This window comes from Verticiella sediminum (assembly GCF_007558815.1).
Lineage (GTDB): Bacteria > Pseudomonadota > Gammaproteobacteria > Burkholderiales > Burkholderiaceae_B > Verticiella > Verticiella sediminum.
The window spans coordinates 278,780-389,456 of sequence record NZ_VLTJ01000042.1 but is presented as its reverse complement, the minus strand read 5'-3'; the positions used below and the strand labels follow the sequence as shown (position 1 = coordinate 389,456).

Sequence of the window (110,677 nt, the reverse complement as noted above, 5' to 3'; positions counted from 1 at the left end):
GGGCCAGCGCGGCGTCACCCTGCCGCGCACCTGATCGGCGGGGGCGCGCACAGTGCCGGCCGGGCGGGGCGTTTGCTTCGCGCAACGCCGACCGGCGGCCATTGCCGGCCTGTCATGCGCTTGGGGGTACACTCGCCCCTTTCCTCGTACCCCGGTCGCGCCGCGGTAGTCCGGCCCCGCACGGCCCACCCGCCGCCGGCCCCCGCCTCCCAGGTGGATGCCCATGAAATTCCGCTTCCCCATCGTCATCATCGATGAAGACTTCCGCTCGGAGAACGCTTCCGGGCTGGGCATCCGTGCGCTTGCCGCGGCCATCGAGGCCGAGGGCGTCGAAGTGCTCGGCGTGACCAGCTACGGCGATCTGACCTCGTTCGCCCAGCAGCAGAGCCGGGCGAGCGCCTTCATCCTCTCGATCGACGACGAGGAGTTCGATGTCGACTCGCCCGAGGACGTGGCCAACGCGATCAAGCACCTGCGCGCCTTCATCGGCGAGCTGCGGTTTCGCAACGCCGACATCCCGATCTACCTGTACGGCGAGACGCGCACCTCGCAGCACATCCCGAACGACATCCTGCGCGAGCTGCACGGCTTCATCCACATGTTCGAGGACACGCCGGAGTTCGTCGCGCGCCACATCATCCGCGAGGCGCGCAGCTATCTCGACGGCCTCGCGCCGCCGTTCTTTCGCGAGCTGCTCAAGTACGCGCAGGACGGCTCGTACTCCTGGCACTGCCCCGGGCACTCCGGCGGCGTGGCGTTCCTGAAGAGCCCGGTGGGGCAGATGTTCCACCAGTTCTTCGGCGAGAACATGCTGCGCGCCGACGTCTGCAACGCCGTGGACGAACTGGGCCAACTGCTCGACCACACGGGGCCGGTCGCACAGTCGGAATTGAACGCCGCGCGCATCTTCAACGCCGACCACTGCTATTTCGTCACCAACGGCACGTCCACCTCGAACAAGATCGTCTGGCACGCCAACGTGGCGCCGGGCGACGTGGTGGTGGTCGATCGCAACTGCCACAAGTCGATCCTGCACGCGATCACCATGACGGGCGCGATCCCGGTGTTCCTGCAGCCCACGCGCAACAACCTGGGCATCATCGGGCCGATCCCGCTCTCGGAGTTCCATCCCGAGACGATCAGAAAGAAGATCGAGGCCAACCCGTTCGCGCGCGAGGCGGTGAACAAGAAGCCGCGCATCCTCACCATCACGCAGAGCACCTACGACGGCGTGATCTACAACGTCGAGATGATCAAGGACGTGCTGGGTTCGAGCATCGACACCCTGCACTTCGACGAGGCCTGGCTGCCGCACGCGTCCTTCCACGAGTTCTACACGGACATGCACGCGATCGGGCGCAACCGTCCGCGCAGCAAGGACGCCATGGTGTTCGCCACGCACTCCACGCACAAGCTGCTGGCCGGCCTGTCGCAGGCCTCGCAGATCCTCGTGCAGGAATCCGAGGAGCGCCAGCTCGACCGCTACATGTTCAACGAGGCCTACCTCATGCACATGTCGACTTCGCCGCAGTACGCGATCATTGCGTCCTGCGACGTGGCGGCGGCGATGATGGAGCCGCCCGGCGGCACCGCCCTGGTCGAGGAGAGCATTCACGAGGCGCTGGAGTTTCGCCGCGCCATGCGCAAGGTCGAGGCCGAGTTCGGCCACAACGACTGGTGGTTCAAGGTGTGGGGCCCGGACAAGCTCGCCGCCGAAGGCGTGGGCAAGCGCGACGACTGGGTGCTCAAGGCCAACGACCGCTGGCACGGCTTCGGCGACCTGGCGCCGGGCTTCAACATGCTGGACCCGATCAAGTCCACGGTCATCACGCCGGGGCTGGACGTCTCCGGCCAGTTCGCCGAGACCGGCATCCCGGCCGCGGTGGTCACCAAGTACCTGGCCGAGCACGGCGTGGTGGTCGAGAAGACGGGGCTGTATTCGTTCTTCATCATGTTCACCATCGGCATCACCAAGGGCCGCTGGAACACGCTGCTGGCCGCGCTGCAGCAGTTCAAGGACGACTACGACCGCAACCAGCCCATGTGGCGCATCCTGCCGGACTTCTGCAAGACCGCGCCCAAGTACGAACGATGGGGCCTGCGCGATCTGTGCCAGCGCCTGCACGACACCTATCGCAAGAACGACGTGGCGCGCCTGACCACCGAGATGTACCTGTCGGACATGCAGCCGGCCATGAAGCCGTCGGACGCCTTCGCCAAGATGGCCCACCGCGAGATCGAGCGCGTGGCCATCGACGCCCTCGAAGGCCGCATCACCAGCGCGCTGCTCACGCCGTATCCGCCGGGCATCCCGCTGCTCATCCCGGGCGAGCGTTTCAACCGCACCATCGTGCAGTACCTGCAGTTCGCGCGCGTCTTCAACGAGCAGTTCCCGGGCTTCGAGACCGACATCCACGGCCTGGTCGAGGAAGTGGCCGAGGACGGCAGCAAGCGCTACTACGTCGACTGCGTCAAGGATTGAGTCTTCCCGCGCCGGGCGGCCGAGGGCCTTGGCCGCGGCCGCCCGGCGTTCGGTCTCGGAAAGCCATGTCTTCATTCGACGTCGCCGTCATCGGCGCAGGTGCCGCCGGCATGATGTGCGCCGCCGTGGCCGGCCAGCGCGGGCTGCGCGTGGTCCTGATCGATCACGCCAGCCGCCTCGCGGAGAAGATCCGCATCTCGGGCGGCGGGCGCTGCAACTTCACCAACCGCGATGCCGGCCCCGCCGCCTTCCTGTCGGCCAACCCGGCCTTCTGCCGTTCCGCGCTGGCGCGCTACACGCCGCAGGATTTCCTGCGCCTGCTCGCCAAGCACCGCATCGGCTGGCACGAGAAGCATCGGGGGCAGTTGTTCTGCGACGACTCCAGCGAAGCCATCATCGAGATGCTGCGCCGCGAGTGCGAGGCGGGCGGCGTGGCCTGGCGCATGCCCTGCGCCGTGGCGCGCGTTCGCTGCGAGGGCGAAGCCGGCTTCGTGCTGGATACCGATCACGGCCCGGTGCGGGCCGCGCGCGTGGTGCTCGCCACGGGCGGCATGGCCGTGCCGCAGATCGGCGCGACCGACTTCGCGCTGCGCGTGGCGCGCGAGCTCGGCATGAAGATCATCGAGCCGCGCCCGGCGCTGGTGCCGCTCACCTTCGACGCCGAGAACTGGCGTGCCTACGCGGCGCTCGCCGGTGTGGCGCAGGAAGTGGACATTGCGACAGGCAAGGGCAAGATGGCGGGACGCTTTCGCGAGGACCTGCTGTTCACCCATCGCGGGCTGTCCGGCCCCGCAGTCCTGCAGATTTCCAGCTATTGGCAGCCGGGCGAACCGATCCGCGTCGATCTGGCGGCCGGCCAGGACCTGGCCGATGCATTGCTGCGGGCCAAGCCGGGCAGCCGGCAGCAGATCGACACCGTGCTCGCCGGCCTCATGCCGCGCCGGCTGGCCGAGCAGTGGCTGGCCGACGCCGGCCTCGCCGGCAAGCGCCTCGCCGACCTGCCCGACAAAGCCCTGCGCGGCCTGGGCCTCGCGCTCAACGAATGGCAGCTCGTACCCAGCGGCACGGCCGGCTACAAGAAGGCCGAAGTCATGCGCGGCGGCATCGACACGCGCGAGCTGAACCAGCAGGACATGCAGGCGCGGCGCGTGCCCGGCCTGTACGCCATCGGCGAGGCGGTGGACGTCACCGGCTGGCTGGGCGGCTACAACTTCCAGTGGGCCTGGGCGTCGGCTATGGCGTGCGCGTTGGGGTTGTAGGGGTTGTCGGTAGGAGAGGCGGCGCGCGTGTCCTGTCTGTTCAGCGTCGCTTCCACTTCCGGGTCGCGCAGCACGGTCATCACAGCACGCCGTTCGCAACAGCGGTTTGACGCCCGGCAGACAGGGTATTACGATAAACCAAATCGTAATAACAGCGTACTTGATGGCACCCATGGCTAACGTTACAACCACCCTGACATCGAAGGGCCAAGTGACCATCCCGCGCGCTATCCGGGAGCGGATGGGCATGAAAACGGGCGACAAAATAGCGTTCGTGCTGCTCAGCAACGGCACCCTTGTCGTCCGACCGAAGACCCGGAGTGCCCACGACCTCGCCGGCATGCTTCGCCGGGCAGGGCAGCCGACAATACCCCTCGAAGCAATGCAGGTCGACCTGGCCGAGAACGATCCCGCGAAATGAACCTCGCGATCGATACAGACGTTCTGGTGCGACTGTTAGTCGCGGACGACGAGGACCAAAGCTCGAGAGCTGCCATTCTTATCGAGACCGCACACGAATACGGGGTGCCAGTGCTTGTGCCGCTGGGTGTGATGCTCGAAACGGAGTGGGTGCTGCGCAGCCGCTACAAGCTGCCCCGGGAAGACATCATGAACGCTTTGACAGGCATCCTGGAGACGCGGGGAATGGAGGTCGAGGTACCGGAGATCCTGGAGGAAGCGCTTCGCATGTTCGAGGACGATGAAGCTGCCGATTTCGCAGACTGCATGCATGTCGCGACGGCCGTCCACAGGGGGTGTTCGCTGGTCACGTTCGACAAGAGGGCCGCCACGTTGCCTGGCGCCATGCTGTTTCCTCAGTTGTGGGATCCCGCTAGTGCATTGGTCGATCCGCCAAGAACCCGTCGCTGAGGGCGTTCGATCGATGCGCCTGGTTCCAGCGCATCACGATCGACGACATCGCGGCTGCGCTCGACTTCACCAAGCCGTAATTGATCCATGAAACTGGAGGAGAGATCTGTATGAACGCAGTCGTCGGTACCGCGCCAGGCGAGGGCCTGGCCCGTCTGCAGTCCCTGCTCGAACGGCGCCATAGCTGCCGCGCCTTCCGGCCGGACCCGCTGCCGCGCGAAGTCATCGAGAGCCTGCTGGAGACGGCGCGGCGCAGCGCCTCGTGGTGCAACGCCCAGCCTTGGCACGTGCTGATCGTGAGCGGAGAACCCCTGCAGGCGCTGCGCGAAGATCTGATGGCCCGGGCGCGCGCCGGCGCACAGCCGGCGCCCGAACTCGACTGGCCGCGGGAATACCGCAATCTGCACCAGGAGCGCCGGCGCGAATGCGGCTGGGCGCTGTATCGGGCAGTCGGTGTGGAGAAGGGGGATCGCGAGGGTTCGACGCGCCAGGCGCTGGAGAATTTCCGGCTGTTCGGCGCTCCGCACCTTGCGCTGGTGAGCAGTGAGACGGCGCTGGGCACGCACGGCGTGATGGATTGCGGCGCCTGGGTTGCCAACTTCCTGCTTGCCGCCGAAGCGGCAGGCGTGGGGTCGATCGCGCAGGCTGCCCTGGCGTCCTGGCCGGACGTGCTGCGCAAGCATTTGCCCATTCCCGAGGACAAGCAGGTCGTCTGCGGGATTTCCTTCGGCTACGAGGATACCGGGCATCCCGCCAACGGGTTTCGCACGACGCGAGCCCCGCTCAGCGAGACGGCCGCTTTCATCGGCTAGGCGTGGCGGCTTGACGGTGGTGCCCAACGGGCCGGTTGCGGCCCGTTGGTCCGTTCCGTGGGCGGCAAGCCCGCATGCCTGCAGAGGCAAAAACAGGACAAAAAAAAGCCCGAGGCCTTGCGGCTTCGGGCTAAATCCACCAAAGGAGGAGGGTGGAGGAGACAACGGTGGAGTATCGAAAGTGCTGCTTAGCGTTTGATCGCATCCGACTGCACTGCGTTTCGACATCCGATGACTGAATTATAGGAAGGAGCTTGCTGCGATGCAAGATCTTTGTGGCCCGCGTTCTACGCCTTGGGCCGATCGGGCACGGTGCGCAAATTCAAGTTTTTCCTTTTTATTTTCAGTAGGTTGCAGTGTTCGGGTTTACCCTCTGCTGTCGTTTTGGTTTCTTTTTGTTGCAAATTCATCGAGAAAACTCAGGGTTTGTTCTGCCGGGTTCACCCTGATACAGGCGTTTGCATGTTGCTTTGCAGCATGACGTTGGCAGCCGTTGCGCAGGTACCGATTTGACCGTCGTCCCCGGGCTCGGGATACTTGCGGCTGACTCTCTTAGCAACATCGAAGGAATTCATCGTGCAATGCACCGTCAATTGGGGTGGCCCCGAAGGCATGTTGTTCACGGCGCAGACTGGTAGCGGCCATGTCGCCGTCATGGACGGCGCGCCCGAGGGCGGAGGGCACAACCTTGCCCCTCGTCCGATGGAGCTGCTGCTGGCCGGTACCGGCGGCTGCACCGCCTACGACGTCGTGCTCATCCTCAAGCGCGGGCGCCACGCGGTCACGGGCTGCTCGGTCAAGGTGAACGCCGAGCGCGCCGAGTCCGACCCCAAGGTCTTCACCAGGATCGAGTTCGCCTTCACCGTCACGGGCAAGAACCTGCCGCGCGCGGCCGTCGAGCGCGCGGTGCAGTTGTCGCACGAGAAGTATTGCTCGGCGTCCGCCATGCTCGAGAAGACCGCCGAGATGACGTGGTCGGTGGACATCGTCGAGGCCTGACGCCCAGCGGGCGCCGCGCCCCGTCAATGCGCGTCAGCCTATGACCATTGAATTGCGCACGCTGCGCCAGTTCGTCGTTATCGCCGAATTGGGCAGTTTTCGCCGCGCTGCCGAAGCGCTGTTCATCGCCCAGCCCGCGCTGACCGTGTCGATGCGCAAGCTCGAGCGCGCGATCGGCGTGGTGCTGTTCGAGCGCGGCCCGCGCGGCGCGACCTTGACGCCCGCGGGCGCGGCCATGCTGCAGGAGGCCCGGCATACCCTGCGTCATGCCGAGGAGGCGCGCCAGGTGGCGCGCATGGTGGCCTCCGGCGAAGGCGGCCGACTGCGCGTGGGCTTCGTCGGCTCGGCCACCTATGCGCTGCTGCCGCGTGCGGTTCCGGCCTTTCGGCAGCGCCATCCCGAGGTGCGGCTGGAGCTGGTCGAGAGCACGACGGTGGAGATGCTGGAGCGGGTCCATCGCCATCGCCTGGACGCCGGCCTGGTGCGCGGTCCGCTGGCCGCCGCTCCCGGGCTGCAGACGTGGGTGGTGGAGCGCGACGATGCCATGATCGCCGTACCGGCCGGACACGCCCTGGTGCGGCGCGACGAGGCCAGGCTGGTCGATTGCGCCGGCGAAGCCTTCGTTTCGTACTCGCCCCGGGAGGTGCCCGGCCTGGCCGCCTGGGTAGGCGCGCTCTGCCTGGGCGCCGGTTTCTCGCCGCGCATCGAGCAGGAAGCCGCCCAGGTGCAGACCGTCGTGAGCCTGGTCGCCAGCGGTCTGGGCGTCGCCCTGGTACCGGCCTCCACGCGCTACTTCTCGCATCCCGCCGTGCGCTTCATCCGTCTGGCCGACCAGGCCGCGCGCCACGCGCTCTCGTTGTCGCTGATCCTGCCGCAGGATACGCCCAGCGCCACCGCACTGCGCTGGCGCGACCTGCTGGTGGCGCTGGATGCGTCGCATGCCGGCTCAGGCCAGGGCGGCCTCGCGTAGCGCCTGCAGTTCAGACCCGGTTCGGCGGGTAGGTCTTCTCGTCGGCGAGCACGTCGCCGGCGCCCAGCTCCGGCAGGTCGCGCAAGGCGGTATAGAGCGGCGTGAAGTCCGGCGCCGTCGCATCGAACAGCTCGCCGAAGCCCTCGATGACGAAGTAGGTCTCCTGGTAGGTGTCGATCTTGTAGCGCGTGCGCATCAGGCGCAGGGCGTCGAAGGCCACCCGGTTGGGTTCGGGCGAGGTCAGGCAGTAGTCGAGTTCGCCCACCGAGGACAGGATGCCCGCGCCGTACACGCGCAGGCCCCGCGACGTGTGCATCAGGCCGAACTCCACCGTGTACCAGTACAGCCGGGAAAGGAACTCCAGCGCGTGCAGGCTCTCCGCCTTCAGGCCGCCCGAGCCGAAGGCCTGCATGTAGTCGGCGAAGACCGGGTTGAACAGCAGCGGTACGTGGCCGAACAGGTCGTGAAACAGATCCGGCTCGACGATGTAGTCGAACTCGGCCTCGCTGCGCAGCCAGTAGGTCACCGGAAAGCGGCGGTTGGCGAGCAGGGTGAAGAACTCGCGTTCCGGAATGAGCCCGGGCACCGCGACCAGCTCCCAGCCGGTGGCCTGGCGCAGCACGATGTTGATGTCCGCAAAGCGCGGGATGCCCTGCGCGTCGCCCAGGTGGGAGAGGGCGACGACGAATTCGTCGCAGGCGCGATCCTGCACGTGGGCCATCTGGCGCGCGAAGAGGCGGGCGTAGCGGTCGTGCTCATCGGCGGTGTAGTCCTCCCAGGGCTGCTCGCAGGTGTAGTCGGCACGGGCGAGCGAATAGTCGCCGCGCGGCGGACGGTCGCTGGCGCCGTAGGTCACGGGTTTGGCAGTCGCTTGCTGCATGCTCGTCTCCTTGGAGCAGGTATAGGCATCCATTCTAGGAACAGTCGGGGGGCGAAAGATTGCGTATCGATGCGAGCTGTGACCGTATTGCGCAATAATCTGCCAGTAAACGGCTTGCTGGCGGAGAAAAATGGTGGAAATCACGCTGGATCGAACAGACTGGCGCATTCTGGCGGAGCTTCAGCGCGATTGCCGGCTCACCAACCAGGAGCTGGCGGGCCGGGTGGCGCTCTCGCCCAGCCCGTGCCTGCGCCGAGTCAAGCGGCTGGAGGCGGCCGGGGTCATCCGGCAGTACGTGGCCCTGGTCGATGCGCAGAAAGTGGGGTTCGGCCTCGCGGCCTACATCGAGGTACGCCTGCAGAAGCAGCTCACCGACAGCTATGCGCCGCTCGAGGAGTTCGCCCGCGCGGTGCAGCGCTGGCCCGAAGTCGCGGCCTGCTACGCCACCACCGGCGACATGGACTATCTATTGCGCGTGCAGGTCGAGGATCTGGCGCACTTTTCGCGTTTTGCGCTGGACACGCTCATGCAGCACCCCTCGGTGGTGGACATCCGCTCGAGCTTCGTGCTGAAGACCATCAAGGAAACCACGGCGGTCGGAGCGGTCTGACGCCCACTGCGCGCTGCCTGCGCCGGCGTTCGCGGGAGCGCGGCGGACGCGTTGTTACCGCAAGTAGCGTCCCGCCGGGTGGGCGCTTTCTGTCGAGTTGTTAGAATCGCGGGCTATGACTGCAATCCCACCCTCCGCCAAGGCGCCCGGCGACGTCGTGCTCGACTTCGCGCAAGTGTGCGCCGGCTATGGCGAGACGCCGGTGCTCGCCGGCATCGATCTGGCCGTGCGACGCGGGCAGGTCGTCACGCTGCTGGGCGGCTCCGGCAGCGGCAAGACCACGCTGCTGCGCACGGCCACCGGCCAGCTCCGGCCACTGGCGGGTACGGCGCGTGTCTTCGGGCAAGACCTCGCGACGGCCAGCCAGACGCAACTCACCGCCGTGCGCCAGCGCATGGGCGTGCTGTTCCAGCAGGGGGCGCTGTTCACCGATCTCGATGTCTTCGAGAACGTCGCCTTTCCGCTGCGTGAGCACACCCGCATGGGCGAAGCCGAGATCCGCGAGACCGTGCTCGACAAGCTGCACGCCGTCGGCCTGCGCGGCGCGGCTGCGCTGCGCACCTCGGAGATCTCGGGCGGGATGGCGCGCCGGGTCGCGCTGGCCCGCGCGGTCGCCCTGAACCCGGAGCTGGTGCTCTACGACGAGCCCTTCGCCGGGCTCGACCCGATCTCCATGGGCGTGACGGCGCAGCTCATCCGCCACCTGGCGGATCATCTGGGCTGCGCGTCGCTGCTCATCACGCACGACGTGCGCGAATCGTTCGCCATCACCGACTACGCCTATCTGGTGGGGCAGGGCGAGCTGAAGGCGCAGGGCACGCCCGCCGAGCTCGAGGCCAGCGCCGACCCGTACGTGCATCAGTTCCTGCACGGCGAGCCGGACGGCCCGGTCGCTTTCCACTATCCTGAAACACCGGCGTTCGAGGCATGGCTCGCCCGCGAGACGCGGCGCGCGCCCGCCCGCAAGGAGGGGCGATGAACGCTGTCGTCAGAGCCATTGCCGCGCTGGGCGCCTACGTGCGCGGCACGGTCGTCTCGCTGGGCTATTTCACGCGTTTCCTGGGCTTGATCCTCGCGCGCAGCGGGGCGGCGTTCAAGCGTCCGCGCCTGGTGGTGCAGCAGTTGCATTTCCTGGGCAACTATTCGCTGCTCATCATCCTGGTGTCGGGCCTGTTCGTCGGCTTCGTCCTCGGCCTGCAGGGCTATTACACCCTCAGCCGCTACGGCTCCGAGGAGGCGCTGGGCGTGCTGGTGGCGCTCTCGCTCACCCGCGAGCTCGGGCCGGTGGTCACCGCGCTGCTCTTTGCCGGGCGCGCGGGCACGTCGCTCACGGCCGAGATCGGTCTCATGAAGGCGGGCGAACAGCTCGCCGCCATGGAGGTGATGGCGGTCGATCCGATCCGGCGCGTGGTCGTGCCGCGCTTCTGGGCCGGCATCATCGCCATGCCCGTGCTCGCCGCGGTGTTCTCGATGGTGGGCGTGCTGGGCGGCTGGGTCGTCGGCGTGCTCATGATCGGCGTGGACGAAGGTGCGTTCTGGTCGCAGATGCAGGCCGGCGTGGATGTATTCGACGACGTCTTGAACGGCGTCATCAAGAGCGTCGTCTTCGGCGTGGCGGTCAGCGTGATCGCGCTCTACCAGGGCTGGCAGGCCACGCCCACCCCCTCGGGGGTGTCGCGCGCGACCACGCAGACGGTGGTCGTGGGCTCGCTCGTGGTGCTGGGGCTGGATTTCCTGCTCACTGCGCTGATGTTCGGTAATTGATCGGGGTAATCATGGGTCGAAGCAAAGTCGATTTCTGGGTTGGGCTGTTCGTGCTCTTCGGCATCGTGGCTCTCGTGTTCCTGGCGCTGCGCGCCGGCAATCTGGGCTCGATCTCCACCGGGCCGAGCTACAGCGTGAGCGCCAATTTCAACAACGTGGGCGGCCTCAAGCCGCGTGCCGCCGTGCGCAGCGCGGGCGTGGTGGTGGGCCGTGTGGAGTCGATCCAGTTCGATGACCAGGCCTACCAGGCCGTGGTCACGATGCGCATCAATCAGGGCGTGGAATTTCCCAGCGACAGCAGCGCGTCCATCCTCACGTCCGGCCTGCTCGGCGAGCAGTACATCGGCCTGGACCCCGGGGCGGAGGACAAGATGCTGGCCGCGGGCGATCGCATTACCTACACTCAGGGGGCCGTCGTGCTCGAGAACCTGATCAGCCGGTTCCTCTACGGCATGGCCAACAACCAAGGTACGTCACAACAACAGTCCGGCGCCGACGCTGCCGGCGCCTCCCCTCCGGCGCAACAATGACCACCGCTTCCTCCTACTTCCGCCTTGCTCCCGCTGCGCTGGCCGCGCTGACCCTGGCCGGCTGCGCCACGGTGCCCGGCGAGCCCGATCCGCGCGACCCTCTCGAGGGCATGAACCGCTCGATCTACCAGTTCAACGACACCCTGGACCGCGCCGTGCTCAAGCCCGTGGCCCAAGCCTACCAGACCGTCACGCCGACGCCGGTGCGCGACTGCATCGGCAACTTCTTCGGCAATCTGCGCGACGTGCTGTATACGGCCAACAGTTTTCTGCAGGGCCAGGTGCCCGACGGCATCAACATGGCCGGCCGGGTGTTGCTGAATACGACACTGGGGTTCGGCTGTTTCGACCCCGCCTCCAAGGTCGGCGTGCCCAGCATCCCGCGCGATTTCGGCTCCACCCTGGGCGTCTGGGGCATGGGGCCCGGCCCCTACCTGGTGCTGCCGTTCTTCGGCCCGAGCACCGTACGCGACGGCGCCGGCCGCCTGGTGGATACCTATGCTTCGCCACTGACACATGTCGAAAACGTGCGGGTACGCAATTCGCTCTATGGTGTGCGTGTCGTGAGCGATCGCGAGCGTCTGCTCGAGGCCGGCGATCTTGTCGACGATATCGCGCTCGACCCGTATCTGTTCGTGCGTGACGCTTATCTGCAGCGGCGTCAGGCCATCATCAACCAGTCGCTCGGCCAGGATGCCGCGCCCGACTACTCGCTGCCCGATTATGGCGACGATCCCGAGGCAGCGCCGGCTGCCGCCCCGATCGCTCCCTGACCGAGCCGACCACCATTTAGGATGACTCATGCGTGTTGTTGAAGTGAAGAATCGTTCCGTCGCCGCCTCGATGCAGCGCCTGGGACGCCAGTGGATCCTGTTGTGCGCCGCGGCGCTGCTGGCCGGGGCGGCCGGGCTCGCGCATGCTGCGCAGCCCGATCCGCAAGGCCAGCCGGATGCCTTCGTGCAGGCCGTCGCCGAAGACGTGCTCAACACGCTCAAGGCCGACCCGGCGCTCCAGTCGGGTAACGTCAATCGCATTAACCAGGTCGTCGATGCCCAGGTGCTGCCGCATGTGGACTTCGAGAAGACCACCCGGCTGGCCGTGGGGCGCTATTGGCGCGAAGCCACGCCGGAGCAGCGCCAGGCGCTGGTCGACGGCTTTCGCGGCACCTTGATCCGCACCTACAGCGGCGCCTTCAGCAAGGTGGACAACTCGGCCCGCATCAACATGCTGCCCTTCCGCGGCGATGCCTCGGCCGACGACGTCGTCGTGCGCAGCCAGGTCATGCAGTCGGGCACGCAGCCGGCCGCGGTGGATTACCGGCTCGAGCGCACGCCGCAGGGCTGGCGCATCTACGATGTCAGCGTCGAAGGCATCTGGCTGATCCAGAACTACCGCAACCAGTTCGCCTCGCAGATCCAGCAAGGCGGCATCGACGGGCTGATCGCCACGCTGCAGCAGCGCAACCTCGCCCAGAAGTGATAAGGCGGGGCCTGGCCCCGTCCTGCGTTCATCGAGACACCCCGGCCGCCGTGGCAACGGCGCCGGGGTGTCGTTCTTTTGGCGGCGCCGCACCTGCTTCTTCTGGCCACGTGCGTGCGGCCCCGCTGTCTTTGCGCCACGTCAAACTCGCCACGGCCTGTGGTGCATTTGCCGCAGATCGGCGGCCCGCGCTTGACGCTGCCGAGGCGGCGGGGGCACCTTGTCGCTAGCTTTGCCCGCCACCGACCCGCGGTGCCCGGTGCGCGGGGCCGCGCCGGCATGGCCCGGCGCCGGCGTGCGGCGCCGCGATACGAGAAGGAAGAACGACCGTGAACGCTGCGTCCAACCCGGCCAGTATGCCGGCCCCGGCTTCGCCACCGCCCGCCGTGCGCATGCCGATCGGCCTGATCGTCGCCGTGTTGGCCATGGTCGGCGTGCTGCTCCTGCCGCTGCCGGCCGATCTGCCGCCGGCGGGGCATCGCATGCTGGCTATCCTGGTGTTCGCAGTGATCGTCTGGATCACCGAGGCGGTGTCCTACGAGGCCAGCGCCATCATCATCACCTCGCTGATGGCTTTCCTGGTCGGCACGGCGCCCACGATCCAGAACCCGGACGCGATCTACGGCACCTCGGCGGCGATCTCGATGGCGCTGGCCGGGTTCTCGAATTCCGCCCTGGCGCTGGTCGCCGGCGCGCTGTTCCTCGCCGCGGCCATGACGCACACCGGGCTGGACCGGCGCATCGCCCTGGTCACCCTGCAGCGGGTGGGCACCAGCTCGCGCCAGATCTTCGTCGGCGCCATCCTGGTCACCATCCTGCTCAGCCTGGTGGTGCCGAGCGCCACGGCGCGCAGCGCCTGCGTGGTGCCGATCATGATGGGCGTCATCGCCGCCTTCGGGGTGGACAAGCGCTCGAACTTCGCCGCCGGCCTCATGATCGTCGTCGCGCAGGGCACCAGCATCTGGAACGTGGGCATCCAGACGGCGGCCGCGCAGAACCTGCTCACCGTCGGGTTCATGGAGAAGCTGCTGGGCGAGCGCGTGACCTGGATCGACTGGCTCGTCGCCGGCGCGCCCTGGGCCGTCGCCATGTCGGCGATCATGTATTTCGTGGTGCTGCGCATGCTGCCGCCGGAGTCCAACGACCTGGGCGGCGGCAAGGATGCGGTGCGCGAATCGCTGGCCGCGCTGGGCCCCATGACGGGGCCGCAGAAGCGGCTGCTCATCGTCATGCTCTGCCTGCTGCTGCTCTGGTCCACCGAGGGCAAGCTGCACCGCTTCGACACCACGTCCACGGCGTATGCCGGCCTGGTCGTGCTGTTGCTGCCCAGGGTCGGGGTGATGAACTGGAAGGACGTGCAGAGCCGCATTCCCTGGGGCACCATCATCGTGTTCGGCGTGGGCATCAGCCTGGGCTCGGCGCTGTTGTCCACCCAGGCGGGGCAATGGCTGGCCGGGCAGGTGATCGAGCGCACCGGCCTGGACCACCTGGGCACCTTCGGCGTGCTCGCCATCCTCAGCGCCTTTCTCATCCTGATCCACCTGGGTTTCGCCAGCGCGACGGCGCTGACGTCGGCGTTGATGCCCATTCTGATCTCCCTCTTGGCCGTGCTGCCGGGCGACTTCAACCGGCTGGGCATGACCATGATCCTAGGCTTCGTGGTGAGCTTCGGCTTCATCCTGCCCATCAACGCACCGCAGAACATGGTGGCCCTGGCCACCGAGACCTTCAACGCCCGCCAGTTCGCCAAGGTCGGCATCGTGCTCACGGCGGTGGGCTATGTGCTCATCCTGGGCTTCGGCATGACCTACTGGCGCTGGCTGGGCTGGCTTTGAGATTTGAGAGGAGCAGACGTGGCGACATCGGAAACGAGCGCTGGCGGCGGCCAGCCGGCCGCGCGTCCCGACCACCTTCGGGTGGACGTGGTGAGCATGGCCGAGACCTTGTATTCGGGCGACGCGGCGTTCGTCTCGGTGCCCGGGGTCGAGGGCTCGCTGGGCGTCTATCCCGGGCATACGCCGCTGCTCACCAAGGTGCGCGAGGGATTCGTGCAGGTGCGCCAGCTCGATGGCGGGCAGACGCGCGTGTACGTGGCGGGTGGGTTCATCGAGGTGATGCCCCACGCCGTGACCGTGCTGGCGGACGTGGCCGTGCGCACCGAGGAGCTGGACGCCACGCGCGCACGCGAGGCGGCGTCGGCCGCGAGCCCGCTGGCGCGCGAGCTGGCCCGGCCGGACTACGCCGCCGTGCACGCCGAACTGATCGACGACATCTCGTTGCGGCGGCTGCGCCGAGAGTAGGCCCGTTGCGGCGGTCGGCGGCGAGGCGGCGGCGCGGCCCGCCGTGTCGCCACCCCCTCCGCCGGGCGCGGGCCGACCGGTGCGGGCGTATCCCTTTTTGACCTGGGTAAAACGCCGCCTGCCGCCATTGCCTATAATGGCCGGCTTGGCTTCGCTCCCCGATCATGCCCGTCGTCAGTATCGAACACCTCTCCAAAGTGTATGCGCCGCAGTTCTCGTGGCGCCAACGCCTGCGCGGCGCCACGCCGGCACCGGGCCTGCGCGCGCTCGACGATGTCAGTCTGGCCATCGAGCCCGGCGAATTCTTCGGCCTGCTCGGGCCCAACGGCGCGGGCAAGACCACGCTGATCTCGGTGTTGGCCGGCCTGACCCGCGCCACCAGCGGCAGGGTGAGCGTCTGCGGCTACGACGTGCAGACGCAATACGCCCAGGCCAGGCGCGCGCTCGGCATCGTGCCCCAGGAGCTGGTGTTCGATCCCTTCTTCACCGTGCGCGAGACGCTGCGCTTTCAGTCCGGCTACTTCGGCCTGCGCCACAACGACGACTGGATCGACGAAATCCTCGCCAGCCTGGGCCTGGCCGACAAGGCGGACACCAACATGCGGGCGCTCTCGGGCGGCATGAAGCGGCGCGTGCTCGTCGCGCAGGCGCTGGTGCACCGCCCGCCGGTGATCGTGCTGGACGAGCCGACCGCGGGCGTGGACGTCGATCTGCGCCGCACTCTCTGGGAATTCATCGTCAAGCTGAACGAGCAGGGGCATACGGTGCTGCTCACCACGCACTACCTGGAAGAAGCCGAAGCCCTGTGCGAACGCGTCGCCATGCTCAAGGGCGGGCGCGTGGTGGCCCTGGATCGCACCGCGGCCCTGGTCGAGCGGGTCGGCGGCGCCGACCTGGAGGAAGCCTTCGTGCGCATCATGCGCGGCGAGAACGGCTGGGATGATCGTCGTGCGCCCGCGGGCGTCGAGGCGGAGGAGCTCGCATGACCCAGCCCGCCTCGACCCAGCGCACCGTTCAGGGCGTGCCGCAGCGCACCGCGGGCGGCCCGCACCGCCAGGCCGTGCGCAAGCCGCTGCTCGAACCCGACCTGCGCGCGAGTTCCGGCTTCCCGACGCTCTTCTACAAGGAGATGCTGCGGTTCTACAAGGTGAGCTTCCAGACGGTGGCCGCCCCGGTGGTCACGGCGCTGCTCTACCTGCTCGTGTTCGCGCACGTGCTGGAAGATCACGTGCGCGTCTACGACCACGTGCCCTACGTCAACTTCCTGGTGCCCGGGCTGGTGATGATGAGCATGCTGCAGAACGCATTCTCCAATGCGTCCTCCTCGCTCATCCAGAGCCGGGTCACGGGCAACCTGGTGTTCATCCTGCTGCCGCCGCTCTCGCACCTGGAGATCTACGGCGCCTATGTGCTGGCCTCGGTCGTGCGCGGGCTGGTCGTCGGGTTCGGCGTCTGGCTCATCACGCTCTTCTTCGCCGGCCCGATGATCGCCTATCCCCTGTGGATGCTGGCTTTCGCCGTGCTCGCCTGCGCGTCCATGGCCACGCTCGGGGTGATCGGCGGGATCTGGGCCGAGAAATTCGACCAGATCGCCGCCTTCCAGAATTTCCTCATCATGCCGGCCACCTTCCTGTCCGGCGTGTTCTATTCGATCCATTCGCTGCCGCCGTTCTGGCAGGCCGTGTCGCACTGGAATCCGGTGTTCTACGCGATCGACGGCTTTCGCTACGGCTTCTTCGGCCTGTCCGATGCGTCGCCCTGGCACAGCCTCGCCGTGGTCGGCGGCGTCTTCCTGGTGCTCGCTGTGTGCGCGCTGCGGCTGCTGGCGAGCGGCTACAAGCTGCGGAGCTAGAGATGAGACCCCCACGTTCACTGCGTTCGCTGCCCCCCGGGAGGGCTTCGGCCTCCTTCGGGCGGCCGTACGGAGGTTGACATGTCCCAACTGCCCACTCCTGAACAGATCCGTCAATACATTGTCGCTGGGCTCGCCTGTGAGCACGTCGAAGTCGAAGGCGACGGCCAGCATTTCCAGGCGGTCATCGTCTGTGCCGGCTTCGAGGGCAAGCGGCCCATCGCGCGCCATCAGATGGTCTACGCCGCGCTGGGCGATCGCATGCGCGAGGAGATCCATGCGCTCTCCATGCGCACCCTGACCCCGGCGGAGTACGCCAGCCGCGCGGCCTGAGCCGCGTCCATCCGTCCTTGCGGCGCCTCGAGCGCCAGACCTCATGGATAAACTGAACATCACCGGCGGCAATCGTCTGCAGGGCGAAGTGATCGTGTCGGGCGCGAAGAACGCGGCGCTGCCGATCATGTGCGCGAGCCTGCTCACGGCCGATCCGGTCCGCCTGGCCAACGTGCCGGACCTGAACGACATCGACACGCTGGTGCGGCTGCTTGCCCGCATGGGCGTGCGCACCGAGCGCGAGGCCGGCAACGCCCTGGTACTGCAGGCCGACCGCCTGGACTCCTGCGAAGCGCCCTACGAGCTGGTCAAGACCATGCGGGCCTCGATCCTCGTGCTCGGGCCCTTGCTGGCCCGTTTCGGCGAGGCGCGGGTCAGCCTGCCAGGCGGCTGCGCCATCGGCCAGCGGCCGGTCGATCAGCATATTAAGGGGCTGGCCGCGCTCGGCGCGGACGTGCGCGTGGAGCACGGCTTCGTGGTCGCGCGCGCCGAGCGCCTCAAGGGCGCGCTGGTGCGCACCGACATGATCACCGTCACCGGTACCGAGAACCTGCTGATGGCCGCGGTGCTGGCCGAGGGCGAGACTGTGCTCGCCAACGCGGCGCGCGAGCCCGAAGTGGTCGACCTGGCCAACCTGCTGATCGCCATGGGCGCGCGCATCGAAGGGCAGGGGACCGACCGCATCGTCGTGCAGGGCGTGGAGCGCCTGCACGGCGTCGACTACCGCGTCATGCCGGACCGCATCGAGGCCGGCACCTTCCTGTGCGCGGTCGGCGCTGCGGGCGGCGAGGTCGTGCTGCGCGCCACGGCGCCCGACACCATGGGCGCGGTGCTCGGCAAGCTGCGCGACGCCGGCGTCGAGCTCGCGTGCGAAGGCGACACCATCCGTGCCCGCATGGCGCGGCGCCCGCGCGCCGTGGGTTTCCGTACCCAGGAGTATCCGGGCTTCGCCACCGACATGCAGGCGCAGTTGATGGCCATGAACGCCGTCGCGGAGGGCACCTCGGTGATCACCGAGAACATCTTCGAGAACCGCTTCATGCACGTGCAGGAGCTGCGCCGCCTGGGCGCGGACATCGAGATCGACGGCCACACCGCCGTGGTCAAGGGCGTGCCGGCGCTGTCCGGCGCGACGGTCATGGCCACCGACCTGCGCGCCTCGGCGAGTCTGGTCATCGCCGGCCTGGTGGCCGAGGGCGTGACCACCGTCGAGCGCATCTATCATCTGGACCGAGGTTACGAATACATGGAGCGCAAGCTCGCACAACTGGGCGCCGCCATTGTGCGCGTCCCGGGCGGAGCAAGCGCATGATCGCTGCCGCCGAGGGCCGCCGGCCCATCACCCTGGCTCTCTCCAAGGGCCGGATCTTCGACGAGACCCTGCCTCTGCTGGCCGAGGCCGGCATCACCGTGAACGAGGATCTGGGCAGCACGCGCAAGCTCATCATTTCGACGAGCGATCCGGACCTGCGCATCATCATTGTGCGGGCGTCGGACGTCCCCACCTATGTGCAGTACGGCGCCGCCGACCTGGGCGTGGCGGGCAAGGACGTACTGTACGAGCACGAAGGCATCCATCCGGCCGGCCTGTACCAGCCGCTCGACCTGGAGATCGCACGCTGCCGCCTGAGCGTGGCGGTGCCGGCGGGCTTCGACTACGAGGCGGCGGTCTACCAGGGCGCACGGCTGCGCGTGGCCACCAAGTACGTCGAGGCCGCCCGCGAGCACTTCGCCGCCAAGGGCGTGCACGTGGACATCATCAAGCTGTACGGCTCGATGGAACTCGCCCCGCTGGTCGGCCTGGCCGACGCCATCGTGGACCTGGTGTCCACCGGCAGCACCCTGCGCGCCAACCACCTGGTTGCCGTGGAGGACATCATGTCGATCTCGTCCCGCCTGATCGTCAACCAGGCGGCCCTGAAGACCCGCCGCGAGCGCATCCAGCCCCTGATCGATGCGTTCCGCCGGGCCGTCGCCGACTGAAGGAGGCCCCATGCCCGACCAACCGCTCATCCGCCGGCTCGACACCCGTGCCGCCGACTTCGCGGCCGATCTGCGCCGGCTGCTGGCTTTCGAGGCAGCCGACGACGCTTCCATCGAACAGGCCGTGCAGGCCATCCTGGCCGACGTGCGCACCCGCGGCGACGCCGCCGTGCTCGAGTACACCGGGCGCTTCGACCGCAACCCGGCCGCCGACCTGGCGGCCCTGAAGATTCCGGCGAGCGAAGCCGCCGCCGCGCTGGCCGCGCTGCCGGCCGAGCAGCGCGACGCGCTGCAGGCCGCCGCCGCGCGCATCCGCGCCTACCACGAGCACCAGCGCGCCGAATCCTGGAGCTACACCGAGCCCGACGGCACCCTGCTCGGCCAGAAGATCACGCCGCTCGACCGCGTCGGCCTGTACGTGCCCGGCGGCAAGGCGGCCTACCCGTCCTCGCTGCTGATGAACGCCATCCCGGCCAAGGTGGCGGGCGTGGCCGAGGTGGTGATGGTGACGCCCACGCCCGATGGCGCACGCAATCCCATCGTGCTCGCCGCGGCCGCCGTGGCCGGGGTCGACCAGATCTGGGCCATCGGCGGTGCGCAGGCGGTGGCCGCGCTCGCCTATGGCACGCAGTCCATCGCCGCGGTCGACAAGATCGTCGGCCCGGGCAACGCCTACGTCGCCGCCGCCAAGCGCCGGGTGTTCGGCACCGTGGGCATCGACATGATCGCCGGGCCGAGCGAGATCCTGGTGCTCTGCGACGGCACCACGCCGCCCGACTGGGTGGCCATGGACCTGTTCTCGCAGGCCGAGCACGACGAGCTGGCGCAGTCGATCCTGCTCTGTCCGGATGCCGCCTACCTCGACGCCGTCGAGGCGTCCATCGAGAAGCTTCTGCCGACCATGGCCCGCGCCGACATCATCCGCGCCAGCCTGTCCGGCCGTGGCGCGCTGATCCTCGTGAGCGACATGCCGCAGGCCTGCGCGATCGCCAACGACATCGCGCCCGAGCACCTGGAGATCTCCGCCGAGGAGCCGGCGCGCTGGCTCGAGCTGATCCGCCATGCCGGCGCGATCTTCCTCGGCCGCTACACTTCGGAATCGCTGGGCGACTATTGCGCCGGGCCGAACCACGTGTTGCCGACTTCGCGCACCGCACGGTTCTCCTCGCCGCTGGGGGTGTACGATTTCCAGAAGCGCTCCAGCCTGATCCAGGTGTCCTCGGCCGGCGCGCAGGCGCTGGGCCCGCTCGCCGCCACGCTCGCCTATGGCGAAGGCCTGGACGCGCACGCGCGCAGCGCGGAGTTCCGCCTCGCCGACCCTGCCGCCTGACCCGCCGAGGCGCCGCCATGCGGTGGCGCCACGACGACGCTGTTCCCCGGAGCCCTGAGCTTCCCGAGTCGCGCCGCCCGCCCTCCCGCGGGCGGCCGACGCCCGTTATGCCCGAGTCCGCCATGCGTACCGCCGACATCACCCGCAACACCAACGAAACCCGCATCCGCGTGGCCGTCAACCTGGACGGCACCGGCAAGCAGAACATCAACACGGGGGTGCCGTTCCTCGACCACATGCTCGACCAGATCGCCCGCCACGGGCTGATCGACCTCGACATCCAGGCCGACGGAGACCTGCACATCGACGCGCACCACACGGTCGAGGACACCGGCATCACGCTGGGCCAGGCGATCGCCAAGGCGGTCGGCAACAAGGCCGGGCTGCGCCGCTACGGCCACGCCTACGTGCCGCTGGACGAGGCGCTCTCGCGCGTGGTGGTGGATTTCTCCGGCCGGCCGGGCCTGGAGTTCCACGTGCCGTTCACGCGCGCCATGATCGGCCAGTTCGACGTCGACCTCACCCGCGAGTTCTTCCAGGGCTTCGTCAACCACGCCCTGGTCACGCTGCACATCGACAATCTGCGCGGGCACAACGCGCACCACCAATGCGAGACGGTGTTCAAGGCCTTCGGCCGCGCGCTGCGCATGGCCATGGAGGTCGACGAGCGCCAGGGCGGCGTGATCCCCTCGACCAAGGGAGTGCTCTGAGATGAAACGACCCCCACGCTCTCTGCGTTCGCTGCCCCCCGGAGGGGGCTTCAGCCTCCTTCGGGCGGCCGGGCGGAGGCTGATATGGGCAGCATAGCCGTCGTCGACGCCGGTGCGGGCAACCTGCATTCCGTCGTGCGGGCCCTGCGCTATGCCGCGCCCGAGGCCGACATCCAGGTGTGCAGCGACGCGGCCCGGATCGCCGCGGCCGAGCGCGTGGTGCTGCCCGGGCAGGGCGCCATGGGCGACTGCATGCGCCAGCTCGAGAACGCCGGGCTGGTCGAGGCCGTGCGCCGGGCCGCGCGCGAGAAGCCCCTGCTCGGCGTGTGCGTGGGCATGCAGATGCTTTTCGCCACCAGCGAGGAAGCCCCGGACACCGGCGGCCTGGGCATCCTGCCGGGCGCCGTGCCGCGGCTGCGCGGTCCCGCCTTCGAGAACACCGGCGAGTTCCACGCGCCCGGGCTCAAGGTGCCGCACATGGGCTGGAACCGCGTCCATCACGGCACGCCGCACGCCCTCTGGGACGGCATCGCCGATGGCGCATACTTCTATTTCGTGCACAGCTACTATTGCGCACCCGAAGATCCGGCCCTGACCACCGGGCATACCCGCTATGGCATCGACTTTACGAGCGCGATTGCTGCGGATAACATCTTTGCTACTCAGTTCCACCCCGAAAAAAGCGCCGACGCGGGCCTCAGGCTGTACCGCAACTTCGCGTACTGGAAGCCCTGACCTTCTCCCCCTGAGCTTCTCCACGTTCGGCCGGCAGGCCATCCCCAAGACCTGAACTCGATCATTCCGTCATGCTCCTGATCCCCGCCATCGACCTCAAAGACGGGCGCTGCGTCCGCCTGCGCCAAGGCGACCTCGACGATGCCACCATCTTTTCCGAGGACCCGGCTGCCATGGCCACGCGCTGGCTCGACGCCGGCGCGCGCCGGCTGCACCTGGTCGATCTGAACGGCGCCGTCGCCGGCAAGCCCGTCAACGAGACCGCCATCAAGGCCATCATCGAGGCCGTGGGCGGCGACATCCCGGTGCAGATCGGCGGGGGCATCCGCGACCTGGACACCATCGAGCGCTACCTCGACGGCGGCATCTCCTACGTCATCATCGGCACTGCCGCGGTCAAGAACCCCGGCTTCCTGCACGACGCCTGCAGCGCCTTTCCGGGCGCCATCATCGTCGGCCTGGACGCGCGTGACGGCAAGGTCGCCACCGACGGCTGGAGCAAGCTCACCCGCCACGACGTCATCGACCTCGCCCGCAAGTTCGAGGACTACGGCTGCGAGGCGGTGATCTACACCGACATCGGCCGCGACGGCATGCTGTCGGGCGTCAACGTCGAGGCCACCGTGCGCCTGGCCCAGGCCGTGCGCATGCCGGTATACGCCTCGGGCGGCATCGCCAGCATGGACGATGTCGAGAAGCTCTGCGCGGTATACGACGAAGGCGTCGAAGGCGCCATCCTCGGGCGCAGCATCTACGAAGGCACGCTGGATTTCGCCGCCGCGCAGGCGCGCGCCGACGAGCTGATGGAAGGCTCGCCATGACCCACGTCGCCGAAGGCGCCGGCTCGGAACTGACCTGTCGGATCATTCCATGCCTGGACGTGCATGCCGGGCGCGTGGTGAAGGGCGTGAACTTCGTCAGCCTGGTCGACGCGGGCGATCCGGTCGAGATCGCGCGGCGCTACAACGAACACGGCGCCGACGAGCTCACCTTCCTCGACATCACCGCCTCCAGCGACGAGCGCGATCTCATCCTGCCGGTCATCGAGTCGGTGGCCGAGCAGGTCTTCATTCCGCTCACCGTCGGCGGCGGCGTGCGCAAGGTGGCCGACGTGCGCCGCCTGCTGAATGCGGGGGCCGACAAGGTCTCGATCAATACCAGCGCGGTCACCAACCCGGCCCTGGTCGAGGAGGCCGCCGGCTACTACGGCTCGCAGTGCATCGTCGTGGCCATCGACGCCAAGCGGGTGTCCGCCGAGGGCGAGCCGGGGCGCTGGGAAGTCTTCACCCACGGCGGGCGCAACGCCACCGGCCTGGAAGTCGTGGCCTGGGCGCAGCGCATGGCCCGCCTGGGCGCCGGCGAGATCCTGCTCACCAGCATGGACCGCGACGGCACCCGCGCCGGCTTCGACCTGGCGCTCACCCGCGCGGTGTCCGACGCGGTGCCGATCCCCGTCATCGCGTCCGGCGGCGTGGGCAACCTGCAGCACCTGGCCGACGGCATTCTCCAGGGGCATGCCAGCGCCGTGCTCGCCGCCAGCATCTTTCACTACGGGCAGCACACGGTGGGCGAGGCCAAGGCCTACATGGCCGGGCAGGGCATCGCCGTGCGCCACACCGAGGCGGCCTGAGCCGCCGCACGCTTCGGAGTCCCCATGAGCCACACAGAACGTCCGCCTACCGGCAACTGGCTGGACGACGTCGTGTACGACGACGCCGGCCTGGTGCCGGCCATCGCCCAGGATGCGCACACCGGCCGCATCCTGATGTTCGCCTACATGAACCGCGAGTCGCTCGCGCTCACGCGCGACACCGGCTTCGCCACCTACTGGTCGCGTTCGCGCAACCGGCTCTGGAAGAAGGGCGAGGAGTCGGGCCACCGCCAGCGCGTCCAGGCCATCCGCCTGGACTGCGACGGCGACGTGGTCCTGCTCGAAATCGAGCAGGACGGCGGCATCGCCTGCCATACCGGCCGCGAGAGCTGCTTCTTTCGCGAGCTGCACGGCGAAGGCGCCGAAGCCCGCTGGGACGTGGTCGATCCGGTTCTGAAGGACCCCAAGGCCATCTATCGCCATGACTGACCGCCCGGCCAACGACAGTATCGACATCCTCGAGCGCATCGCCGATACGCTGGCCACGCGCAACCCAGCGCGCGGCGGCGACCCGAGCACGTCCTACGTCGCCAAGCTGCTCGCCAAGGGCCCCGACGCCTTCCTGAAGAAGATCGGCGAGGAGGCGACCGAAGTCGTGCTGGCGGCCAAGGACGCCGACCCGGACAAGATCCTCTACGAGACGGCCGACCTCTGGTTTCATTGCCTTGTCATGCTGGAGCACTATGGTCTGCGGCCCAGGCAGGTGATCGACGAGCTCGCCCGCCGGGAAGGGCTGTCGGGCCTGGCCGAGAAGGCCGCGCGCCCGCCGTCCTGAACTTCGAGCGCTCCCGCGCGTCTGTCATGCTGAGGGCGCCATTGCCTGGCTCTGCTCAGCGGTCTCGCCGGTCGGCACCGTACGGTCGCGTGGCGAGTTTTCATCCTGGAAGTAATGCCGGCCAGCCGACGTGATATTCGTCACATCGGCTGCCTGACCTTGGTTAGAATGGGAAGTCTGGCTACGGCCGGCATCTGGACACAACGGAGCATTTCAATGGGTTCTTTCAGTATCTGGCACTGGCTGGTCGTGTTGGTCATCGTTGCCCTCATCTTCGGCACGAAGAAGCTGCGCAACATGGGCGAGGACCTGGGCGGCGCCGTCAAGGGTTTCAAGGCCGGCATGCGCGACGGCGAGGAAGAGGCGCAAGCCAAGAAGGTCGACGCCAAGCGCGTCTCCGACGATACGATCGACGTGCAGGCCCGCGAGAAGACCGGCGGCGGCAGTCAGTCGTGAGCCGCAGCGGCCCGTCCTCTTCATCCTGGTAACACCGCATGTTCGATATCAGTTTTACCGAGCTGATGGTGATCGGCGCGGTGGCGCTGGTCGTGCTCGGCCCAGAAAGGCTGCCCAAGGTGGCGCGTACCGTGGGGCACCTCGTGGGGCGCCTGCAGCGCTATGTCAGTGACGTCAAGCGCGACATCAATCGCGAAATGGAGCTGGACGAGCTGCGGCAGTTGCGCGCGCAGATGAACGAGGCCGCGCGCGACGTGGAATCCTCCGTGCGCGAACACACCGACGCCGTGCGCGACGGCGTGAGCGACGTGGCCAAGACCGTCAGCGGCACCGCGGCGGAAGGGGCACAGGCCGTGGCGGGTGTCGCCGCCAGCCAGGCCGCGCCGGTTGCCGACACGGTGCCGCCGGCGGCGGACGTGCCCGCGGCCGAGCCGGCCCCACCCACGCCCGAGGCCATTGCCGCCAGTCCGGCGGCCCAGGCCGATGCCGGCCTGGACGATCCGGTGCTGCGTCCCGAGCCCGAGCCCGTCGCCGCCGCGCCGGCCCCATCGTCCGGCACCAGTCCCTCCTCGCAGAAAGCATGACCGACAAAGCCCAGGAGCAGCCCGAGGATCGGGAAGAGAGCTTCGTTTCCCACCTCGTCGAATTGCGCCAGCGCCTGGTGAAGGCCGTGCTGGCGGTGCTCGCGGTGTTCATCGTGCTCTTCACCTATCCGGGGGCGTCCTATATCTACGACGTGCTCGCCCAGCCCATGCTGGCGACCTTGCCCACCGGCACCCGCATGATCGCCACGGGCGTCATCACGCCCTTCATGGTGCCGGTCAAGATCACGCTGATGGCCGCCTTCGTGATCGCCCTGCCGGTCGTGCTCTATCAGGCATGGGCGTTCGTTGCGCCCGGGCTGTATCGCCACGAGAAGCGCCTGGCCATGCCCCTCATCGTGTCGAGCACGCTGCTCTTCCTGGTGGGCATGGCGTTCTGCTATTTCGTCGTCTTTCGCACGGTCTTTCATTTCATCGCTTCGTTCGCGCCGCAGTCGATCACGCCCGCGCCGGATATCGAGGCCTACCTGAACTTCGTGCTGACGATGTTCCTGGCTTTCGGCCTGACCTTCGAGGTGCCGGTGGTGGTCGTGCTGCTGGTCAAGACCGGGGTCGTCACCGTGGCCAAGCTGCGCAGCGCGCGCGGCTACGTCGTCGTCGGCGCCTTCGTGATCGCTGCCGTCTTCACGCCGCCGGACGTGGTCAGCCAGTTCATGCTCGCCGTGCCGCTGTGCCTGCTGTACGAGGTCGGCCTGCTGATCGGGGCCGCCATCGAACGCAAGGACAGGAGCGAAAATGCCGAGCCCGAGAAAACCTGAGTCGGCCATCGACGTGGGCGGGGTGCCGCGCGAGCGCATCCTGGGCTGGCTTGCCGATCAGCTCAAGGTTGCGCGCTTTCGCGACTATGCGCCCAATGGCCTGCAGGTCGAGGGGCGGGCCGAGATCCGGCGCATCGTCACCGGCGTGACTGCCTGCGAGGCGCTGCTGCGTGCCGCGATCGAGCGCGACGCCGACGCGGTGCTGGTGCACCACGGCTGGTTCTGGCGCAACGAAGATCCGCGCATCATCGGCACGCGGCGCCGGCGTATCGGGCTCGCGCTGGCGCACGACCTGAACCTGCTGGCCTACCATCTGCCCTTGGACGCCCATCCGGTGTGGGGCAACAACGCCCAGCTCGCCCGGGTGCTCGGCCTGCTGCCGGATGCCGCGCCCGACGAGGGCGGTCCGCTCACCCTGGGCAGCGAGGGGCTGTTGTGGGCGGGTACCGCGCCTGGCCTGCCGACGCTGGCGGCGCTCGCCGCGCGCGTGCGCGAACGCCTGGGGCGCGAACCGCTGCTGGTGGGCGAGCCGGACATGCCGCTCGGGCGCGTGGTGTGGTGCACCGGCGCGGCCCAGGGCATGATGCAGGACGCCATCGATGGCGGCGCCACGGTGTACATCACCGGCGAGGCCTCCGAGCCCACGACGCACCTTGCCCGCGAGACCGGCACCGGCTTCATCGGCGCGGGCCATCATGCCACCGAACGCTATGGCGTGCAGGCGCTGGGCCAGGCCCTCGCCGAGCATTTCCCGCTCGAGGTCACCTTCGTCGACATCGACAACCCGGTCTGACGCCGGCCGTCGCGGCACGGCGCCTGCCCGCCGCGGACAGCGTACCCGCCATGACAAAGGCCCCGCACCCATCCCGGGTTGCGGGGCCTTTGCTTGCCAGGCGGGTGTTGCCGTCGGGTCAGCTCGGCGTGCCGGGCGGGACGGACGGCGGGGACGCAGGCGTACGGCCGGCCAGCGCGTCGCGGATCTCGCGCAGCAGCACGACTTCCTCGGAGGGCGGGGCCGGCTCGGCCGGCGCGACCTTTTCTTCATGCTCGAAGCGGGCGCGCGCCTTGTTGAGCGCCTTGACCATCAGGAACACCACGAAGGCGAGCAGGACGAAGTTGATGAGGATGGTGAGGAAATTGCCCCACGCGAAGAGAATGGCGCCGGCCTGGGTGAGGTCGGCATAGGTCATGGGACCGGTGTAGTCCTCGGGCATGCGCAGCACGATGAACTTGTTGGTGAAGTCTGCCGAGCCGCCCAGGATGACGTTGATGAGCGGCATGATGACGTCCTTCACCATCGAGTCGACGATGCGGCCGAAGGCGCCGCCGATGATGACACCGACGGCCAGATCCATCACATTGCCCTTGACGGCAAACGTCTGGAATTCGCGCAGAAAGCCTTTCATTGCAGTTTCCTTCTTCTTGGTTGCGGTGCCGCCTGGGCAGGGACGGGCAACTGCGCCGTCCCGATTCCGCCGATTGTAAGGCGGGGCCAGCCGGCCGGGCTTTTGTTGAGTGTTGTTTTCTATCCAGGCTTGGTGTCTTTCTGTGTCATGTGCGCGCTATACTCGTCAGCTGCGATGCGTCTATGGATCCCGTAGGTGTATGCCCGCGGGAGACACGGGCGCTGAACGAGGGATGGCGAGATGACTCAAAATACAATGACATTGAGCGAGACAAGCATTGATCGCCAGAGCGCAGAAGCAGGTGCTCCGGACAATCCTCTAGGACCGCACGCAAAGCCGCCCATGGACGCGGAACGCCGTTTCTGGGTCGGTACCGCCTGTGCGGCGGGCGGGCTCATCGGCGTGGGCGCTGCCGTGCCGTTGGTTTCTTCCTTTGCGCCCTCGGGCCGGGCCCGCGCCGCGGGCGCGCCGGTCGAGGTCGACGTCGGCGGTCTTGCGCCGGGCGAGCTGCGCACGGTGGAGTGGCGCGGCAAGCCGGTGTGGATACTGCACCGCACGCCGGACATGCTCGAGTCGCTCAAGCGCACCGACAACCTGGTCGCCGACCCGGGCTCCGAGCGGCCCGGCTTCACGCCGGCCTATGCGCAGAACGAATGGCGTTCGCGCAAGCCCGAGCTCTTCGTCGCCGTCGGCATCTGTACCCACCTGGGCTGTTCGCCCACACCCCACCTGCAGGGCGGGGCCCAACCCGGCCTGCCGGCGTCCTGGCAGGGCGGCTTCCTGTGCCCGTGCCACGGCTCCTCATTCGATCTGGCCGGCCGCGTCTATCGCAACCAGCCCGCCCCGGACAACCTCGAAGTGCCGCCTTACGAGTACGTCTCCGATACCCGCCTCGTCGTGGGCGTCGACGAAGACAACAAGGCCTAGGCCGTGCCGTCGCGCGCGGCACCGTCTGCCCGCGCGATCGAACAACCCGCCACGCATAAGGAGCCGCTGTCATGGCTGGCGAGAAAAAGATCGAGACGACAGGCCTCATGGGATGGATCGACGCGCGCTTTCCGCTGTCGTCCACCTACAAGGCGCACGTCTCCGAGTACTACGCACCCAAGAATTTCAACTTCTGGTACATCTTCGGGTCGCTGGCGCTGCTGGTGTTGGTGATCCAGATCGTCACCGGGATCTTCCTGGTCATGCACTACAAGCCCGACGCCGAACGGGCCTTCCAGTCGGTCGAATACATCATGCGCGAGGTGCCGGGCGGATGGCTGATCCGCTACATGCACTCGACCGGCGCCTCGATGTTCTTCGTCGTCGTCTACCTGCACATGCTGCGCGGGCTGTTCTACGGCTCCTACCGCAAGCCGCGCGAACTGGTCTGGATCTTCGGCGTCGCCATCTTCCTGTGCCTGATGGCCGAAGCCTTCTTCGGCTACCTGCTGCCCTGGGGCCAGATGTCCTACTGGGGAGCGCAGGTCATCGTCAACCTGTTCTCGGCGATTCCCTTCATCGGGCCCGACCTCGCCATCTGGATACGCGGCGACTACGTCGTATCCGACGCCACGCTCAACCGCTTCTTCGCCTTTCACGTGATTGCCATTCCGCTGGTGCTGATCGGCCTGGTCGTGGCGCACCTGGTCGCGCTGCACGAAGTGGGCTCGAACAACCCCGACGGCGTGGAAATCAAGAAGTACAAGGACAGCCGCGGCGTGCCGCTGGACGGGGTGCCTTTCCACCCCTACTACACGGTGCACGATGTGTTCGGCGTGTCGATGTTCCTCATCGTGTTCGCGGCCATCGTCTTCTTCGCGCCGGAGATGGGCGGCTATTTCCTCGAATACAACAATTTCATCCCGGCCGATCCTTTGAAGACCCCGCCGCACATCGCGCCGGTGTGGTACTTCACGCCGTTCTACTCCATGCTGCGCGCCATCACGGACGAGTTCACCTGGGTACTCGCCGGGCTGGCCGTGCTCGGCGCGCTCGCGCTGGCCTGGCGGCTGCGCGGCATGGCGCGCCTGATCGCGCCCATCGTGTTGGTCGTGATCGCCGTGCTGCTGCGCGCCATCGACGCCAAGTTCTGGGGCGTGGCGGCCATGGGCGGCGCGGTGGTCATCCTCTTCTTCCTGCCGTGGCTCGATCATTCGCCCGTACGCTCGATCCGCTACCGGCCCGGTTGGCACAAGGTGCTCTACGCGATCTTCATCGTGAACTTCCTGGTCCTCGGCTTCCTGGGCACCCAAGCGCCCAACCCGACCTACAACCTCATGTCGCAGATCGGGACGATCATCTACCTCGGCTTCTTCCTGGTGATGCCGTTCTGGAGCAAGCTCGGCACCTTCAAGCCGGTGCCCGATCGCGTCACGTACCACGCCCACTGAGCCCCGCGGATACGATGGAAAACACGATGAAGAAGCTGCTTGGTGCCATCGCCCTCCTGGTCTGTGCGGCCCTGCCGCCGGCGCACGCCGCCGAGAGCGGCGCGCCCCTGGAGCGCGCTCCCTATCGCCTGAACGATCTCGCCGCCCTGCAGAACGGCGCGAAGCTGTTCATCAACCACTGTCTGAACTGCCACTCGGCCAACAGCGTGCGCTACAGCGATCTGCGCCAGATCGGCCTCACCGACGAGCAGATCTCCGAGCACCTGCTCTTCACCGGCGAGACCGTCAACGACATGATGAAGATCGCCATGACGCCGGCCGACGCCAAGGCCTGGTTCGGCACCACGCCGCCCGACCTGTCGGTCATCGCGCGCGCCAAGTCGGTGAACGCCGGGCCCAGCGGCGGCGACTACATCTACACCTACATGCGTTCGTTCTACCGCGACGCCTCCAAGCTCACGGGCTGGGACAACCTCGTCTTTCCGAGCGTGGCCATGCCCCACGTCCTGTGGCAGCAGCAAGGCCCGCGCGAACTGGTGATGACCACCGTGCACCAGAAGGATGACGGCAGTTGGGAGCGCCAAGTGCGCACCTACGACGCTCAGGGCTACCTCACGGTGGCCGCCGAGCCGGTCAGCGGCCATCCGCACGCCAGCACCCGCGCGGAGTTCAAGGCGGCCGACGCCAGGCTGGCCCAGAACTACGACCGCCAGATGGCCGACCTGGCCGCCTTCATGACCTGGATGGGCGAGCCCGTGCAGCAGGAGCGCAAGCGCATCGGCATGTGGGTGCTGCTCTACCTCGCCATCTTCCTCGTCGTCGCCTGGCGCTTGAACGCCGTGTACTGGCGCGACGTGAAGTAATCCTGCCGCCGGCCCTCACGGGGCCGGTTTCACCCGGATGGCCAGCGCGAAAGCTCGCATCGCGCTGGCCTTTCGCATAGAATTGCAGGTTTGCAATTGGAAATCTCGCCATGATGGTCCTCTATTCGGGCACCACTTGCCCTTATTCGCAGCGCTGCCGCTTCGTGCTGTTCGAGAAGGGTATGGATTTCGAGATCCGCGACGTCGATCTCTACAACAAGCCGGAAGACATCTCGGTGATGAACCCGTACGGCCAGGTGCCCATCCTGACCGAGCGCGACCTCATCCTGTACGAGTCGAACATCATCAACGAGTACATCGACGAGCGTTTCCCGCACCCGCAGCTCATGCCGGCCGACCCGGTCATGCGCGGCCGCACCCGCCTCTTTCTCTACAACTTCGAGAAGGAACTCTTCGTGCACGTCAGCACGCTAGAGAGCCGTGCCTCCCAGAACGACGAGAAGGCCCTTGAGCACGCGCGCCAGAACATCCGCGACCGCCTCGCGCAGATCGCCCCGATGTTCCTGAAGAACAAATACATGCTGGGCGAAGAGTTCTCGATGCTCGATGTCGCGCTCGCGCCCCTGCTGTGGCGCCTGGATCACTACGGCATCGAGCTGCCGCGCAGCGCAGCGCCGCTGCAGAAGTACGCCGAGCGCATCTTCGCCCGTCCGGCCTACATCGAGGCGCTCACACCGTCCGAAAAGGTCATGCGCAAGTGACGGAAACCTCGACCAAGCCCTACCTCATCCGTGCGCTGCACGAATGGTGCACCGACAACGGCTACACCCCGTACATCACGGTGGTCGTTGACGCGCACACCGTCGTGCCGCGCGAGCACGTGCGCGACGGCGCCATCACCCTCAATGTAGGGGCGCTGGCCACGCACAAGCTCACGATGGGGAACGAGTTCATCGAGTTCCAGGCCCGCTTCGGCGGCGTCGCCCGGCAGATCTCCGTGCCGGTGGGCGCCGTGCGCGCCATTTACGCCAAGGAAACCGGGCAGGGCATGGCCTTCGAGCTGGTTCCACCCGAGGAAGAAGCCGTCGCCGACGACGGCCCGGCCGCCCCGCAGGAAACCGACCCCGATCGCCCCGCGCTGGCGTCGGTGCCCGATCCCGAGCATTCCCCGGACGGCCCGCCCGAAGAGCCGCCGCCTTCGCCGCCGCAGGACGGCGGTTCGCGTCCCAAGCTGAAGGTCATCAAGTAGAATACCGCCGCCCCGTCACCCGGGGCGCACCCAGCCGGCGTAGCTCAGTTGGTAGAGCAGCTCACTTGTAATGAGAAGGTCGAGGGTTCGATTCCTTTCGCCGGCACCATCTCTCTTCCCCCCAAGGCTTGGAAAGTTTGCGGAACCCGCGTTGATGTTGGGGGTTTTCGCCATGCCTCATCCCGGCTTCGACCCTGCTCAGGCTGTGACAGCTACCGTCTCGGGAGCTGCCCCCAACATATGAGCCCTGCGTTGGGTTGTCCTTATCCGTTGGGTCGTCCTTATGGTCAGGCCGGACAGCTACGCATGCCTCGCGGTCACGGCCTCCTCGGCCGGATCGTCAGCCAGGACGCGGTTGTGCGCCACCCATGAACAGGTGCCAGGCGCGATCAAAGTACGCCTGCCTATCGGTGGGCGCGGTGTAGCCGGTCTCCCCCAGCATCGTGGCGATCAGGGGTTTGATCGAGGTGGCGTAGAGAAGTTGTTCGGCGATGAAGAGTGCATCGCTCTCGACGATGGCGCCGGCTGCCCGGGCTTCGCGGACCAGTTCGGCCATGTGGCGCATGAAGGGGTCGTCGGCGGTCGGGGTGGGCTGCACGCCCTTGGCAGGGATGGCTTCGCCGAGGGCGACGCGGTTCAGGGCGAGGAGCTGCGGGCGCAGGTTGATCTCCAGGAGAAGGCGGGCGTATTGGCGCAGGCGCTCCAACGGGGGGCCGGCCGGGCTGGTACAGGCCTGCAACTCCGCCAGCACGTCGGCGCGGCAGGCGTCCATCAGCGCGGTAAACAGGGCACCCTTGGACGGATAGCGGCGATAGAGGGTGTCCTTGCCGGCGTTACAGGCGTCAGCGACCTGTTCCATCGACGTGGCAGCGTAGCCCTGGGCGGCGAACAAGCCCGCCGCAGCATCGAGGATGCGGCGCTCCATCTGCGCGGCGGCTTCTTTGGTGGGGCGTCCGCCGCGCGATTTGCGGGCCGGGGCGGGCGGTGGATCGGAAAGGGGGCTCGTGCCAGTCGTGGGTGTAGCCATTCGGTCGGTTCGGCTTCTCGGTGTCGATGCTGGTCATTGTCCCGGAGTCCGACCTCGGCAGCAAACAACCATACGCAACAATCCAGTTGTCACCCGTTCAAACAGGGGTATTGATCGATTTTTCTCAAAAATTAACTGGACGATTGAGTCCCGTTTATGGGATCATCATTGCAACTGAGATTCATTTTCATTTGCAATAGGGTGTGGAAATGGCGTGTGGTATCCGGAAGGCCTGGGTTCTCGGCACGCTGCCCGGGTTGCTGGCGGCCGCGTTCGGGGCGCAGGCACAAGGCGCCCCGGCGCAGTTGAGCCCGGTGGTGGTGACGGGCGTGGCGGGTGATCCGTTGAGCACAGGCGACCGCATCTACCAGCCGGGAACGTCGTCGGCAACCAAGAGCAGTACGCCTGCGCTCGAGACGGCGCAGTCGGTCTCGACGATCACGCGGCGGCAGATGGACGAGCAGGCGCCGCAGACGGTGAGCGAGGCCTTGCGTTATACCGCCGGCGTGCTGTCCGATCGGGATGCGAACACGCGCTACGACTCGGTCTTTCTGCGGGGTTTCGGTGCGTTCGGCACGGCCACGCAGTATGTGAACTTCCTCGACGGCCTGAAGCTGCCGGGGGGCCAGGCGTTCGCCCAGGCGTCGATCGACCCCTATCTGCTGGATCGCATCGATGTGCTCAAGGGTCCGTCGGCATTGCTGTACGGGCAGATCAGCCCGGGTGGGCTGGTCAATCAGGTGAGCCGGCAGCCGTCGGCCGAGTCCGCGCACGAGATTCTCGTGGAAGGCGGGACGGACGGCCGGGCCCAGGTGGGCTTCAGCAGCCAGGGGGCGCTGAATCAGGATGGCACGCTGCGCTATGGCGTGAGCGCCATCGGGCGTCGGGCCGACAGCCGCTACAGCGGGGTGAAGGAAGGCCGCTATGCGGTGGCGCCCGCGATCACCTGGCAGCCTGATGGCGACACGGTGCTGACTTTGTCCGCCTATTATCAGAAGGACCCTGACGGCGGCTACTTCAATTCGCTGTACCCGACCTTTCTCGCGCCGCCCCGATACCAGGGCATGCTGGGGCGCAAGCTGAACATCGGCGACCCTGCTTACGATGCCTTCGAACGCGAGCAGCGCGGCGTCGGCTACCAGTTCGAGCACTGGGTGAACGACGGCCTGATCCTGCGCTCGCGCCTGCGCCATGCCGATGTCGATGTCGACTTCCAGTCGTTGCAGATGGCCGCACCTCTGGCCGCCGATGGCACCATTGCGCGTCAGGCCCTGCGCTCGATCGAGGATGTCCAGGGTGTATCGATGGACAACCAGGCGCAGTTCGACCTCAGCCTCGGCACGGTACGGCACACCGTGCTGACGGGCCTGGATTATCAGCACTCGCGCAGCAACTGGCAATACAACTGGGGGCCGGCGCCGGCCCTGGATGTGACCAACCCGCAATATGGAATGCCGGTCGGCTCGCTGACGACGATCATCGACAGTGGCCAGAAGCTGCGCCAGACGGGTGTCTACGTGCAGGATCAGATCCAGTTCGGCGGGCTGCGCGCGACGCTGGGCGCGCGTCGGGACTGGACCCGTCAGGACACCGACAATCGCCTTGCCGGCAGCGCGAGCGAGCAATCGAGTGCGGCGACGAGCTATCGTGCCGGGCTGCTGTACCTGTTCGAGAACGGCGTCGCTCCCTACGCAAGCTATGCCACCTCGTTCGAGCCCAATGTCGGGGTGGATGCGACGGGTTCGCCGTTCGTGCCCAGCAAGGCAAGTCAGTATGAGGTCGGCGTGAAGTACGAGCCGAAGGGAATGAACGCCCTGTTCACGGCGTCGGCTTTCGATATTCGCCAGCGCGATGCCTTGGTGCCCGACCTGATGGGCTTCAACACCCAGGAAGGCAAGATCCGCTCGCGCGGTCTCGAGTTCGAAGCGCGCGGGCAGGTGACGTCCAGCCTGGAGCTGATCGCGGCGCTGACGCTGCTGGACACGAAGGTTGCCGAAGCCGCCGTCGCGGCCAACCGCGGCAATCGCCCGCAGGCGGTGCCGGCGTATTTCGGGTCTGTCTGGGCCAACTATGGATTCGGGCACGGCGTGCTGCAAGGCGTGAAGGTGGGTGGCGGTCTCCGCGTCGTCGGCTCCAGTTATGCCGACAATGCCAATACGGTGAAAGCGGATGGCTACACGCTGTTCGACGCGGCCCTGCGCTATGACTTCGGCATGATGAATCCGGGCATGAAAGGCCTGGAGGGGCGCCTGAACGTCAACAACGTGTTCAACAAGGCCTACTACGCCAGTTGCAGCTCGGACTACTTCTGCCAATACGGCAGCGGACGCCAGGTGGTGGCCGGTCTGCGCTATCGCTGGTGAGGGTGGGATGAATCGACGTCGGTTCTGCGGTGGCCTGCTGGTGAGCAGCCTTGGGGCGACGTGGGCTGTGCGGGCGGACGAGCCTCGGCGGGTGACGGACATGGCGGGCCGCTCCGTTACCTTGCCCCGCCTGCCCGGACGCATCGTGTTGCTGGAGGCGCGCGACATCCTCTGCATGGCCATGCTGCATCCGGACCCTGCCTCGCTGGTCGTCGGCTGGGCGGCGGTGGACCGTATCGACAGCCCGCAGGTACAGGCGAGTTTCGAGCGAGGCGGGCCGATGCCTGTGGTCGGCCAGCAGACGCCGGAGACGCTCTCGGTGGAGGGCATTCTGGCGCTGTCGCCGGATCTCGTCGTGGCGAGTTCGTATATGGTGCCGCAAGGCAGCGACGCCCTGTTGGCGCGCCTGTCCGCGCTGGGCATACCTGTGGTCTTCAGCGAGGTTGCCAGCAACGCGGTGCCGTCCGCACCCGTTGGCCCGGTCGAGAACCTGCATAGGCAAGTGCGCATGTGGGGGGATGTTCTCGGTGCCCGTGAGCAGGCCACGGCATTCTCGGCCTTCGCCGATGCGCATCTGGCCGAGGTCGCCAAGCGTCTGAAAGGTGCGGCACCGGTCACCACCTATCTGGAAGTGCAGTCGACGCTGGACGACTGTTGCTGGGTGGCCGGCACGCAGGTCTGGGGTGAGCTGCTGACGCTGGCAGGCGGCACGACACTGCCCGCGGTGACGGCGCCCTGGTTCCAGAAGCTGCAACTGGAATATCTGGTCCGCACGCCGCATGACGTGTATATCGCATCGGGGGGAGGGTGGTCCGCAGGCAGACGGCCGGCCATCGGCCCGGGTATCCCGGCGGCCGAGGGGAGGGACGGATTGGAACGCCTCGTCGCGCGGACCGGGTTCGCCAGCCTGCCCAGCGTGCGCCGGCATCGGGTACACGGGATCTGGACGGGTCTCATCACCAGCCCGCCGTTCAATGTGCTCTTTGTCGAAATCGCAGCCAAATGGCTTCACCCGGAACGATTGCGCGATCTCGATCCCGCAGCCACGCTGGCTGAACTGAATCGACGCTTTCTTGCCGTGCCGATCGAGGGGCCGCTGTGGGTCTCGATCCAGGAGTGAATCCATGAACCATACTGTGCCGCCAACCTGTACGGCCTCTGCCACCATCGATTTTCCTGCGGTGGCGGATTACGTCGCGCCGATCCTGGCATCGCTTGCGACGCACGACATGACGGTCACGCCGGACGCAAAGGGTTATGCCGTGGCGTCGTCGTTCGGCCACGCTTTTCTCGAGGTCCAACCAGGAAAGCTGCTGGTTCGCGTCGAAGCCCGGAGCTGGCAGAGGCTCAATCGCATGAAGCATGCGGTGGCCGGGCCCATCGGGTTCATCGCTGCCCGCGAGCGGCTCGACATCGATTGGCATGGCGGTGTCGCGGGCCTCGCGCCGGTTGAGGACCTGCGCGAGGTGCGCGTCGTTCAGGTCCGGTCGCTGACGAGGTCGATGCGCCGCATCGTCTTCGAGGGTGACGATCTCGCGCACCTGGACCGCATCGACCAGATGCATTGCCGGTTGATCTTCGCACCCAAGGGCGTGGACGAGCCGGTGTGGCCGATGCTGGATGAGCGGGGCCACGTGGTCTGGCCGGGTGGAAAGCTGCCGACGCGCGTCTATACGATCCGGCACGTCGATGCGGACAAAGGGCAGCTCTCCATCGACTTCTGCCTGCACGCGGCGGCCGGCCCCGCGACTGCCTGGGCGCTGAGCGCGGCGCCGGGGGACCGCGTGGGGGTGATCGGCCCGGCCGCGGGCGGCTTGAAACCGGCATCGTTCCATGTGCTCGTCGGCGATGAGACCGGGCTTCCGGGCATTGCCCGCATCCTGGAGAGGCTGCCGGATGATGCCCGCGGCGTCGCCTTCATCGAGGTACAGGACAGCGAGGCTGAACTGGCGCTGGCCCCGCGGGCGGGCATGCGCGTGCATTGGCTGCATCGCGCCGGCGCCGCGGCCGGCTCGACAATGTTGCTTGCGCAGGCTGTCCATGGCATTGCATGGCCGGCGGATCGCAGCGGGGTCCTAGTCTGGGGCGGTTGCGAGTACCGGTCCTTTCGCGAGATTCACCGCTACCTGAAGCAGAATGTCGGGCTGCCGGCATCGCAACAGGTGCTGTACTCGCATTGGCATCGCACCTTGAGCGAAGAGCAGATCATCGAGATCGGGGGCGAGGCCTATCTGCCGTAGATGGGCTGCGGTATGACCTGATCGGCGCGGTGGCGTGGCCAGGATGGTTGCACCGTCCCGGCCGCTCTGCGTCTGGTGGCGGTGCTCAGTCCGTCAGTACGCCGCGCCGTGCGCGGCCAGCATCGGATCGCCTTCGAGCGCAACCGATGCGCGTCCGTCCGCGCCCACGGGGACCGCGCCGACCAGGGTGGCCCGATAGAGCTGGCGGTCGAAGTCCAGTGCAAAGATGTCCTGCGGGGCCACGTGAGCGGTGCTGCGGTTGTCCCAGAACGCGATCGAGCCGGGTTCCCACTTGAAGCGCACGGTGAATTCGCTGCTGACGGAGTGCTCCCACAGGAACTCCAGCAACACGCGGCTCTCCCGCGTGCGCAGGCCGCGCAGCGTCTTCAGGAAACCCGGGCTGATGTAGAGCACCTTCTCGCCCGTTTCGGGATGGACAGTGACGAGCGGGTGCTCGCTCACCAGGGTATTGCGCTGGACCAGTTCGCGATATTCGTCTGAAGCCTGTGCCCCTTGCGGCGGGCTGAAGCGATGCTCTCCGCGTAAGGTGTCGATGAAGTTGCGCAAGGGTTCGGACAGCGCACTGTAGGCGGCTGCGAGGTTGGTCCATTGGGTGTCGCCGCCATAGGGCGGAATGGTCACGCCACGCAGGATCGAGGCCGCGGGCGGGTTGTGCGCGGCGGTGACGTCTGCGTGCCAACCGGTCCACGGGCGTCGTTCGGCTTCGCCGGTATGGCGATTGGCTTTGCGGTGCTTGGCGATCGAGTACAGCTCGGGGTGCCCGTCGACGTGGCCGAACACCGGGTGGCCCAGCGTCAGCTCGCCGAAATGCCGGGCGAAGCGGATGTGCTGTTCGTGGGTGAGCGGCTGATCGCGAAAGAACACCACTTTCCAGCGCAGCAGGGCAGCATGCACTGTTTCGACGTCCGCCTCGCTCAACGCTCGGGTGAGATCCAATCCCTGGATCAACGCGCCGATATGTGCCGACTGCGGTTCGACCCGGACGTGCGGCGTGCCTGCGAGTGCGGCGTGCAGACGATCGTCGAGCAGGTCCAGGGGCGTGCGTTCGAGTGCCATGTTCATGATTGTCTCCTCGCGGATGTTCAGCGGGCGGCGGCTTGCGCCACGTGTCTTGGGGCGGCGTCGGGGATGAGGCCCAGTTCGGCCAGCAGTTCGTGTGTCTGGCGTGTCTGCTGCGCAATGGCGCGACGGGTCTCGTCGGGGCCGAGGAAGTAGGGCTCCCATTGATTGAGCGTGACGAAGGCCTGCCAGTCAGGCGTTTGCGTCGCCTTCTCCAGTGCATCGATCCAATAGGCCACCTGTGCCGGCGTAGCGTCGGGAACGGTCATCACACCCTGGTAGGCCTGATTCACGTAGTCGATGCCTTGTTCCTTCCAGGTGGGCGCTTGCGCGAAATCACCTTGCAGGCGCTGCTCCGCGCCGATGGCGATGACGCGGACCCGGCCGCTTTGCAGGTAGGGCAGCAGATTGGGCGTGGTCGCAGCCACGACGTCCAGATGCCCGCCGACGAGCGCGCTCATGGATTCGGCCGACGACTTGTACGGCACCACGCGCAGGTGCGCGATGTCCACGCCGGCCTGCTTGAGCGGCTGTGCGGCGCCCAGGTGGATGTGGTTGCCCAGGGTGTTGGCGATGCCGATGGAGAGGGCACCCGGATCCTGCTTGAGCGCGGCGACCAGACCGTTGACATCCTGGATCGGGGAGTCTTCACGCACGACGACAGCGACGAACTCGCGGAACAGGGTTGCCAGCGGCGTCAGCGTCTGCAGGTGTTCGGGCAGTGCGTTCTGCGCCTGGCTCGTCACGTAGCCGCTGCTGAGCGTGATCAGGGTATGGGCGTCACCCGCCTGCCGGTATACCGTCTCCAGCGCCTGGATCGAGTGCGCGCCCGGCTTGTTGGACACCACGAAGGGCGATGTGTGGTTCTCTCGGGCGAGAAGGTCGGTGAGCTTGCGTGCGGCCAGATCCAACGCAGCACCTGCGCCCCCCGGAACGACGAACTCCGCGGCTTTGGTCGGCTGCCAGCTTGGCACGGGCTCGGCCTGGGCCTGGGCCGCGGGCAGGGCGCCGGTCCAGGCCAGCAGGGTCAGCGCGAGTAGCTGCGACCAGGGGCGGTTGATGGGAATACGCATGACAGACTCCGAGTGTTCGTTGCGCGCGATGCACGCTGAACCTCGCAGTCTAGGGAGCGGGGGCGGGCAGGTGGAACGAAGAATCCGTCATGAATTAACGGGCATAAGCTTAGATGCCCGCTCGCGCAGCGCTGCAGTTCCTCCCCCGGGTTCCAGGCGTCGTGGATCCGCAGCATGCATACGCCCCGTTTGCCGCAAGCCGATCTCAATGTGAAATATGCCTGCTGGCGCGCCGCGCCAACGTGCAGTAGTACTCGGCCGCCGGCGTCAGCGGAAAGCCCGTGCGCTGGACAATGCAGATGGGGGGCGCAGGCAGCGGTTCCTGGACTGTGATTTGTTGAAAAGCCGCGCTCAGTAGCGGGTAGCGCAGCCATTGCACCGGCAGCATCATCAACAGGTCGGAGTGCGTAATCGCGGTGAGGAAGGTCAGTGCCGATTGTGCCCTCATGGCCAGGTGCGGTGCCGCAAGCCCGTATTTTTCGAAGAGCGGGCCCAGCTCTTCTTCGGCCTTGTGGGTGATGGAAGTGGTGATCCATTGCGCGTCGACCAGTTCACGCAAGGACGTTGCGCCAGCCAGTGGATGGCCCGTGCGGCCAAGTATCACGCGCGTGTTGTCGAACAGTTTCTCGACTTGCAGTTCGCCGGGCAGCTTGGCGGGCACCGGGCCGATGTAGAAATCCATGCTGCCGTCCAGCAACGCGCTTTCGATGACCGGATACACGCCGTCGACCACTTCCAGATGGATATCCGGATAGCGATGACGAAACGTTTGCAGCACGTCCGAGAAGAGCGCCAGGTGCGGAACGATGGACATGCCCAAAGTGACCCGTCCATTGGCCGTGCCTCGTAATTGTTCGATCTCCTCCTGGGCGCGTTCCAGTTCCCTGCGTATCGCCGTGGCACGGCGCAGAAAGACCGTGCCTACCGGTGTCAACCTGACGCCCTTCGCACCGCGCTCGAAGAGAACCGCATCGAGCTCCTTTTCCAGTTCGCGGATGCTGCGCGAGATCGCGGGTTGGGGAACGCCGAGAAAGCGCGCAGCCGCCCGCACGCCGCCACGCTCTGCGGTCGCGACGAAGTCCCTCAAGACATTGAGTTTCATGGCCCTGGTGATTCATTATTGATATCGGTACGAAGATTTTGCCATCTTTATGAATCATATCGAACTTCCTAAGATGGCCCCCTATCGCCGCATCGTGTGCCGGTGACATGGGAGAGGAAACGGTGAGCGAAGAAACGTCGCCGCAAGTGTTGATCGTCGGAGCCGGCCCGGCGGGGCTCGGGCTGGCCATAGAGCTGGGACACCGCGGCGTGCCTTGCCTACTGGTCGAGCGCAACAACCGAGTCGGTTACGCGCCCAGGGCCAAGACAACCAATGTCAGGACCTGCGAGCACTTTCGCCGATGGGGGATCGCGCACCGTCTGCGGGCCGCGGCGCCTCTGGGCATCGATCATCCTTCTCACGTGGTGTTCTGCACGCGGCTGGCAGGCCCGGGGCTGGCACGGCACGAGAATGCGATGTATTGCGCACCTGGACGCAATCCGCTGTACTCGGAACATGCGCAGTGGATTCCACAGTACGCGGTCGAAGACATACTGCGAGCGCACGCCGAATCCCTGCCCGGCGTGGAGATCCGGTTTCAGTGCGAGCTATTGGACTTGGGGCAGGACGCGCAGGGCGTCACGGCCGTCCTGCGCGACTTGCAGCATGGACGCGATGTGCAGGTCAGGGCAGGGTATGCCGTTGGGGCAGACGGCGCGCGCAGCTCGGTTCGCGAGTTGATCGGTACGCGCATGCAAGGGCAGTATGGCCTTTCGCGCAATCTCAACATCGTCTTTCGCGCCCCTGGCCTGGCGCAGGCGCATCGCCACGGGCCCGCCATCATGTACTGGCAGATCAATCGCGACGTGCCCAGCCTGATCGGGCCGATGGACCGCGGCGACACCTGGTTCTTCATGCCCACGCAGGTGGACGAGCGCCTGCTGGCCAGCGGCGTCGACGCGCGCTCCCTGATTGCTCGCGCCACGGGTATCGACCTGTCTTACGAGGTGCTGAGCAGCGACGAATGGGTCGCCAGCCGGCTGCTGGGCGATCGCTATCGGAAGGGGCGCATATTCCTCGTCGGCGACGCCTGCCATCTGCACCCGCCGTTCGGCGGCTATGGCATGAACATGGGCATCGGCGACAGCGTGGACCTGGGTTGGAAGCTGGCCGCCACACTGCAGGGGTGGGGCGGGGCGGGGCTTCTCGACAGCTACGAGATCGAGCGGCGCCCCGTGCACCAATGGGTGCTGGACGAGGCGGTATTGAATCACTCCATGTTGGGCAATCAGTTGCTTGCCGACCAGATCGAGGCGCAGGACGAGACGGGCGAGCAGGTCCGCCGGGAGGTCGGGCAGCGCATCCTGGCGGCCAAGATGCGCGAGTTCTCGACCCTGGGTGTCGTGCTTGGCTACCAATATGTCGATTCTCCGATCGTCGTTCCCGATGGCAGCCCGGCAGCGTCACGCGATTTCATCAACTACGTGCCGACGTCCAGGCCCGGCGCCTTGGCCCCGCACGCCTGGCTGCACGACGGCAGTTCTCTATACGACCACTTCGGCCAGGGGTTCACATTGCTGGCTTCGGCATCGGCGTCCGAGAAAGATATCGAAGCCGCCGCGGCACAGGCAGAAGCGCGGCGCTTGCCGCTTACCGTGATTCGGCCGACCGAGGGCGGGGTGGCCAATCAGTATCCGGCGCGCCTGACCTTGATCCGGCCGGATCAGCATGTGGCCTGGCGGGGAGACGCGTGGCCCGGCAGCAGCGTGCTGGAGCACGTCGCAGGCGCCGCCATTCCACAGGGAGAGACAAGATGACATCGATCGCAGCGGGGTGTCGTACCGAAGGCACCGGCGTGCATTCCGTCAACCGGTTCGTATTCTCCGTACCCGAACTGTCCGAGGCCCAGGCGTTCTATGAGGCCTTCGGACTGGAAGTCCGGCGTGCCGGAGAGGATCGGCTGGACCTGTACACCTCGGGCCATCCGCATTGCTGGGCGTCGGTCCATGCGACGGGCGAAACGAAACGCTTCGAGTATCTGAGCCTCGGGGTCTACGCCGACGATCTTGCACGGATGCGCACCTGCATCTCCGAGCGGAACATCGGGGCGGCGCCGCATCCATGGTCCGACGGCGAGGGTCTCTGGCTGCGCAGTCCGGACGGCACGCTCATCCAGTTGCTGGACTCGCCGAAAGTAATGCCCGACGCCAAGTCTGAGCCTACCTCCCGGTTGCCCGCCGCCCCGGGGCAGAGGGCGGCCTCCTGCCGCAGCGACGTAGCGCAGGTGCGGCCCCGTCGCCTGTCGCATGTGCTGTTCTTCAGCCCGGACGTCCTGGCCATGGTGTGCTTCTGCGAAGAAGTCCTGGGGCTGCGTCTGTCCGATCGCTCGGGTGACGGCGTGGCGTTTCTGCACGGCGTACACGGCTCCGATCATCATCTCGTGGCATTCGCCAAGTCCAGCCATGCCGGCCTCCATCATTCGAGCTGGGACGTCGGCAGCATCGACGAGGTGGGCATGGGTGCCGAACAGATGCGACAGGCCGGCTATGACCGTGGCTGGGGCGTGGGTCGCCACGTGCTCGGTTCGAATTATTTCCATTACGTCCGCGACCCCTGGGGCAGCTACGCCGAGTACTCCTTCGACATCGACTACATCCCTCACGACACGGTCTGGCCATCGGCGGACCACCCAGCGCACGATGCGCTCCACGTGTGGGGGCCGAGCGTTCCGGACGAGTTTTTCATCAATCACGAAAAGTCACCGACCTGAAAGGGATTCAACATGAGGTTCATTGCTTTTGCACACGAGGACGGCCGCCCCGCCATCGGTGCTCGACTCGACGCCGAGCGGATCGTCGACCTGAGCGCGGACGGCTTGCCGGATACGCTGGACGAGCTGCTGCGCCAGGGCGAGTCCGGGATGGCGCAAGCGAGCGCCGCGCAGCAAAGGGCCAGGAGCGTATTGCCCATCGACGGACTGCGCCTGCTGCCGCCAGTCGGCAATCCGGCGAAGGCGTTCGCGATCGGGCTCAACTATGTGGATCATGCGGCCGAAAGCCGGTTCGAGCTGCCGCGCCACCCCGTGGTGTTCCAGCGCTACCCGTCGTCCTGGGTGGCGCACGGCCAGCCGCTGGTGCGCCCGCGCGTGTCGCGCGAGTTCGACTACGAGGCCGAGCTGGTGGCGATCATCGGCAAAGGCGGACGGTACATCCCGACATCCTCCGCGCTCGACCATGTGGCGGGCTACTCGATCTTCAACGACGGCTCGATTCGCGACTATCAGTTGCGGACCAATCAATGGACGCTCGGCAAGAACTTCGACGCGAGCGGCGGCTTCGGCCCGGAGATGGTGACGGCCGACGAGCTTCCCGCCGGTGCCAAGGGCCTGCGGATCCAATGCAGGCTGAACGGAGAAACGATGCAGGATGCCAACACCGCGGACATGATTTTCGATGTGGCTACGCTGGTGTCCGCCTGCTCCGAAGCCATGGCGCTGCAGCCCGGCGATCTCATCATCACCGGCACACCGGCCGGTGTGGGCTTGGCGCGAACGCCCAGGGTGTGGATGAAGCCCGGCGATGTGTGCGAAGTCGAGATCGAGAACATCGGCGTGCTTCGCAACGGGATCGTGGCTGAAGCTTGACAAGGGTCCATCACCGATGCTGGCCGGCTCGACCGGTACCGGCGAGTGCGGTGGCTGAGGAGGAGTGCAACATGAAAAGAAGAGCTTTCGTATGCGCAGCAGGAGCTGCGGTAGGCTTCGGTGCGGCAAGGATCGCCTGGGGGCAATCGGACTATCCCGCACGCGTCATCCGGATCGTCGTGCCTTATCCCGCCGGGAGCGGGCCCGACATGCTCGGCCGCCTGGTCGCGCAGCAGTTGCAAAAGATCTTCGGGCGCAGCGTGGTCGTCGAGAATCGTGCAGGCGCATTGGGCGTCGTGGGTACGATGGAAGTGGCGCGTGCGGCGGCGGACGGCTACAGCCTGGCGCTGGCGACCAACACGACGCACGCGGCCAACGTGGCCTTGTACAAGGACGCCGGCTATCACCCGCTCAGGGATTTTGCTCCGGTCGTGCGCCTGTGCACGGGGCCCATGATGCTTCTGGTGCGCAGCGAGTCGCCCTACGCCGATGTGGCTGCCTTGCAGGCCGACGCGAACCGGAGCTTCTCCGTGGGCTATGGCTCGGCCGCTTCGCAGGTCGCCGCAGCCAAGCTCGCCCGCGGCGCGAGCCTGAACGTCGTCAACGCGGCCTACAAGGGCATCCCTGCAGCGGTCACCGACATGCTGGGCGGACACATCGACTACACGTTCGCCGACCTGCCCGTCGCAGTCCCCCTGATCCAGTCGGGGCGTGCCCGGGCACTTGCGGTGACGGCAGACCGCAGGCTGGCCGAGCTGCCTGACATACCCACGCTCGGCGAGTCCGTGCGAGATGCGGATGTCATGGGTTGGCAGGGTATCGTCGCGCCTTCAGGCACGCCGCCGGCGGTGCTGGCCAAGCTCGAGGACGCCTTTCGGAAGGCGTTCCAGGACAGCGACTTCGTCGGCCAGGTCAAGGCCATGCACCAGACCGTCGCGCCCTTGTACGGCAGCGATTTCGAGACCTTCATCACCCGGGAGATCGAACGCTGGAAGCAGGACGCGCAGCTCGCCGGCATCGAACCCCAATAGGACGCCGAACCCGGCAGTTCAAGGATTTTTTTGAGAACAGGAAATGACAAGACAACCGAATGCAACCCTGGTCCGTGATTTCGCCACCTGGGCCGCTGTCAACGAGGCACTCCAGGGGTACGCGGACGCTCTGGACCGCGCCGATCTCGACGCGCTGCTCTCGTTCTTCGATCCTCAGGCGAGATGGATCTATTCCCCGACGGCGGAGCACAAGGGGCATGGCGAGATCAGAAGCTTCTTCGAAGAGCGGCTGAGTGTCTTCCAACGCACCAGCCACAACGTCTCCCCGCCGGTGGTGCACACGCTGCCTGATTCCGAACTGCTGCAGTCCACCGCCTATTTCGTCGCGGAACATCAGTTGGTCGACGCTGGCCGCTATCGCGTCTTCGGCCGCTATATCGACAAGATCCGGATCCAGGACGGTATGGCCATGATCTGCGAGCGCTCGGTTCTGGCACACGTCACGGAAGGGACCGATAGAACCTACCGCATGTTGCAGCGCAATTCCGCCTGAGCGGGAGCGGCACGGAATACCGCCAAACCAGGCAGGAGGAGACACATGAGCAAGTTTCGAGCATTCCAAGTTTTCATCGCCATGGCGGCAACGGCATTTGCCTTGATGTCGCCATCGGCCAGAGCGCAATTTCCGGAAAGGCCGGTCACCCTGTTGATACCCACCACCGCGGGAGGAACGGCAGACCTACTCGGCAGGCTCGTCGCGCAGAAACTGGCAGATACCTGGGCGACGACCGTCGTGGTCGAGAACCGGCCCGGTGCGCTGGGAATCATTGCCACCGAAGCATTGGCGCGCAGCAAGGCCGACGGCTACACCTTGGGCCTTTTCCCCAGCAATCATGCCATTCTGCCGCTGGTCCGGAAGAACCTCAGCTTCGACTTCCAGAAGGACTTGACCCCCGTGGCGCCCGTTGCCACGGCGCCGGGTGTCCTGGTGACGAACCAGCGTTTCGGCCAGGTCGGCGACGTCAAGCAAGTTTTCGACTTCGCAAAACGCCGGCCTGGAGCGCTCAACTATGCGATCCCGGTGCCGCTGACCAATGGCCATCGCACGATGGAGCTGCTGAAGTACCGATCCGGGATCGACGTTCAGGGCATTCCCTACAAAGGCGGCGCACAAGCCGTGACGGACCTCATCGGCGATCAGGTGCAACTGCTCATCATTGCGATTCCATCCGTGATTTCCCACATCGAAGCCGGTACCCTGCGTCCCTTGGCCGTCACGTCCTCGAGCCGCTTCTCGGGGTTGCCGGATGTCCCCACGCTGTCGGAGTCCGTGTTTCCGGGGTTCGAGTCGGTTGAATCCTTCGGTCTTTTCGCGCCGGCCGGGGTCCCTTCGGAGATCGCGCAGAAAATTGCGGACGATGTGCAAAAGGTGCTCGGCATGCCGGATGTCGCGCAGAGGCTCCATGCATTGGGCGCCATTCCTTCGCCAGGCGGCGGCGTGGATCTCAAGACGGCTTTCGAGAAGGAATACAACGTGTGGGCTGGCCTGCTCGGCGAAGTCGATCTGCTCGTGGATTGATGCCTGAGCCGGCAAGGATGCGACGGCTCCCCTGTCGGGGAGCCGGGGCGGGCCGACGAGCTCGAGAAGCTTGCCCGCGAGCCTTCAAGCCCAGTGCGCGGTTGTGGAGATATGGGTTTGTCACGTCCGGACAGCGGGCTTGCCCCGCCCGCCACGCACACTCCGGGGCGGCCAAGGCCGTCGAGGGTTCAAGCCGTCTTCTTCTCGTTCGAATACCCGCGCACGAACACTCCCAAGCCGGCCAACGGCCCCACTGCCAGCAGCACCAGCAGGTAGCGCGGTTGCATCAGCTCAGCCAGCATGCCGGTCAACTGGATACTGACGACGGTGATGGAAAAGCCGATGCAGTTCACCAGCGTGATCACGCTGCCGACCTGCTGCGGCGGCGCGGCTTGCGCGTTCAGCGCGGAGAACTGGGCTGAATCTCCCACGACGGCAATGCCCCACAGCAGCAGGAAGGCAATATAGAGAGGAGTGGGCAGCCAGTAGGCGAGCGGCGACAGCAGGCAGCATGCGCACGATATCGACAATTGGGTCGCGGCAACCGATGCGCTGCCGCGCCGCTGCGAGACCTCGCCGCCTATGACGCAGCCCAGCACGCCGGCTGCGATCACGGCAAACGACCACAGCGACACGATGGAGGCCGAAGGCGTTTGCCCATGCAGGTGAAAGTATCCGGCAAGATAGACGGGGACGAACGCCCAGAATGCATAGAGCTCCCACATATGCCCGAAGTACCCGCAGGCCGCCGCCCGCAAGCGGGGTCGTTGGCGCCAGACGACGGCCAGACCCGCCATCGCATGCCTCTCCGACTCGCTCCCTCGTTTGAGGTGCGGCCCCTCGGGCACCGTCCAGTACAGGACCAATCCGCCGAGCAGGGCCAGCAGCGACGAAGCATGCAACACGGTCTGCCAGCTCAGCGATGCTCCCAGTCCGCGCACGAGATGCGGAAAGGCGGTGCCCAGTACCAGCGCGGCGGTCAGGTACCCCAGCGCCTTGCCCAACCCCTGCCGGTACCAGCCGGCGGCCGCCCGGATGCCGATCGGGTAGATCCCCGCCAGCGACACCCCGACCAGAAAGCGCAGCGCCAGTACGGCCGCGGAGCTGTCCATGCGCAGCGCGAGCACGGTCAGCGGATCGTTGAACAGTGCGCCGGCGCAGCATGCGCACAGGAACAAGCGATTGGCAGAGTAGCGGTCGGCCAGACGCAGCCAGGCGGACACCACCGTGCCCGAGATGAACCCGAGCTGTACTGCGCTGACCAGCCAGGCCGCGCTGAGGCCCTGCGCCAGATCGGCGGCCACGACGTTGCCGGCGAACCAGAGCGAGGTGCCCGCGAATTGCGACAGTACGATGACCGGCAGGATATGGAAGGGGCGAGCCGGTGTCGCGTCGAACTCCTGCGCCAAAGCAGCCGCCTCCGTTACTGGGCAGCGGTATGCCGATCGCCCGACAATGCCAGGTGGCACAGCACTGCCTGGTCGGCTTCGCCGTGGCTGGCCAGGGACGAAAGTGCGTTCTGCAAGGCGTTGATCGATCGCTTGAGCATGTACAGCACCAATGCCGGCTTGGCCGCCAACTGACTCGCCAGTTCGCTGGCTCGCGCCAGGCTGAGCCCCGGCGCCGTCAGATAGTCCGCAAGTTTCCACTCCAGCACTTGCGGCGCCGGGATCCGCTCCGCCAGCATCACCAGCCTGCGCGCCACCGATGGGCCGGCCAGCGCCGCCAGCCGTGGCAGCGTGCTCCAGCCATAGGGCATGCCGATGTCGATCTCCGGTACGTAGATGAAGGCGTCTTCGGCCATGACGCGAAAGTCGCAGCTCAGCGCGATGGTGAGTGCTCCGCCCACGGCATAGCCTTCGATCGCCGCAATCGTCACTTGCGGCAGCTCACCCCAACTGCGTGCGATGTCGGAACGCGCGATCAACCCTAGCCGGCGTTGCTGCGGGTCATGCTCCCCGAACAAGGCGGGGTCCTTGCGGTCCGCTCCTGCGGAGAAGTAGCGCTCGCCTCCGGTCAGGATGACGACCGTGATGTCCGGTGCCGCGCGCAGCAGACGGATGCTGTCGTCGAGTTCATGCAGCAGGGCTGCGTTGAGCGCGTTGCGTTGCTGTTCGCGCATGAACGTGACCGTGGCGACCGGCCCGGTGCGGGTCACCTCCAGCGCGCTGCCCTTGAAAAAACGTTCCTTCATGTCATGTCCTATATCTGCTGCGCGGTGTCGTGCGACCATGGGCCGAGGCAAGCTCCCGCCTTCAGGCGGAAGCGGCTCGTATGTCCATGCGTACTCAATCGACCTCGATGTGGTGCAGGCGGGCCAGTTCCGTCCAGCGTTCGATTTCCTTGGCGTTGGCGGCATGGAACGCCTCGGGCGAATTGCCCACCACGCTGAGCCCGTGTTCCAGGCTCCATTTCCTGACGTTGCCGTCGTCCAGAGCGTGGCGAAACATCTGCTGGATACGATCGAGCAGTTCGGGCGGCGTGCTTGCGGGAGCAAACAGGCCGAACCACATCTCCGAGCCATAGCTGGGCAATCCCGCCTCGGCCGTGGTGGGCAGATCGGGCAGGAGCGGCGAACGTTCGGCCGCGGCCAAGGCAAGCGCGCGGACCTTGCCGGAGTTCACCAGGTTTCTGGCGCTGGGCAGCGGGTCGATCAACATGTTGATCTCGCCGGCCATCAGCGCTTGCCACGTCGGCGCTCCGCCCTTGTAAGGAACGTGCACGGTCTTGATGCCGGCGGTGGCGTTGAACAGCTCGGTGGCAAAGTGCGTCGAACTGCCTATGCCTGACGACCCTGCCAGTACCGTATCGGGTTTTTCCCGCGCATAGCTGATCAGGTCCCCGAGTGTCTGCGCCTTGAAGCGCTCATTGACCAGGACCACGTTCGGCATCACGACCAACTGGGTCACTGCCGCCAGGTCGGTGCGCATGTCGTACGGAAGATTCTTGCGGGTGGCTGCCTCGGTGGTGATGCCGGCACTGGCCACGAGCAGGGTATAGCCGTCGCCGGGGGCGCTGGCCACCGCGTGATTGCCGATCGAGCCGCCTGCTCCCGCCTTGTTCTCCACGATGACCGGCACCTTGTACTCCGCATGGATGGCCGGAGCGATGACTCGCGCCACCTGATCCGCCATGCCGCCGGGGGCGAATGGAACGATCAGCGTAATGGGCTTGGACGGGTAAGTGGCCGACAGTGCCGCCATCGGCGCGCCCAGCAGTATGCCCGTCAGGGCGACCGCTGATTTCCAGGGTCGGATGTTGTACATGGTGGTCTCCTCGCTGTTGTGGTGGGTCAGCCGCGTTGTTCAGGACTGATTCCTTGATCCTGCAGTCGTGTGATCGTTTCTTCGTCGAGGCCCGCTTCGGCCAGCACTTCGTGTGTGTGCTGGCCGAAAGCCGGAGGCACGCGCCGGATCTGTCCGGGCGTGTCGGACAGCTTGATCGGCAAGCCGATCGTCCGGTAGCCGTCCACTTCGACATACATGTTGCGATGCAGGGTATGCGGGTGCGCCAGTGCCTCGGCCACATGCAGTACCGCGCCAGCCGGAATGCCGGTGGCGTTGAGCCGCAGCGCCAGCTCCTGTGCCTTCTCCCGGGAGAAGGCCTGGGTGATGAGCTCGATCAGTTCGGTCCGATGGCGTGCACGCGCGGCCATGCTGGCGAAGCGCGGATCGGCCGCCCACTCGGGGCGGCCGAGCACATTGCACAGGGCGACGAAGTTCCGGTCGGTGGAGACCGCCAGATATATCGGATGGTCCGCCGTCTGATACACCCCCATCGGCGTGAAGGTCGGGTGTTGATTGCCCGTCAGCGGCGTGCGCTCGCCGCCTTGCAGCCAGTTGGCCACATGCGGGTTGAGCAGAGGCAGCGAACAGTCGAACAGGGCCAGGTCGATGTGCTGGCCGCGATCCGTATGGTTGCGCGCCTGCAAGGCCAACAGCACGCCGAGCGCCGCATGCAGGCCGGTCGAGACATCGACCACCGAAATACCAAGGCGCATCGGCCCGCTCTCGATGCTGCCGTTGGCCGCGATGACGCCGGCCCAGGCGCCGGCCGAGCCGTCGTAGCCGGGCGTGCCTCCCAACGGCCCTGTGGCGCCGAACCCCGTGATGGACACCATGATCAGGCGCGGAAAGTCCGCCTTCAGCGTGTCGTAGTCCAGTCCCCAGCGTTCCAGCGTGCCTGGCTTGAAGTTGTGGATCAGAACGTCCGCGTCGCCCAGTAGCTGGTGCATCACGTCCCGGCCCTCGGGTCGGGACAGGTCCAGTGCGATGCCGCGCTTGTTCCGGTTCAGGCCGTAGTACATGGCCGAGTCGCCGTCGAGGTACGGCGGGCCCGACGAACGGCCCTGGTCTCCTGCTGGAGGCTCCACCTTGATCACGTCCGCGCCATAGTCGCCAAGCATCTGGGCACAAAGAGGCCCGGCCAGCACCCGGCTGAGGTCGAGCACGCGGATGCCTGCCAACGGCATTCTGCCGGCCGCGCCCTCATTCGCATGGCTGCATTCATCGGAGTTCGAGGTGTTCATCATGGGGTGGCGCTCCAAAGAGAAAGAATCGGCGGGCGACGCCGTGCACTGCGCTTTCAGTCCCGTGGTTCGCCGACTGCGACAGCCCAGGCCTGGCGGCAGATGTCGGCTTCCCGCTGCAGTGCCTGAACCAGGGCAGGCCGGCGCCCGACGATGCGCTCGCTCAGCGCGGCAATGCTCAGCGAAAACAAGGGGTGCTGCTGAGCATCGACGACCGCGACGCCGATGCTGCCGACGCGCTCGATGAGCAGGTCGATACTCATCGCGTAGCCTCGTTGGCGTGTTTCCCGCGTCATGGTGTCGATCAGTGCGTCGTTCAGGCGCGGATACGGCGCGATCAATTGGCGCACGGTCGGCATGACCGCCTCGTACTCGGCATGGGGGAGCGTGGCCAGCAGCGCCATGCTGCCCGCGCTGACGGCCAGAGGGCGGCGCCCCCCGGCGGCGAGGTAATTGGCGCGCAATGCGAACGAACCCAATTCGACGCCCACGCAGACGGCGTAGCAACTGCTGGGCACCATCACCATGACGGTGTCTTCGAACTCGGCGGCCAGCCGCAGCATGCTGGGGCGGGCGACGGCGGCGATGTCGGTGCGCGCGATGGCGGCGGCGCCTATGCCGCAGGCCTCAGGTCCGAGGCCGAACAGCTTGCTGCCGGCATCGCGCACAACGAAACCTTCGGCCGCCAGCATGTCCACCAGCCGGAGGATGGTGGCCTTGTCCAGGCCCGTATCCTGTGCGATCGACGTGAGGCGAGCCTCGCTCGAGCCGGCGATCGCCTTCAGTATCCGGCACGCCTTGCGGACGGACGACAGCGTCGACGCCGGCGCTGTCTCGGTGATTCCCGGCGAAGATGCGTCGTTCTTCATGGGTTTTGTAGAATGAAACTCTTTTGAAGGCACGGTTTTCAGCAATGTCCTGTCATTGTGCGAGAGAGTCTATATTTCTCTCTCCGTCTCTGTCCAGGAAGAGCGTATAGGTGATACCCTAATTTTGCTGTACGAAATTTCTCGTCGTCGCCTCGGAGACGTCGGCGCTGACGAGGTAGGCCACCCTTGGCAGGGTCGAGATCGAAGGGCATGGCGAGGGCGGCTGCCGCGGGCGATGACATGCAGCCGCATCGCGGCGATGACGAAGGGCAGTCGCGCAGGAACGTGCGGATCGGAAGACCGCGGGCGCGTCGGGGCGGGTGGGGCGATGCAGGAAGCTGGCCATGACCGCATGGCGATCCCATTTGCGCGTCGCCAGAAACGGGGGTTGCCGCTAGTTTGCCGAGCTATTGACCTGACAATTGACCGTCGGCGTCGGCGAAATGGCAGGCCACCATCCGCGCGCCGACGGCGCGCAACAGCGGCCGCTCCTCCCGGCAGCGCGCCGCGGCCATCGGGCAGCGCGGGTGGAAGGCGCAGCCGGGGGGAGGGTGCATCGCACTCGGGATCTCGCCGCGCGGCGGGCTCTTGCGGCGCTCGCGGCCCGGATCGAGCACGGGGGCGGCGGCCAGCAGCGCGCGCGTGTACGGATGCGCCGGCGCCGCATAGAGCGAGCGCTTGTCGGCCAGTTCCACGATGCGGCCCAGGTACATGACCGCCACGCGATCGGCAATATGGCGCACCACGCGCAGGTCGTGCGAGACGAAGAGGTAAGTCAGCCCGTGATCGCGCTGGATGTCGCGCAACAGGTTGACCACCTGCGCCTGGATGGACACGTCCAGCGCCGAGACCGGCTCGTCGCAGACGATCAGCGCCGGTTCGAGCGCCAACGCGCGCGCGATACCGATGCGCTGGCGCTGCCCGCCCGAGAACTGGTGCGCATAGCGCCGCGCGTGCTCGGCCGAGAGCCCGACCATGGCCAGCAGTTCGAGGGCGCGCGCGCGACGCTGGGCGCGCGGCGCGCCGGCCAGGCGCAGCGGCTCGGTGACCAGTTCGTCCACCGTCATGCGCGGGTTGAGCGAGCCGAACGGATCCTGGAAGATCATCTGGAAGCGGCGGCGCAGCGCGCGCAGTTCCGCGCCGGCTGCGCTGCTCAGGTCACGCCCTTCGAGATGGATGCTGCCGGCCGTGGGGTCGAGCAGCCGGATGAGCAGCCGGCCGAGCGTGGATTTGCCGCAGCCGCTTTCGCCGACCAGGCCCAGCGTTTCGCCGCGCATCACGGTGAGGTCGACGCCGTCGACCGCGCGTACTGCGCCCACGCGCGTGATGCCCAGCGGGCCGCCCAGCACCGGGAAATGGCGCTGGAGGCCTCGCGCCTCGAGCAGCGGCTCACCGGGAGCGTCCCCTTCGGGCGTCCGTGCGGGGCCGCTGATGGGTGTGCCCACCTGTCGCTGCGCGACATCCTCCCCGTGGGAGGGAGCGTCCCCTTCGGGCGGCCGTGCGGGGCCGCTCATGCGCGCGCCTCTTCCTGGTGTATACAGGCCACCAGATGGCCGGGCTCGGCGGCCGCGAACGGCGGGTCCGCCCGCCGGCAGTCGGCGATGGCCCGGCGGCAGCGCGGCTCGAAGCGGCAGCCGGGCGGCAGGGCGTCGAGCGCCGGCACGACGCCCTGGATGGCGGCCAGGTACTCGCGGTCTTCGCCGTCCGGCACGCATTCGAGCAACGCCGCGGTGTAGGGATGCGCGGCGTGGGAGAACAACTGCAGGGTGCTGGCGCTCTCGACCATGCGGCCGGCGTACATCACCGCGACGCGGTGCGCGTATTCGGCCACGACGCCCAGGTCGTGGGTGATGAACAGCATGCCCATGCCGAACTCCGACTGCAGGTCGGCCAGCAGTTCCATGATCTGTGCCTGGATGGTCACGTCCAGCGCCGTCGTCGGCTCGTCGGCGATCAGCAATGCCGGTTTGCAGGCCAGCGCCGAGGCGATCATCACGCGCTGGCGCATGCCGCCCGACAGGCGATGCGGGTAGTCGTCCACCCGGGTGGCCGCCGAAGGAATGCCGACCCGATCGAGCAGGGCGATCGCCTGCGCGCGCGCCTGCCGCCGCGACAGGCCGCCGTGCAGGCGCAGGGGCTCCATCACGTGCGCGCCGATCGTCAGCAGGGGATTCATCGACGACATCGGCTCCTGGAACACCATGGCCATGCGTGAACCGCGCACGCCGGACATCTGCGTTTCGGTCATGGCGGCCAGATCGCGTCCCTCGAGGCGGATGGTGCCGGAAACGATGCGGCCCGCCGGCGGCAGCAGGCGCATCAACGTCAGCGCGGTCAGGCTCTTGCCGCTGCCGCTTTCGCCGACCAGCGCGAGGGTCTCGCCCGCGCCGATCTCGAAGCTCACGTGCTGCAGCACCGTCAGCGCACCGATAGCGACGCGCAGATCGTCGACTTCGAGCAGGGCCATGTCGGCGGCCTTCTCGCCTGGCATCAGGCGTCTTTCGGCGGCTGGCCGGCAGCCTGCGCTTGCTGCGCCGCGCGTTCCGCGGCCACATGCGGCGGCGGAACGCCGAACTGGCGCTCGATGCCGCGTTCCTTGAGCCAATCCTTGTGGCGGCCCACGCGCGGGTTGTCGCAGCGTTCTTCGTAGAAAGGCACCAGCGCCTGGAACCAGTCGAACTGCCGGCGCAGCTCGGCTATCGGTTCGAGCGCAAGATCGACGCGCAGGTCGATGCGCGCCACCGCCTTGCGATCGTAGACCAGGATGGCGGCGGACGTCTGGCCTTCGACCTGGCCGCCCGCGTCGCGGCCGGCCTCGATGGCGCGCAGGAGGCGTTCGTCGAAGGGGGCGCTTGCATGGGCCAGATAGGCGTCGTGGATCGCGTCCACGACGTGCGCGCCTTCCAGCAGGTTGCCCAGCGCGACGAATCCGTCGCCCACCTTGTGGCTCGCGTGGGACATGTTGTTGCGGCCCGTGCGCGCCACGGCCGTGCCGTGCACGTCGATCACCGCGATCTGGCGGAACTCGATGTCCACGTCGCCGTCTTCGAGTTCGCGCAGAACCTTGGGCGCCTTGAAGCCCATGCGCAGCAGCTCCATGCCGGTGCGCGCCAGCCGCGGTTCGGGCGTGGCCTGGTGCGCGATGACGCCGACATTGTGCATGACATGCACGCAACGTGAACCTACCGCGGGCGAGCTGGTGGCAATGCAGATCCCGAGAGAGCCCGTCTCGGGACAGCGTGCTGCGATCGTGAACGTCATCGTGCCCATCTCCGATATTTAAATACTCGGACAATAGGATATTTGCCTTTCATGATCGACGCAATGACGAAAAAAACCCAGTTGACTCAAGGAATTAAATGACCGGATAATTGGACAATGGTCGCCGGATATTGTCCTTTACCGAAACGCCGGGCCATCAGCGGAGCAAGCAGGAATGATGCCAATTGGCGAAGAGTTTTCGACGTTCGCGATTTCCGCGCGTTGCCCGGAAACGGGGAAGTACGGCGTGGCGATCTCGACGCGTCCGATGTGCGTGGGCGCGCGCTGCCCGTTCATCGTGCCCGGCCTGGGTGTCGTGGTAACGATGGCGGTGACCGACCCCCGGCTCGGGCCCCTCGGGACGCGCTTGCTGGAACTGGGCTATTCCGCGCAGCGCGTGCTCGACGAGATCGCGGCGAGCGATCCGCACATCGAACACCGCCAGATCTCGGTGATCGACCGTGATGGCAACGCTGTCGCGCGCACGGGTGCGGCCAACAAGGACTGGTCCGGCCATTTCTGCGAGCCCGATATGGTGGCGATGGGCAACGGACTGATCTCCGAGCGCACCGCTTCGGCCATGCGCGACGTCTATCGCGCCATGGCCGGGCAGCCGGTGGAAGCGCGCCTCATGGCCGCACTCGAGGCCGGGCGCGATGCCGGCGGCCAGCATGGCGGCCAGCATTCGGCCGCGCTGCTCGTGTATCACGCGCAGCCCTATGCGCTGATCGACCTGCGCGTGGACGAGCACGACGAGCCGATCGGCGAGCTGCGCCGTCTGTTCGAACTCTACAAGCCGCTGGTTGACTATTACGAAACCCGTCCGTGGCAGCCGCACATCATCGGCTCGGAGGCCGAGTGGCTGGCCCGCCGCGCCCCGGGCGAGGCGTCCCCGGGTGTTGGATCCGTCAAAGAGGAAGCCGCATGACTTTCACCGTAGTGGGACGTTGCCCGCGCACGAAGATGCTGGGCGTGGCCATGGCCACGCACGCGCCGGCGGTGGGCAACCGTTGTCCGGTCGTGGTGCCGCGCATGGGGGCGGCCTCGGTGCAGGCCATCGCCGATCCGCGCCTGTGGCTGCTCTGCCAGAAGCTGGTTGCCCAGGGCTGGCATGCCGGCAAGATCATCGCGGACCTGCAGGCAAGCGATCCGAACGCCGGGTTGCGGCAGATCGGCGTGGTCGACGCCTGGGGCCACGCGGCCGCCTTCACCGGCAGCGAGAACGGCGAGCACGCCAGCCACATCGTCGGCGAGGGTTGGCTGGTGATGGGCAACGGCGTCGTCGGCCCCCAGGTGATCGAGGCCATGGCCGATTCGATGCGTTCCACCGGCGACGAAGTGCTCGAGGAGCGGCTGGTTCGCGCCGTGCAGGCCGGCGGCGCGGCGGGCGGCCAGGCCGACGGGCATTTTTCGTCGGGGCTCTGGGTCTACGGCGACGAGCCGTTCGCCTACATCGACCTGCGCGTGGATCTGCACGACGAGCCCATCGGCGAACTGCGGCGGGTCTTCGAATGGTTCCGGCCCCTGTTGCCGTACTACGCCGAGCGTCCCTACAACCCGCGCCTGCCGCGCGACGACCATTGGCGCGCCCAGCAGGCGGCGGGCTGAATCCGGCGGCGCCGCGCCATGCGCGGGGCGCGCTTTCTTCGTTGTCTTGGATCAAAAAGGGCATCATGCAACGACTCACCGGCCTTCTCCGCGCCGCGGCCCTGGCGGGCGCGGCCTGCTTCGCATCCTGGTCCGCGCAGGCCGCCACCGATACCTTGGTGGTGGGCGTATCGCAGGCACCCACGACGGTAAGCCCCGCGGCGGGCGGCTATTTCGTGCTGAGCCTGGTGTTCCAGACCTGGGAGCCGCTCGTGGCCCGGGATGCCGACGACCAACTGCAGCCGGCGCTCGCCGAGCGCTGGGAAATGCTCTCGCCCACGCACTGGCGCTTCCATCTGCGCAAGGACGTCAAGTGGCACGACGGCACGCCCTTCACCGCGGCCGACGTGAAATACACCATCGACTACGTCACCGACCCCAAGACCGTGTACGTGCGCAAGGGGCGCATCGAGGGCGTGGTCTCGACCGAGGTCGTCGACGACGACACCGTCGACATCTTCACCGAATCGCCCGCGCCGCTGCTGCTGCGCGGGCTGGCCGACATCGCGATCGAGCAGAAGGCGATTTCGGAGCAACTGGGCGCGGCCGAGGCGCAGCGCAAGCCGGTCGGCACCGGCCCCTGGAAGTTCGACACGCTGGTGCCCAACGAATACTACGACCTGGTGGCCAACGAGGACTACTGGGGCGGCGCGCCGGCCATGAAGAAGCTGCGCATCCGCGGCATTTCCGAAGGCGCGACGCGCGTGTCGTCCCTGATCGCCGGCGAAACCCACGTCATCGAGGAGGTCCCCGTGGACCTGCTGCCCTCGCTGCAGAGGCGTCGCGGCATCGAGATCGATGCCGTGGAGTCGTCGGTGAGCCTGGTGCTGACCTTCGACACCCGGGAGAAGCCCTTCGACGACAAGCGCGTGCGCCAGGCGGTGGACTACGCGATCGACAAGGAGCTGCTGCTCAAGCAGATGCTCGGCGGCTACGGCTCGGTGCTCGACGGCCAGCTCGTGACCCGGAACACGTTCGGCCACAACCCGGACATCGAAGCCCGGCCCTACGACCCCGCGAAGGCGCGCGAGCTGCTGGCGCAGGCCGGCTATCCGCAGGGATTCACGACCGAGATCAAGACGATGTCGGGGCGCTACCTGTCGGACATCGACATCGCGAACGCCGCGGCCGGCATGATGAGCGAGGTGGGCGTCAAGACGACGGTGAACAACCTGGAGGCGGGCGTCTGGTCGCAGCTCGACCGCGCACGCGAGCAGGGGCCCATCTACCAGATCGGCTGGTTCAGCGTGGGCGACGCCGATTTCAGCACCGTCTGGTATACCGAGGCGAGCAAGCGCAACTACTGGACCAGCGCCGAGTTCGACCAGCTCTGGAAGGACGGCCGCTCCACGCTGGACGACGCCGAGCGCCTGAAGGCGTACCACCGCATGATGCAGATCATGTACGACGAGGTCCCCTCGATCTTCCTGTTCGGCCTGCCGCGCATCTCCGCGCGCAGCGCCGCGGTGCAAGGCTGGACGCCGGCGCGCGACTCGCTGCTGCGCCTGGCCAGGGTGCGCGTCGAGTAGACGGCCGGATGCCATCATGCGCTATGTGCTGAGGCGGCTGCTGCTGTTGCCGGTGCCGCTGCTGCTGGTGACCGCGTTCGTGTTCGTCGTGCTGCGGCTGACGGGCGATCCGGTGGCGATCTATCTCGGCATCGAGGCCACGCCCGAGCAGGAGGCGATGCTGCGCGAGCAACTGCACCTGGACAAATCGATTCCGGTGCAGTTCGGCTATTTCCTGGTCGACCTGCTGCACGGCAACTTCGGCACCAGCCTGCAGTTTCACACCGACGCGATGCAGGTCGTCCTTGGGCGGCTGGGCGCGACGGTCGAGCTGCTGGTATCGGCGCTCGCCATCGCGGTGGTCCTGGGCGTGCTGGCCGGCGTGGCATGCGCGGTGTGGAAGGACAGGCTGCCCGACTTCGCGCTGTCGACGCTGGCCGTGGTGGGGCAGTCCATGCCCAGCTTCTGGCTCGGGATCCTGCTGATCCAGTTCTTCGCCCTGCATCTGGGCTGGCTGCCCACGTCGGGCCGCGGCGACTGGAGCCACCGCGTGCTGCCCACGCTCACGCTGGCCGTGTTCCTGCTGCCCAACTTCATCCTCGTCATGCGCGTGGCCACGCTGGAGATGATGCGCGAGCCGTTCGTGACGACCGCCCGCGCGCGCGGCGCGAGCGCGACGCGGGCGCTGTGGCGGCACGTGCTGCCCAATTCGATCAACCCGGTCATCAGCCTGATCGGCGTGCAGCTCGGCCGGCTCGTCGGCGGTTCGGTGGTGACCGAGTCCGTATTCGCCTGGCCCGGCGTCGGGCGCCTGATGGTCAGCGCCATCTTCCAGCGCGACGTGCCCATCGTGATCGCGGGCGTGCTCGTCATCGCGCTGACCATCGTCGTCGCCAGCCTGCTGGTCGACATCGCGCAGGCGGCGATCGACCCGCGCATCAGGCAGCGCTGACATGCGGGCAGGCTGGTTCGGTTCGCGCACGAAACTCGCCATCGGAGCGGCGCTGGTGGCCGGCATGTGCCTGGTCGCGCTGCTGGCGCCGCTGATCGCGCCGCATGACCCGTACGCGCAAAGCCTCATGCTGCGGCTGCAGCCGCCGGCATGGATGGAAGGCGGCGAGTGGGCGTACCCGCTGGGTACCGACAACTTCGGGCGCGACCTGCTGTCGCGCCTGATCTACGGTTCGCGGCTGTCGATCACCGTCGGCCTGTGCGCGATGGCGCTGGGGCTGGTGGTCGGCGCGCTGCTGGGGCTGGTCGCCGGCTACGTCGGCGGGCGCACCGAACAGCTCATCATGCGGTTCGCCGACGCCTACCAGGCCGTGCCCGACGTGCTGCTGGCGATCGTCGTCGTCGCGGTGTTCGGCGGCGGCATCGTCGTACTCATCCTGGTCCTGGGCCTGTCGGGCTGGGAGACCTATACGCGCATCGTGTTCAACAGCACGCGTTCGCTGCGCGAGCGCGGCTTCGTCGAGGCGGCCACCGCGGCGGGCGCGGGCGGCGGCTACATCATGCGGCGGCACATCCTGCCGCAGATCGTGCCGATGCTCACCGTGATCGCCACCCTGCAGGTGGCGCAGATCATCCTGCAGGAGACGGCCTTGAGCTTTCTCGGGCTGGGCCTGCCGCCACCGACGGCGACCTGGGGCAATATTCTCGCCGAAGGCCGCGACCGGCTGCTGGTGGCGCCGTGGATCGCCAATCTGGCGGGCTGTGCCATCATCCTGCTGGTGCTGGGCATCAACCTGCTGGGCAATGGCCTGCGCGAAGCGCTCGACCCCATGCGGTCGCGTCAGCGTTGAAACAACTCTTATAATCCCGGCGCTTCCAAGCCGATCTATCACCCATGCCACGCGACCCCATTCCCGCGTATTACAGGATCTATCAGACGCTGCGCGAGCGCATCGTATCGGGCGTCTATGCCGTGGGCGCGCTGCTGCCCACGGACCACGAGATCACGGCCGAATTCGGCGTCGGCCGCCATACCGCCCGCTCGGCGGTCGAACAGCTCGTGCGGGAAAAGCTGGTCCGCCGGTTTCCCGGGCGCGGCACCTTCGTGCTGGAGAGCGACCCGACCAACCCGGAGTGGAGCGCGCTGACGCTGGAAGACTTGCGCATCCAGGACCCGGAAGCGCGCTACCAGTTCCATGGCATGATCGACGCGCCTGCCCACGTGGAACGCAGCGCGCGCGGGCGCCTGCGGCTTGCGCCGGAACAGGCCGTGACGCAGATCAGTTGGAACCGCGTGCGGCCCGAAGGGCCGATTGCCTACTGCGTGGCCTACTTTCCCCGCGAAATAGCCGATCGGCTGCCGGCCGACATCGGAGCCGAACTGGCGAAGGGGGGCATCCTCCCCCTGGTCCAGAAGCACGGCGGCGTCCGCGGCTACCGCCTGCGGCAGATGTCGTCCGCGGTCGCGGCGGACAAACCGTTGTCGGAACTGCTGGACGTGGCGGTGGGGGCGCCTTTGCTGCTGCAGCAGCGCACCGTCTTCGACCGGCAGGGCGTGCCGTTCTATTGTTCCGACCTCTATAGCCGTTCGGACCGCATGCAGCACGCGGTGGAGCTGTTCAGCGCCGCCGGCGGCGGTTCGTCATGGAGCAGCGCGCGCCACGACTTGTAGCCGCGTGCCCGAAGGGCTGCGCGGCACGCCCGACGGCTGCCGCGCGTTCTCCCCGCTATTTGCTGCCCAGGGACAGCTTGGGCACCACGTTCGAATAGACCGCGTACTCATCGTCGACCACCTTCTGGTACTCGTCCGCCGGCAGGAAAGCCGGGCTGGAGAGCGCCGCCGTCACCGACTTTCGAAAGGCGTCGGACTCGATGGCCGTCTTGAGGGCCGCCTGCAGGCGTTCCATGGCGTCCTCGGGCGTGTCCTTGGGAACGAAGAAGCCGAAGTCGGCACGCAGCGCGAGGTCCACGCCTTCTTCCTTCAATGTTGGTACCGAAGACAGCTCGTCGGTGCGCTCTTCCCCGAACTGCGCCAGTGCGCGCAAGCGGCCGCTGTCGACCTGTGGGTTGATCGGCCCCGGTGCGCCGAGCACCAGGTCCACGAAGCCGCCCGCGGCTGCGGTGATGGCGGGTGCGACGCCGCGGTAGGGCACGTGGCTCAGCTCGATGCCGGCCGCTTCGGCGAAGGCTTCGCCGGCCAGGTGGACGGCGGTGCCGTTGCCCGGGCTGCCGAAGGTGACCTTTCCGGGGTTGGCTTTGGCGTAGGCCACGAGTTCGGGCAGCGTCTTGAACGGCGCATCCGCCCGCGCGGCGAGCAGGTGGGGAATGATGTTGGCGCGCGCGAGGGCTTTCAGGTCGTCATAGCCGTATGGCGCCTGACCGAGCAGGGGAGCGACGGTGATGACCGCCGGTGCGCCGTACAGGATGGTATGGCCATCGGGCTTGGACGACGCCACGAAGTTCGCCCCGATCATGCCGCCGGCGCCTTCGCGGTTCTCGACGACGATGGTCTGGCCGAGTTCACGCGAGGCGATCTCGGCCATCTGACGGGCCTGCTGATCCGTCGCGCCGGCGGCGTAGGGCACGATGATGGTGAGGGGGCGGGAGGGGAAGGTCTGAGCGGCCGCGGAACCCGCGGCGGCCACTGCGGCCGCCAGCAGGCAGGCGCGCAGGCAGAGCGTGTAGCGTTGGAACGTGGACATGGTCATGCTCGCGGGTGAGGAAGGCGGGTCGGGTCAGCGTGAGGGCGGTGCGGCTTGCCGCAGGCGATGCTCCGCGGCGTCGTTCCAGACGTCCTGGCGCGTGATGCCGTGCGCATGGCATTCGAAGCGGTCGATGAAGCGCACGCCTGCGAAGGAGGTACCGTCCAGCCATTCGCCATGCAGCGTGCCGCTGCAATAGACGACGATGACGCCGCTCTCGTCGCCGCGCAGGCAGTCGACCTGTGTGATGTGCTTGCCGATGCGGCGATAGCGGCCTGCCGAGTTGGCGACCAGTTCCTGCGCCGATGCCCAGGTACGTCCGCCGGGCCCGGTGATGCGCACGTCCGGCGCCAGGTGGCGCTGGGCCGCTTCCACGTCGCGGGCTTCCAGGGCGGCCAGATAGCGCCTGACCCGGGCCTGTGCCTGCTCCAGGTCCGTTCGGGCGGTGTTCGCTTCGGTGTTCACAGGCCGTCCCCCTTGACCGCCAGGATGATTTTCCAGGGCAGGCGCCAGGCGTGCGGCGGATCGGCGAGCGCGCTGTCGTCTTCGGCGAAATCCATTACCTCCACCGTTCGGAAGCCCGCAGCCTGGTACGCGGCGGCGAGGTCGATGCGGCTGTGATCGAGCAGATAGGGTTCGTTGTTGCGGCGAGCGTGGCCGGCATGCAGGACCTGCAGCAAGGGATCGGCCGGCGGCAGGAAGTCGAGGTGGGCCACCATGCCGCCGGGGGCGAGCAGCCGGCCGGTTTCTGCGATCAGGGCGTGGACAGCGTCCTCCGGCATCTCGTGCAGGAGCATGGTCGACGTCACCAGGTCGAAACTGCCCGTCGGCAGCCGACTGGCCAGGGCGTCCGCCTGTGCGAAGCCGAGTCGGGGCTGCAGCGGCTCGGGCGCGTCGTGCGCGGCCAGCATGACGCAGCCGGCCGCCAGGTCGATGCCCTGCACGCTGGCCTGCGGCGCCGCGGCCGCGAAAGCGTAGCTGCTGCGCCCGAAGCCGCAGCCGAGGTCGAGTACCCGGCTCGGCATGCGCCGGCCGACGACCTGGCTCGCGAAGCGTTCGTGCAGCGCGGGCTTGCCGACCACGCCGGCGCCGACCGCCTCGCGATACACGAAGGCGGCAAGCACGTCCGAGCCCAGCCCGCCCGGATGCTGGTGGATGTCCCAGTCCGTGTAGTAGGTCGGCGCCTGAAGGTCCGGCTCCAGCCTGAGCAAGCCCTCGGGCAGGGGCTTTTCGAGCGCCTGCAGCAGGCTGTCGCGCCGGGCCTGGACGCCGGCCACCAGCCCATGCGGGCCGGAATAGCGCATGCGCTGCAGGTGACGCTCGAACCAGGCGAAGACCTGGTGGGTGGGGTGTGCCTGCACACGGGCCTCGAAACCGCCGTCGCTGTCGCCGGCCCGTCCGGCCATGCGGACATCCTCGGCGACCTGCCGGCGCAGTGCCGTGAACATGTCGTGCGCCCAGTAGCGCCGGGCCGCGGTCACGAAGCGCTGGTAGCTCTCGCGTTCACGCTCGGCCAGGGCACGGCCGGCTTGTGCGGCGGGCATGCCGGAGACGGCGTTCATTGCGGCCCCCGGGATTGCTGTTCGCCCAGCAGCGGGCCGAGTACGTGCGCCGCGAATGCGGCCGCTTGCGCGCTGCGTTCGCCGGCCGGCGTGCCGGACGCGGAACTGTCGTCGCCGGCAAGCCTGGATTCCAGATCGCCGATGCGCTCGCGCAGGATATACACCTCGGCGGCGAGCGTCATCGTTACGGCCATCAACCGGTCGATCACCGGGTCGGAGAAGAGCTGCTGTTCGGGCCGGTAGGGCGGCATCGCGTCCGGAGCGTCGGGCATCATCGTTTCCGCAGATCTGTCGGTTGCGATGATCTTGCTCTGTGGCATGCGAGGTGTCAACACATTGCGCATAGGGCACGCATGAGCCGATTCCCTGCTGATACCGCTAACGACGCCGATGCGCCCCGGTTTTAGTGTGTTGGATAGCTTTCCGTGAGAAAGAGGATTTTTGCCGAAGCTGGCAACCGCCTGGATGAGCGAGAATTCAACCGGGTGAAAACGGATTTAACGCCACTATGGCCGAATGTGTTGACACCTGGGCGGCGGCCTGCCGTGCTGCGCAAGCAGCACGGCAACAGCCGTCCGGTCGGCGGACCCCGGTGTGAGGCCCGCCCCGCCCGTATCCGTGGCCGGGCGTTTGATCAGAACTGGATGTTCGCCGACAGCCACAACCGGCGGCCTTCCAGGTTGTTGACGTAGCGGTTGGTGTAGGAGGTGCTGCCGTTGGCGGCGGTGTAGGGCGCGTAATCCACGAAGTTCTTGTTGAACAGGTTGTAGATCGCCGCGTTGAACGACACGTTCCGGTTCAGGCGGTACTGGCCTCCCAGGTGAAAGAGCGCGTAGCTGCGGTAGTCGCCCAGGGCGTCGCGGGCGACGCCGGCGCTGCGGTAGCGCTTGCTGCGCATTTCCGCCCGCAGCCATGCGCTCCAGGTGTCGTTGGGCTGCCAGTTCAGGCTGGCGTTGAACATGTGCTTGGGCGTGTTGGTGAGCGGCAGGCCCTTCTCGGCCCCGCTCTTCTGCTCGCTGTCGGTATAGGTGTAGTTGGCGCGCACCGACCACGCCCGATTCAGCGGCACGCGGGTGCCCAGTTCGACGCCGCGCGTGACGGCCTTGTCGACGTTGATGCTTTGTCCGAACAGATCGACGCTGGGCCAATAGCCATAGTCGACGCAGCCGTCGCGATTGGGCTGGCCGGCCCAGGAGCAGTTCTCCAGCCCCGGGCCCGAGGCAATCTTGTCGCGGAACTCGTTGTTGAACACCGTGGCGTTGGCCGTGAAGCCCGCGAGGTTGTCATAGCCCACGCCCACTTCGGTCGAGGTGCTGGTCTCGGGCTTGAGGTTGGGCGAGCCCACCAGGGGCAGCGTGCCCTGGGCGCCGAAGCCGACGATGCCCGAGGCCAACTGGTCCAGGCGCGGCGTCTTGTAGCCGCGGCTCACGCCGCCCTTGACGGTCCAGTTGGGCGTGGCGTCCCACACGGCATACAGGCGCGGGCTGGTATGGCCGCCGAAGGTGTCGTGGTGGTCGTAGCGTACGCCGCCGGTCAGCGTGAAGCTGGGCACGATGCTCCATTCGTTCTCGACGAACAGCGCCCACTGCTTGAACTCGAACGGGTCGGCGGCGACCCCGTCGACCATCTTGCCTTTCTGCCACTGGCCGCCGAGGGTCAGCAGATGCTCGCCCCAGCCTGCGCTGATGGGTGTGACGAGGCGCGTATCGAAGACGGTCTGGCGCATCTCGAGATCGCGCGGCGAGCCCGGCTCCTTGCCCGGCGTGCCGTTGGGGATCGTGCGCCCGATGGTCTCGGTGTTGTTCTGCATCAGGCTGCTTTCCAGCGTGCCGAAGCCGAAGCGCCCGGTGTGCGACAGCGCGTATTGCGTACGATTGTAGCGCTGGCGCGGCTCGTAGCCGCCGATCCGCGTGCCGCTGTCCAGCGTGCCGAGCTGGCCCGCATCGTTGTCGTAGCGCTGGCGCTGGTCGTCCACGTCGAACAGGATGTCGTGGTTGCGGTTGGGCGTGAGCGCCAGCCGGGCACCCACGCTGCGATTGAGGTATTCGACGGGGTTCTGGCCCATGGTCGGGCGCGTCTCGCCGTCAGGCGTGGTCGGCGTTTCGTACACCACGTCGGCCGCGCTGCGGCGAAACACGCCTGCGCGCAGCGTGAGCCCGAGCAGGTCCTGCTTCAGGGGGCCGCTCAGGTAGACGTTGCCGCCGGCGGTGTTGCCGAAGGCCTTCTCCTGCTGCAGCGTGCCCTCGATCGTGGCCGAGCCGTGCCATTCGCGGCCCACCCGGCGGGTAATGATGTTCACCACGCCGCCCATGGCATCCGAGCCGTACAGCGTGGACATCGGGCCGCGGATCACCTCGATCCGCTCGATGGCCGACATGGGCGGCAGAAAGCTCGTCGAGGTCTCGCCGAAACCATTGGGCGTGACGTTGCCGGCCACGTTCTGGCGCCGCCCGTCGATCAGGACCAGCGTGTATTCCGAAGGCATGCCGCGGATGCTGATGTTCAGCCCGCCGGTCTTGCCGGCCGAGTCGCCGATGTCCACACCTTCGACGTCGGCCAGGGCTTCGGCCAGGCTGTGCACCGGCTTGCTCTCCAGCTCTTCGCGGGTGATGACGGAGATGCTGGCCGGGGCCTGGCGGATGTCCTGCTCGAAGCCGGTGGCGCTGACGACGATGGTTTCCAGCGTGGCGGTGGGCGTGTCTTCAGCGGCGAGGGCGTCGGCGCCGAGGCTGGCGAGAGCGACGAGCGTGGAACGGCGGATGGTCTTGAGGGGCATGCGTCGAGGGTCCTGGGTGAGCGGGCAAATCCTTGCGGCAGACGGGAAACCCGGGCCGGATATGCGCCTGTTGTGAACAAATGCTGACAGAAAGCAACATTGATATTAATAATCATTTCCAATTAGATCAACAGTGCGCATGCGGGCAATGGGCTGTGACGGCTGCGGGAGGTGGGTCAAAGGGCGGCTGTGTTCACGCCAGGAAGCAGGCCTCGGAATTGCGGGCCGGGGCGCGGGCCGCGGCGGCGCGTCGAGAGTGGTGCGACAGCCGGCGGCGGACATCTCCCGGGAGAGCTGCATGAAGCCTTGGCTGTTCGTTCTGATTCCCTTGTTCGGCGCGCCGTCGGCGTGGGCCGCCGCCACCGATGCCAATGAGAGTCCGGCCTACGTGGCCTGTATGGACAAGGCCGGCGGCGTCACGCAGGGCATGATGAACTGTATCCAGACCGAGGCCGAGCGGCAGGACGCACGGCTGAACGCGGCCTACAAGGCCCTGGGCGAGCGCATCGGGCAAGCGCGCAAGGACACCCTGCGCGACGCACAGCGCGCGTGGTTGCGCTATCGCGATGCGAATTGCGCCTTCTACGACGATCCCGACGGAGGCACCCTGGCGCGGGTGGCCGCAAACGTCTGCGTGATGCGCATGAGCGCGCAGCGGGCCGACGAACTCGAGGTTCTCGCGCGCCAGCCCTGAGGTGTGTACGTGCGGCATCGCCGCAGGCGTTGTCCATGGCGTGCCGGATCAATGCGCCGTTGCCGCCGTCACACCCAGATAGCGTTCCCGCTTGCGCGGCTTCATGCGCGTCAGGTCGACGCGGATCAAGCCGTCGATGGCACCGCTGAAGTCGGGGTCGACGCCGAACGCGAGAAAGCCGACGCCGCCCGGCTCGCACAGTTCGACGTATTGCTTGTACAGGGTGGGCACGCGCGTGCCCAGCCGTTCGAGCTGTTCGCGCAGGACCTGCATGGCGGCTTCGGCGTCGAGGGTGTCGAAGCGCGGCGGCTGGCCGGCGTAGCGAAAGGGATGCGGTGCGCTCGCGAGGCCGGGAGGTTCGCCGAAATAGCGGCTGTAATAGCCGACCATCCATTCGCGCGCTTCGCGCGGGATGGCGGCGCTGATGGACACGGGGCCGAAGAGGTAGCGCACGCCAGGGTGTTGGCGCAGCCATGCGCCGATGCCGTACCAGAGGTATTCCAGGCTGCGGCCGCCGCGGTACGCGGGGGCGACGAAGCTGCGGCCGAGTTCCACGCCTTGCGCCACCATGTCTTCGAGTTCGGGTGCGAAGGCGAACAGCTTGGCGCTGTACAGGCCCGCCAGGCCCCGTTCGGCGAGCAACTGCGCGCCGGCGACGGCGCGATACGCGCCCGCAATGGCTTCGGCCTTGGTGTCCCACAGCACGATATGGTCGTACCAGGTGTCGTAGCTGTCCGTGTCCAGGGGCCGTCCGGTGCCTTCGCCGGCCTGGCGAAAGCTCTGTTCGCGCAGGCGGGCGATCTCGCGCAGCAGTGCGGAATCCGCGGCCAGCCGCCCGGCGTGGATGCGCTTGCCGTCGGCGGTGCTGCCGATCAGCGGCAGGGCCTCGATCTCCGTGCGTACGGCGCTGGCGTACCGGCGATGCGCGATGGCTGCCGGTGCGCGCCAGTCAGGGTGTGCCTGGTGCAGGGTGTCGATGGCGCGCCTGACGGCAAGGCTGACCGCGCGGCGGTTGCGGCCCTCGCCGGGCAGGCTTTGCACTGGGCATGGGTCGGCGATGCGTATGGTGATGCGCGTGCCGCGCCGCGCGAACAGTTCGCGCGGCAGCAGGCTCGTGCCCAGGGGTTTGTAGACGGCCGATGCGCCGTAGAACAGCGCGGAGTTGCGCCCGCCGATGCGCACCGGCAGGATGGGCGCGCCCGCCGACTGAGCGAAGCGGACGAACCCCGGACGCCAGGGGCCGTCGCGCACGCCCCGCCAGTCCAGCCGCGAGACTTCGCCGGCCGGGAACACGATCACGGCGCAGTCGTCTTCCAGGGCGCGGCGCACGGCCGACAACTGTGCGCCCGAGGCACGGCCGTCGAAGACCGGGATGGGGATGAGCAGTTCGCCCAGGCCGCCCAGCCAGCGCAGGACATCGTTGCCGAGCACCCGCACGTCGCGCCGGATGCTGCCGATGCAGGCCAGCAGGGCGAGCGCGTCCAGTCCTCCCATGGGATGGTTGGCGGCGATGACCACCCGGCCATGTTCGGGAATGCGCTCGCGTTCGACGTGATCGACCTGGTAGCGGCAGTCCAGGTGCGCCAGCGCCGCTTCGACGAAGGCCAGGCCGTGCAGATGCGCATGCTCGCGCAGGAACGCGTCGATGCGGTCCAACTGGGCGATTCTCGCCAGACTGCGCACGACGGCGCGCGCCAGGAGCGCACCGCGGCCATCGAATCGGTGCGCAAAATGATCTTCCATCCGTGCCTGCAGCTTGCCCATCGAGCCCATCCTCGTGACGACGACGAGGCGAACGCTAGGCCCGCAAGGTTGCAGGAGCGTGACCACGGGCCGGCAGCCGGCTCAGGGGCGCCGGCTGCGCCGGCGCGAGGGTCGGGCGTCAGCCGCCCGCCATGATGTCGCCCCCCGCGTTGCCGCGCCGCGCCCAGGACGTGGAGCGCTGCTCGATGGCGTCGGCGATCGCATACATCACGATGCCGAGCACGCCCACCACCAGCAGGGCGGCGAACACCAGAGGCACGCGGAACGAGGAACTGGCCGTGAGCAGCAGATAGCCGATGCCCGCGTTACTGGCCACCATTTCGGAGACGACCGAGCCGACGAAGGCCAGCGTGATCGCGATCTTGAGCGAGGCGAACAGATACGGCATGGCGCGCGGCAGCGCCACCTTGCGCAGGACCACGCTGCGCCGCGCTCCGAGCGAGCGCAGCACGTCGGCCAGTTCGGGCTCGAGCGTGGCGATGCCGGTGGCCACGTTCACGGCTATCGGAAAGAACGCGGTCAGGAAGGCGCACAGCACCGCGGGCACCGTGCCGATGCCGAACCACATCACCAGCACCGGCACGACGGCCACCTTGGGGATGGAGTTGAAGCCGATCATCAGCGGGTTGATCGCGCGGTACAGCCCGGGGCTCGCGCCCACCAGCACGCCGAGCAGCGTGCCGAAGGCCAGCGCAAGGACGAACCCGATCAGCGTGGTCATGAGTGTCTGCCAGGCGCCCTCGGCGATCGCGGGCCAGAACTGGATCATGGCGGCGAAGGCGTCCGAGGGCGCGGGCAGGATCATCTGCGGCACCTGGAACGCGCGGCAGCCCAGCTCCCAGAGCAGGAACAGGCCGGCCGCGGTGAACCATGGGCTGAGCGCCTGGCGCAGTTTGCGGCCTCGCTTCATGTGCAGGACTCCTGGGCATGGCCGACGTAGCCGCGCAGGCTCGCCACTTCGTCCGCGAAGCGGGCCGTATAGCGGTCGGCGCGAGCGCGCCGGCACGCCTCGGGGATACGTCGCGTGTGAATGATGCGTCCCGGACGCTGCGAGAATACGTGCACCGTCTCGGCGAGGTAGGTGGCCTCGACCAGATCATGGGTGACCAGGACCACGGTGAACCGGCGCGCGTGCTGCACAGACTTCAGGACGTCCCAGAGGTCTTCGCGGGTGAAGGCGTCGAGCGCGCCGAAAGGCTCGTCGAGCAGCAGCAGTTCGGGTTCGTGGATCAGCGCCCGGCAGAGCGACACGCGCTGCTGCATCCCGCCGGACAACTGCCACGGGTAGCGATGCGCCACGTCGCGCAGCCCGACCTGGCGGAACAGCTCGTGCACGCGTTCGCGGTGCCGGGGCAGGTCGCGCTTGAAGGTGCGGCAATGCGGCTCGACGATCTCCAGCGGCAGCAGGACATTGGCCAGCGTCGTGCGCCAGGGCAGCAGGGCCGGGCTCTGGAACGCCATGCCGACGATCTTGAGCGGCCGGTCCACTTCGCGGCCGGCCACCGTCACGCCGCCGGCATTAGGCAGGCGCAGGCCGCTGATGAGCTTGAGCATGGTCGACTTGCCACAGCCCGAGGGGCCGATCAGCGCGGTGAACTCGCCGGCGGCGATGTCCACGTCCACGCCGCTCAAGGCGAGGGTGCTGTCTTCGTCGTCGTCTTCGCCATAGCGCAGATCCACCCCGCGGAACTCGACCAGCGGCCGCCCGGCAGATGGCGCGCCGGCCGGCGGCGCGATCGGGGCGGCCTGCAGGCGCGGGGTCATGGTGCGACCCGAAGCGCCGCCGCATCCGGCAGGTAGTCGGTGGTGTAGACCTGGTTGGCGGGCGGCACGGGAATGTCGAGGGCGGCGGCGACGTCGGCCAAGGACTTCTCCAGGCGCGCCTCGTCCAGGTGGCCCATGCCGTGTTCCTTGACCCAGGGCGTCATCACCGACCAGTCGAGCGAGAGCTGCATGCGCTCGGTCTCGACCGCGCGTTCGGTCAGTTTCTCGCGCTCGGCCAGGGCGTCGATGGCCGCCTTCGGGTCCTGCGCTGCCTGGGCAAAGCCCTGCGCAACGCAGGCCACCAGCGACTTCAGCGCTTCGGCATTGCGCTGGGCGAACGCCGGCGTGGTCACCAGCGCCGAGCCGTACAGCGACGCGCCATATTCCGGGTAGCGCATGACGACGGTATCTTCCCGCTTCAGGCCGGCGGCCTGGACACCAATGTAGGCGGTGAAGGCCGCGCCGGCGATCGCGTCGGCGCTCTTGCGCACGAGCATGCTCTCACGCAGCTCGGGCGATACGTTCACCCACTTCACACTGTCGGCATCGAAGCCGTTGGCTTTGGCGAGCACGGAGAACAGGCGGCGCGAGGCGTCCCCCGGCGGCGCGGCGAGCGTCCTGCCGGCCAGATCGGCCGGCTTGACGATGCCGGTGTCCTTGCGCGTGACGATGGACAGGGCCGCCGCATCGTAGATCATGAAGAACGAAATCAGGCGCGCGTCCGGTTGCCGCGCGTTGTATTCCACCATGGCGTTCAGATCGGCGAAGCCTACGTCGTAGCCGCCGCTGGCGACCTTGGTGATGGTGTCGCCCGAGCCGAAGCCGCGGTCGGTGGTGACGTTCAGGCCGGCCTTGTCGTAGCAGCCATTGGTGTGCGGCAGGAGAAAGGGGGCCTGCGGCCCCTGCATCGCCCAATCCAGGGCGAAGCGCACGTCGGTCGCCGCGTGCACGGGCATGGCCTGCAGGGTGGCCGCGGTCAGCACCGGCAGGGCCCAGCGAATGGTGAGGCGTTGGCGGAGAAGGCGCATGTGACTCCCTGGTCTTTGTCTATACGAGTTCTGCCTGACGCATCGCATGGCGTTGGCCGGAAGTGCGTGGTATGCCACATAAAAGCAAGGCCTGTGCCAATTCGAGGGCGGTTGTGATGTCCGATTCGAGGACGGTTGCGATGTGCGTCGATACGGCTCGACCAGGGGTTTCCGGCGGAGCGCGCATGGTCGCAAGGACAGCACAGCAGGGCACCAGGCTGGTGCGCGAGGCCGCGCCGTGGCGGCGCGTGCACCAGCGTGGAACGGCGAGCGTCGACGGTGCGGCGCCGGCTCGCGCCTGCACGGGCCGCCGAGCGCGCTCAACTGAAGAACATGTACACGCCGAGCAGCAGCACGCCGACGAAGAAGGCCCGCTTGAAGGCGGCTTCGCTCACGCGCCGGCGCACGATCTGGCCGGCCCACATGCCCAGCGCCGCCGGGAGCAGATAGACCAGCGAAGCGAGTACGTTGGCCGTATGCAGCACGCCGCTCGCACCCAGGCGCAGCGTGAGCGCCAGGGTGGCGGCGCAGAAGATGATGCCCATGGCCTGGACCAGGCGATCCTTGTCCATCTGCAGCGACTGGACGTAGGGCACGAGCGGGAAAACGAAGATGCCGGTGGCTGCCGTGATCGCTCCCGTGGTGTAGCCCACCAGCGGCGAGAGCCAGACCTCGTGGCGGCCGGGCGCGGGCAGACGGCGCCCGGCCAGGCCCCAGGCGCCGTACACGGCCAGGATCGCGCCCAAGGCGTGCTGGGCCCAGCCGTAGCCTTCGCCCAGCGCGGGCAGGCCGTTGAACATGGCGCCCACGAAGAGCCCGATCAGCAGGCCGGCGAGCCGGCGCAGCAGCGGCCAGAAGGTGCTCGCCGGCAGTAGCTGCCAGAGATTGGTCAGCACCGTGGGCAGCAACAGCAGGTTGGCGGCGGCCGCCGGTGGCATCACGATGGTGAGCAGCCCCATGACGACGGTGGGCATGCCCAGGCCGATCACGCCCTTGACCAGGCCGGCGATGAGAAAGACGACGACGGCGGCAACGACGAGTGCGGGATCGAGCGGGAACATGGCGGTGGGCGAAAGGGCGTGAGTGCTGCATTGTGCGTTGCCGACCCCTGGGGCGTCCATCCGGAAACGCCGAAGCCGGCCTGCGGCTGTACCGAGGGGTACAGGTATGATGCTGCCATGACCCAACGAGACGCCGCCCGCCGCGGGCACCATGGCGCGATCAGGAGACGGCATGCAACGTGACGAGCGCCTGCGGGCGCAGATCCGCGCCAATCTGCACAGCTTCACCCGCCTTGCCGCGCAGGGCGCCGAAGGGCGCGCCGCCGCTGTCGCGGTGGCGGTGGTCGATGGCGGCCTGGGCGCCGACCTGCCCGACATGCCGCGGCTGGCCGACTGGAGTGGCGACGCTGCCTTGCTGCTCACCCGCCGGGCGAGCGGCCTGCGCCATCACGCCGGCCAGTGGGCCTTGCCGGGCGGCCGCGTGGACGAGGGCGAGACGCCCGAGGCGGCGGCCCTGCGTGAGCTGGACGAAGAGGTTGGGCTCGCGCTGGATCGCACGGATGTGCTGGGCCTGCTCGACGACTATGTCACGCGCTCGGGTTTCGTCATCACGCCGGTCGTGCTGTGGGCGGGGGCGGCGCGCGGGCTGTGTCCGAATCCGGCCGAGGTGAGCAGCGTGCACCGCATCCCGGTCAGCGAATTCATGCGCGAGGATGCGCCCCTGCTCGAAGGCGGCCCGGTGCGCGAGCGTCCGGTGCTGCGCATGCCGGTGGGCGAGGGCTGGATCGCTGCCCCCACCGCCGCGGTCCTCTACCAGTTCCGCGAGTTGTGCATCGCCGGCCGGCCGACCCGGGTGGCGCATTTCGACCAGCCGGCGTTCGCCTGGCGCTGAATCCGGGCCGGGGCTTCAGGTCGGCGGCAGGCGCTCGTTGTCGATCCAGATGCGCGTGTCGCGGCCCACGCGCGAGAGCTGCATGTGATATTCGTAGCGCTCGGGGTGGTAGTGGCCGATCAGGTACTGGATGGCGCGCCCGGATTCGTCGCGCACGACCCGGCTGGCGCGCAGCAGCGCCGTGCCCGGGGCGATGCCCAGCGCCTGCGCGACGGCGATGTCGGCCAGCGCCGCGCCGAGCACCTGTTCGGCCGAGCTGACGCTGATGCCGCTGCGCTCCAGGGCCACCAGCATGGGCATGTCCTGCAGCGTATGCCGCTGCACCGCGTCGGCCAGCTCGGCCGGCAGATAGACTTCGGTGTAGTTCAGCGGCTGGCCCTTGAACTTGCGCACCCGGACGACCTTCAGGACGGCCGCGCCGCGCTCGAGTTCGAGGGCCTCGGCCACCGCGCTGGCGGCCGGAACGCGTCGCCATTCCAGCACGCTGACTCGGGTGCGCTGGCCCATGCTCACGATATTCTCGAGCAGCCCGCCGCGCAGCTTGAGGTGAGGCGCGGTGGCGAGCGCGGCGGCGGGCAGCGTGCCTTTGCCGCGCAGCCGGATGACCAGCCCTTCTTCGGCGAGGCGGGCGAGGGCCGAGCGGACCGTGACGCGGGCCACGCCGAACTCCTCCGCGAGCAGGCGCTCGCCCGGCAGCGGAATGCCGCGTTCGTAATATCCGCTCCTGAGCCGCTCGCGCAGGACCAGCCGGACCTGGTGAAAGCGCGGCAGCGCGGGGTCAGCCGGCGTAGCGCCGGCCGAGTTCGAGCATCTGCGGCGTGCCGATGAGAGCGTTGAGTCCATCGAAGTCCAGCATGTGTTCGCGCATGGCGGCGGTGGTGCCGTGCGCCTGCAGGCTCGCGTAGTAGCCCTGCAGCGCATGGGCGAGCGCGCGCACCGTGCCGCCGGGGAAGATGGCGATACGATAGCCCAGCGCCTGGAGTTCGGCTGCCGGCAGAATCGGTGTCTTGCCGCCCTCGACCATGTTCGCGAGCATGGGCGCCTTCGCCGCCAGCCGGGCCAGGGCGATGCGCATGTCGTCCGGGCTGCGCACCGCCTCGACGAACAGCACGTCGGCGCCGGCCTCGGCATAGCGTTCGGCGCGCTCGAGCGCGGCGTCCAGCCCTTCCACGGCGACTGCGTCCGTGCGCGCGATCACCAGCGTGCCGGCGTGGGCGCGCGCATCGCAGGCGGCGCGGATCTTGCCCTGCATCTCGGTGGTGGAGACGAGCGTCTTGCCGTCCAGGTGGCCGCAGCGCTTGGGCAGCGTCTGGTCTTCCAACTGGATGGCCGAGGCACCGGCGCGCTCGAGCAGCTTGACGGTGCGCGTCACGTTCAAGGCATTGCCGAAGCCGGTATCGGCGTCGACGATGAGGTGCAGGCCGACGCGTTCACGGATGTTGCCGGTCACGCTGGCCACGTCGTCCAGCGACAACAGGCCGATGTCGGGGCGGCCCAGGCGCGTATAGGCGATGCTCGCGCCGGACAGGTAGGCCGCCTCGAAGCCCGCACGCTCGACGAGCAGGGCGGTAAGGGCATCGTACACGCCCGGCGTGGTGAGGATGCGCGGTTCGCGCAGGCGGGTAGCGAGATCGATGTTCATGTGCTTGTCCGGGCGGCGCGTTCGCGCGCCAGCCGCTTTTCGAGGTGCGGCACGAGGCCGCCGTCATGGATCAGGGTGAGCAGATGGGCCGGCAGGGGCTCGCAGATCAGGCGGCGTCCGCTGTCCAGGTCGTCGACCGCGCCGTCGGCCAGCGCCAGTCGCACGCGCGCGCCGTTGGCCACGCTGGCGGCCTCGGGACACACCAGCAGCGGCAGGCCGAGGTTGAAGCCGTTGCGAAAGTACAGGCCCGAGAACGACACGGCGACGACCGCGGCGACACCCAGCACGCGCAGCACTTCCACCGCCTGCTCGCGCGAGGAGCCGGCGCCGAAGTTGCGGCCGGCGAACAGGATGTCGCCCGGCCGCACCGCGCCGGCGAAGGTCGGGTCCAGGCTCTCCAGGCAGTGCCGGGCGATCTCCTCCACGCCGTGCTTCATGTACTTGCCGGGGGCGAGGAGATCGGTGTTGATGTCGTCGCCGAGCAGCCAGGCGCGGCCGGCGTCGATTCGCGGGATACCGCTCATGCCAGCACCTCGCGCGGGTCGACGATGTGGCCGGCCACGGCCGCGGCGGCAACGGTATAGGGCGAGCCCAGATACACCTGCGAGCTGTCGGCGCCCATGCGGCCCTTGAAGTTGCGCGCGGTGGTGCTGATCGCCACGGTGTCCTCGCCGAAGCGATGCGCACCATAGCCCGCACAGGCGCCGCAGGCGTTGGGCAGCAGTTCGGCGCCGGCGGCCTCCAGCACGGCCAGGGTGCCGTCGGCACGCGCCGCGGCCTGGTCGCGCGCGCTGGCGGGCGCCACCATGAGACGCACGCCCGGCGCGGCACGGTGCCCGCGCAGCACCTGGGCGGCCATGCGCAGATCGTCCAGTTTGGCGCCGGTGCAGGCGCCGATGTAGGCGATGTCCACCCGGGTTCGGGGCAGGTCGGCCGCGGCGTTCGTATTGGCCGGGTTGTGCGGACAAGCGACCTGGGGCGCCAGCCCGGCGGCGTCGAAGACGTGCTCGGCGAGCAGCCCGGCGCCGTCGTCGGTGTGCCACGGCGCGATGTCGAGCTGCGGCACGCCGGCGTCGGCGAGCCATGCCAGGGTGGTCGCGTCGGGCGCGATCAGGCCGGCCTGTGCGCCGAGTTCGGCAGTCATGTTGGAGAGGGTCATGCGCTCCTGCATGGACAGCGCGCGCACGGCCTCGCCGGCATATTCGATGGCCTGGTACTGGCCGCCGTCCATGCCCAGGCGTCCGCACAGGAACAGCATCATGTCCTTGGCCGAGACCCCCGCGGACAACTGCCCCCGCCATTCGATGCGGATGGTGTGCGGCACCTTGAGCCAGATCTCGCCGGTCACCAGCACGCCCAGCATCTCGGTGGCGCCGATGCCGAACATGTAGGCGCCGAAGGCGCCGCCCGTGGGCGAATGGCTGTCGCCGCCGACGGCGAACATGCCGGGACGTATATACCCGTGCTGGGGCACCACCACGTGGCAGATGCCCTCCATGTCGTGAAACCGGCTCACCCCCGCTTCGCGCACCCAGTCGCGCGCGATGCGCACGATGTTGCGGCTGTCCTCGTCGTGCGCGGGCACATAGTGGTCGGTCACGACGACGATCTTGTCGGGGTCCCACACGCGCGCGCCCAGGCGTTCCAGGTGCGGACGCACACGGCGCGGGCCGCCCGAGTCGTGCATCATGGCGAGATCCACCTTGCAGGTGACGATTTCGCCGGGGCGCACGCTGGGCAGCCCGGCGGCGCGGGCGACCAGTTTCTGCGCCAGGGTCTGCGCGTTCATGGCGTTACTCCAGGGTCGTGCCGGAGACTTCGATGATCTTCGCCCAGTGCTCGATGTCGGCCTTCACGAACTCGGCGAATTCGGCAGGCGGCATGGGCGCGGCCGTGGCCGCTTCATGCTTCATGCGTTCCTGGTAGGCCGGGTCCTGGATCGCCTGCTCGATCGCGCCGTACAGCTCGTCGAGCGTGGCCTGCGGCAGGCCGGCCGGTGCGAACAGCCCGAACCAGGCCGAGGATTCGAAGCCCGGCACGGTATCGGCGAGCGTGGGCACACCGGGGAACTGGGGCAGGGGCTGGGCGCTGCTCACGCCCAGGGGCTTGACGAGATCGTTGCCCAGGTGCGGCAGCACGTTGACCGTGCTGGCGAACATCAGATCGACGGTGCCCGCCATGACGTCCTGCAGTGCCGGACTGGTGCCCTTGTACGGAACGTTCAGGATGTCGACGCCCGCCATGTGCTCGAACTGCTCGCTGGCCAGGTGCAGCGACGAGCCCTGCGCGCCGATCGCGAAGGTGAGTTTGCCCGGGTTCTGCTTGGCATGCTCGATCAGCCCGGCGGTATCGCCGAAGGGCAGGCCCTTGCGGGCGATCAGCACGCTGGGCACGCGCGCCACCATGGTGATCGGCGTGAAGTCGGCAACAGGGTCGAAGCCCAGGTTCTTGTAGAGCGTGGCGTTGATGGTGTGCCCCGTGAAGCTCATCAGGAGCGTGTTGCCGTCCGGGCGGCTGCGCGCCACATAGGTGGCCGCGATGTTGCCGCCGGCCCCCGCGCGATTCTCGATGACGACCGTGCGGTTCAGCGTCTTGGCCATGGACTGGCCGATCACGCGCGCCAGCGTGTCGGTGGTGCCGCCGGCAGGGCTGCCGACCACGATGGTGAGTGCGCGATCCTGTGCCTGGGCCGGCACAGCGGGGGCGAGCATGGCGCCCGCACAGACGCAGAGCGCGCCGAGAAAGGCGCGGCGGTGGGTAAGCATGGTGTCTCCTGTTCTTGAAGGCTTTGGTATTGAGCGCACTTTAGGCCGCACTGCCGCCCAGGACAATGGAACCAACTGGTCCTATCGGCAGGACCGAAAGATCCTTGGCACGACAGGGCCTGTGTCTTTCGAAGCGCCCGGTTTGCCATGATTTTTTGTCGGGCCTGTGGCCCAAATGGGAAGTGGTGCCGGACGCATGCAAAGAGGATCATACGAGCCATTCAACGCACCCGATAACCTGAGGAGACACATCTATGTTGAAACGCCCTGGCGCCGGCAGCGGGCTGATCGCCGTTGCCCTTTCGGTGCTTCTGGCCCACGGGGCCGCATGCGCCGCTGACTATCCTTCCCATCCTGTTACCGTGGTCGTCCCGTATGCGCCCGGCGGCAATCTGGATGTCGTGACGCGACTGGTGACCGCAGCGATGGGACGCACGCTCGGCCAGACTGTGCTGGTGTCCAACCGGCCCGGCGCGGGCGGCCTGATAGGGCATGGTGTGGTGGCCAAGGCCGCGCCGGATGGGTACACGCTGGTCACGACCGCCAGCGGCAGCTACGCCTACAGCCCCAAGCTGCAGTCCGCCGTGCCCTTCACGCCCGATGACTTCACCGCCATCGGTCTGATCGGTATCACGCCCCAAGTGCTGGAGGTGTCGGCCCGCGGACGCTTCCAGACTTTCGAAGAGCTGGTCGAGTACGCACGGCAGAAGCCCGGCGAAGTGTCGATCGGTCATGCCGGCAACGGCACGACCAATCACATCGCCATCCTGCAGCTCGAGCAGGCGCTGGGCGTGAAGTTCAACATCGTGCCTTACAACGGTTCGGCACCGGCACTGAACGACCTCCTGGGCAACCAGATCGATGCGATCGTCGACCAGTTGCCAAGCTCCCTGCCGCACCTGAATGGCGGCGCGCTGCGCCCGCTTGCCGTCACCAGTGCACATCGGGCGGCCGATCTGCCCGACGTGCGCACATTGCGCGAAGCCGGCGTGGCGGACTTCGAAGTTGTGACGGCTTCCGGACTGCTGGCGCCTGCCGGCGTGCCGCAAGCCATTGTCGAGAAGCTCAACGATGCCCTCAACCAGGCGTTGCGCGAGCCCGCTGTGAACGAACGCCTCACCGGCCTGGGTACCGAAGTCCAGGTCACCACGCCGGTGGAGTTCGGCAAGTTCCTGCAGGGTGAGGTTGCCAAGGCCGATGCGCTGGCCAGCCAAGGACTGTTGTCCGCCCAGTAAGACCGGGCGAGCGAATTCGAGATGGGAGCAACAATGTCAGACAGCGTAATCCGCGCGTTTGCCGCCTGGGGCGCAGACCCGGGCCCTGGGGTCGACGATGCGGGCATCCGCCATCATGCCAAGCGTGCGGTGGTCGATTGGTACGCGGCACTCGTGCCTGGCGCGGTCGAATCCCCCGCTACGCTGATGGAGGTCGCGCTGGCCGAAGACCTCGACCGCGGCCGGGCAACCCTCGCCCTGGGGAGGCCGGCGAGCACGCGGACCGCCGCGCTCATCAACGGCACGGCGGCGCATACTGTCGAGGTGGACGACATCTTCAAGGATGCGATCTATCACCCGGGTGCGCCGACCATCGCGGCGGCATTGGCCGTCGCGCAGGAGAGCGCAGCGAGCGCGCACGACTTCCTGCGCGCGGTCATCGTGGGCTATGAGATCTCCACACGCATCGGCGCCGTCCTGGGACGGGCGCACTACCGCTACTGGCACAACACGGGCACGGTCGGGGCATTCGGTGCCGCCGCTGCGGCAGCGGCGCTGTACCGTCTGCCGGCAGAGCGGTTCGCGCATGCCCTGGCTACCGTGGCCACGTTCGCCGCCGGGTTGCAGCAGGCGTTCCGCCAGGACTCGATGTCCAAGCCCCTGCATGCGGGGCGGGCCGCCGAGGCGGGGATTCTTGCGGCCCAGTTGGCGCGCGAAGGCGTGACCGGTTCATCCGACGTGCTCGATGGCGAGGCAGGCATGGGACGGGCCATGAGCGAGAACGCCGACTGGTCCGGCGCGGCCGCCACGCTGGGGCGCGACTTCCATATCGCGCGCATGACTTTCAAGAACCACGCATGCTGCGGCCATACGTTCGCACCCATCGACGGTGCGCTCGCGCTGGCGCGGGAGATGGGCATCGGTGCCGATGACATTGCCCGGATATCGATAGCGACCTACGCTCCAGCGCTGGCGGTGGCTGGCGAGCGCAGTCCGTCGAGCGCCGCCGAGGCTCGGTTCAGCCTGCCGTTCGTCGTCGCCACCGCGCTGCTGCACAGCAGCGTCAGGCTGGCCGCATTCAGCCCGGCGCGGCTGGGCGATGCGCGCATCCGTGCGCTGATGGAGCGCATCGATCTCGACATCGACGCGCAGGCCGATGCGCGCTTTCCCGGCCAGCGTTCGGCGCGTGTCCGCATCGATACCCGCGACGGCCGCCGCGGCGAGTACTTCCAGCCGCACCGCAAGGGCGATCCCGAGCTGCCCCTGAGCGACGAAGACCTGAGCGCCAAGTTCAGGGAGCTTGCGGGGCCCGTGCTGGGCGAGGGCGCCGCTGCCGGCCTGCTGGCGCAGTTGTGGGCCTTGGATGCGGGCGTGGCGCTGCCCACGCTGCGCAATGTCCCAACCGCCTAGCTGCCATCATCCTCGATGAAATCCATGACACCTTCCCCTATCGATCGAGCGGCCGCAGCGCAGTTGCCCGAGGTCGGCAGGCCCGCGCTGGCCGTGCCGGCCGGCGCCTGCGACTGCCATTGCCACGTCTTCGGTCCGTATGCGCAGTTCCCGCTGGCGGCCGAACATACCTATCTGCCGCCGGAGACGAGTGCGCAGGACTATCTGAACATGCTCGACAGGCTGGGCTTCTCGCGCGGCGTGCTGGTGCAGCCTTCCGCGCATGGCCTGGACAATCGCGCACTGCTGCATGCGCTTGCCGCCGGCGCAGAGCGCCTTCGCGGTGTTGCCGTGGTATCCGAGGATGCCGACCGCAGCACGCTTGAAGCCCTGTATGCGGCAGGCGTGCGCGGGCTGCGCTTCAGCCGTTTGCTCGACGATGCCGGTGTGCCGCGCTACAAGAACGCGGTCGACATCTCGGCATTGCCCAGGCTCCTGCCGGCGATGCAGGAACTCGGCCTGCATGCTCAGCTCTGGACCGGGGCCGATCAGTTGGGTGAGCTTGCGCCTCTGATCCGCTCGACGCCTATCCCGTTCGTCATCGATCACATCGGTCGGCCGGACCCGGAACGGGCCTTGAGCGACGCCCTGCATCGTCCGCTGTGGGCGCTGGTGGAGGAGGGGCATTTGTGGGTCAAGCTCACGCCTTACCGGCCTTCGCTGCGCTACCCCGACTACGAGGACATCCGGCCGTTCCACCAGCGCTTGGTCGAGCTGAATCCCGACCGCCTCGTCTGGGGCAGCGACTGGCCGCACATCAACATGCCTTCGAACATGCCGCGCGCGGATCATCTGCTCGAGCTGCTCGGGTCCTGGACATCCGAGCGCAGCGTGCTCGAGAAGATCCTGGTGGCCAACCCGGCCGCGCTGTACGGCTTTTGAACGACTGAACACAGGAGCATCCCATGCCCGTCGCCCCCATTATCGAATTGCCTTCCATGCAGGACCAGGTCTCGCCCGCGGAGTGGCAGACCCGCGTCGATCTTGCCGCCTGCTATCGCCTGGTCGAGATGGTCGGCATGGCCGACATGGTCAATAGCCACATCAGCGCGCGCATTCCCGACACTGAACACTTTCTCATCAACCCCTACGGTTGGCTGTTCGACGAAATCACCGCCTCGAGTCTGGTCAAGATCGATCTGGACGGCAATATCGTGGGCCGCGCGCGCGACGACCTGGGCATCAACCCCGCCGGCTTCGTCGTGCACAGCGCGGTGCATGCCGCCCGTCCCGACGTCGGCTGCGTGATCCATACGCACACCCGCGCCGGCTGCGCGGTTGCCTCGCTCAAGTGCGGCCTGCTGCCGATCAGCCAGAAGGCGATGCGCTTCTATGGCCACATCGGCTACCACCCCTATGAAAGCGTGGTCGTGAACCTCGACGAACGCAAGCGCCTGGCCGAGCACCTGGGCGACAAGGAGGCCATGATCCTGCTCAATCATGGCCTGCTGACTGCGAATCGCACGATCCAGGAAGGGTTCAACACGCATCTGGCGCTCAATCGCGCATGCGAGTTCCAGGTCGATGCGATGGCCTGCGGAACGGAACTGGTCATCCCGTCGGACGAGGTCAAGGAACGTACCGCGCATCTGTTCCGTCCGGAAACCCGTCGCCCCTACGGAATTCTGGAATGGCCGGCCCTGCTGCGGCTTCTCGAGCGGCGCAATCCCGGCTACGACGCCTGAGCGCCTGCGGCGGAACACGATATACCTTCGAACCGACGGAAACATTCATGAATTTCGAGCTCGACCAAGATTACCAAGCCTACGTGGACTCGGTGCGCAGGCTGGCGCAGGAGCACTTGGCTGAAGGTGCACTCGAACGCGCGCACTCGCCGCATTACCCGTGGGGCACGGCGCAACTGCTGGCCGAGCATGGGCTGCTCGGCATCACTTTCTCCGAGGAGGACGGTGGGCAAGGGGGCACCCTGATGCATGCCGTGCTGGCGATCCAGGAGGTTGCCCAGGTTTGCCCAAAAAGTGCCGATATCGTGCAAGCCGGAAATTTCGGGCCGATCCGCACTTTCGTCGAATATGCCAGTGCCGAGCAGAAAGCGCGGTTCCTGCCCGATCTGCTGGCCGGCCGCAAGTTGATCGCGCTGGGCATGAGCGAGCCCGACGCGGGTTCGGCGGTCACCGAACTGAAGGCTTCGGCGCGCATCGAGGGCGACGAGGTCGTGATCAACGGCAGCAAGGTGTTCTCCACCCATAGTCCGGAGGCTGAGCTGTTTCTGGTCTACGTGCGGTTCGGTCCTGGCGTGGGCGGCATCGGTTCGGTCCTGGTGGAGCGCGGCACGCCCGGTCTGTCGGTGGGCAAGCCCTCGGCCTTCATGAGCGGCGAGACATGGAGCCAGCTCTATTTCGACGAATGCCGGATTCCCAAGGCCAACATCCTGCTGGGCGAAGGAGGGTTCAAGAAGCAGATATCCGGCTTCAACGTCGAGCGCCTGGGCAATTCGTCCAGATCGCTCGCGATCGGACGTCACTGCTTCAACATCGCGCGCGAGCATGCCATGACGCGTCGGCAGTTCGGCCGCGAACTGTGCGAGTTCCAGGGGCTGCAATGGAAGTTCGCCGACATGAAGCTCAAGCTCGAATCCGCGCAGTTGCTGCTCTACAAGGCCGCCATGGAGGGCGAGCATGGCCTGCCCAGCGCGCAGAGTACCGCTTTGGCCAAGCTGGCATGCAACCAGGCCGGCTGGGAGGTCGCCAACGAGGCCCTGCAGATCATGGGCGGCACGGGCTATAGCCAGGAAGCCATCGTCGAGTATTGCGTGCGTCGTACCCGCGGCTGGATGATCGCCGGGGGCTCGATCGAGATGCTGAAGAACCGCATCGCCGAAGGCGTTTTCGAACGAAGCTTCTCGCAGCGTCCTCCCGCGCCGCGAGCATGAGCGGCGCCAGCGCGTTGCGACTCACGATGAAACGATGGACTGAGGATTTATGATGCAAGCGACGGTGGGGCCGGAACTGGCCCGGGCTCTGTTGAACCCACGCAGCGTGGCACTGGTCGGCGTGTCCGACGACCCCGCCAAGACCGGTGGACGCCCGCTGCAGTATCTGCGCAAGGCTGGTTTCGAGGGCGCGGTGTATCCCGTCAATCCGAACCGTGCCACGGTCCAGGGCGAGCGGGCATATGTCGACCTGGCTTCGCTGCCGGAGGTTCCGGACCACGTGTTCGTGCTGTCGCCAACGGACAGCGTGCTGGGCGCCGCGAGCGAATGCGCGCGTCTCGGCGTGAAGGTGATGACCGTGCTGGCCAGCGGTTTTTCCGAATCGGGCTCGCAAGGCGCCGCCCGCGAGCAGGAATTGCGGGCGTTGGCGCGCAGTACGGGTTTGCGCATCCTGGGCCCGAGCAGCCTGGGGGTCGTTCGCCCGGCAACTGGATTGCGACTGACCGCCAACGCCGCCTTTGCCGAGCCGGACCTGCGCAGCGGCGGTGTTTTCGTGGCTTCGCACAGCGGCAGCATGATCGGTGCGCTGGTTTCGCGAGGCATGGCGCGCGGATTGGGCTTCGCAGGCCTGGTCTCGGTGGGCAGCGAATCCGATCTGAGCATGGGCGAGATCTGCCTCTCGACCCTGGATGATCCGGCGATCGAAGGCTATCTGCTGTTCCTCGAAAGTCTGCGGCACGGTGAGCGGCTGCGAGAGTTCGCACTTGCTGCGGCACGCCGTGGCAAGCCCGTGGTCGCCTACAAGCTCGGCCGATCGGCCGCGGCTGCCGAGATGGCTGCCACGCATACCGGCGCCCTGGCCGGCGAGGACGATATCGCCGATGCCTTCCTGAAGGACCTGGGCATCGCGCGGGTGGAGACGCTGGCGGCGTTGCTGGAAGCCCTGCCGCTCGCCGGGCGGTTTGCTCTTGACGGGGCGGCGCCGCGCCGGGTGGGTGTCGTGACGACGACCGGTGGTGGTGCGGCGATGGCTGTGGACCAGCTCGGTGTGCGCGGGGTGGTCGTCGAGCCGGCATCGGCCGAGACCTTGACGCGCTTGCGGGACGCCGGCATCTCGGCGCACCCGGGAAGAGTGCTGGATCTCACGCTTGCGGGTACGCGCTATGACGTCATGAAGACGGCACTGGACGTGTTGCTCGAGGCGCCCGAGTTCGATCTGGTGCTGGCGGTGGTGGGCTCCTCGGCCCGTTTCCAGCCTCATCTCGCTGTCAAGCCCATCATCGATAGCCTGCAGCACGGCAAGCCGCTCGCTGCGATGCTGGTGCCGGATGCTCCGCAGGCGCTGGCCCAGCTTACCGAGGCGGGCGTGCCTTGCTTTGCCGGGCCCGAGGCATGCGCCGACGCGATCGCGTCCGTATTCGCGCGGCGCATGCCAGGCGTCCAGCCGGTCGCATCCTCTCCTGCTGCATCCGGGCGAAGCCTGAGCGAAGCGCAGGCCTATACGTTGCTGGATCGCCTGGGTGTGCCGCGGGCGCCTGCGGTGATCGCCAGCCTGTCGGGGGAGGTGCCCGAACTGCCGTTCGGCTATCCCGTGGCGGCGAAGGTGTGTTCAGAGCACATTCCGCACAAGACGGAAGTCGGCGGCGTTGTGCTCGGCATCGAGGGCGACGCCGCGTTGGCCGACGCCTTCGCCACGCTGCGGGCGAACCTGGCGGAGCGAGCGCCGGGCATCGAATGCGACGAGGTGCTGCTGCAGCCGATGCGCAGCGGCCTTGCCGAGGTCCTGGTCGGATACCGCCGGGATGCGGACGCAGGGCCGATCATCCTACTGGCGGCGGGCGGCATTTGGGCCGAGGTGGCCCGTGACCGTAGTATCCGGCTGGCCCCGGTGAGTGTGGACACGGCACGCGACATGATCGAGGAAGTGCGAATGCTCAAACCCCTGTCGGGATTGCGCGGCAAGAGCCGGGGCGATCTCGAGGCGCTCGCGCAGGCGATTTCCGCGCTGTCTCGACTGGCGGTGCTGCCGGATGCGGCGGTCCTGGAGGCCGAGGTGAATCCTCTGCTGGTGATGCCGCAAGGCCAGGGTGTGGTGGCGGTGGATGCGCTCGTCGTGCAAGGCTGAGCGCAAAGGAAGCCGGGCGGGTTTGCTGCAGGTCCGGCAACCTCTCGCCGGCCGCATCATTGTCGGCTCATGGCTTCGCGCGCTTCGCGTGTGCCGGCCAGCAGCCAGTCGCGAAATGCCCTTACCTTGCGCGATTCGCGCTGCACCTTCGGCCGGATCAGGTAGTGGCCCTTGGTGCGTCTCACTGGCCTGTGGAAAGGACGCACGATCAGCCCGGCCGCCAATTCGCTGTGCAGCAGGGCGGTTTGGCCTATGGCCAGGCCCAGCCCGTCCATGGCCGCCTGCCAGGTGAGCAGCGACGTGCTGAAGGTCATGCGCTCGGCTGACTGTGCGCATGCGGTCAGCCCCGTGGCTGACAGCCAATCCTCCCAGTCGGCCCTGCGGTAGTGTGAAACCAGCAGGCGATGTCTGAGCAGGTCTTCCGTGCGGTCGAGGTGGCGGTCAGCCCTTTCGAGGTAGTGCGGCGAGCAGATCGGCTCGAACTCGTCCTCGAACAGCAGATCCGCTTGCAGCCGGGGCCACTGGCCATCCCCGTATTGCACGGCGACATCGGCCTGGTCGTGGTCGAAATCCACCGTGCTCACGGATGTCGAAACCTTTATTTCGATGTTGGGATGCAGGCGCTTGAAGTCGTGCAGGCGAGGCACCAGCCATTTTCCCGCGAATGTCGTATAGGTTATGACCCGCAGCGCACCCTGCGTGGTGTCCCGCATGGTGAGGTCGGTGGCGTCGGCGATGGCACCGAGTGCGGGTTTGATGTGCCGCGCGTAGGCTTCGCCTTTGCGGGTGAGCGCCACGCCCCGGTGTTCGCGGGTGATCAGCTCGACGCCCAGGTAGTTCTCCAGTACGGCGATCTGACGGCTGACCGCCGACTGCGTGACATGCAGCTCGGCCGCCGCGGCGGTAAGGCTGTGCGTGCGGGCGACGACTTCGAAGACGCGTAAAGGGTTGAGCGGGGGAAGGCGCATGCTGGCGCGGTGCTACGGAAAGGCAGGACAGCGGAACCCGCATTGTCTTGCAGCGGTGATGCGCTGTCCACACGATACTCCCCGCCACAGGTCACTCGCCGAACGGCAACCCCACGTAGTTCTCCGCGAGCGAGGTCGAGGCGGCTTCGGAATGCACCAGGTACTCGAGCTCGGCCTCCTGGATCTTGCGGCCGAAATCGCCGTTGTCCGGGAAGCGGTGCAGCAGCGAGGTCATCCACCAGGAGAATCGTTCGGCCTTCCAGATGCGCGCCAGGCAGCGCTCGGAGTAGTGCTCCAGGGCGGTCTGGTTGCCGCGGTAGTGGTCTTCCAGGGCCTGCCACAGGAAGCGTACGTCGGAGGCTGCGAGGTTCAGGCCCTTGGCCCCGGTCGGTGGAACGATGTGGCCGGCGTCGCCGGCAAGCAGGAGCCGGCCGAAGCGCAGCGGTTCGGCGACGAAGCTGCGCAACGGCGCGATGCTCTTCTCGATGGAGGGGCCGGTTACCAGCCGCTCGGCGGCTTCGCGGTCCAGGCGCAGCCTGAGTTCGTCCCAGAAGCGCTCGTCCGACCAGTTCTCGACCTTGTCGTCGAGCGGGCACTGGACGTAGTAGCGGCTGCGCGTGGTCGAACGCTGGCTGCACAGCGCAAAGCCGCGTTCGTGGTTGACGTAGATCAGCTCGTCGGAGACCGGCGGCGTGTCGGACAGGATGCCCAGCCAGCCGAAGGGATAGACGCGTTCGTAGGTGTGCAGCGCATCGGTGGGCACGCTGGCGCGGCAGACGCCGTGAAACCCGTCGCAGCCGGCGATGAAGTCGCACTGCACCTCGTGGGCGAGGCCGTCCTTCTCGTAGGTGACGCGCGGATGCGCGGTGTCGAAGTCGTGCACGGCGACGTTGGCGGCTTCGTAGACGGTGGGCAGCCCGAGCGCCCGGCGCGCGTCCATCAGGTCGCGGGTGAGTTCGGTCTGGCCGTAGATCATCACCGTCTTGCCGACCAGCTTGTGAAAATCGATGCGATGGCGCTCGCCCTTGAAGCAGAGCTCCGTGCCGTCGTGCACCAGGCCCTCGCGGTGCATGCGCCCACCCACGCCGGCGATGTCCATGAGTTCGACCGTGCCCTGTTCGAGCACGCCGGCACGGATGCGGCCCAGCACGTATTCCTGGCTGCGCTGTTCGATGATGACAGCGCTGATCCCTGCCCCGTGCAGCAGTTGGCCGAGCAGCAGGCCCGCCGGGCCGGCCCCGATGATGGCGATTTGTACGCGCATGGGTGTCTCCCTGGTTCTCCGGTATGCGGCAAGTCTATGCCCGCGGCCTGGGTGAGCCAATGGACAGAAGCGACGAAGAACAGGACAATCCGAACATCGATATCGATGCACCGCAACATGCGCCCGGTTCCCACCTATGCCCTGTATGGCGAGGCCGCTCCCTCGTCATCCGTACTGACGGAACAGCTCCATTGCGAATCCATCCCGTCGCGCAGCCGACTGCACGACTGGGAGATACGGCCGCATCGGCACGAGCATTTCTTGCAGATTCTGTACATCCGGCGCGGCGAGGGGAAGGCCTGGACGGAGGACGGCGTGATTCCGCTGCGCGGACCCTGCGCGGTGCTCAGTCCCGCCGGGCACGGCCACGGTTTCCAGTTCGCGCCGGATATCGAGGGCTGGGTGGTCACGGCCGTGCAGGCCGGGCTGCAGGCGGATCTGGTGGCTGCCTGCGAGCGGCCGCTGGTGCTGGACTGGGTGGCGGGCTCGACCGAGGATGCGCAGGTCGGCGCTCTGGTCGACATGCTGGTCGGGACGTTCGCGTCGAGCGAGCCGTGGCGGCTGGCGAGCATGCGCGCGGCCTTCACGCTGTTGCTGGCCCGCCTCCTGGAGGTACGCGCCCACGCGCACCGCGCCAGCCACGAAACCCGGGCGCAGCGCCATCTGCGGCGCTTTCGCGTGCTGCTCGAGCGCGATTACCGGACGCGGCGCGACATCGAGCACTACGCCGGCGAGCTGGGCATCACACCGACCCAGCTCAACCGCCTGTGCCGGGAACACCTCGGCTGTTCGGCGCTGGGCACGCTGCATCGCCGCCTGCTTGCCGAGGCCGAGCGTGACCTTGCCTATACCTCGCTCAGCGTCAAGGAAGTGGCCTTGACCCTGGGCTTCGCCGACGCGGCGTACTTCAGCCGGTTCTTTCATCGGCACACGGGGCGCACGCCCAGCGGCTACCGGGACGAGGCGCGGCGGCGCTTCTCGGCCGCCGGCCGGGGGCGGCCGGTGGGCTGAGGCTCAGGCCAGGAAGTCGTCCACGAGCTTGCACACCAGGGCGGGACACGGCTGGCGCCGCAGCGCTGGCCAAGCGCCTGCCGAGCCTGGACCCGGCCGGCGGCCGTGCAGTCCGGCCGGCGCGGGGGCGAGCCTCAAAGATCGAAGAACACCGTCTCGCGCTCGCCCTGCATGTGGATGTCGAAGCGATACACGATGCGGCCTTCGCGCGCTTCGCGGCGTGCGATCAAGGTCTCGCGGCGCTCGCCGGGCACGCTCTGCAGCACCGGGTCCTGGGCGTTGGCCTGGGCTTCGTCCTCGAAGTACATACGGGTGAAGGCGTGCACCAGCATGCCGCGCATGGTGACGATGACGTTCACGTAGGGCGCCTCGCCTTCGCCACAGGCGGCCGGCTTGATGGTGCGAAAGCGGTAGCGGTTCTGCGCGTCGGTGCCCGTGCCGCAGCGGCCGAAACCGGTGAAGCCGCTCGCTTCGACCTCCTGCAGGCTGCTCACGAACCTGCCGCTGGCATCGGCATGGGCGATCTCGAGCATGGCGTCGTTGATCGGCTTGCCGGCGCCGTCGATCACCTGGCCAGTGATCTCGATCGGCGTACCGGGCGTGTCGTCGCGCACCAGCACGGGCGTGAAGGCGCTGCGAAAGTCGTACAGGTACTGCTCGGGCGTCAGGCCGTAGGCGAAGTAGGGGCCCACGGTCTGGGACGGGGTCTGGCCGAGTTTCATGGACTCACTCCATCGGGGTCTGTTGGGGGCCGCGCAGGACGATGTCGAAGACATAGCCGAGCGCCCAGTCGGCGCGCGTGACGTCCAGCGAGAACTGGGCGACGAGGCGCTCGCGCGCCTGCTCGGGCGTGCCCTGGAAGATCGGGTCGTAGGCGAGCAGCGGATCGCCCGGGAAGTACATCTGCGTCACCAGGCGGCTGGCGAAGTACTGGCCGAACAGCGAGAGATGGATGTGGTTGGGGCGCCAGGCATTGGGATGGTTGCCCCAGGGATAGGCGCCCGGCTTGATGGTGATGAAGGTATAGCGGCCATCGTCGTCGGTCATGCAGCGGCCGGCGCCGAGGAAGTTCGGATCGAGCGGGGCGTCGTGCTGGTCGACCTTGTGCACGTAGCGGCCGGCGGCGTTGGCCTGCCAGATCTCGATCAGCGTGTTGCGCACGGGGCGCCCGTCCTCGTCGGTGACGCGGCCGGTGACGATGATGCGCTCGCCCAGCGGCTCGCCGTTGCGCACCGCGTTGCGCGTGAGGTCGTGGTCGAGCTCGCCCACGAGGTCGTGGCCGTAGACCGGCGCGTTGAGGTTTTTCAGCGCCGGCGTCAGCGGGACCAGCGGCTTGGTGGGGCCGCGCAGCACCGTGGACTTGTAGGGCGGGTAGACATACTGCGAATGGCTGGCCCAGTCGCGCGGGGTCAGCAGGCGTGGCGTATCGCTCATCGGGCTCTCCTGGAAGCTTGGCCAGCTACTTTACACATTACCTGAAGTTAATTAAATTGAGTTTTCATCGAAATAAAATTAACTAAAGGTTATGGAAAATCCACCGGCCGGCGGCCTCGGCTCCAGGCAGGGCGCGGCCCACCGCCTGCGGCTGCGCCATCTGCACTGTTTCCTGGCGGTGGCCCGTCTGGGCCGGCTGAGCAGCGCTGCCGAGACCCTGGCCATCAGCCAGCCCGCCGTCACCAAGACCCTGAACGAACTCGAGGACATCCTGGGCGCGCGCCTGTTCGTGCGCGGGCGCCGGGGCGTGGCCCTCACCGCGCAGGCGCAGGCCTTCCTGCCGCATGTCGGTCTATGCCTGGAGGCGCTGGAGCGGGCCATCGCGAGCGTGGCGCCCGCGCTGGCCTCACCTCCCCTGCGCGTGGGCTGCCTGCCAACGGTGGCCTCGGCAGTGCTGGCACCGGCTTTGCGACGGCTACGTTCGTCCCATCCCGAAACCGCCATGCACGTGGTCACCGGCAGCAATCTGGAGCTTCTGCGCGCGTTGCGCCGCCGCGATCTCGACCTGGTGGTGGGGCGCCTGTCCGATCCGGACGAACTGGGCGGGCTGCGCTTCGAGTTCCTGTATGCGGAACCGCTCGCCGCCGTCGTGCGGCCCGGGCATCCACTCGCCCGGCGCAGCCAGCCGCGCATGGCCGACCTCGCGGATTACGGCCTGGTGCTGCCGCCTGCGGGTACGATGTTGCGGCACGCGGCGGATGCGTTGTTGCTCGCGGCCGGCATCAGCCGGCCCCGGGTCGCCGTGCAGACCTTGTCCGATTCGCTGGCGCGCAGCCTGATCGACAGCGGCGACGAGGTCTGGCTGACCGCCCCCAGCGCCGTCGAGGCTTTCGTCGACAGCGGGGTGCTGGTTAGACTGCCGATCCCGACGGGCGGCTCGGAAGAGCCGGTCGGCGTGTTGACGCAGACGGACGCAGTGCCCAGCGGCATCAGCCAGGCGCTGCAGTCCGCGCTGCGCGAGCAGGCTGCCGCGCGAGCGGCGGTTCCTGCCTAGGAGAGCGGCGCGGTGCCGCATGGTTTCAACGAGAAAGGGGAAGCATCCCATGAGAGTGCGTTTCGTGGCCGTCCTGGCCTTTCTGATGCTGCTGTCCGGTTGCGGATACAACGCCATCCAGGCGGCCGACGAACAGGTCAAGGCAGCCTGGTCCGAGGTGCTCAACCAGTACCAGCGCCGGGCCGACCTGGTGCCGAACCTGGTCAATACGGTCAAGGGCTATGCCGCGCACGAGCAGCAGGTGCTCTCGGAGGTCACCGAGGCGCGCTCCCGGGTGGGAACGATCCAGATCACTGCCGACCAGCTCGACGACCAGGAGCTGATGACCCGCTTCCAGCAGGCGCAGGGGCAGTTGTCCTCCGCGTTGTCGCGCCTGCTGGCGGTGAGCGAGAACTACCCTCAGCTCAAGGCCGATGGGCTGTTCCGCGACCTGATGTCGCAGCTCGAGGGTACGGAGAACCGCATCGCGGTGGCGCGCGGGCGCTATGTGCAGGCGGTGCAGTCCTACAACGTGCTGGTGCGCCAGTTCCCGGCGGTGCTCACGGCCAAGGTGATGGGCTATGCGCCCAAGGCGAATTTCTCGGTGGAGAACGAGGCTGAGATCTCGCGTCCGCCGGCGGTGGATTTCGGCGGGCAGAAGCCCGCGGGAGGATGACGTGAACCTATCGAGAAGGCAGCGCGGCGCCGCCGCGGCGCGCATCGCGCTCATCGACGCACGCTGGTGGCTTGCGCTGATGGGCCTGCTGCTGGCGGCATGCGCCTGGGCGCAGCAGGGCGAGATCCCGACGCTGACGCAGCGCGTGACCGACACCACCGACACGCTGTCGGCCGAGCAGCGGCGCGATCTCGAGCAGCGTCTCGCATCGCTCGAGAAGGAGAAGGGGGCGCAGCTCGCCGTGCTGATGGTGCCGAGCACCGAGGGCGCGCCGATCGATGACTACGCCGTACGCGTGTTCGAGCGCTGGAAACTCGGCCGCGAGGGCGTGGACGACGGCGCGCTGCTGGTGGTGGCCAAGGACGATCGCGCGCTGCGCATCGAAGTCGGCTACGGGCTGGAAGGCGCGATCACGGACGTGCAGGCGAGCCGCATCATCCGGGAGCAGATCGTGCCGCGGTTTTCGGCCGGCGACTTTGCCGCCGGCGTCGAGGCGGGGGTGGCCAGCATGATCGCGCTGGTCGAAGGCGAGCCGCTGCCACCGCCCGCGACCGAGTCGGATGCGCCGACGGCGGCGACCAGCATCGGCGCGGCGCTGTTCTTCGCGCTGCTGGTTGCTGTGGTGACCACGCCCATCTTCGCGGCCATCGGTGGCGGCATCGTGGGCTGGGTCGTCGCCGGCGGCGTGCTCGGGGTCGTCGCGGGCGCAGCCGTGTGCGGCGGCCTGAGCGCGGTCTTCACGGCCATGGGTCTGCGCAAGGCCTGGCGCAACGGCGGTGGCGGGGGTGGCGGCTTCGGTGGAGGTTTTGGCGGCGGCTTCGGCGGCGGCTTCCGGGGTGGGCGGGGCGGCGGCGGCCTGGGGGGCGGCTTCGGCGGCTTTCGCGGCGGTGGCGGCCGCTCGGGCGGCGGCGGTGCCTCCGGCCGCTGGTAGGCCAGGGCCCGTCGACGCCCGGTGAGCGCAACGAAGCGCCGCGGGGGCCAGCCTAGCCCGCGCGGCGCACCGCGTTCAGCATGGCGAGCAGGCACAGCGCGGGGGCGGCCATGAAGGCAGTGAAGAGCCAGCGCGCCGCGTTCGCCGTGCCTTCGACCCCGCCGGGGTCGCTCAGCCCGGCGGCGTTCGCCACCATGCCGGCCAGCGCCGCCCCGATCGCCGTGGCATAGAGCTGCACGGTGGTGATCGAGGCCGACGCCAGGTGCTCCTCGCCCGCGGGCGCATGTTGGAACACCCGCGTGAGCAAATGCGGCCAGGCCAGGCCCACCCCCATGCCCACGCCCAGCATCGGCGGCGTCATGGCCAGCAGCGTGGGCCATGCGCCCTCCGAGACCATCGGCATGCGCCACGCCAGCATGGCGACCGACACCAGGGAGACGCAGGGCGCGGCAATGAGCGCGCGGCGCGCGCCGGCCGGGCTGCGTCCGGCGGTGTAGAGCGCGGCCAGCGTCCAGCCCGCGGCCATCAGCGCTGCCAGGTAGCCGGCGCGCAGCGGCGATTGCGCGTGCAGCACCTGCAGGAACAGCGGGACGAAGATTTCGCAGCTCGTCACGGTGATCGGCAGCAGGCACATGCAGGCGTACAGCGGGGCGAGCACCGAGCGGCCGGTGAGCGCATCGGTGGGCAACAGGCGATGGCGTGCGCGCAGCTCCGTGCGCCGCAGCGCGAGCGACGCCACGGCGGCGCAGGCAATGCCCAGCGCGCTGCCCGCCACGCTGCCATGCACGCTGCCGGCCGAGACGGCGAGCACGGCCGAGGTGAGCAGCGCCAACTGCAGCCAGGGCATGCCGCTGCGCGCCGGCGCCGCGCTGGCGCGGCCCGGCAGGATGAGGCGGGCGAGCACGGCGAACAGGCCGGCGATCGGCACCAGCGTGCCGAAGGCCCAGCGCCAATGGCCGAATTCGGCGTACATACCGCCCACGGCCGGCCCGACCAGGGTGCCGATGCCCCACATGCCCGAGACCAGCGCCATGGCGCGCGGCCACAGCCGTGCGTCGAAAACCAGGCGGATCATGGCGTAGGAGAGGGCGACCAGCGTGCCGCCGCCCAGGCCCTGCACGACGCGCCCGCTCAACAGCACGGGCATGCTGGGCGCGAGCGCGCACAGCGCACTGCCCAGCGCGAACATCAGCGCCGCGAAGGCATAGGCGCGCTGCGCGCCCTGGGCGGCGAGCAGACGGGTCGAGCATGCGGCGCCCAGGATGGAGGCCACCACGAACAGCGTGGTGTTCCAGGCGTAGTAGTCCAGGCCGCCGATGTCGGCGACCACGGAGGGCAGGATGGTCGTGGCCAGGAAAACGTTGATGGCATGTACGCCCACGCCGCCGGCCAGCATGGGCGCGCGCAGCGCGTTCTGGCCGCTGAAGAGATCGCGCCAGCGGGCGGGACCCGCATCGGGTGTCGCAGAGGAGGGAACCATGGCCCGGCCGAATCGCAAAGGTCGCAAGTATGCCCAATTCGGCGGGACTTGACTCGCTTGGGGGCGGCGCCTGCGTTCCGGCCGCAGCGCTATACGGCCGCGGTCGGTTCCGGGCGCTCGGCGCGGCCGCCGAGGCGGCCAGCGCGCCGTCCGCTCGGTGGTGACAGCACTCAGGCCAGTGCTTGGGCGATGACCTGGTCGAGCTTACGCGCGTCGGCCGCGAACACGCGGATGCCTTCGGCGAGCTTCTCGGTAGCCATGGCATCTTCGTTCAGCGCGAAGCGGAACGAAGCCTCGTCGCAGGCGAGCGTCGGCACGGCCTGACCGGTGGCCTCGGGCGACAGCACACGCTCGACCGTGCCTTCCTTGCCCGAGAGTTCCTCGAGTAGCTGCGGGCTGATGGTGAGCAGGTCGCAGCCGGCGAGCGCGAGGATCTGGCCGCTGTTGCGAAAGCTCGCGCCCATGATCTCGGTGGGAATGCCGTGCTGGCGGTAGTAGCGATAGATCGCCGTGACCGACTGCACGCCGGGGTCGTTGGCGCCGGCGCGGGCGGCCTCGTCCCAGGCGGCGCCTTCCGACTTCTTGTACCAGTCGTAGATGCGGCCGACGAAGGGCGAGATGAGCTGGACCTTGGCGTCGGCGCAGGCCACGGCCTGCGCCAGCGAGAAGAGCAGCGTCATGTTGCAGCGGATGCCCTCGGCCTGCAGCACGCGCGCCGCGGCGATGCCTTCCCAGGTGGAGGCGATCTTGATGAGCACGCGCTCGCGCGCCACGCCGGCGGCTTCGTAGAAGGCGATCAACTGGCGGCCGCGCTCGACGGTGGCGCGGGTGTCGAACGAGAGGCGTGCATCGACCTCGGTCGAGACGCGGCCCGGGATCAGGTCGAGGATCTCGCGGCCGAAGGCCACCAGCAGGCGATCGAGCACGGTGGCTTCGTCGGCGGCGCGGTGTTGGTGCAGCACGCGCTCCAGCACCGGCTTGCCGGCCTCGCTCTGCGCGGCCTTCAGGATCAGCGTCGGGTTGGTCGTGGCGTCGGTCGGGCGATATTTGCGCACGGCTTCGAAGTCGCCGGTGTCGGCGACGACGGTGGTGGTCTGGCGCAGGGAGTCGAGCAGGCTGGGCATGGGAGTCGGATGGGCAGAACGGGAAAAGGACGGCGGTGCCGCAGCCGTCCATATTAAGGCATCGCATCGGCCTGGCGGCACGGGGCACGCCAGGAGCGGCTGTCATTGCCGCGTCATGCCGGACGGGTTCAATGCGGGTCACGTAACCACTGGTGTCAAGCCGTGCCGTGTGTTGCGCCCGCCCCATCACCCTAGCAGAGACTCCCCATGTTTCGAATTCCCGCTGCCGCCTGCCTCATCGTCTGCGCAGGTGCGGCCCAAGCCCAGAGCACGACCTCCGTCACCCTGTACGGCATCGCCGACATCGGCATCTTCCACGAGCGCATCAAGAGCGAGGGCGATACCGAATCCACCACCGGCCTGCTGAGCGGCGGCCAGTCCGGTTCGCGCTGGGGTCTGCGCGGCTCCGAGGATCTGGGCGGCGGCCTGAAGGCCAATTTCCAGCTCGAAAGCGGCTTCAACCTGAACAACGGCACCCTGGGCCAGAACGGCCGCCTGTTCGGCCGCGCCGCCTGGGGCGGGCTGTCCGGCGGCTTCGGCGAGCTGCGCTTCGGCCGCCAGGCCACGATGTCGTCGACCTGGTTCGGCGAGGTCAGCCCGTTCGGCACGAGCTGGTCCAACGCGGCCATCGGCAAGAGCGGTTTTCGCGCTTCCGATACGCCGCGTTTCGACAACGTGGTGACCTACCTCTCGCCCAAGTTCGCCAACCTGCAGGTGGCGGGCGGATACTCGTTCAACACCCGCGGGGGCGTGGAAAGCAGCGATCGCCGCACTACCGCCTGGAACCTGGCCGCGCGCTACGCGAGCGGGCCGCTGTACGTCGCCGCCACCTACGACCGGCTGAACACCAGCGACCTCGACACCAACGCCAACGGGCGCGATCCGTCGGCGATCCAGCTCGGCGCCACCTACGACTTCAAGGTCGTGCAGGTGGGCCTGGGCTGGAGCCAGCAGAAGGACGGCTGGGTCAAGAGTGCCGAGGGTGCTTCGAGTTCGCCCAACAACAACCTGGGCGAGTCGGCCTACTTCGACGGCAAGGTCAACGCCTACCTGGTGGGCGTGACCGTGCCCCTGGGCAGCACCTCGCTGCTGGCCTCGTACAGCCATGTCTCGCCCGACAGCAGCGCCTTTCCCGGCGGCGACAGCGTCAATGTGTACAACCTGGGCGTGAACTACGCGCTCAGCAAGCGCACCAGCCTCTACGCCCTGGCCAGCCTGCAGGACGGCGACCTGTACGGGTTCGCGCCCGACAGCCGCACCACGCAGTTCGGTGTGGGCCTGCAGCACAAGTTCTGATGACGAGCGTCCCAGGCGCGGCCGTCGGCATCGAGCTGCGCGGCCTGACCCAGCGCTATGGCGAGCGGGTCGTGCTCGACGCCGTCGATCTCGGCCTGGACGCCGGCCGGGTGCTGGCCCTGCTCGGTCCGTCCGGCTGCGGCAAGACCACGCTGCTCAAGCTGCTGGCCGGCCTGGCGCGGCCGGACGCCGGTTCCATCCGCCTTGGCGGGGTCGAGGTCGCCGGCGCGGGCCGCTTCGTCCCGCCCGAGCGCCGCGGCCTGGGCATGGTGTTTCAGGACTACGCGCTGTGGCCGCACCTGAGCGTGGGCGGCAACGTCGCGTTTCCGTTGCAGATGCGCGGCTGGCGCAAGGCGGACATCGCCGGCCGGGTGGACGAAGTCCTCGCCCTGGTCGGTCTGGCGGGCCAGGCTGCGCGCAATCCGGCCAGCCTGTCCGGCGGGCAGCAGCAGCGCGTCGCGCTCGCCCGAGCCATCGCGGCGCGTCCGGCTCTGCTGTTGTTCGACGAGCCGCTGTCGAACCTGGACCGGGACCTGCGCGAGTCGCTGTGCGACGAAATCGGCGGGCTGCTGCGCGAGTTGGGCACGACCGCCGTCTACGTCACCCACGATCACGAAGAAGCGTTCGCCTTGGCCGATCAGGTCGCCGTGCTGGGCGAGGGCGGGATCCGGCAGCTTGCCGCGCCCGAACAACTCATCGATGCCCCGGCGAATGCCGCCGTCGCGGCCTTCCTGAAGCAGGGCAACCTGCTGCCGGCGCATCTTGCGGCCGGCGCGATGGGCCTGGCCGGCGACACCATGCAGCCGGAGTTGCCGTTCGGCGTACCGGCCGACGGCGCCGGCCACCTGTATTTCCCGCAATCCGCCCTGCGCGCGGTGACGGATGGTGGCCTGTCCGGCGTAGTGCGCGCGCAGCGCTATCGCGCTGGACACTACGCGACCACGGTGCGCCTGCGGCCGCCGGCCGGCGGCGAACTCGAGGTCGACTGGCTGAGCGCGCGTCGCCATCAGCCCGGTGAGCGCGTGCGCCTGGCGCTGGACTGGACGCGCGTGCGCTGGCTGCCGGCCGCCTGACCTGCCCGCTTCGTTCTTCCCGCTCCATTTGTGTTCCATCCCCGCTGTGTTTCACCTCCTGTTTCCACCTTCTCTTGTGAGACTTTCATGACTCTCTCCCTGCGTAGTCTGCGCATGATCGGCGCGGCCGTCCTGTGCGCGGCGGTGTTGCCGGCCGCGGCTCAGTCGCTCACTGTCTACACGGCCGGCCCGGGCGGCCTCGCCAAGGCGCTGGCGGCGGGCTACACCGCCAGGACGGGGGTGCCCGTGGATGTGTTCCAGGCCGACACCGGCAAGGTGCTCGCGCGCCTGGAAGCCGAAGCGGCCAACCCGCATGCCGACGTCGTGATCTCGGCCTCCTGGGACAGCGCGGTCGACCTGTCGGCGCGCGGTCTGCTGCAGCCCTACACCAGCGCGCACGCGGCCCAGGTGCCGGCCGCCTTCCGTACGCAGGATTTCGTCGCCCAGGGGCTGTCCGCGCTGGCCATCGCCTGGAACACCAGGAGCGGCACGCCGCGTCCCGCCGACTGGCAGGATCTGGCCGCGCCCGCGTTCAAGGACAAGGTCAACCTGCCCGACCCGGCGCAGTCCGGCACCTCGCTCGAACTGCTGCTCGGCCTGCAGGCCGCCCAGGGCGACGCGGCCTGGAAACTGCTCGGCGCGCTGCGCGAGAACGGCGCCAGCGTGGCCGGCGCCAATGCGCAGGCCCTCAACCCGGTGCTGCAGGGCGCCAAGGCTGCCGTGTTCGGGGCAGTCGATTACGTCGCGCTGGGCAGCCAGGACAACGGCGAGGCCATCGAGGTCATCTTCCCGGCCAGCGGCACGGTGATCGCACCGCGTCCGATGATGGTCATGAAGGCCGCGCCCAACCCGGCCCAGGCGCAGGCGTTCATCGACTACGTGCTGTCGGACGAGGGGCAGGCGCTGGTCGCCGACACGTTCCTGCTGCCCGCGCGCGCCGACGTGCCGGCACGCCGCGCCGGACTGGATGCGCTGAAGCTGCTGCCGCTGGACGCCCAGGTCGGCCAGGCCGAGCGCGAGGCGACGCTGCGCCGCTTCGCCCAGGTGTTCGGCCGCAAATGATGGCGCAGGGGGCAGGCGCGGGCGCATCGGCCCGCGGCATCGTCTGGCTGGTCTGTGCGGTCCTCGGCGTGCTCGTCGCGCTGCCTCTTGCGTTCATCGGTCTGCAGGCGGTGTTTCCCGAGTTGGCGCGCGGCAGTCTCGCGCATCCGTTCGGCGCGCTCGCCCAGACCTTCGCCGACCCGGCATTGCTCGAACTGACGGCCAACACGATGCGTCTGGCGTTGACGGTGGTCGGCTTCGCGGCGCTGCTGGGTGTGCCGCTCGGCGTGCTGCGCGGTGCCTGCCGCGTGCCGGCAGCGCGCTTCTGGGACGTTGCGCTGCTGCTGCCCTTCCTGGTGCCGCCCTACATCGCGGCGATGGGGTGGATCATGCTGCTGCAGCCCAACGGCTATCTGCAGCAGTTGGGCGGCCCGTCCCTGCAGCGCTGGCTGTTCTCGTTCTGGGGCGTCGCCTTCGTAATGACGCTCAATGTCTTTCCCGTCGTGTATTTCGCCGTGTCGCGTTCGGTCGCGGCCACCGGGCTGCGGCTGGCCGAGGTCGGCCGGGTCTGCGGCGCGTCACCATGGCAATGCCTGTGGCGCATCGTCGTACCGCTCGCGTTGCCCGCGCTCGCGGCCAGCCTGCTGCTGGTGTTCGCCATGGCGATCGAGGAGTACGGCACGCCCGCGGTGCTGGCCTCGGACGCCGGCTTCTTCGTGCTGGTCACCGGCATCGAGCGCCGCTTCTCGGAGTGGCCCATCGATCTGCCGGGCGCGGCGCTGCTGTCGATGATCCTGGTGGCCCTGGGCCTGGCGGCGTTCTGCACGCAGCGCGCCTTGCTGGCGCGGCGCGGGTTCGAGACCACCGCCGGCAAGCCGGCCGCCCAGGCCGCGGCCGAGCTGGGCCCCTGGCGCTGGCCGGTGCTGGTTCTGTTCGGCCTGGTCGTGCTGGTGGCAGTCGTCGCGCCGCTGTTCTCGGTGGCGAGCACATCGCTCCTGCGCACGCTCTCGGGAGGGCTGGCCTGGGACAATCTTTCCTTCGCGCACTACGCGGCGATCGGCCGTGAGGGCGGCGAGGCCACGCGGGCATTGGGCAACAGCCTGGTGCTGGGGCTGGGCGCGGCCTGCGTGACCGGCGCGCTGGGCGCGCTCATCGCCTATTGCGTGGTGACGGCCAGAGTCCGCGGCAGCGGGCTGATCGACGCCTTGAGCCTGCTGCCCAACACCATGCCGGGGATCGTCGTGGCGGTCGGCCTGATTCTGGTCTGGAACCAGCGCTGGTGGCCGGCCACTCCGTACAACACCTGGGTCATCCTGGTGCTCGCCTATAGCTGCCTGCTGCTGCCGATCACGGTGCGCTACGCCAACGCCGCGCTGCGCCAGATCGGGCCCGGGCTGGAGGCGGCCGCGCGCGTGCACGGCGCCTCGGCGGCGATGGCGATCGTCCGTATCCTGCTGCCTCTGATGGCGCCGAGCCTTGCGGCGGCCATGCTGCTGGTGTTCGCGATCGCCTCGCGTGAACTGGTGGCCTCGCTGCTGCTCGCGCCTACCGGCATGCAGACTGTCTCGGTATTCGTCTGGCGTCAGTTCGAGCAGGGTTCGCTCGGGCAGGGCATGGCGATGAGCGTGCTTGCCATCGCAATGACGGCCTCGGTGATGGCGCTGGCGGGCGGGCTGCTGCACCGCAGAGGGGGCAGCCTCACGGGCTGAGCGTCGGCGAAGTTGCTGCCAAAACGCTATAATCGGAGGGTTTAATTCCTGATTTTGAACTCTTGGGGTACTGATCTTGCTGCCATCCATCTTTCCCGAAGGGGCCCACCATTCCACTCCGGCGATTCTGGCTCTGGCGGATGGTACCGTGTTTCGCGGCGTATCGGTCGGCGCCGACGGCGCCACCGTCGCGGAAGTGGTGTTCAACACCTCCATCACCGGCTATCAGGAAATCCTGACCGACCCCAGCTACGCCGGCCAGATCGTCACCCTCACCTATCCGCACATCGGCAACACCGGCGTCAATGATGAGGACATCGAGTCGCGCCGCGTGTTCGCCTCCGGGCTGGTCGTGCGCGACGTGCCCCCGCTCGCCTCCAGCTTCCGCGCGCAGCGCAGCCTGTCGGCCTACCTGCGCGACGAAGGCATCGTCGCCATCGCGGGCATCGACACGCGCAAGCTCACCCGCATCCTGCGCGAGAAGGGCGCCCAGGGCGGCTGCATCATGACCGGCGACGACGTCGAGGCCGCGCTCGCCAAGGCGCGCAGCTTCCCCGGCATGGCCGGCCAGGATCTGGCCCGCACGGTCACCACCGACCAGCAGGCCGACTGGCGCCAGGGGGTCTGGCAGCTCGGCCACGGGTACCAGGACGCCGAGCAGTCGAAGTTCCATGTCGTGGCCTACGACTTCGGCGTCAAGCACAACATCCTGCGCCTGCTCGCCGAGCGTGGCTGCCGCATCACGGTGGTTCCCGCACAGACGCCGGCCGAGGCCGTGTTCGCCATGAACCCGGACGGCATCTTCCTGGCCAACGGCCCGGGCGACCCCGAGCCCTGCGACTACGCCATCACGTCCGCGCGCGCCGCCCTCGAACGCAAGCTGCCGGTGTTCGGCATCTGCCTGGGCCACCAGATCCTCGGCCTGGCCGTCGGCGCCAAGACCTCCAAGATGAAATTCGGCCACCATGGCGCGAACCATCCGGTGCTCGACATCGCCACCGGCCGCGTCTACATCACCAGCCAGAACCACGGTTTCGAAGTGGACGGGGCATCGCTGCCGGCCAACACCCGCATCACGCATAAGTCGCTGTTCGATGGTTCGCTGCAAGGCTTCGAGCTGACCGACCGCCCGGCCTTCTGCTTCCAGGGCCACCCGGAAGCCAGCCCCGGCCCGCACGACATCCTGGAGTTGTTCGACCGTTTCGTCGGCATGATGGAAAAGGCCTGAGGCCGTTGTCGCGCCGCGCGGCCTGGCGCCGCCGCGGCGTGCTCCGACTCCGTGCGCGGCGGGCCCTGCGCCGCGCGCACTTTTCCACATCCCGCATCGCGCTGCCCCCGCCGTCCGCTCGGCCGGGCGGCGACGCATCCCCAAAGAGCCCCGTTCCATGCCCAAGCGTACAGACATAAAGACCATCCTCATCATTGGCGCCGGTCCCATCATCATCGGCCAGGCCTGCGAGTTCGACTACTCCGGGGCCCAGGCCTGCAAGGCGTTGAAGCAGGAGGGCTACCGGGTCGTGCTGGTCAACAGCAACCCGGCCACCATCATGACCGACCCTGAGACGGCCGACGTCACCTACGTCGAGCCGATCACCTGGCAGGTCGTCGAGAAGATCATCGACCGCGAGCGTCCCGACGCGCTCCTGCCCACCATGGGTGGGCAGACGGCGCTCAACTGCGCACTGGATCTGGCCAAGCACGGTGTGCTCGACAAATACGGTGTCGAGCTGATCGGCGCCAACGCCCACGCCATCGAGAAGGCCGAGGATCGCCAGAAGTTCAAGCAGGCCATGAGCGACATCGGCCTGGAGTCCGCGCAATCGGGCGTGGCCCACAGCATGGACGAAGCCTGGGAAGTCCAGCGTCGCATCGCCCAGACCACCGGCCAGTCGGGCTTTCCGGTGGTGATCCGCCCGAGCTTCACGCTGGGCGGCACCGGCGGCGGCATCGCCTACAACGCGGAAGAGTTCGAGACCATCTGCCGCCGCGGCCTGGAAGCCTCGCCGACCAACGAACTCTTGATCGAGGAATCGCTGCTCGGCTGGAAGGAGTTCGAGATGGAAGTCGTGCGCGATCGCGCCGACAACTGCATCATCGTGTGCTCGATCGAGAACCTCGACCCGATGGGCGTGCACACGGGCGATTCCATCACGGTGGCGCCGGCGCAGACGCTCACCGACAAGGAATACCAGATCATGCGCGACGCCTCGATCGCGGTGCTGCGCGAGATCGGCGTGGACACCGGCGGCTCGAACGTGCAGTTCGCGGTCAACCCCGAGAACGGGCGCATGATCGTGATCGAAATGAACCCGCGCGTGTCGCGTTCGTCGGCGCTGGCCTCCAAGGCCACGGGCTTTCCGATCGCCAAGATCGCGGCCAAGCTCGCGATCGGCTACACGCTCGATGAGCTGCGCAACGAGATCACGGGCGGGCGCACGCCGGCCTCGTTCGAGCCCACCATCGACTACGTGGTCACCAAGGTGCCGCGTTTCGCGTTCGAGAAGTTCCCGCAGGCCGATTCGCGCCTGACCACGCAGATGAAGTCGGTGGGCGAGGTCATGGCCATCGGCCGCACCTTCCAGGAATCCTTCCAGAAGGCCCTGCGCGGCCTGGAAGTCGGCGTGGACGGTCTGAATCAGAAGACCACCGACCGCGAGAAGCTCGAAGTCGAACTGGGCGAGCCCGGCCCCGAGCGCATCTGGTACGTGGGCGACGCCTTCGCCCAGGGCTGGTCGATCGAGGAAGTCCATGCGCTCACGCACATCGACCGCTGGTTCCTCGCGCAGATCAAGGAAATCGTCGACATCGAGCTGGCGCTGGAAAAGCACACGCTGGCCGACCTCGACCGCGACACACTGTGGAACCTCAAGCGCCGCGGCTTTTCCGACCGCCGCCTGGCCTGGCTGCTCGACACCACCGAGAGCGAGGTGCGCAAGCAGCGCCACCAGTTCGACGTGCGCCCGGTGTACAAGCGCGTGGACACCTGCGCGGCCGAGTTCGCCACCGACACCGCCTATATGTATTCCACCTATGAAGAGGAGTGCGAGGCCAATCCCACGGACAAGAAGAAGATCATCGTCCTGGGCGGCGGGCCGAACCGCATCGGCCAGGGCATCGAGTTCGACTACTGCTGCGTGCACGCCGCGCTCGCGTTGAAGCAGGACGGCTATGAAACCATCATGGTCAACTGCAACCCCGAGACGGTCTCCACCGACTACGACACGTCCGATCGCCTGTACTTCGAGCCGCTCACGCTGGAAGACGTACTCGAGATCGTGCACAAGGAAAAGCCGGTCGGCATGATCGTGCAGTACGGCGGCCAGACCCCGTTGAAGCTCGCCAAGGCGCTGGAAGCCAACGGCGTGCCCATCATCGGCACCAGCCCCGAGTCCATCGACATCGCCGAGGATCGCGAGCGCTTCCAGAAGCTGCTCATGAAGCTCGACCTGCGCCAGCCACCCAACCGCACCGCGCGCACCGAGGCCGAGGCCATGGCGCACGCCACCGAGATCGGCTATCCGCTGGTGGTCCGCCCGAGCTACGTGCTGGGCGGGCGCGCGATGGAAATCGTGCATGAGCCGGCCGACCTCGAGCGCTATATGCGCGAAGCCGTCAAGGTCAGCAACGACTCCCCGGTGCTGCTCGATCGCTTCCTGTCCAATGCCGTGGAAGTCGACGTGGACTGCCTGTCCGACGGCCAGCGCATCTACATCGGCGGCGTGATGGAGCACATTGAGCAGGCCGGCGTGCACTCGGGCGACTCGGCCTGCTGCCTGCCGCCGTACTCGCTGTCGCCGGAAGTCATCGCCGAGCTCAAGCGCCAGACCGGCCTGATGGCCCGTGCGCTGAACGTGATCGGCCTGATGAACGTGCAGTTCGCGATCCAGGACGACACGGTCTACGTGCTGGAAGTGAACCCGCGCGCCTCGCGCACCGTGCCCTACGTATCGAAGGCCACCGGCGTGTCGCTCGCCAAGGTGGCCGCGCGCGCCATGGCCGGCCAGACCTTCGACGCACAGGGCCTGGGCGAGGAGGTCGTCCCCTCCTACTACGCAGTCAAGGAAGCCGTCTTCCCGTTCGTGAAGTTCCCGGGCGTGGACACCATCCTGGGGCCCGAGATGAAGTCCACCGGCGAAGTCATGGGCGTGGGCGAAAGCTTCGGCGAAGCCTTCGTGAAGTCGCAGTTGGCCGCCAGCGTGCGCCTGCCCGACGACGGCGTGGCCTTCATCAGCGTGAAGAACCAGGACAAGCCGCGTGCGGTCGAGGTGGCCCGCGGCCTGCACAACCTGGGCTTCAAGGTGGTCGCCACGCGCGGCACGGCGGCAGCGATCACCGAGGCGGGCATTCCCGTGACCGTGGTCAACAAGGTCACCGAAGGCCGCCCGCACATCGTCGACATGCTGAAGAACGGCGAGATCTCGCTGGTCATCAACACCGTCGAGGAGCGCCGCAACCCCATCGTCGATTCGCGCACCATCCGCACCTCGGCGCTGGCCGCGCGCGTCACGTACTACACCACCATCGCCGGCGCCCGCGCCGCGGTGGAAGGCATGCAATACCTGCGCCACGGCGGCGGCCTGCAGGTGTATTCGCTGCAGGAGCTGCATGCGCGGCTGAAGCAGGCTCAGGCCTGATCCGGGCAGGGTCGAGGGCGCGCCCGCGAGCGTTCGGCCCCGGCCCCGCCTGCCTCACCGAGCCCCGTGCGATTCGCGTCGCACGGGGCTCGGTGTTTTCGGGCTAGCCGTGGCGGTGGCCCGGCGCCCGGTTCAGAGCCCGTACCCGGTGGGACCAGCATGGTGCGCCGGGTGCCGATCAGGCTGGTGTAGCGCCGGCATCCGCGTTGCATGCCCGGGATTGGTGCCATTCTCATGGCTGGGCCGTTGCGGCGCGGGTCGCCATGGTGCGAAACCGGCACTCGACAGGTGCGTGGCCGGCCATGCACCAAGCTGGAGCGATGGCTTGAATATTGGTACACATTTTGCTTGAATTGGTCATGAGACCATGAGGAGCATCATGAGCGCGACAGCGAAATCCAATCCGCGCCGCCTGCCGTTCGACGAGATGTACGATGCCGAGGGCAGGGTGCGATCCCAATACGCAGAGTTCGCCAACTGGCTGCGCGAACAGCCGCCGGAAGACATGGTCACCAAGCGGGCCGAGGCAGATCTCAGCTTTCGACGCGTGGGCATCACCTTCGCCGTCTACGGCGACCAGGCGGGCACCGAGCGGTTGATTCCCTTCGACATGGTGCCGCGCGTGCTGCCGGCGGCCGAGTGGCGCACCCTGGAGGCGGGGCTGCGCCAGCGGGTCAAGGCCCTCAACATGTTCGTGCACGACGTCTATCACGGGCACGAGATCGTCCGCGCCGGGGTGATTCCCGCCGACCACGTGTTCATGAACCCGCAGTACCGGCCGGAGATGCAGGACATCCAGGTCGAGGGCGACGTGTACTGTCACGTGGCCGGCATCGACGTGGTGCGCGCGGGCGAGGGCGAGTTCTACGTGCTGGAGGACAACCTGCGCGTGCCCTCGGGCGTGTCCTACATGCTCGAGAACCGCAAGATGATGATGCGTCTTTTCCCCGACCTCTTCGGGCGCATCAAGGTCGCGCCGGTCGAGCACTATCCGGACCTGCTGCTCGAGAGCCTGCGCGCCGTGGCGCCGGCCTACGTCGACAAGCCGGTGGTGGCGGTGCTTACGCCCGGCATGTACAACTCGGCGTATTTCGAGCACGCCTTTCTTGCGCAGCAGATGGGGGTGGAACTGGTCGAGGGCCAGGATCTCTTCGTCGACGGCAACGCGCTCTATATGCATACCACGCGCGGGCCGCGCCGGGTCGACGTGCTCTATCGGCGCATCGACGACGACTTCCTCGATCCGCTCGCCTTTCGCGCCGATTCGGCGCTGGGCGTGCCCGGGCTGCTGTCGGTGTATCGCGCCGGCCGGGTCGTGATCGCCAACGCGATCGGCACCGGCATCGCCGACGACAAGTCGACCTACATCTACGTGCCGGACATGATCCGGTTCTACCTGGGCGAGGAACCCCTGCTGTCGAACGTGCCGTCGTGGCGCTGTTCGCAGCCCGACGAACTCTCGTACGTGCTCGCCAACATGCACGAGCTGGTCATCAAGGAGGTCCACGGCGCCGGCGGCTACGGCATGCTGGTCGGCCCGGCGTCCACGCGCGCGCAGATCGAGGCGTTCCGCCAGCGCGTGCTCGCCAATCCCGGCAACTACATCGCCCAGCCCACGCTCGCCCTGTCCACCGTGCCGACCTACGTCGAATCGGGCATCGCGCCGCGGCACGTGGATCTGCGCCCCTACGTGCTGTGCGGCAAGGAGATCAAGCTGGTGCCGGGCGGCCTGTGCCGGGTTGCGTTGAACGAGGGCTCGCTGGTGGTCAACAGCAGCCAGGGCGGGGGCACCAAGGACACCTGGGTGCTCGAGGACTGATCGTCCGTAGCGGGAACGCCCGCCTTCCCGCCGCATGTTGGCGAACCCGCCGTAGGCGCGGGGCTCGCCGAGGAGACTGTTTTGCTCAGCCGTACTGCCGATTCCCTCTTCTGGATGGCGCGCTACATGGAGCGCGCCGAGAACACCGCACGCATGCTGGACGTCAACGTGCAGTTGTCGCTGTTGCCGCAAAGCCCGCTGCAGCGCCGCCAACCCTGGCGTTCGGTCCTGGGCATCTCCGAGTTGCGCCAGTCGTTCGACGAGCGCTACGACGAGCCGTCCGCGCGCAACGTGATCGAGTTCATGGTGCGCGACGAAAGCAACCCTTCGTCCATTTATTCCTGCCTGCGCGCGGCCCGCGAGTGCGCGCGCGCCGTGCGCGGCAGCCTCACCACCGAGCTCTGGCAGACCTACAACGTCACCTGGCTCGAACTGCAGCGCCGCGTGACGGGGCCGGCCCTGCAGGCCGATCCGCGGGCGTTCTTCGAATGGGTGAAGTTCCGCTCGCACCTGTCGCGCGGGGTGATGATAGGCACGATGCTGCGCGACGAGGCGCTCGCCTTCCAGGGGCTGGGGGCGCACCTGGAGCAGGCCGACTGCACGGCCCGCCTGCTTGACGTGGCCTGCTACGAGCAGCCGGCCGCCGAGACGCAGGCGCCGGACGAGGACGCCGCGAGCATCGATCCGCGCATCGCCTTCTATCACTGGTCCGCGCTGCTGCACGCGGTGTCGGGCTTCGAGATCTATCGCAAGGTCTACCGCGACGTACTCACTCCCAACAACGTCATCGAACTGCTGGTGTTCAACAGCGCCATGCCGCGCTCGCTGCTCTGTGGCATCAACGATGTCATCCGCTATCTGGTCGAGGTGGGCACCACCCGATCGCGCGAAACCGAGAGACAGGCATCGATCCTGCGAGCCCAGTTGGAGCGCGGCCGGGTCGAGGACATCCTGGACACCGGCGTGCACGCGTTCCTGACCGACTTCCTGGACCGCGTCAACGACCTGGGCAACCGGATCAGCCAGGACTTTCTCGTACCCATCGCCGATTAGAGCGCAGGAGCCTCCATGCAATACCACATCCGGCACGTCACGACGTATCACTATACGGCGCCGGTCAACCATTCCACCCAGGTGCTGCGCCTGACCCCGCGTGAAGAACCGCACCAGCACGTGCTGCGCTGGCACATCGCGGCGCCAGGGCCCCTGCACGCCAGCATCGATGCCTACGGCAACGTCACGCACATCCTGTCGGTGCATCGTCGCCTGGATGCGATCGAGCTGGTGGCGAGCGGGTTCGTCGACGTGCAGCCGCTGCAGGATGGCCGGCTGCAAGCGCAGGGCAGCCTGCCGGTGCAGGTGTACTGCGTGCAGACGCCGCTCACGCGCGCCACCCCGGCCGTCCTGGCGTTCTGCCAGGACGTGCTGTCACAGGGCATGAACGATCCCGACGATGCGATGCGGCTCACCACGGCGATCCACGGCGCCGTTGCCTACGAGCCTGGCGTCACCGATGTCACCACCGACGCCGAGCGCGTGCTGGAACTGGGCCACGGCGTGTGCCAGGACCACGCGCATCTCTTTCTTGCCTGCGCCCGCGGCCTGGGCCGCCCGGCGCGCTATGTCAGCGGCTACCTGCACACCACGGCCGAGCACATGGCGAGCCACGCCTGGGTCGACGTCTGGTTCGACGCGGTGGGCTGGGTCAGCATCGACGTGACGCACAACCAGTTCACCAACGAGAACCACTGTCGCCTGGCGGTCGCCCGCGACTACGATTCGGCCGCACCGGTGCGCGGCGTGCGGCGCGGCGGCGGCGATGAATCCATGTCGGTGAGCGTCGAGGTGCTGCCGCACGAGGCGGCCCAGCAGCAATGAACGGCCGGCGCCGCGGGGCACGGCAGTTGCGCTTGCTCTAAAATTCCCGGGTCTTCGATTGCTGGCCTGCCGAGGTTGCACCCATCATGACGTACTGTGTCGCTGTCCGCCCGGACGCCGGGCTGGTCTTCCTGTCCGACTCGCGTACCAACGCGGGCGTGGACCAGATCAGCACGTTCCGCAAGATGACCGTGTTCGAGCATCCCGGCGAGCGTGTCATGGTGCTGATGACGGCGGGCAACCTGGCGATCAGCCAGGCGGTGCGCAGCCTGCTCACCGAGGGTGTGGACGACGCGCGCAACCTCTGGACGGTGTCCTCGATGTTCGAGGCCGCCCAGGTGGTGGGCGAAGCGGTGCGCGCGGTCTACCAGCGCGAAGCCGACACCCTGCGCGAGCACGACGTCCATTTCAACATCAGCCTGATCCTCGGCGGGCAGATCGGCACCGAGCGCTGCCGGCTGTTCCAGATCTACTCGGCCGGCAACTTCATCGAGGCCACCGACGAGAACGTGTACTTCCAGATCGGCGAATCCAAGTACGGCAAGCCCATCCTCGATCGGGTGCTCGATCGCCACATCTCGCTCGATGCCGCAGCCAAGTGCGCGCTGGTGTCCATGGATTCGACCCTGCGCTCGAACATTTCGGTCGGCCTGCCGCTGGACCTGCTCGTCTATGAGGCCAATTCGCTGCACGTGACGCGCTTTGCCTCGCTCGACGAGCACAACCAGTATTTCCGCATGCTCAGCCGTTCCTGGAGCGAGCGCCTGCGCGATGCCTTCGAGCACATGCCGGACCCGACCTGGGTCCCGGTCGAGGGCGAAGAGGCGCCGATCACCCGGGTCACGGCCAACCACGAGGCCGAACTGGCCGTGCGCGCCACCTCGAGCGCGCGCCAGGACAGCGGCCGCATCCAGACGCTGGCCGAGGGCCTGCCGCAGAAGACGCCTAGCTGACGCAGACGTACCACCGACCCGCCCGACGGATGTCGTCGACGCCCGCCCCTCCCGCCGAAGCCCGTTCCGACGAGCGCGCGCGTGCGCTGCGGCGCATGCAGGCGTATGCCGTCGCGCTGCTGCTGCTGATGGTCGCCGGGTTGGTGACGAGCCATCTGCAGGGCTACGCGGGCGCCTGGGCATGGATCGCGGCCTTCTGCGAGGCGGCCGCCATCGGCGCGCTGGCCGACTGGTTTGCCGTGGTGGCGCTGTTCCGGCATCCGCTCGGCCTGCCCATTCCGC

110 protein-coding genes and 1 tRNA gene (2 of these 111 cut by a window edge) are annotated in these 110,677 nt (G+C 67.7%); 76 read left to right on the top strand and 35 right to left on the bottom strand.

The window, feature by feature from the left end; all coding sequences use genetic code 11:
• The 8 genes from dcd to FOZ76_RS26045 form a co-directional block, all read left to right on the top strand.
• A protein-coding gene (dcd, locus tag FOZ76_RS26080; protein WP_143951197.1) for a dCTP deaminase crosses the window boundary here: on the top strand, positions 1-34 show its end. Its footprint begins 530 nt before the window's first position; the window shows 34 of its 564 coding nt (coding positions 531-564); the start codon falls outside the window, past its left edge; it ends in the stop codon at positions 32-34.
• A gap of 189 nt (positions 35-223) precedes the next feature.
• Complete coding sequence (locus FOZ76_RS26075) at positions 224-2,482, top strand: arginine/lysine/ornithine decarboxylase (protein WP_143951196.1); 2,259 nt, start codon at positions 224-226, stop codon at positions 2,480-2,482.
• 65 nt (positions 2,483-2,547) lie between these two features.
• Positions 2,548-3,741, top strand: a complete 1,194-nt coding sequence (locus tag FOZ76_RS26070) for a BaiN/RdsA family NAD(P)/FAD-dependent oxidoreductase (RefSeq protein ID WP_143951195.1) — start codon at positions 2,548-2,550, stop codon at positions 3,739-3,741.
• A gap of 172 nt (positions 3,742-3,913) precedes the next feature.
• Positions 3,914-4,162, top strand: a complete 249-nt coding sequence (locus FOZ76_RS26065) for an AbrB/MazE/SpoVT family DNA-binding domain-containing protein (RefSeq protein WP_143951194.1) — start codon at positions 3,914-3,916, stop codon at positions 4,160-4,162.
• Positions 4,159-4,611: a type II toxin-antitoxin system VapC family toxin gene (locus FOZ76_RS26060; RefSeq protein ID WP_143951193.1), complete on the top strand. Its 453-nt coding sequence runs from the start codon at positions 4,159-4,161 to the stop codon at positions 4,609-4,611. Before FOZ76_RS26065 ends, FOZ76_RS26060 begins: the two co-directional genes overlap by 4 nt.
• A 110-nt stretch (positions 4,612-4,721) precedes the next feature.
• The gene (locus tag FOZ76_RS26055) at positions 4,722-5,423 is read left to right on the top strand and encodes a nitroreductase (protein ID WP_143951192.1); all 702 of its coding nucleotides are present in this window, start codon (positions 4,722-4,724) and stop codon (positions 5,421-5,423) included.
• Between the two features lie 576 nt (positions 5,424-5,999).
• On the top strand, positions 6,000-6,422 hold the full coding sequence (locus FOZ76_RS26050; RefSeq protein WP_170235638.1) for an OsmC family protein: 423 nt from the start codon (positions 6,000-6,002) through the stop codon (positions 6,420-6,422).
• A 40-nt stretch (positions 6,423-6,462) separates the two neighbouring features.
• A complete protein-coding gene (locus tag FOZ76_RS26045; RefSeq protein WP_143951191.1) occupies positions 6,463-7,392 on the top strand; it encodes a LysR family transcriptional regulator in 930 nt (309 codons plus the stop codon).
• A 10-nt stretch (positions 7,393-7,402) separates the two neighbouring features.
• Here FOZ76_RS26045 and phhA read toward each other — a convergent pair whose 3' ends face one another.
• Entirely contained in the window at positions 7,403-8,272 is an 870-nt protein-coding gene (gene phhA, locus FOZ76_RS26040; protein ID WP_246129777.1) for a phenylalanine 4-monooxygenase, read from the bottom strand.
• Between the two features lie 130 nt (positions 8,273-8,402).
• Here phhA and FOZ76_RS26035 point away from each other — a divergent pair, with 130 nt between their 5' ends.
• The 24 genes from FOZ76_RS26035 to FOZ76_RS25920 all read left to right on the top strand — a co-directional run bounded on the left by FOZ76_RS26035 (position 8,403) and on the right by FOZ76_RS25920 (position 26,933).
• On the top strand, positions 8,403-8,882 hold the full coding sequence (locus FOZ76_RS26035; RefSeq protein ID WP_143951189.1) for an Lrp/AsnC family transcriptional regulator: 480 nt from the start codon (positions 8,403-8,405) through the stop codon (positions 8,880-8,882).
• 124 nt (positions 8,883-9,006) lie between these two features.
• Positions 9,007-9,861 carry an ABC transporter ATP-binding protein gene (locus FOZ76_RS26030; protein ID WP_425473354.1) on the top strand — a complete coding sequence of 285 codons (855 nt, stop codon included), beginning with the start codon at positions 9,007-9,009 and terminating at the stop codon, positions 9,859-9,861.
• Positions 9,858-10,646, top strand: a complete 789-nt coding sequence (gene mlaE / locus FOZ76_RS26025; protein ID WP_143951187.1) for a lipid asymmetry maintenance ABC transporter permease subunit MlaE — start codon at positions 9,858-9,860, stop codon at positions 10,644-10,646. Before FOZ76_RS26030 ends, mlaE begins: the two co-directional genes overlap by 4 nt.
• An 11-nt stretch (positions 10,647-10,657) precedes the next feature.
• Positions 10,658-11,176, top strand: coding sequence for an outer membrane lipid asymmetry maintenance protein MlaD (gene mlaD, locus FOZ76_RS26020; RefSeq protein ID WP_143951186.1), 519 nt, complete (start codon positions 10,658-10,660; stop codon positions 11,174-11,176).
• Positions 11,173-11,949 carry an MlaA family lipoprotein gene (locus FOZ76_RS26015; RefSeq protein WP_143951185.1) on the top strand — a complete coding sequence of 259 codons (777 nt, stop codon included), beginning with the start codon at positions 11,173-11,175 and terminating at the stop codon, positions 11,947-11,949. Before mlaD ends, FOZ76_RS26015 begins: the two co-directional genes overlap by 4 nt.
• A gap of 70 nt (positions 11,950-12,019) precedes the next feature.
• A complete protein-coding gene (locus FOZ76_RS26010; protein WP_143951288.1) occupies positions 12,020-12,655 on the top strand; it encodes an MlaC/ttg2D family ABC transporter substrate-binding protein in 636 nt (211 codons plus the stop codon).
• A 356-nt stretch (positions 12,656-13,011) separates the two neighbouring features.
• Positions 13,012-14,490 (top strand): DASS family sodium-coupled anion symporter, encoded by a 1,479-nt coding sequence (locus FOZ76_RS26005; RefSeq protein WP_143951287.1) that lies wholly within the window; start codon positions 13,012-13,014, stop codon positions 14,488-14,490.
• A gap of 18 nt (positions 14,491-14,508) precedes the next feature.
• Positions 14,509-14,955, top strand: coding sequence for an ATP synthase F1 subunit epsilon (gene atpC / locus FOZ76_RS26000; protein ID WP_246129776.1), 447 nt, complete (start codon positions 14,509-14,511; stop codon positions 14,953-14,955).
• 164 nt (positions 14,956-15,119) lie between these two features.
• Positions 15,120-15,941 (top strand): ABC transporter ATP-binding protein, encoded by an 822-nt coding sequence (locus tag FOZ76_RS25995; protein ID WP_143951184.1) that lies wholly within the window; start codon positions 15,120-15,122, stop codon positions 15,939-15,941.
• Positions 15,938-16,807: an ABC transporter permease gene (locus FOZ76_RS25990; RefSeq protein ID WP_143951183.1), complete on the top strand. Its 870-nt coding sequence runs from the start codon at positions 15,938-15,940 to the stop codon at positions 16,805-16,807. The genes FOZ76_RS25995 and FOZ76_RS25990 overlap by 4 nt, the downstream gene beginning before the upstream one ends.
• A gap of 81 nt (positions 16,808-16,888) precedes the next feature.
• Entirely contained in the window at positions 16,889-17,140 is a 252-nt protein-coding gene (locus FOZ76_RS25985; RefSeq protein ID WP_143951182.1) for a BolA family protein, read from the top strand.
• 43 nt (positions 17,141-17,183) lie between these two features.
• Complete coding sequence (gene murA, locus FOZ76_RS25980) at positions 17,184-18,452, top strand: UDP-N-acetylglucosamine 1-carboxyvinyltransferase (protein ID WP_143951181.1); 1,269 nt, start codon at positions 17,184-17,186, stop codon at positions 18,450-18,452.
• Entirely contained in the window at positions 18,449-19,123 is a 675-nt protein-coding gene (hisG, locus tag FOZ76_RS25975; RefSeq protein WP_143951180.1) for an ATP phosphoribosyltransferase, read from the top strand. The genes murA and hisG overlap by 4 nt, the downstream gene beginning before the upstream one ends.
• Before the next feature lie 10 nt (positions 19,124-19,133).
• On the top strand, positions 19,134-20,453 hold the full coding sequence (gene hisD / locus FOZ76_RS25970; RefSeq protein ID WP_143951179.1) for a histidinol dehydrogenase: 1,320 nt from the start codon (positions 19,134-19,136) through the stop codon (positions 20,451-20,453).
• A gap of 122 nt (positions 20,454-20,575) precedes the next feature.
• A complete protein-coding gene (gene hisB, locus FOZ76_RS25965; RefSeq protein WP_143951178.1) occupies positions 20,576-21,163 on the top strand; it encodes an imidazoleglycerol-phosphate dehydratase HisB in 588 nt (195 codons plus the stop codon).
• A gap of 84 nt (positions 21,164-21,247) precedes the next feature.
• Positions 21,248-21,898: an imidazole glycerol phosphate synthase subunit HisH gene (gene hisH / locus FOZ76_RS25960; RefSeq protein WP_143951177.1), complete on the top strand. Its 651-nt coding sequence runs from the start codon at positions 21,248-21,250 to the stop codon at positions 21,896-21,898.
• A gap of 71 nt (positions 21,899-21,969) precedes the next feature.
• Positions 21,970-22,719 (top strand): 1-(5-phosphoribosyl)-5-[(5-phosphoribosylamino)methylideneamino]imidazole-4-carboxamide isomerase, encoded by a 750-nt coding sequence (hisA, locus tag FOZ76_RS25955; protein ID WP_143951176.1) that lies wholly within the window; start codon positions 21,970-21,972, stop codon positions 22,717-22,719.
• A complete protein-coding gene (gene hisF, locus FOZ76_RS25950) occupies positions 22,716-23,528 on the top strand; it encodes an imidazole glycerol phosphate synthase subunit HisF (RefSeq protein WP_143951175.1) in 813 nt (270 codons plus the stop codon). The genes hisA and hisF overlap by 4 nt, the downstream gene beginning before the upstream one ends.
• Positions 23,529-23,552: 24 nt before the next feature.
• Positions 23,553-23,978: a phosphoribosyl-AMP cyclohydrolase gene (hisI, locus tag FOZ76_RS25945; RefSeq protein ID WP_143951174.1), complete on the top strand. Its 426-nt coding sequence runs from the start codon at positions 23,553-23,555 to the stop codon at positions 23,976-23,978.
• Positions 23,971-24,324, top strand: coding sequence for a phosphoribosyl-ATP diphosphatase (locus tag FOZ76_RS25940; protein ID WP_143951173.1), 354 nt, complete (start codon positions 23,971-23,973; stop codon positions 24,322-24,324). The genes hisI and FOZ76_RS25940 overlap by 8 nt, the downstream gene beginning before the upstream one ends.
• 216 nt (positions 24,325-24,540) lie before the next feature.
• On the top strand, positions 24,541-24,780 hold the full coding sequence (gene tatA / locus FOZ76_RS25935; protein WP_143951172.1) for a Sec-independent protein translocase subunit TatA: 240 nt from the start codon (positions 24,541-24,543) through the stop codon (positions 24,778-24,780).
• 38 nt (positions 24,781-24,818) lie between these two features.
• Entirely contained in the window at positions 24,819-25,364 is a 546-nt protein-coding gene (gene tatB / locus FOZ76_RS25930; protein WP_143951171.1) for a Sec-independent protein translocase protein TatB, read from the top strand.
• Positions 25,361-26,140, top strand: a complete 780-nt coding sequence (tatC, locus tag FOZ76_RS25925; protein ID WP_143951170.1) for a twin-arginine translocase subunit TatC — start codon at positions 25,361-25,363, stop codon at positions 26,138-26,140. The genes tatB and tatC overlap by 4 nt, the downstream gene beginning before the upstream one ends.
• Positions 26,118-26,933 (top strand): Nif3-like dinuclear metal center hexameric protein, encoded by an 816-nt coding sequence (locus FOZ76_RS25920; RefSeq protein WP_143951169.1) that lies wholly within the window; start codon positions 26,118-26,120, stop codon positions 26,931-26,933. The genes tatC and FOZ76_RS25920 overlap by 23 nt, the downstream gene beginning before the upstream one ends.
• A gap of 118 nt (positions 26,934-27,051) precedes the next feature.
• Here the strand turns inward: FOZ76_RS25920 and mscL are convergent, their stop codons facing one another.
• On the bottom strand, positions 27,052-27,546 hold the full coding sequence (gene mscL / locus FOZ76_RS25915) for a large conductance mechanosensitive channel protein MscL (RefSeq protein ID WP_143951168.1): 495 nt from the start codon (positions 27,544-27,546) through the stop codon (positions 27,052-27,054).
• 342 nt (positions 27,547-27,888) lie between these two features.
• On the opposite strand from mscL, the gene petA reads away from it, so the two are divergent.
• The 6 genes from petA (at position 27,889) to FOZ76_RS25885 (ending at position 32,106) form a co-directional block, all read left to right on the top strand.
• Positions 27,889-28,473 carry a ubiquinol-cytochrome c reductase iron-sulfur subunit gene (petA, locus tag FOZ76_RS25910; protein ID WP_246129775.1) on the top strand — a complete coding sequence of 195 codons (585 nt, stop codon included), beginning with the start codon at positions 27,889-27,891 and terminating at the stop codon, positions 28,471-28,473.
• A 71-nt stretch (positions 28,474-28,544) separates the two neighbouring features.
• A complete protein-coding gene (locus tag FOZ76_RS25905) occupies positions 28,545-29,924 on the top strand; it encodes a cytochrome b (protein ID WP_143951167.1) in 1,380 nt (459 codons plus the stop codon).
• Positions 29,925-29,950: 26 nt separating this feature from the next.
• Positions 29,951-30,787 (top strand): cytochrome c1, encoded by an 837-nt coding sequence (locus tag FOZ76_RS25900; protein WP_143951166.1) that lies wholly within the window; start codon positions 29,951-29,953, stop codon positions 30,785-30,787.
• Positions 30,788-30,897: 110 nt separating this feature from the next.
• A complete protein-coding gene (locus FOZ76_RS25895; RefSeq protein WP_143951165.1) occupies positions 30,898-31,509 on the top strand; it encodes a glutathione S-transferase N-terminal domain-containing protein in 612 nt (203 codons plus the stop codon).
• Positions 31,506-31,997: a ClpXP protease specificity-enhancing factor gene (locus tag FOZ76_RS25890; RefSeq protein ID WP_143951164.1), complete on the top strand. Its 492-nt coding sequence runs from the start codon at positions 31,506-31,508 to the stop codon at positions 31,995-31,997. Before FOZ76_RS25895 ends, FOZ76_RS25890 begins: the two co-directional genes overlap by 4 nt.
• A 33-nt stretch (positions 31,998-32,030) precedes the next feature.
• Positions 32,031-32,106 (top strand) — tRNA-Thr (locus FOZ76_RS25885).
• 231 nt (positions 32,107-32,337) lie between these two features.
• On the opposite strand, the gene FOZ76_RS25880 is transcribed toward FOZ76_RS25885, so the two are convergent.
• Positions 32,338-33,024, bottom strand: a complete 687-nt coding sequence (locus tag FOZ76_RS25880; protein WP_246129774.1) for a TetR/AcrR family transcriptional regulator — start codon at positions 33,022-33,024, stop codon at positions 32,338-32,340.
• A 209-nt stretch (positions 33,025-33,233) separates the two neighbouring features.
• Between FOZ76_RS25880 and FOZ76_RS25875 the strand changes: the two genes are divergently transcribed.
• The 3 genes from FOZ76_RS25875 to FOZ76_RS25865 all read left to right on the top strand — a co-directional run bounded on the left by FOZ76_RS25875 (position 33,234) and on the right by FOZ76_RS25865 (position 37,627).
• A complete protein-coding gene (locus FOZ76_RS25875; protein WP_143951163.1) occupies positions 33,234-35,387 on the top strand; it encodes a TonB-dependent siderophore receptor in 2,154 nt (717 codons plus the stop codon).
• A gap of 100 nt (positions 35,388-35,487) precedes the next feature.
• Entirely contained in the window at positions 35,488-36,507 is a 1,020-nt protein-coding gene (locus FOZ76_RS25870) for an ABC transporter substrate-binding protein (protein WP_246129773.1), read from the top strand.
• Positions 36,508-36,511: 4 nt separating this feature from the next.
• Positions 36,512-37,627 (top strand): siderophore-interacting protein, encoded by a 1,116-nt coding sequence (locus tag FOZ76_RS25865; RefSeq protein ID WP_143951161.1) that lies wholly within the window; start codon positions 36,512-36,514, stop codon positions 37,625-37,627.
• Between the two features lie 93 nt (positions 37,628-37,720).
• Here the strand turns inward: FOZ76_RS25865 and FOZ76_RS25860 are convergent, their stop codons facing one another.
• The 3 genes from FOZ76_RS25860 to FOZ76_RS25850 form a co-directional block, all read right to left on the bottom strand.
• A complete protein-coding gene (locus tag FOZ76_RS25860) occupies positions 37,721-38,704 on the bottom strand; it encodes a TauD/TfdA dioxygenase family protein (protein ID WP_246129785.1) in 984 nt (327 codons plus the stop codon).
• A 26-nt stretch (positions 38,705-38,730) separates the two neighbouring features.
• The gene (locus FOZ76_RS25855) at positions 38,731-39,780 is read right to left on the bottom strand and encodes a tripartite tricarboxylate transporter substrate binding protein (RefSeq protein ID WP_143951159.1); all 1,050 of its coding nucleotides are present in this window, start codon (positions 39,778-39,780) and stop codon (positions 38,731-38,733) included.
• Between the two features lie 205 nt (positions 39,781-39,985).
• Entirely contained in the window at positions 39,986-40,882 is an 897-nt protein-coding gene (locus FOZ76_RS25850; RefSeq protein ID WP_143951158.1) for a LysR substrate-binding domain-containing protein, read from the bottom strand.
• 122 nt (positions 40,883-41,004) lie between these two features.
• On the opposite strand from FOZ76_RS25850, the gene FOZ76_RS25845 reads away from it, so the two are divergent.
• From FOZ76_RS25845 to FOZ76_RS25820, 6 genes are all read left to right on the top strand, one after another.
• The gene (locus tag FOZ76_RS25845; protein ID WP_246129772.1) at positions 41,005-42,639 is read left to right on the top strand and encodes an FAD-dependent monooxygenase; all 1,635 of its coding nucleotides are present in this window, start codon (positions 41,005-41,007) and stop codon (positions 42,637-42,639) included.
• Positions 42,636-43,592 (top strand): VOC family protein, encoded by a 957-nt coding sequence (locus tag FOZ76_RS25840; protein WP_143951156.1) that lies wholly within the window; start codon positions 42,636-42,638, stop codon positions 43,590-43,592. Before FOZ76_RS25845 ends, FOZ76_RS25840 begins: the two co-directional genes overlap by 4 nt.
• A gap of 12 nt (positions 43,593-43,604) precedes the next feature.
• Positions 43,605-44,465 carry a fumarylacetoacetate hydrolase family protein gene (locus FOZ76_RS25835; RefSeq protein ID WP_143951155.1) on the top strand — a complete coding sequence of 287 codons (861 nt, stop codon included), beginning with the start codon at positions 43,605-43,607 and terminating at the stop codon, positions 44,463-44,465.
• Between the two features lie 71 nt (positions 44,466-44,536).
• Positions 44,537-45,496: a Bug family tripartite tricarboxylate transporter substrate binding protein gene (locus FOZ76_RS25830; RefSeq protein ID WP_143951154.1), complete on the top strand. Its 960-nt coding sequence runs from the start codon at positions 44,537-44,539 to the stop codon at positions 45,494-45,496.
• Positions 45,497-45,539: 43 nt separating this feature from the next.
• On the top strand, positions 45,540-46,010 hold the full coding sequence (locus FOZ76_RS25825) for a nuclear transport factor 2 family protein (RefSeq protein ID WP_143951153.1): 471 nt from the start codon (positions 45,540-45,542) through the stop codon (positions 46,008-46,010).
• 45 nt (positions 46,011-46,055) lie between these two features.
• Positions 46,056-47,036 (top strand): Bug family tripartite tricarboxylate transporter substrate binding protein, encoded by a 981-nt coding sequence (locus FOZ76_RS25820; RefSeq protein WP_143951152.1) that lies wholly within the window; start codon positions 46,056-46,058, stop codon positions 47,034-47,036.
• A 188-nt stretch (positions 47,037-47,224) separates the two neighbouring features.
• On the opposite strand, the gene FOZ76_RS25815 is transcribed toward FOZ76_RS25820, so the two are convergent.
• The 8 genes from FOZ76_RS25815 to FOZ76_RS25780 form a co-directional block, all read right to left on the bottom strand.
• A complete protein-coding gene (locus FOZ76_RS25815) occupies positions 47,225-48,445 on the bottom strand; it encodes an MFS transporter (protein WP_143951151.1) in 1,221 nt (406 codons plus the stop codon).
• Positions 48,446-48,459: 14 nt separating this feature from the next.
• A complete protein-coding gene (locus FOZ76_RS25810; protein WP_170235637.1) occupies positions 48,460-49,230 on the bottom strand; it encodes an enoyl-CoA hydratase/isomerase family protein in 771 nt (256 codons plus the stop codon).
• A gap of 94 nt (positions 49,231-49,324) precedes the next feature.
• Complete coding sequence (locus tag FOZ76_RS25805) at positions 49,325-50,302, bottom strand: tripartite tricarboxylate transporter substrate binding protein (RefSeq protein WP_143951149.1); 978 nt, start codon at positions 50,300-50,302, stop codon at positions 49,325-49,327.
• Between the two features lie 26 nt (positions 50,303-50,328).
• Positions 50,329-51,567 carry a CaiB/BaiF CoA transferase family protein gene (locus FOZ76_RS25800; protein WP_246129771.1) on the bottom strand — a complete coding sequence of 413 codons (1,239 nt, stop codon included), beginning with the start codon at positions 51,565-51,567 and terminating at the stop codon, positions 50,329-50,331.
• Positions 51,568-51,620: 53 nt separating this feature from the next.
• Positions 51,621-52,478, bottom strand: coding sequence for an IclR family transcriptional regulator (locus FOZ76_RS25795; protein WP_246129770.1), 858 nt, complete (start codon positions 52,476-52,478; stop codon positions 51,621-51,623).
• Positions 52,479-52,840: 362 nt separating this feature from the next.
• Positions 52,841-53,947, bottom strand: a complete 1,107-nt coding sequence (locus tag FOZ76_RS25790) for an ABC transporter ATP-binding protein (RefSeq protein ID WP_143951148.1) — start codon at positions 53,945-53,947, stop codon at positions 52,841-52,843.
• On the bottom strand, positions 53,944-54,924 hold the full coding sequence (locus FOZ76_RS25785) for an ABC transporter ATP-binding protein (RefSeq protein WP_246129769.1): 981 nt from the start codon (positions 54,922-54,924) through the stop codon (positions 53,944-53,946). The genes FOZ76_RS25790 and FOZ76_RS25785 overlap by 4 nt, the downstream gene beginning before the upstream one ends.
• On the bottom strand, positions 54,924-55,694 hold the full coding sequence (locus FOZ76_RS25780; protein WP_170235636.1) for a DUF1028 domain-containing protein: 771 nt from the start codon (positions 55,692-55,694) through the stop codon (positions 54,924-54,926). The genes FOZ76_RS25785 and FOZ76_RS25780 overlap by 1 nt, the downstream gene beginning before the upstream one ends.
• A gap of 175 nt (positions 55,695-55,869) precedes the next feature.
• On the opposite strand from FOZ76_RS25780, the gene FOZ76_RS25775 reads away from it, so the two are divergent.
• From FOZ76_RS25775 to FOZ76_RS25750, 6 genes are all read left to right on the top strand, one after another.
• Entirely contained in the window at positions 55,870-56,622 is a 753-nt protein-coding gene (locus tag FOZ76_RS25775; RefSeq protein ID WP_143951146.1) for a DUF1028 domain-containing protein, read from the top strand.
• Positions 56,619-57,302: a DUF1028 domain-containing protein gene (locus FOZ76_RS25770; RefSeq protein ID WP_143951145.1), complete on the top strand. Its 684-nt coding sequence runs from the start codon at positions 56,619-56,621 to the stop codon at positions 57,300-57,302. The genes FOZ76_RS25775 and FOZ76_RS25770 overlap by 4 nt, the downstream gene beginning before the upstream one ends.
• 65 nt (positions 57,303-57,367) lie before the next feature.
• On the top strand, positions 57,368-58,870 hold the full coding sequence (locus tag FOZ76_RS25765) for an ABC transporter substrate-binding protein (protein ID WP_170235635.1): 1,503 nt from the start codon (positions 57,368-57,370) through the stop codon (positions 58,868-58,870).
• A 16-nt stretch (positions 58,871-58,886) separates the two neighbouring features.
• Positions 58,887-59,801 (top strand): ABC transporter permease, encoded by a 915-nt coding sequence (locus tag FOZ76_RS25760; protein WP_143951143.1) that lies wholly within the window; start codon positions 58,887-58,889, stop codon positions 59,799-59,801.
• A 1-nt stretch (position 59,802) separates the two neighbouring features.
• The gene (locus tag FOZ76_RS25755) at positions 59,803-60,651 is read left to right on the top strand and encodes an ABC transporter permease (RefSeq protein WP_143951142.1); all 849 of its coding nucleotides are present in this window, start codon (positions 59,803-59,805) and stop codon (positions 60,649-60,651) included.
• A gap of 44 nt (positions 60,652-60,695) precedes the next feature.
• Entirely contained in the window at positions 60,696-61,472 is a 777-nt protein-coding gene (locus FOZ76_RS25750; protein ID WP_143951141.1) for a GntR family transcriptional regulator, read from the top strand.
• Between the two features lie 55 nt (positions 61,473-61,527).
• Here the strand turns inward: FOZ76_RS25750 and FOZ76_RS25745 are convergent, their stop codons facing one another.
• The 5 genes from FOZ76_RS25745 to FOZ76_RS25725 form a co-directional block, all read right to left on the bottom strand.
• Entirely contained in the window at positions 61,528-62,502 is a 975-nt protein-coding gene (locus tag FOZ76_RS25745) for a tripartite tricarboxylate transporter substrate binding protein (protein ID WP_143951140.1), read from the bottom strand.
• 33 nt (positions 62,503-62,535) lie between these two features.
• Positions 62,536-62,967, bottom strand: a complete 432-nt coding sequence (locus tag FOZ76_RS25740) for a nuclear transport factor 2 family protein (RefSeq protein ID WP_170235634.1) — start codon at positions 62,965-62,967, stop codon at positions 62,536-62,538.
• Positions 62,964-64,064 (bottom strand): class I SAM-dependent methyltransferase, encoded by a 1,101-nt coding sequence (locus FOZ76_RS25735; RefSeq protein WP_143951138.1) that lies wholly within the window; start codon positions 64,062-64,064, stop codon positions 62,964-62,966. Before FOZ76_RS25735 ends, FOZ76_RS25740 begins: the two co-directional genes overlap by 4 nt.
• Entirely contained in the window at positions 64,061-64,408 is a 348-nt protein-coding gene (locus tag FOZ76_RS25730; RefSeq protein WP_143951137.1) for a hypothetical protein, read from the bottom strand. Before FOZ76_RS25730 ends, FOZ76_RS25735 begins: the two co-directional genes overlap by 4 nt.
• A 290-nt stretch (positions 64,409-64,698) precedes the next feature.
• On the bottom strand, positions 64,699-66,840 hold the full coding sequence (locus FOZ76_RS25725) for a TonB-dependent receptor domain-containing protein (protein ID WP_143951136.1): 2,142 nt from the start codon (positions 66,838-66,840) through the stop codon (positions 64,699-64,701).
• A 298-nt stretch (positions 66,841-67,138) separates the two neighbouring features.
• Between FOZ76_RS25725 and FOZ76_RS25720 the strand changes: the two genes are divergently transcribed.
• Positions 67,139-67,534 carry a lysozyme inhibitor LprI family protein gene (locus FOZ76_RS25720; RefSeq protein WP_143951135.1) on the top strand — a complete coding sequence of 132 codons (396 nt, stop codon included), beginning with the start codon at positions 67,139-67,141 and terminating at the stop codon, positions 67,532-67,534.
• Between the two features lie 48 nt (positions 67,535-67,582).
• Here the strand turns inward: FOZ76_RS25720 and olsF are convergent, their stop codons facing one another.
• The 5 genes from olsF to FOZ76_RS25695 all read right to left on the bottom strand — a co-directional run bounded on the left by olsF (position 67,583) and on the right by FOZ76_RS25695 (position 73,151).
• Positions 67,583-69,277 (bottom strand): bifunctional ornithine lipid synthase OlsF, encoded by a 1,695-nt coding sequence (olsF, locus tag FOZ76_RS25715; RefSeq protein WP_211366518.1) that lies wholly within the window; start codon positions 69,275-69,277, stop codon positions 67,583-67,585.
• 139 nt (positions 69,278-69,416) lie between these two features.
• Positions 69,417-70,208: an ABC transporter permease gene (locus FOZ76_RS25710; protein ID WP_143951133.1), complete on the bottom strand. Its 792-nt coding sequence runs from the start codon at positions 70,206-70,208 to the stop codon at positions 69,417-69,419.
• Entirely contained in the window at positions 70,205-71,062 is an 858-nt protein-coding gene (locus FOZ76_RS25705; protein WP_143951132.1) for an ABC transporter ATP-binding protein, read from the bottom strand. Before FOZ76_RS25705 ends, FOZ76_RS25710 begins: the two co-directional genes overlap by 4 nt.
• Entirely contained in the window at positions 71,059-72,090 is a 1,032-nt protein-coding gene (locus tag FOZ76_RS25700) for an ABC transporter substrate-binding protein (protein WP_170235633.1), read from the bottom strand. Before FOZ76_RS25700 ends, FOZ76_RS25705 begins: the two co-directional genes overlap by 4 nt.
• Before the next feature lie 320 nt (positions 72,091-72,410).
• Positions 72,411-73,151, bottom strand: a complete 741-nt coding sequence (locus tag FOZ76_RS25695; protein ID WP_143951130.1) for a sulfite exporter TauE/SafE family protein — start codon at positions 73,149-73,151, stop codon at positions 72,411-72,413.
• A 172-nt stretch (positions 73,152-73,323) separates the two neighbouring features.
• Between FOZ76_RS25695 and FOZ76_RS25690 the strand changes: the two genes are divergently transcribed.
• Positions 73,324-73,983 (top strand): NUDIX hydrolase, encoded by a 660-nt coding sequence (locus FOZ76_RS25690; RefSeq protein ID WP_143951129.1) that lies wholly within the window; start codon positions 73,324-73,326, stop codon positions 73,981-73,983.
• A gap of 15 nt (positions 73,984-73,998) precedes the next feature.
• Here the strand turns inward: FOZ76_RS25690 and FOZ76_RS25685 are convergent, their stop codons facing one another.
• The 5 genes from FOZ76_RS25685 to FOZ76_RS25665 are packed head-to-tail and all read right to left on the bottom strand — an operon-like array spanning position 73,999 to position 78,390.
• Positions 73,999-74,826 (bottom strand): GntR family transcriptional regulator, encoded by an 828-nt coding sequence (locus FOZ76_RS25685; protein WP_143951128.1) that lies wholly within the window; start codon positions 74,824-74,826, stop codon positions 73,999-74,001.
• On the bottom strand, positions 74,762-75,625 hold the full coding sequence (locus FOZ76_RS25680) for an isocitrate lyase/PEP mutase family protein (protein ID WP_211366515.1): 864 nt from the start codon (positions 75,623-75,625) through the stop codon (positions 74,762-74,764). Before FOZ76_RS25680 ends, FOZ76_RS25685 begins: the two co-directional genes overlap by 65 nt.
• The gene (locus FOZ76_RS25675) at positions 75,622-76,149 is read right to left on the bottom strand and encodes a LeuD/DmdB family oxidoreductase small subunit (protein WP_143951127.1); all 528 of its coding nucleotides are present in this window, start codon (positions 76,147-76,149) and stop codon (positions 75,622-75,624) included. The genes FOZ76_RS25680 and FOZ76_RS25675 overlap by 4 nt, the downstream gene beginning before the upstream one ends.
• On the bottom strand, positions 76,146-77,414 hold the full coding sequence (locus tag FOZ76_RS25670; RefSeq protein ID WP_143951126.1) for a 3-isopropylmalate dehydratase large subunit: 1,269 nt from the start codon (positions 77,412-77,414) through the stop codon (positions 76,146-76,148). The genes FOZ76_RS25675 and FOZ76_RS25670 overlap by 4 nt, the downstream gene beginning before the upstream one ends.
• A 4-nt stretch (positions 77,415-77,418) precedes the next feature.
• Positions 77,419-78,390 carry a Bug family tripartite tricarboxylate transporter substrate binding protein gene (locus FOZ76_RS25665; protein WP_143951125.1) on the bottom strand — a complete coding sequence of 324 codons (972 nt, stop codon included), beginning with the start codon at positions 78,388-78,390 and terminating at the stop codon, positions 77,419-77,421.
• A 254-nt stretch (positions 78,391-78,644) separates the two neighbouring features.
• On the opposite strand from FOZ76_RS25665, the gene FOZ76_RS25660 reads away from it, so the two are divergent.
• Genes FOZ76_RS25660 through FOZ76_RS25635 form a run of 6 tightly spaced genes read left to right on the top strand, consistent with a single transcriptional unit; the run spans position 78,645 to position 86,071 of the window.
• The gene (locus FOZ76_RS25660; RefSeq protein ID WP_143951124.1) at positions 78,645-79,625 is read left to right on the top strand and encodes a Bug family tripartite tricarboxylate transporter substrate binding protein; all 981 of its coding nucleotides are present in this window, start codon (positions 78,645-78,647) and stop codon (positions 79,623-79,625) included.
• A gap of 33 nt (positions 79,626-79,658) precedes the next feature.
• Positions 79,659-81,014 (top strand): MmgE/PrpD family protein, encoded by a 1,356-nt coding sequence (locus tag FOZ76_RS25655; protein WP_211366512.1) that lies wholly within the window; start codon positions 79,659-79,661, stop codon positions 81,012-81,014.
• 24 nt (positions 81,015-81,038) lie between these two features.
• Complete coding sequence (locus FOZ76_RS25650; protein ID WP_170235632.1) at positions 81,039-81,935, top strand: amidohydrolase family protein; 897 nt, start codon at positions 81,039-81,041, stop codon at positions 81,933-81,935.
• A 23-nt stretch (positions 81,936-81,958) separates the two neighbouring features.
• Positions 81,959-82,738, top strand: a complete 780-nt coding sequence (locus FOZ76_RS25645) for a class II aldolase/adducin family protein (protein ID WP_143951121.1) — start codon at positions 81,959-81,961, stop codon at positions 82,736-82,738.
• Positions 82,739-82,785: 47 nt separating this feature from the next.
• Positions 82,786-83,946: an acyl-CoA dehydrogenase family protein gene (locus FOZ76_RS25640; RefSeq protein ID WP_143951120.1), complete on the top strand. Its 1,161-nt coding sequence runs from the start codon at positions 82,786-82,788 to the stop codon at positions 83,944-83,946.
• A gap of 52 nt (positions 83,947-83,998) precedes the next feature.
• A complete protein-coding gene (locus FOZ76_RS25635; RefSeq protein ID WP_211366541.1) occupies positions 83,999-86,071 on the top strand; it encodes an acetate--CoA ligase family protein in 2,073 nt (690 codons plus the stop codon).
• Positions 86,072-86,127: 56 nt separating this feature from the next.
• Here FOZ76_RS25635 and gcvA read toward each other — a convergent pair whose 3' ends face one another.
• Positions 86,128-87,039 (bottom strand): transcriptional regulator GcvA, encoded by a 912-nt coding sequence (gene gcvA, locus FOZ76_RS25630; RefSeq protein WP_143951118.1) that lies wholly within the window; start codon positions 87,037-87,039, stop codon positions 86,128-86,130.
• Between the two features lie 91 nt (positions 87,040-87,130).
• Positions 87,131-88,303, bottom strand: a complete 1,173-nt coding sequence (gene pobA / locus FOZ76_RS25625) for a 4-hydroxybenzoate 3-monooxygenase (protein WP_143951117.1) — start codon at positions 88,301-88,303, stop codon at positions 87,131-87,133.
• Between the two features lie 105 nt (positions 88,304-88,408).
• On the opposite strand from pobA, the gene FOZ76_RS25620 reads away from it, so the two are divergent.
• Positions 88,409-89,314, top strand: a complete 906-nt coding sequence (locus tag FOZ76_RS25620; protein ID WP_246129767.1) for a helix-turn-helix domain-containing protein — start codon at positions 88,409-88,411, stop codon at positions 89,312-89,314.
• Between the two features lie 134 nt (positions 89,315-89,448).
• Here FOZ76_RS25620 and pcaG read toward each other — a convergent pair whose 3' ends face one another.
• Both pcaG and pcaH read right to left on the bottom strand, forming a co-directional pair.
• Positions 89,449-90,036 (bottom strand): protocatechuate 3,4-dioxygenase subunit alpha, encoded by a 588-nt coding sequence (gene pcaG / locus FOZ76_RS25615; RefSeq protein WP_143951115.1) that lies wholly within the window; start codon positions 90,034-90,036, stop codon positions 89,449-89,451.
• A gap of 4 nt (positions 90,037-90,040) precedes the next feature.
• Complete coding sequence (gene pcaH, locus FOZ76_RS25610; protein WP_143951114.1) at positions 90,041-90,748, bottom strand: protocatechuate 3,4-dioxygenase subunit beta; 708 nt, start codon at positions 90,746-90,748, stop codon at positions 90,041-90,043.
• 91 nt (positions 90,749-90,839) lie between these two features.
• Between pcaH and pcaQ the strand changes: the two genes are divergently transcribed.
• The 3 genes from pcaQ (at position 90,840) to FOZ76_RS28245 (ending at position 93,388) form a co-directional block, all read left to right on the top strand.
• Positions 90,840-91,802, top strand: coding sequence for a pca operon transcription factor PcaQ (gene pcaQ, locus FOZ76_RS25605; protein WP_143951113.1), 963 nt, complete (start codon positions 90,840-90,842; stop codon positions 91,800-91,802).
• 49 nt (positions 91,803-91,851) lie between these two features.
• A complete protein-coding gene (locus tag FOZ76_RS25600) occupies positions 91,852-92,457 on the top strand; it encodes a LemA family protein (RefSeq protein WP_143951112.1) in 606 nt (201 codons plus the stop codon).
• Positions 92,458-92,536: 79 nt separating this feature from the next.
• A complete protein-coding gene (locus FOZ76_RS28245; protein ID WP_143951279.1) occupies positions 92,537-93,388 on the top strand; it encodes a TPM domain-containing protein in 852 nt (283 codons plus the stop codon).
• A gap of 52 nt (positions 93,389-93,440) precedes the next feature.
• Here the strand turns inward: FOZ76_RS28245 and FOZ76_RS25590 are convergent, their stop codons facing one another.
• Together FOZ76_RS25590 and tal are read right to left on the bottom strand one after the other, a co-directional pair.
• A complete protein-coding gene (locus tag FOZ76_RS25590; protein ID WP_143951111.1) occupies positions 93,441-94,868 on the bottom strand; it encodes an MFS transporter in 1,428 nt (475 codons plus the stop codon).
• Positions 94,869-95,038: 170 nt separating this feature from the next.
• Entirely contained in the window at positions 95,039-95,992 is a 954-nt protein-coding gene (tal, locus tag FOZ76_RS25585; RefSeq protein ID WP_143951110.1) for a transaldolase, read from the bottom strand.
• Positions 95,993-96,199: 207 nt separating this feature from the next.
• On the opposite strand from tal, the gene FOZ76_RS25580 reads away from it, so the two are divergent.
• From FOZ76_RS25580 to FOZ76_RS25530, 11 genes are all read left to right on the top strand, one after another.
• Positions 96,200-97,288: a porin gene (locus FOZ76_RS25580; protein ID WP_143951109.1), complete on the top strand. Its 1,089-nt coding sequence runs from the start codon at positions 96,200-96,202 to the stop codon at positions 97,286-97,288.
• The gene (locus FOZ76_RS25575) at positions 97,288-98,361 is read left to right on the top strand and encodes an ABC transporter ATP-binding protein (RefSeq protein ID WP_211366509.1); all 1,074 of its coding nucleotides are present in this window, start codon (positions 97,288-97,290) and stop codon (positions 98,359-98,361) included. Before FOZ76_RS25580 ends, FOZ76_RS25575 begins: the two co-directional genes overlap by 1 nt.
• Positions 98,362-98,448: 87 nt before the next feature.
• Positions 98,449-99,423: an extracellular solute-binding protein gene (locus FOZ76_RS25570; protein WP_143951108.1), complete on the top strand. Its 975-nt coding sequence runs from the start codon at positions 98,449-98,451 to the stop codon at positions 99,421-99,423.
• Entirely contained in the window at positions 99,420-101,111 is a 1,692-nt protein-coding gene (locus FOZ76_RS25565) for an ABC transporter permease (protein ID WP_246129766.1), read from the top strand. Before FOZ76_RS25570 ends, FOZ76_RS25565 begins: the two co-directional genes overlap by 4 nt.
• A 76-nt stretch (positions 101,112-101,187) precedes the next feature.
• Positions 101,188-102,339, top strand: coding sequence for a glutamine-hydrolyzing carbamoyl-phosphate synthase small subunit (carA, locus tag FOZ76_RS25560; RefSeq protein ID WP_170235631.1), 1,152 nt, complete (start codon positions 101,188-101,190; stop codon positions 102,337-102,339).
• A 157-nt stretch (positions 102,340-102,496) separates the two neighbouring features.
• Positions 102,497-105,745, top strand: a complete 3,249-nt coding sequence (gene carB, locus FOZ76_RS25555) for a carbamoyl-phosphate synthase large subunit (RefSeq protein ID WP_143951107.1) — start codon at positions 102,497-102,499, stop codon at positions 105,743-105,745.
• A gap of 379 nt (positions 105,746-106,124) precedes the next feature.
• Positions 106,125-107,564 (top strand): circularly permuted type 2 ATP-grasp protein, encoded by a 1,440-nt coding sequence (locus FOZ76_RS25550; RefSeq protein WP_143951106.1) that lies wholly within the window; start codon positions 106,125-106,127, stop codon positions 107,562-107,564.
• 81 nt (positions 107,565-107,645) lie between these two features.
• Complete coding sequence (locus FOZ76_RS25545; RefSeq protein WP_143951105.1) at positions 107,646-108,617, top strand: alpha-E domain-containing protein; 972 nt, start codon at positions 107,646-107,648, stop codon at positions 108,615-108,617.
• A gap of 15 nt (positions 108,618-108,632) precedes the next feature.
• Positions 108,633-109,442 carry a transglutaminase family protein gene (locus FOZ76_RS25540; protein ID WP_143951104.1) on the top strand — a complete coding sequence of 270 codons (810 nt, stop codon included), beginning with the start codon at positions 108,633-108,635 and terminating at the stop codon, positions 109,440-109,442.
• Positions 109,443-109,528: 86 nt separating this feature from the next.
• Complete coding sequence (locus tag FOZ76_RS25535; RefSeq protein WP_246129765.1) at positions 109,529-110,395, top strand: proteasome-type protease; 867 nt, start codon at positions 109,529-109,531, stop codon at positions 110,393-110,395.
• Between the two features lie 29 nt (positions 110,396-110,424).
• Positions 110,425-110,677 carry the 5' end (the start) of a DUF445 domain-containing protein gene (locus tag FOZ76_RS25530; protein WP_143951103.1) on the top strand. The gene runs 1,058 nt beyond the window's last position, so 253 of the gene's 1,311 nt are visible here — the first part of the coding sequence; its start codon is at positions 110,425-110,427; the stop codon falls past the right edge of the window.

What these genes read in the sequence shown, in the direction of transcription:
- FOZ76_RS25765 (WP_170235635.1), top strand. Translation starts at nt 57,368, where the DNA reads ATGCAACGACTCACCGGCCTTCTCCGCGCCGCGGCCCTGGCGGGCGCG.
- FOZ76_RS26010 (WP_143951288.1), top strand. Translation starts at nt 12,020, where the DNA reads ATGCAGCGCCTGGGACGCCAGTGGATCCTGTTGTGCGCCGCGGCGCTG.
- phhA (WP_246129777.1), bottom strand. Translation starts at nt 8,272, where the DNA reads ATGCAGCAAGCGACTGCCAAACCCGTGACCTACGGCGCCAGCGACCGT.
- FOZ76_RS25820 (WP_143951152.1), top strand. Translation starts at nt 46,056, where the DNA reads ATGAGCAAGTTTCGAGCATTCCAAGTTTTCATCGCCATGGCGGCAACG.
- FOZ76_RS25685 (WP_143951128.1), bottom strand. Translation starts at nt 74,826, where the DNA reads ATGGACTCAACGCTCTCATCGGCACGCCGCAGATGCTCGAACTCGGCC.
- mscL (WP_143951168.1), bottom strand. Translation starts at nt 27,546, where the DNA reads ATGAAAGGCTTTCTGCGCGAATTCCAGACGTTTGCCGTCAAGGGCAAT.
- FOZ76_RS25730 (WP_143951137.1), bottom strand. Translation starts at nt 64,408, where the DNA reads ATGCGCAATGTGTTGACACCTCGCATGCCACAGAGCAAGATCATCGCA.
- murA (WP_143951181.1), top strand. Translation starts at nt 17,184, where the DNA reads ATGGATAAACTGAACATCACCGGCGGCAATCGTCTGCAGGGCGAAGTG.
- FOZ76_RS25565 (WP_246129766.1), top strand. Translation starts at nt 99,420, where the DNA reads ATGATGGCGCAGGGGGCAGGCGCGGGCGCATCGGCCCGCGGCATCGTC.
- FOZ76_RS25800 (WP_246129771.1), bottom strand. Translation starts at nt 51,567, where the DNA reads ATGATGAACACCTCGAACTCCGATGAATGCAGCCATGCGAATGAGGGC.
- FOZ76_RS25860 (WP_246129785.1), bottom strand. Translation starts at nt 38,704, where the DNA reads ATGGCACTCGAACGCACGCCCCTGGACCTGCTCGACGATCGTCTGCAC.
- FOZ76_RS25990 (WP_143951183.1), top strand. Translation starts at nt 15,938, where the DNA reads ATGACCCAGCCCGCCTCGACCCAGCGCACCGTTCAGGGCGTGCCGCAG.
- FOZ76_RS25725 (WP_143951136.1), bottom strand. Translation starts at nt 66,840, where the DNA reads ATGCCCCTCAAGACCATCCGCCGTTCCACGCTCGTCGCTCTCGCCAGC.
- FOZ76_RS25550 (WP_143951106.1), top strand. Translation starts at nt 106,125, where the DNA reads ATGAGCGCGACAGCGAAATCCAATCCGCGCCGCCTGCCGTTCGACGAG.
- FOZ76_RS25690 (WP_143951129.1), top strand. Translation starts at nt 73,324, where the DNA reads ATGCAACGTGACGAGCGCCTGCGGGCGCAGATCCGCGCCAATCTGCAC.
- FOZ76_RS25745 (WP_143951140.1), bottom strand. Translation starts at nt 62,502, where the DNA reads ATGTCCACGTTCCAACGCTACACGCTCTGCCTGCGCGCCTGCCTGCTG.
- hisH (WP_143951177.1), top strand. Translation starts at nt 21,248, where the DNA reads ATGGGCAGCATAGCCGTCGTCGACGCCGGTGCGGGCAACCTGCATTCC.
- FOZ76_RS25645 (WP_143951121.1), top strand. Translation starts at nt 81,959, where the DNA reads ATGCCCGTCGCCCCCATTATCGAATTGCCTTCCATGCAGGACCAGGTC.
- FOZ76_RS25665 (WP_143951125.1), bottom strand. Translation starts at nt 78,390, where the DNA reads ATGCTTACCCACCGCCGCGCCTTTCTCGGCGCGCTCTGCGTCTGTGCG.
- FOZ76_RS25905 (WP_143951167.1), top strand. Translation starts at nt 28,545, where the DNA reads ATGGCTGGCGAGAAAAAGATCGAGACGACAGGCCTCATGGGATGGATC.
- FOZ76_RS25805 (WP_143951149.1), bottom strand. Translation starts at nt 50,302, where the DNA reads ATGTACAACATCCGACCCTGGAAATCAGCGGTCGCCCTGACGGGCATA.
- mlaE (WP_143951187.1), top strand. Translation starts at nt 9,858, where the DNA reads ATGAACGCTGTCGTCAGAGCCATTGCCGCGCTGGGCGCCTACGTGCGC.
- FOZ76_RS25700 (WP_170235633.1), bottom strand. Translation starts at nt 72,090, where the DNA reads ATGCGCCTTCTCCGCCAACGCCTCACCATTCGCTGGGCCCTGCCGGTG.
- hisF (WP_143951175.1), top strand. Translation starts at nt 22,716, where the DNA reads ATGACCCACGTCGCCGAAGGCGCCGGCTCGGAACTGACCTGTCGGATC.
- FOZ76_RS26065 (WP_143951194.1), top strand. Translation starts at nt 3,914, where the DNA reads ATGGCTAACGTTACAACCACCCTGACATCGAAGGGCCAAGTGACCATC.
- FOZ76_RS25640 (WP_143951120.1), top strand. Translation starts at nt 82,786, where the DNA reads ATGAATTTCGAGCTCGACCAAGATTACCAAGCCTACGTGGACTCGGTG.
- FOZ76_RS25940 (WP_143951173.1), top strand. Translation starts at nt 23,971, where the DNA reads ATGACTGACCGCCCGGCCAACGACAGTATCGACATCCTCGAGCGCATC.
- petA (WP_246129775.1), top strand. Translation starts at nt 27,889, where the DNA reads ATGGACGCGGAACGCCGTTTCTGGGTCGGTACCGCCTGTGCGGCGGGC.
- FOZ76_RS25755 (WP_143951142.1), top strand. Translation starts at nt 59,803, where the DNA reads ATGCGGGCAGGCTGGTTCGGTTCGCGCACGAAACTCGCCATCGGAGCG.
- FOZ76_RS25825 (WP_143951153.1), top strand. Translation starts at nt 45,540, where the DNA reads ATGACAAGACAACCGAATGCAACCCTGGTCCGTGATTTCGCCACCTGG.
- FOZ76_RS25695 (WP_143951130.1), bottom strand. Translation starts at nt 73,151, where the DNA reads ATGTTCCCGCTCGATCCCGCACTCGTCGTTGCCGCCGTCGTCGTCTTT.
- tatC (WP_143951170.1), top strand. Translation starts at nt 25,361, where the DNA reads ATGACCGACAAAGCCCAGGAGCAGCCCGAGGATCGGGAAGAGAGCTTC.
- FOZ76_RS25705 (WP_143951132.1), bottom strand. Translation starts at nt 71,062, where the DNA reads ATGACCCCGCGCCTGCAGGCCGCCCCGATCGCGCCGCCGGCCGGCGCG.
- FOZ76_RS28245 (WP_143951279.1), top strand. Translation starts at nt 92,537, where the DNA reads ATGGGCCTGCTGCTGGCGGCATGCGCCTGGGCGCAGCAGGGCGAGATC.
- tatA (WP_143951172.1), top strand. Translation starts at nt 24,541, where the DNA reads ATGGGTTCTTTCAGTATCTGGCACTGGCTGGTCGTGTTGGTCATCGTT.
- FOZ76_RS25535 (WP_246129765.1), top strand. Translation starts at nt 109,529, where the DNA reads ATGACGTACTGTGTCGCTGTCCGCCCGGACGCCGGGCTGGTCTTCCTG.
- FOZ76_RS25830 (WP_143951154.1), top strand. Translation starts at nt 44,537, where the DNA reads ATGAAAAGAAGAGCTTTCGTATGCGCAGCAGGAGCTGCGGTAGGCTTC.
- gcvA (WP_143951118.1), bottom strand. Translation starts at nt 87,039, where the DNA reads ATGCGCCTTCCCCCGCTCAACCCTTTACGCGTCTTCGAAGTCGTCGCC.
- FOZ76_RS26015 (WP_143951185.1), top strand. Translation starts at nt 11,173, where the DNA reads ATGACCACCGCTTCCTCCTACTTCCGCCTTGCTCCCGCTGCGCTGGCC.
- hisA (WP_143951176.1), top strand. Translation starts at nt 21,970, where the DNA reads ATGCTCCTGATCCCCGCCATCGACCTCAAAGACGGGCGCTGCGTCCGC.
- FOZ76_RS25650 (WP_170235632.1), top strand. Translation starts at nt 81,039, where the DNA reads ATGACACCTTCCCCTATCGATCGAGCGGCCGCAGCGCAGTTGCCCGAG.
- FOZ76_RS25865 (WP_143951161.1), top strand. Translation starts at nt 36,512, where the DNA reads ATGAACCATACTGTGCCGCCAACCTGTACGGCCTCTGCCACCATCGAT.
- FOZ76_RS26070 (WP_143951195.1), top strand. Translation starts at nt 2,548, where the DNA reads ATGTCTTCATTCGACGTCGCCGTCATCGGCGCAGGTGCCGCCGGCATG.
- FOZ76_RS25835 (WP_143951155.1), top strand. Translation starts at nt 43,605, where the DNA reads ATGAGGTTCATTGCTTTTGCACACGAGGACGGCCGCCCCGCCATCGGT.
- FOZ76_RS25870 (WP_246129773.1), top strand. Translation starts at nt 35,488, where the DNA reads ATGGCGGGCCGCTCCGTTACCTTGCCCCGCCTGCCCGGACGCATCGTG.
- FOZ76_RS26060 (WP_143951193.1), top strand. Translation starts at nt 4,159, where the DNA reads ATGAACCTCGCGATCGATACAGACGTTCTGGTGCGACTGTTAGTCGCG.
- FOZ76_RS25855 (WP_143951159.1), bottom strand. Translation starts at nt 39,780, where the DNA reads ATGCGTATTCCCATCAACCGCCCCTGGTCGCAGCTACTCGCGCTGACC.
- tal (WP_143951110.1), bottom strand. Translation starts at nt 95,992, where the DNA reads ATGCCCAGCCTGCTCGACTCCCTGCGCCAGACCACCACCGTCGTCGCC.
- pobA (WP_143951117.1), bottom strand. Translation starts at nt 88,303, where the DNA reads ATGCGCGTACAAATCGCCATCATCGGGGCCGGCCCGGCGGGCCTGCTG.
- hisG (WP_143951180.1), top strand. Translation starts at nt 18,449, where the DNA reads ATGATCGCTGCCGCCGAGGGCCGCCGGCCCATCACCCTGGCTCTCTCC.
- tatB (WP_143951171.1), top strand. Translation starts at nt 24,819, where the DNA reads ATGTTCGATATCAGTTTTACCGAGCTGATGGTGATCGGCGCGGTGGCG.
- FOZ76_RS25780 (WP_170235636.1), bottom strand. Translation starts at nt 55,694, where the DNA reads ATGACGTTCACGATCGCAGCACGCTGTCCCGAGACGGGCTCTCTCGGG.
- pcaH (WP_143951114.1), bottom strand. Translation starts at nt 90,748, where the DNA reads ATGAGCGATACGCCACGCCTGCTGACCCCGCGCGACTGGGCCAGCCAT.
- carB (WP_143951107.1), top strand. Translation starts at nt 102,497, where the DNA reads ATGCCCAAGCGTACAGACATAAAGACCATCCTCATCATTGGCGCCGGT.
- FOZ76_RS26035 (WP_143951189.1), top strand. Translation starts at nt 8,403, where the DNA reads ATGGTGGAAATCACGCTGGATCGAACAGACTGGCGCATTCTGGCGGAG.
- FOZ76_RS25785 (WP_246129769.1), bottom strand. Translation starts at nt 54,924, where the DNA reads ATGCCAGGCGAGAAGGCCGCCGACATGGCCCTGCTCGAAGTCGACGAT.
- FOZ76_RS26055 (WP_143951192.1), top strand. Translation starts at nt 4,722, where the DNA reads ATGAACGCAGTCGTCGGTACCGCGCCAGGCGAGGGCCTGGCCCGTCTG.
- FOZ76_RS25985 (WP_143951182.1), top strand. Translation starts at nt 16,889, where the DNA reads ATGTCCCAACTGCCCACTCCTGAACAGATCCGTCAATACATTGTCGCT.
- mlaD (WP_143951186.1), top strand. Translation starts at nt 10,658, where the DNA reads ATGGGTCGAAGCAAAGTCGATTTCTGGGTTGGGCTGTTCGTGCTCTTC.
- FOZ76_RS25570 (WP_143951108.1), top strand. Translation starts at nt 98,449, where the DNA reads ATGACTCTCTCCCTGCGTAGTCTGCGCATGATCGGCGCGGCCGTCCTG.
- FOZ76_RS25720 (WP_143951135.1), top strand. Translation starts at nt 67,139, where the DNA reads ATGAAGCCTTGGCTGTTCGTTCTGATTCCCTTGTTCGGCGCGCCGTCG.
- hisD (WP_143951179.1), top strand. Translation starts at nt 19,134, where the DNA reads ATGCCCGACCAACCGCTCATCCGCCGGCTCGACACCCGTGCCGCCGAC.
- FOZ76_RS25880 (WP_246129774.1), bottom strand. Translation starts at nt 33,024, where the DNA reads ATGGCTACACCCACGACTGGCACGAGCCCCCTTTCCGATCCACCGCCC.
- FOZ76_RS25750 (WP_143951141.1), top strand. Translation starts at nt 60,696, where the DNA reads ATGCCACGCGACCCCATTCCCGCGTATTACAGGATCTATCAGACGCTG.
- FOZ76_RS25760 (WP_143951143.1), top strand. Translation starts at nt 58,887, where the DNA reads ATGCGCTATGTGCTGAGGCGGCTGCTGCTGTTGCCGGTGCCGCTGCTG.
- FOZ76_RS25900 (WP_143951166.1), top strand. Translation starts at nt 29,951, where the DNA reads ATGAAGAAGCTGCTTGGTGCCATCGCCCTCCTGGTCTGTGCGGCCCTG.
- FOZ76_RS25660 (WP_143951124.1), top strand. Translation starts at nt 78,645, where the DNA reads ATGTTGAAACGCCCTGGCGCCGGCAGCGGGCTGATCGCCGTTGCCCTT.
- FOZ76_RS25620 (WP_246129767.1), top strand. Translation starts at nt 88,409, where the DNA reads ATGCACCGCAACATGCGCCCGGTTCCCACCTATGCCCTGTATGGCGAG.
- FOZ76_RS25995 (WP_143951184.1), top strand. Translation starts at nt 15,120, where the DNA reads ATGCCCGTCGTCAGTATCGAACACCTCTCCAAAGTGTATGCGCCGCAG.
- FOZ76_RS25575 (WP_211366509.1), top strand. Translation starts at nt 97,288, where the DNA reads ATGACGAGCGTCCCAGGCGCGGCCGTCGGCATCGAGCTGCGCGGCCTG.
- olsF (WP_211366518.1), bottom strand. Translation starts at nt 69,277, where the DNA reads ATGGAAGATCATTTTGCGCACCGATTCGATGGCCGCGGTGCGCTCCTG.
- FOZ76_RS25675 (WP_143951127.1), bottom strand. Translation starts at nt 76,149, where the DNA reads ATGAGCGGTATCCCGCGAATCGACGCCGGCCGCGCCTGGCTGCTCGGC.
- FOZ76_RS25850 (WP_143951158.1), bottom strand. Translation starts at nt 40,882, where the DNA reads ATGAAACTCAATGTCTTGAGGGACTTCGTCGCGACCGCAGAGCGTGGC.
- FOZ76_RS25895 (WP_143951165.1), top strand. Translation starts at nt 30,898, where the DNA reads ATGATGGTCCTCTATTCGGGCACCACTTGCCCTTATTCGCAGCGCTGC.
- FOZ76_RS26045 (WP_143951191.1), top strand. Translation starts at nt 6,463, where the DNA reads ATGACCATTGAATTGCGCACGCTGCGCCAGTTCGTCGTTATCGCCGAA.
- FOZ76_RS25655 (WP_211366512.1), top strand. Translation starts at nt 79,659, where the DNA reads ATGTCAGACAGCGTAATCCGCGCGTTTGCCGCCTGGGGCGCAGACCCG.
- FOZ76_RS25635 (WP_211366541.1), top strand. Translation starts at nt 83,999, where the DNA reads ATGCAAGCGACGGTGGGGCCGGAACTGGCCCGGGCTCTGTTGAACCCA.
- FOZ76_RS25875 (WP_143951163.1), top strand. Translation starts at nt 33,234, where the DNA reads ATGGCGTGTGGTATCCGGAAGGCCTGGGTTCTCGGCACGCTGCCCGGG.
- FOZ76_RS25580 (WP_143951109.1), top strand. Translation starts at nt 96,200, where the DNA reads ATGTTTCGAATTCCCGCTGCCGCCTGCCTCATCGTCTGCGCAGGTGCG.
- FOZ76_RS25790 (WP_143951148.1), bottom strand. Translation starts at nt 53,947, where the DNA reads ATGAGCGGCCCCGCACGGCCGCCCGAAGGGGACGCTCCCTCCCACGGG.
- hisB (WP_143951178.1), top strand. Translation starts at nt 20,576, where the DNA reads ATGCGTACCGCCGACATCACCCGCAACACCAACGAAACCCGCATCCGC.
- FOZ76_RS25680 (WP_211366515.1), bottom strand. Translation starts at nt 75,625, where the DNA reads ATGAACATCGATCTCGCTACCCGCCTGCGCGAACCGCGCATCCTCACC.
- FOZ76_RS25710 (WP_143951133.1), bottom strand. Translation starts at nt 70,208, where the DNA reads ATGAAGCGAGGCCGCAAACTGCGCCAGGCGCTCAGCCCATGGTTCACC.
- FOZ76_RS26005 (WP_143951287.1), top strand. Translation starts at nt 13,012, where the DNA reads ATGCCGGCCCCGGCTTCGCCACCGCCCGCCGTGCGCATGCCGATCGGC.
- hisI (WP_143951174.1), top strand. Translation starts at nt 23,553, where the DNA reads ATGAGCCACACAGAACGTCCGCCTACCGGCAACTGGCTGGACGACGTC.
- FOZ76_RS25770 (WP_143951145.1), top strand. Translation starts at nt 56,619, where the DNA reads ATGACTTTCACCGTAGTGGGACGTTGCCCGCGCACGAAGATGCTGGGC.
- FOZ76_RS26075 (WP_143951196.1), top strand. Translation starts at nt 224, where the DNA reads ATGAAATTCCGCTTCCCCATCGTCATCATCGATGAAGACTTCCGCTCG.
- FOZ76_RS25600 (WP_143951112.1), top strand. Translation starts at nt 91,852, where the DNA reads ATGAGAGTGCGTTTCGTGGCCGTCCTGGCCTTTCTGATGCTGCTGTCC.
- FOZ76_RS25840 (WP_143951156.1), top strand. Translation starts at nt 42,636, where the DNA reads ATGACATCGATCGCAGCGGGGTGTCGTACCGAAGGCACCGGCGTGCAT.
- FOZ76_RS25920 (WP_143951169.1), top strand. Translation starts at nt 26,118, where the DNA reads ATGCCGAGCCCGAGAAAACCTGAGTCGGCCATCGACGTGGGCGGGGTG.
- FOZ76_RS25735 (WP_143951138.1), bottom strand. Translation starts at nt 64,064, where the DNA reads ATGAACGCCGTCTCCGGCATGCCCGCCGCACAAGCCGGCCGTGCCCTG.
- pcaQ (WP_143951113.1), top strand. Translation starts at nt 90,840, where the DNA reads ATGGAAAATCCACCGGCCGGCGGCCTCGGCTCCAGGCAGGGCGCGGCC.
- FOZ76_RS25590 (WP_143951111.1), bottom strand. Translation starts at nt 94,868, where the DNA reads ATGGTTCCCTCCTCTGCGACACCCGATGCGGGTCCCGCCCGCTGGCGC.
- FOZ76_RS25775 (WP_143951146.1), top strand. Translation starts at nt 55,870, where the DNA reads ATGATGCCAATTGGCGAAGAGTTTTCGACGTTCGCGATTTCCGCGCGT.
- FOZ76_RS25540 (WP_143951104.1), top strand. Translation starts at nt 108,633, where the DNA reads ATGCAATACCACATCCGGCACGTCACGACGTATCACTATACGGCGCCG.
- FOZ76_RS25670 (WP_143951126.1), bottom strand. Translation starts at nt 77,414, where the DNA reads ATGAACGCGCAGACCCTGGCGCAGAAACTGGTCGCCCGCGCCGCCGGG.
- FOZ76_RS25810 (WP_170235637.1), bottom strand. Translation starts at nt 49,230, where the DNA reads ATGAAGGAACGTTTTTTCAAGGGCAGCGCGCTGGAGGTGACCCGCACC.
- pcaG (WP_143951115.1), bottom strand. Translation starts at nt 90,036, where the DNA reads ATGAAACTCGGCCAGACCCCGTCCCAGACCGTGGGCCCCTACTTCGCC.